This window comes from Allochromatium palmeri, assembly GCF_009720725.1.
Classification (GTDB): Bacteria; Pseudomonadota; Gammaproteobacteria; order Chromatiales; family Chromatiaceae; genus Thermochromatium; species Thermochromatium palmeri.
Window position 1 is genome coordinate 1 of the sequence record NZ_WNKT01000007.1, and the last position, 112605, is coordinate 112605.

General features: G+C 63.4%; 111 protein-coding genes (1 of these 111 only partly in view). 62 read left to right on the forward strand and 49 right to left on the reverse strand.

Features of this window, described 5'->3' with window-relative positions:
* Window positions 1-105: 105 nt before the first annotated feature.
* The 3 genes from GJ668_RS05005 to mnmG are packed head-to-tail and all read right to left on the reverse strand — an operon-like array spanning window position 106 to window position 2523.
* Window positions 106-354, reverse strand: a complete 249-nt coding sequence (locus GJ668_RS05005; RefSeq protein WP_155449028.1) for a PIN domain-containing protein — start codon at window positions 352-354, stop codon at window positions 106-108.
* Window positions 351-560, reverse strand: a complete 210-nt coding sequence (locus tag GJ668_RS05010) for a hypothetical protein (protein WP_155449029.1) — start codon at window positions 558-560, stop codon at window positions 351-353. Before GJ668_RS05010 ends, GJ668_RS05005 begins: the two co-directional genes overlap by 4 nt.
* Window positions 561-615: 55 nt before the next feature.
* Window positions 616-2523, reverse strand: coding sequence for a tRNA uridine-5-carboxymethylaminomethyl(34) synthesis enzyme MnmG (gene mnmG / locus GJ668_RS05015; RefSeq protein WP_155449030.1), 1908 nt, complete (start codon window positions 2521-2523; stop codon window positions 616-618).
* A gap of 195 nt (window positions 2524-2718) precedes the next feature.
* Between mnmG and GJ668_RS05020 the strand changes: the two genes are divergently transcribed.
* The 3 genes from GJ668_RS05020 to GJ668_RS05030 all read left to right on the forward strand — a co-directional run bounded on the left by GJ668_RS05020 (window position 2719) and on the right by GJ668_RS05030 (window position 6771).
* A complete protein-coding gene (locus GJ668_RS05020; protein WP_155449031.1) occupies window positions 2719-3663 on the forward strand; it encodes an AAA family ATPase in 945 nt (314 codons plus the stop codon).
* Window positions 3664-3740: 77 nt separating this feature from the next.
* Window positions 3741-4724 carry a DUF58 domain-containing protein gene (locus tag GJ668_RS05025; RefSeq protein ID WP_155449032.1) on the forward strand — a complete coding sequence of 328 codons (984 nt, stop codon included), beginning with the start codon at window positions 3741-3743 and terminating at the stop codon, window positions 4722-4724.
* Window positions 4711-6771, forward strand: a complete 2061-nt coding sequence (locus tag GJ668_RS05030; protein ID WP_155449034.1) for a transglutaminase TgpA family protein — start codon at window positions 4711-4713, stop codon at window positions 6769-6771. The genes GJ668_RS05025 and GJ668_RS05030 overlap by 14 nt, the downstream gene beginning before the upstream one ends.
* Here the strand turns inward: GJ668_RS05030 and GJ668_RS05035 are convergent.
* Genes GJ668_RS05035 through GJ668_RS05055 form a run of 5 tightly spaced genes read right to left on the reverse strand, consistent with a single transcriptional unit; the run spans window position 6717 to window position 11535 of the window.
* The gene (locus tag GJ668_RS05035; RefSeq protein ID WP_155449035.1) at window positions 6717-7280 is read right to left on the reverse strand and encodes a Uma2 family endonuclease; all 564 of its coding nucleotides are present in this window, start codon (window positions 7278-7280) and stop codon (window positions 6717-6719) included. The genes GJ668_RS05030 and GJ668_RS05035 overlap by 55 nt on opposite strands.
* A gap of 33 nt (window positions 7281-7313) precedes the next feature.
* Window positions 7314-9185 (reverse strand): ATP-binding response regulator, encoded by a 1872-nt coding sequence (locus GJ668_RS05040; RefSeq protein WP_155449036.1) that lies wholly within the window; start codon window positions 9183-9185, stop codon window positions 7314-7316.
* Window positions 9152-9946: a PP-loop family protein gene (locus GJ668_RS05045; RefSeq protein WP_155449038.1), complete on the reverse strand. Its 795-nt coding sequence runs from the start codon at window positions 9944-9946 to the stop codon at window positions 9152-9154. The genes GJ668_RS05040 and GJ668_RS05045 overlap by 34 nt, the downstream gene beginning before the upstream one ends.
* Entirely contained in the window at window positions 9873-10511 is a 639-nt protein-coding gene (locus GJ668_RS05050; RefSeq protein WP_155449040.1) for a metallophosphoesterase family protein, read from the reverse strand. Before GJ668_RS05050 ends, GJ668_RS05045 begins: the two co-directional genes overlap by 74 nt.
* Before the next feature lie 25 nt (window positions 10512-10536).
* Window positions 10537-11535: a zinc-dependent alcohol dehydrogenase family protein gene (locus GJ668_RS05055; RefSeq protein WP_155449041.1), complete on the reverse strand. Its 999-nt coding sequence runs from the start codon at window positions 11533-11535 to the stop codon at window positions 10537-10539.
* A gap of 211 nt (window positions 11536-11746) precedes the next feature.
* On the opposite strand from GJ668_RS05055, the gene GJ668_RS05060 reads away from it, so the two are divergent.
* Window positions 11747-13324 (forward strand): bifunctional GNAT family N-acetyltransferase/carbon-nitrogen hydrolase family protein, encoded by a 1578-nt coding sequence (locus tag GJ668_RS05060; RefSeq protein WP_155449042.1) that lies wholly within the window; start codon window positions 11747-11749, stop codon window positions 13322-13324.
* Between the two features lie 160 nt (window positions 13325-13484).
* Here the strand turns inward: GJ668_RS05060 and hemE are convergent, their stop codons facing one another.
* The gene (gene hemE / locus GJ668_RS05065) at window positions 13485-14549 is read right to left on the reverse strand and encodes a uroporphyrinogen decarboxylase (protein WP_155449043.1); all 1065 of its coding nucleotides are present in this window, start codon (window positions 14547-14549) and stop codon (window positions 13485-13487) included.
* Window positions 14550-14936: 387 nt separating this feature from the next.
* Here hemE and uvrD point away from each other — a divergent pair, with 387 nt between their 5' ends.
* On the forward strand, window positions 14937-17150 hold the full coding sequence (gene uvrD, locus GJ668_RS05070) for a DNA helicase II (protein ID WP_155449044.1): 2214 nt from the start codon (window positions 14937-14939) through the stop codon (window positions 17148-17150).
* On the opposite strand, the gene GJ668_RS05075 is transcribed toward uvrD, so the two are convergent.
* Complete coding sequence (locus GJ668_RS05075; protein ID WP_155449045.1) at window positions 17147-17614, reverse strand: tRNA (cytidine(34)-2'-O)-methyltransferase; 468 nt, start codon at window positions 17612-17614, stop codon at window positions 17147-17149. The two genes, uvrD and GJ668_RS05075, sit on opposite strands and share 4 nt — an antisense overlap.
* 107 nt (window positions 17615-17721) lie before the next feature.
* On the opposite strand from GJ668_RS05075, the gene GJ668_RS05080 reads away from it, so the two are divergent.
* Entirely contained in the window at window positions 17722-17946 is a 225-nt protein-coding gene (locus GJ668_RS05080) for a hypothetical protein (RefSeq protein WP_155449046.1), read from the forward strand.
* 66 nt (window positions 17947-18012) lie between these two features.
* Here the strand turns inward: GJ668_RS05080 and GJ668_RS05085 are convergent, their stop codons facing one another.
* Complete coding sequence (locus GJ668_RS05085; RefSeq protein ID WP_186342899.1) at window positions 18013-18927, reverse strand: DUF4124 domain-containing protein; 915 nt, start codon at window positions 18925-18927, stop codon at window positions 18013-18015.
* A gap of 60 nt (window positions 18928-18987) precedes the next feature.
* Window positions 18988-19629: an orotate phosphoribosyltransferase gene (gene pyrE / locus GJ668_RS05090; protein ID WP_155449049.1), complete on the reverse strand. Its 642-nt coding sequence runs from the start codon at window positions 19627-19629 to the stop codon at window positions 18988-18990.
* Window positions 19630-19714: 85 nt separating this feature from the next.
* Between pyrE and GJ668_RS05095 the strand changes: the two genes are divergently transcribed.
* On the forward strand, window positions 19715-20392 hold the full coding sequence (locus GJ668_RS05095; RefSeq protein WP_155449154.1) for a sulfite exporter TauE/SafE family protein: 678 nt from the start codon (window positions 19715-19717) through the stop codon (window positions 20390-20392).
* Between the two features lie 29 nt (window positions 20393-20421).
* Here the strand turns inward: GJ668_RS05095 and GJ668_RS05100 are convergent, their stop codons facing one another.
* Complete coding sequence (locus GJ668_RS05100; RefSeq protein WP_246194635.1) at window positions 20422-21036, reverse strand: D-sedoheptulose-7-phosphate isomerase; 615 nt, start codon at window positions 21034-21036, stop codon at window positions 20422-20424.
* 274 nt (window positions 21037-21310) lie between these two features.
* Here GJ668_RS05100 and GJ668_RS05105 point away from each other — a divergent pair, with 274 nt between their 5' ends.
* The 8 genes from GJ668_RS05105 to draG all read left to right on the forward strand — a co-directional run bounded on the left by GJ668_RS05105 (window position 21311) and on the right by draG (window position 27013).
* Window positions 21311-21967: a CpsD/CapB family tyrosine-protein kinase gene (locus GJ668_RS05105; protein WP_155449052.1), complete on the forward strand. Its 657-nt coding sequence runs from the start codon at window positions 21311-21313 to the stop codon at window positions 21965-21967.
* 12 nt (window positions 21968-21979) lie between these two features.
* On the forward strand, window positions 21980-22723 hold the full coding sequence (locus tag GJ668_RS05110) for a hypothetical protein (RefSeq protein WP_155449054.1): 744 nt from the start codon (window positions 21980-21982) through the stop codon (window positions 22721-22723).
* Window positions 22724-22937: 214 nt separating this feature from the next.
* Window positions 22938-24434, forward strand: a complete 1497-nt coding sequence (nifB, locus tag GJ668_RS05115; RefSeq protein WP_155449055.1) for a nitrogenase cofactor biosynthesis protein NifB — start codon at window positions 22938-22940, stop codon at window positions 24432-24434.
* 28 nt (window positions 24435-24462) lie between these two features.
* Complete coding sequence (locus tag GJ668_RS05120; protein WP_155449056.1) at window positions 24463-24741, forward strand: 4Fe-4S dicluster domain-containing protein; 279 nt, start codon at window positions 24463-24465, stop codon at window positions 24739-24741.
* Window positions 24742-24836: 95 nt separating this feature from the next.
* On the forward strand, window positions 24837-25121 hold the full coding sequence (locus GJ668_RS05125; protein ID WP_155449058.1) for a 2Fe-2S iron-sulfur cluster-binding protein: 285 nt from the start codon (window positions 24837-24839) through the stop codon (window positions 25119-25121).
* 29 nt (window positions 25122-25150) lie between these two features.
* On the forward strand, window positions 25151-25498 hold the full coding sequence (locus tag GJ668_RS05130; protein ID WP_186342900.1) for a 2Fe-2S iron-sulfur cluster-binding protein: 348 nt from the start codon (window positions 25151-25153) through the stop codon (window positions 25496-25498).
* Window positions 25499-25500: 2 nt separating this feature from the next.
* Entirely contained in the window at window positions 25501-26085 is a 585-nt protein-coding gene (locus GJ668_RS05135) for a nitrogen fixation protein NifQ (protein WP_155449061.1), read from the forward strand.
* Window positions 26057-27013, forward strand: a complete 957-nt coding sequence (draG, locus tag GJ668_RS05140) for an ADP-ribosyl-[dinitrogen reductase] hydrolase (RefSeq protein WP_155449063.1) — start codon at window positions 26057-26059, stop codon at window positions 27011-27013. Before GJ668_RS05135 ends, draG begins: the two co-directional genes overlap by 29 nt.
* On the opposite strand, the gene GJ668_RS05145 is transcribed toward draG, so the two are convergent.
* Both GJ668_RS05145 and GJ668_RS05150 read right to left on the reverse strand, forming a co-directional pair.
* Complete coding sequence (locus GJ668_RS05145) at window positions 26972-27805, reverse strand: SIR2 family protein (protein WP_155449065.1); 834 nt, start codon at window positions 27803-27805, stop codon at window positions 26972-26974. The two genes, draG and GJ668_RS05145, sit on opposite strands and share 42 nt — an antisense overlap.
* A gap of 74 nt (window positions 27806-27879) precedes the next feature.
* Window positions 27880-29826 carry a DEAD/DEAH box helicase gene (locus GJ668_RS05150; RefSeq protein WP_155449066.1) on the reverse strand — a complete coding sequence of 649 codons (1947 nt, stop codon included), beginning with the start codon at window positions 29824-29826 and terminating at the stop codon, window positions 27880-27882.
* A 248-nt stretch (window positions 29827-30074) separates the two neighbouring features.
* Between GJ668_RS05150 and GJ668_RS05155 the strand changes: the two genes are divergently transcribed.
* Genes GJ668_RS05155 through GJ668_RS05180 form a run of 6 tightly spaced genes read left to right on the forward strand, consistent with a single transcriptional unit; the run spans window position 30075 to window position 35959 of the window.
* Window positions 30075-32894 (forward strand): monovalent cation/H+ antiporter subunit A, encoded by a 2820-nt coding sequence (locus GJ668_RS05155; protein WP_155449067.1) that lies wholly within the window; start codon window positions 30075-30077, stop codon window positions 32892-32894.
* Between the two features lies 1 nt (window position 32895).
* Complete coding sequence (locus GJ668_RS05160) at window positions 32896-33249, forward strand: Na+/H+ antiporter subunit C (protein ID WP_155449068.1); 354 nt, start codon at window positions 32896-32898, stop codon at window positions 33247-33249.
* Window positions 33246-34799, forward strand: a complete 1554-nt coding sequence (locus GJ668_RS05165) for a monovalent cation/H+ antiporter subunit D (RefSeq protein WP_155449070.1) — start codon at window positions 33246-33248, stop codon at window positions 34797-34799. The genes GJ668_RS05160 and GJ668_RS05165 overlap by 4 nt, the downstream gene beginning before the upstream one ends.
* Window positions 34796-35287 carry a Na+/H+ antiporter subunit E gene (locus tag GJ668_RS05170; RefSeq protein ID WP_155449072.1) on the forward strand — a complete coding sequence of 164 codons (492 nt, stop codon included), beginning with the start codon at window positions 34796-34798 and terminating at the stop codon, window positions 35285-35287. Before GJ668_RS05165 ends, GJ668_RS05170 begins: the two co-directional genes overlap by 4 nt.
* On the forward strand, window positions 35281-35550 hold the full coding sequence (locus tag GJ668_RS05175; RefSeq protein WP_155449073.1) for a K+/H+ antiporter subunit F: 270 nt from the start codon (window positions 35281-35283) through the stop codon (window positions 35548-35550). Before GJ668_RS05170 ends, GJ668_RS05175 begins: the two co-directional genes overlap by 7 nt.
* A 7-nt stretch (window positions 35551-35557) precedes the next feature.
* Window positions 35558-35959, forward strand: a complete 402-nt coding sequence (locus GJ668_RS05180; RefSeq protein WP_155449075.1) for a Na+/H+ antiporter subunit G — start codon at window positions 35558-35560, stop codon at window positions 35957-35959.
* Here GJ668_RS05180 and GJ668_RS05185 read toward each other — a convergent pair.
* From GJ668_RS05185 to GJ668_RS21065, 7 genes are all read right to left on the reverse strand, one after another.
* On the reverse strand, window positions 35892-36341 hold the full coding sequence (locus GJ668_RS05185) for a molybdenum cofactor biosynthesis protein MoaE (protein WP_155449076.1): 450 nt from the start codon (window positions 36339-36341) through the stop codon (window positions 35892-35894). The two genes, GJ668_RS05180 and GJ668_RS05185, sit on opposite strands and share 68 nt — an antisense overlap.
* Before the next feature lie 111 nt (window positions 36342-36452).
* The gene (gene amt / locus GJ668_RS05190) at window positions 36453-39509 is read right to left on the reverse strand and encodes an ammonium transporter (protein ID WP_155449078.1); all 3057 of its coding nucleotides are present in this window, start codon (window positions 39507-39509) and stop codon (window positions 36453-36455) included.
* 174 nt (window positions 39510-39683) lie between these two features.
* Window positions 39684-40256 (reverse strand): NnrU family protein, encoded by a 573-nt coding sequence (locus tag GJ668_RS05195; protein WP_155449080.1) that lies wholly within the window; start codon window positions 40254-40256, stop codon window positions 39684-39686.
* 60 nt (window positions 40257-40316) lie between these two features.
* On the reverse strand, window positions 40317-40820 hold the full coding sequence (locus GJ668_RS05200) for a SixA phosphatase family protein (protein ID WP_155449155.1): 504 nt from the start codon (window positions 40818-40820) through the stop codon (window positions 40317-40319).
* A 136-nt stretch (window positions 40821-40956) separates the two neighbouring features.
* Window positions 40957-41832 carry a fructosamine kinase family protein gene (locus tag GJ668_RS05205; protein ID WP_155449082.1) on the reverse strand — a complete coding sequence of 292 codons (876 nt, stop codon included), beginning with the start codon at window positions 41830-41832 and terminating at the stop codon, window positions 40957-40959.
* Window positions 41829-42434, reverse strand: a complete 606-nt coding sequence (locus tag GJ668_RS05210) for an HNH endonuclease (RefSeq protein WP_155449083.1) — start codon at window positions 42432-42434, stop codon at window positions 41829-41831. The genes GJ668_RS05205 and GJ668_RS05210 overlap by 4 nt, the downstream gene beginning before the upstream one ends.
* A complete protein-coding gene (locus tag GJ668_RS21065) occupies window positions 42422-42655 on the reverse strand; it encodes a hypothetical protein (RefSeq protein ID WP_155449085.1) in 234 nt (77 codons plus the stop codon). Before GJ668_RS21065 ends, GJ668_RS05210 begins: the two co-directional genes overlap by 13 nt.
* 166 nt (window positions 42656-42821) lie before the next feature.
* Between GJ668_RS21065 and GJ668_RS05220 the strand changes: the two genes are divergently transcribed.
* A complete protein-coding gene (locus tag GJ668_RS05220; protein ID WP_155449087.1) occupies window positions 42822-43097 on the forward strand; it encodes an AbrB/MazE/SpoVT family DNA-binding domain-containing protein in 276 nt (91 codons plus the stop codon).
* Complete coding sequence (locus GJ668_RS20075) at window positions 43094-43297, forward strand: PIN domain-containing protein (RefSeq protein WP_186342901.1); 204 nt, start codon at window positions 43094-43096, stop codon at window positions 43295-43297. Before GJ668_RS05220 ends, GJ668_RS20075 begins: the two co-directional genes overlap by 4 nt.
* Here GJ668_RS20075 and GJ668_RS05230 read toward each other — a convergent pair.
* Complete coding sequence (locus GJ668_RS05230) at window positions 43285-44070, reverse strand: hypothetical protein (RefSeq protein ID WP_186342902.1); 786 nt, start codon at window positions 44068-44070, stop codon at window positions 43285-43287. The genes GJ668_RS20075 and GJ668_RS05230 overlap by 13 nt on opposite strands.
* 80 nt (window positions 44071-44150) lie before the next feature.
* Between GJ668_RS05230 and GJ668_RS05235 the strand changes: the two genes are divergently transcribed.
* From GJ668_RS05235 to GJ668_RS05245, 3 genes are all read left to right on the forward strand, one after another.
* The gene (locus GJ668_RS05235) at window positions 44151-46355 is read left to right on the forward strand and encodes a primosomal protein N' (RefSeq protein WP_186342908.1); all 2205 of its coding nucleotides are present in this window, start codon (window positions 44151-44153) and stop codon (window positions 46353-46355) included.
* Window positions 46356-46604: 249 nt separating this feature from the next.
* Window positions 46605-48386, forward strand: coding sequence for an arginine--tRNA ligase (gene argS, locus GJ668_RS05240; RefSeq protein ID WP_155449090.1), 1782 nt, complete (start codon window positions 46605-46607; stop codon window positions 48384-48386).
* A 1-nt stretch (window position 48387) separates the two neighbouring features.
* On the forward strand, window positions 48388-49041 hold the full coding sequence (locus GJ668_RS05245) for an SPOR domain-containing protein (protein WP_155449091.1): 654 nt from the start codon (window positions 48388-48390) through the stop codon (window positions 49039-49041).
* Here the strand turns inward: GJ668_RS05245 and GJ668_RS05250 are convergent.
* A complete protein-coding gene (locus tag GJ668_RS05250; RefSeq protein ID WP_155449093.1) occupies window positions 49034-50353 on the reverse strand; it encodes an APC family permease in 1320 nt (439 codons plus the stop codon). The two genes, GJ668_RS05245 and GJ668_RS05250, sit on opposite strands and share 8 nt — an antisense overlap.
* A gap of 181 nt (window positions 50354-50534) precedes the next feature.
* Here GJ668_RS05250 and GJ668_RS05255 point away from each other — a divergent pair, with 181 nt between their 5' ends.
* Together GJ668_RS05255 and feoB are read left to right on the forward strand one after the other, a co-directional pair.
* The gene (locus tag GJ668_RS05255; protein WP_246194636.1) at window positions 50535-50846 is read left to right on the forward strand and encodes a FeoA family protein; all 312 of its coding nucleotides are present in this window, start codon (window positions 50535-50537) and stop codon (window positions 50844-50846) included.
* Window positions 50843-53200, forward strand: a complete 2358-nt coding sequence (gene feoB, locus GJ668_RS05260; protein WP_155449094.1) for a Fe(2+) transporter permease subunit FeoB — start codon at window positions 50843-50845, stop codon at window positions 53198-53200. Before GJ668_RS05255 ends, feoB begins: the two co-directional genes overlap by 4 nt.
* 3 nt (window positions 53201-53203) lie before the next feature.
* On the opposite strand, the gene GJ668_RS05265 is transcribed toward feoB, so the two are convergent.
* Together GJ668_RS05265 and GJ668_RS05270 are read right to left on the reverse strand one after the other, a co-directional pair.
* Entirely contained in the window at window positions 53204-54094 is an 891-nt protein-coding gene (locus GJ668_RS05265) for an HDOD domain-containing protein (protein ID WP_186342903.1), read from the reverse strand.
* Window positions 54095-54156: 62 nt separating this feature from the next.
* On the reverse strand, window positions 54157-56148 hold the full coding sequence (locus GJ668_RS05270) for a GspE/PulE family protein (RefSeq protein ID WP_246194637.1): 1992 nt from the start codon (window positions 56146-56148) through the stop codon (window positions 54157-54159).
* On the opposite strand from GJ668_RS05270, the gene GJ668_RS05275 reads away from it, so the two are divergent.
* Window positions 56147-56368, forward strand: coding sequence for a hypothetical protein (locus tag GJ668_RS05275; RefSeq protein ID WP_155449097.1), 222 nt, complete (start codon window positions 56147-56149; stop codon window positions 56366-56368). The genes GJ668_RS05270 and GJ668_RS05275 overlap by 2 nt on opposite strands.
* On the opposite strand, the gene mnmE is transcribed toward GJ668_RS05275, so the two are convergent.
* The 5 genes from mnmE to rpmH are packed head-to-tail and all read right to left on the reverse strand — an operon-like array spanning window position 56327 to window position 60091.
* Window positions 56327-57664, reverse strand: coding sequence for a tRNA uridine-5-carboxymethylaminomethyl(34) synthesis GTPase MnmE (gene mnmE / locus GJ668_RS05280; protein WP_155449099.1), 1338 nt, complete (start codon window positions 57662-57664; stop codon window positions 56327-56329). The genes GJ668_RS05275 and mnmE overlap by 42 nt on opposite strands.
* Window positions 57665-57695: 31 nt before the next feature.
* The gene (gene yidC, locus GJ668_RS05285; protein ID WP_155449101.1) at window positions 57696-59360 is read right to left on the reverse strand and encodes a membrane protein insertase YidC; all 1665 of its coding nucleotides are present in this window, start codon (window positions 59358-59360) and stop codon (window positions 57696-57698) included.
* Complete coding sequence (gene yidD / locus GJ668_RS05290) at window positions 59353-59589, reverse strand: membrane protein insertion efficiency factor YidD (RefSeq protein ID WP_155449102.1); 237 nt, start codon at window positions 59587-59589, stop codon at window positions 59353-59355. Before yidD ends, yidC begins: the two co-directional genes overlap by 8 nt.
* Complete coding sequence (gene rnpA, locus GJ668_RS05295) at window positions 59574-59960, reverse strand: ribonuclease P protein component (RefSeq protein WP_155449104.1); 387 nt, start codon at window positions 59958-59960, stop codon at window positions 59574-59576. Before rnpA ends, yidD begins: the two co-directional genes overlap by 16 nt.
* Window positions 59957-60091, reverse strand: coding sequence for a 50S ribosomal protein L34 (gene rpmH, locus GJ668_RS05300; RefSeq protein ID WP_155449106.1), 135 nt, complete (start codon window positions 60089-60091; stop codon window positions 59957-59959). Before rpmH ends, rnpA begins: the two co-directional genes overlap by 4 nt.
* Before the next feature lie 249 nt (window positions 60092-60340).
* Between rpmH and dnaA the strand changes: the two genes are divergently transcribed.
* From dnaA to GJ668_RS05330, 6 genes are all read left to right on the forward strand, one after another.
* The gene (dnaA, locus tag GJ668_RS05305) at window positions 60341-61690 is read left to right on the forward strand and encodes a chromosomal replication initiator protein DnaA (RefSeq protein ID WP_186342904.1); all 1350 of its coding nucleotides are present in this window, start codon (window positions 60341-60343) and stop codon (window positions 61688-61690) included.
* 74 nt (window positions 61691-61764) lie between these two features.
* Entirely contained in the window at window positions 61765-62865 is a 1101-nt protein-coding gene (gene dnaN, locus GJ668_RS05310; protein ID WP_155449107.1) for a DNA polymerase III subunit beta, read from the forward strand.
* Window positions 62866-62995: 130 nt separating this feature from the next.
* Complete coding sequence (recF, locus tag GJ668_RS05315; protein ID WP_186342905.1) at window positions 62996-64087, forward strand: DNA replication/repair protein RecF; 1092 nt, start codon at window positions 62996-62998, stop codon at window positions 64085-64087.
* 212 nt (window positions 64088-64299) lie between these two features.
* Complete coding sequence (locus GJ668_RS05320; protein ID WP_155449109.1) at window positions 64300-64857, forward strand: hydrogenase expression/formation C-terminal domain-containing protein; 558 nt, start codon at window positions 64300-64302, stop codon at window positions 64855-64857.
* Between the two features lie 62 nt (window positions 64858-64919).
* Window positions 64920-66077, forward strand: coding sequence for a hydrogenase small subunit (locus tag GJ668_RS05325; protein WP_155449110.1), 1158 nt, complete (start codon window positions 64920-64922; stop codon window positions 66075-66077).
* A 77-nt stretch (window positions 66078-66154) separates the two neighbouring features.
* Window positions 66155-68089 (forward strand): nickel-dependent hydrogenase large subunit, encoded by a 1935-nt coding sequence (locus tag GJ668_RS05330; protein ID WP_155449111.1) that lies wholly within the window; start codon window positions 66155-66157, stop codon window positions 68087-68089.
* A 25-nt stretch (window positions 68090-68114) separates the two neighbouring features.
* On the opposite strand, the gene GJ668_RS05335 is transcribed toward GJ668_RS05330, so the two are convergent.
* Window positions 68115-68609 carry a HyaD/HybD family hydrogenase maturation endopeptidase gene (locus tag GJ668_RS05335; protein WP_155449112.1) on the reverse strand — a complete coding sequence of 165 codons (495 nt, stop codon included), beginning with the start codon at window positions 68607-68609 and terminating at the stop codon, window positions 68115-68117.
* Between the two features lie 114 nt (window positions 68610-68723).
* On the opposite strand from GJ668_RS05335, the gene GJ668_RS05340 reads away from it, so the two are divergent.
* A complete protein-coding gene (locus GJ668_RS05340) occupies window positions 68724-68897 on the forward strand; it encodes a hypothetical protein (RefSeq protein ID WP_155449113.1) in 174 nt (57 codons plus the stop codon).
* Between the two features lie 29 nt (window positions 68898-68926).
* The gene (locus GJ668_RS05345; RefSeq protein WP_155449114.1) at window positions 68927-70246 is read left to right on the forward strand and encodes a ferredoxin reductase family protein; all 1320 of its coding nucleotides are present in this window, start codon (window positions 68927-68929) and stop codon (window positions 70244-70246) included.
* Window positions 70247-70303: 57 nt separating this feature from the next.
* Here the strand turns inward: GJ668_RS05345 and GJ668_RS20510 are convergent, their stop codons facing one another.
* The gene (locus tag GJ668_RS20510) at window positions 70304-70441 is read right to left on the reverse strand and encodes a hypothetical protein (RefSeq protein WP_246194639.1); all 138 of its coding nucleotides are present in this window, start codon (window positions 70439-70441) and stop codon (window positions 70304-70306) included.
* A gap of 42 nt (window positions 70442-70483) precedes the next feature.
* Between GJ668_RS20510 and GJ668_RS20515 the strand changes: the two genes are divergently transcribed.
* The 11 genes from GJ668_RS20515 to GJ668_RS05400 all read left to right on the forward strand — a co-directional run bounded on the left by GJ668_RS20515 (window position 70484) and on the right by GJ668_RS05400 (window position 80871).
* Complete coding sequence (locus GJ668_RS20515; RefSeq protein ID WP_246194640.1) at window positions 70484-70666, forward strand: PepSY domain-containing protein; 183 nt, start codon at window positions 70484-70486, stop codon at window positions 70664-70666.
* 15 nt (window positions 70667-70681) lie between these two features.
* Window positions 70682-71341 (forward strand): response regulator transcription factor, encoded by a 660-nt coding sequence (locus GJ668_RS05355; protein WP_155449116.1) that lies wholly within the window; start codon window positions 70682-70684, stop codon window positions 71339-71341.
* Window positions 71338-72690 (forward strand): sensor histidine kinase, encoded by a 1353-nt coding sequence (locus GJ668_RS05360; protein WP_155449117.1) that lies wholly within the window; start codon window positions 71338-71340, stop codon window positions 72688-72690. Before GJ668_RS05355 ends, GJ668_RS05360 begins: the two co-directional genes overlap by 4 nt.
* A 68-nt stretch (window positions 72691-72758) precedes the next feature.
* Complete coding sequence (locus GJ668_RS05365; protein WP_155449118.1) at window positions 72759-74012, forward strand: TolC family protein; 1254 nt, start codon at window positions 72759-72761, stop codon at window positions 74010-74012.
* Window positions 74012-75121 carry an efflux RND transporter periplasmic adaptor subunit gene (locus GJ668_RS05370; RefSeq protein ID WP_155449119.1) on the forward strand — a complete coding sequence of 370 codons (1110 nt, stop codon included), beginning with the start codon at window positions 74012-74014 and terminating at the stop codon, window positions 75119-75121. The genes GJ668_RS05365 and GJ668_RS05370 overlap by 1 nt, the downstream gene beginning before the upstream one ends.
* The gene (locus GJ668_RS05375) at window positions 75121-78267 is read left to right on the forward strand and encodes an efflux RND transporter permease subunit (protein WP_155449120.1); all 3147 of its coding nucleotides are present in this window, start codon (window positions 75121-75123) and stop codon (window positions 78265-78267) included. The genes GJ668_RS05370 and GJ668_RS05375 overlap by 1 nt, the downstream gene beginning before the upstream one ends.
* A complete protein-coding gene (locus tag GJ668_RS05380; RefSeq protein WP_155449121.1) occupies window positions 78260-78565 on the forward strand; it encodes a DUF3240 family protein in 306 nt (101 codons plus the stop codon). Before GJ668_RS05375 ends, GJ668_RS05380 begins: the two co-directional genes overlap by 8 nt.
* 54 nt (window positions 78566-78619) lie before the next feature.
* The gene (locus tag GJ668_RS05385) at window positions 78620-79021 is read left to right on the forward strand and encodes a hypothetical protein (RefSeq protein WP_155449122.1); all 402 of its coding nucleotides are present in this window, start codon (window positions 78620-78622) and stop codon (window positions 79019-79021) included.
* Window positions 79022-79111: 90 nt separating this feature from the next.
* A complete protein-coding gene (locus GJ668_RS05390; RefSeq protein ID WP_246194641.1) occupies window positions 79112-80317 on the forward strand; it encodes a cytochrome-c peroxidase in 1206 nt (401 codons plus the stop codon).
* 24 nt (window positions 80318-80341) lie between these two features.
* Entirely contained in the window at window positions 80342-80641 is a 300-nt protein-coding gene (locus GJ668_RS05395) for a hypothetical protein (RefSeq protein WP_155449124.1), read from the forward strand.
* Window positions 80638-80871 carry a hypothetical protein gene (locus tag GJ668_RS05400; RefSeq protein WP_155449125.1) on the forward strand — a complete coding sequence of 78 codons (234 nt, stop codon included), beginning with the start codon at window positions 80638-80640 and terminating at the stop codon, window positions 80869-80871. The genes GJ668_RS05395 and GJ668_RS05400 overlap by 4 nt, the downstream gene beginning before the upstream one ends.
* Before the next feature lie 86 nt (window positions 80872-80957).
* Here GJ668_RS05400 and GJ668_RS05405 read toward each other — a convergent pair whose 3' ends face one another.
* The 3 genes from GJ668_RS05405 to GJ668_RS05415 are packed head-to-tail and all read right to left on the reverse strand — an operon-like array spanning window position 80958 to window position 83119.
* Entirely contained in the window at window positions 80958-81875 is a 918-nt protein-coding gene (locus tag GJ668_RS05405; RefSeq protein ID WP_155449126.1) for a cation diffusion facilitator family transporter, read from the reverse strand.
* A gap of 2 nt (window positions 81876-81877) precedes the next feature.
* Window positions 81878-82456 carry a cytochrome C gene (locus GJ668_RS05410; protein ID WP_155449127.1) on the reverse strand — a complete coding sequence of 193 codons (579 nt, stop codon included), beginning with the start codon at window positions 82454-82456 and terminating at the stop codon, window positions 81878-81880.
* Between the two features lie 39 nt (window positions 82457-82495).
* Complete coding sequence (locus GJ668_RS05415) at window positions 82496-83119, reverse strand: cytochrome b/b6 domain-containing protein (RefSeq protein WP_155449128.1); 624 nt, start codon at window positions 83117-83119, stop codon at window positions 82496-82498.
* A 216-nt stretch (window positions 83120-83335) separates the two neighbouring features.
* Between GJ668_RS05415 and GJ668_RS05420 the strand changes: the two genes are divergently transcribed.
* The 5 genes from GJ668_RS05420 to GJ668_RS05440 are packed head-to-tail and all read left to right on the forward strand — an operon-like array spanning window position 83336 to window position 86737.
* Window positions 83336-83692: a DUF1924 domain-containing protein gene (locus tag GJ668_RS05420; protein ID WP_155449129.1), complete on the forward strand. Its 357-nt coding sequence runs from the start codon at window positions 83336-83338 to the stop codon at window positions 83690-83692.
* A 16-nt stretch (window positions 83693-83708) separates the two neighbouring features.
* A complete protein-coding gene (locus GJ668_RS05425; RefSeq protein ID WP_155449130.1) occupies window positions 83709-84302 on the forward strand; it encodes a cytochrome C in 594 nt (197 codons plus the stop codon).
* 23 nt (window positions 84303-84325) lie between these two features.
* Entirely contained in the window at window positions 84326-84661 is a 336-nt protein-coding gene (locus tag GJ668_RS05430; protein WP_246194642.1) for a PepSY domain-containing protein, read from the forward strand.
* Complete coding sequence (locus GJ668_RS05435; RefSeq protein WP_155449131.1) at window positions 84661-85338, forward strand: response regulator transcription factor; 678 nt, start codon at window positions 84661-84663, stop codon at window positions 85336-85338. The genes GJ668_RS05430 and GJ668_RS05435 overlap by 1 nt, the downstream gene beginning before the upstream one ends.
* 25 nt (window positions 85339-85363) lie before the next feature.
* Window positions 85364-86737, forward strand: a complete 1374-nt coding sequence (locus tag GJ668_RS05440; protein ID WP_155449159.1) for a sensor histidine kinase — start codon at window positions 85364-85366, stop codon at window positions 86735-86737.
* A 45-nt stretch (window positions 86738-86782) separates the two neighbouring features.
* Here the strand turns inward: GJ668_RS05440 and GJ668_RS05445 are convergent, their stop codons facing one another.
* The 4 genes from GJ668_RS05445 to GJ668_RS05460 are packed head-to-tail and all read right to left on the reverse strand — an operon-like array spanning window position 86783 to window position 91043.
* The gene (locus GJ668_RS05445; RefSeq protein WP_155449132.1) at window positions 86783-88126 is read right to left on the reverse strand and encodes a sigma-54-dependent transcriptional regulator; all 1344 of its coding nucleotides are present in this window, start codon (window positions 88124-88126) and stop codon (window positions 86783-86785) included.
* Window positions 88127-88155: 29 nt separating this feature from the next.
* Window positions 88156-89760, reverse strand: a complete 1605-nt coding sequence (locus GJ668_RS05450; protein WP_343032179.1) for a sensor histidine kinase — start codon at window positions 89758-89760, stop codon at window positions 88156-88158.
* On the reverse strand, window positions 89714-90058 hold the full coding sequence (locus GJ668_RS05455; protein ID WP_186342906.1) for a hypothetical protein: 345 nt from the start codon (window positions 90056-90058) through the stop codon (window positions 89714-89716). Before GJ668_RS05455 ends, GJ668_RS05450 begins: the two co-directional genes overlap by 47 nt.
* A 34-nt stretch (window positions 90059-90092) precedes the next feature.
* Complete coding sequence (locus tag GJ668_RS05460) at window positions 90093-91043, reverse strand: hypothetical protein (RefSeq protein ID WP_155449134.1); 951 nt, start codon at window positions 91041-91043, stop codon at window positions 90093-90095.
* Window positions 91044-91250: 207 nt separating this feature from the next.
* Between GJ668_RS05460 and GJ668_RS05465 the strand changes: the two genes are divergently transcribed.
* Window positions 91251-91961 (forward strand): DUF2202 domain-containing protein, encoded by a 711-nt coding sequence (locus GJ668_RS05465; protein ID WP_155449135.1) that lies wholly within the window; start codon window positions 91251-91253, stop codon window positions 91959-91961.
* A 289-nt stretch (window positions 91962-92250) separates the two neighbouring features.
* The gene (locus tag GJ668_RS05470) at window positions 92251-96054 is read left to right on the forward strand and encodes a DNA gyrase subunit B (protein ID WP_155449136.1); all 3804 of its coding nucleotides are present in this window, start codon (window positions 92251-92253) and stop codon (window positions 96052-96054) included.
* A gap of 16 nt (window positions 96055-96070) precedes the next feature.
* Here the strand turns inward: GJ668_RS05470 and GJ668_RS05475 are convergent, their stop codons facing one another.
* Genes GJ668_RS05475 through glyQ form a run of 4 tightly spaced genes read right to left on the reverse strand, consistent with a single transcriptional unit; the run spans window position 96071 to window position 100381 of the window.
* On the reverse strand, window positions 96071-96778 hold the full coding sequence (locus tag GJ668_RS05475) for a lysophospholipid acyltransferase family protein (protein ID WP_155449137.1): 708 nt from the start codon (window positions 96776-96778) through the stop codon (window positions 96071-96073).
* Entirely contained in the window at window positions 96775-97347 is a 573-nt protein-coding gene (gene gmhB / locus GJ668_RS05480) for a D-glycero-beta-D-manno-heptose 1,7-bisphosphate 7-phosphatase (RefSeq protein WP_155449138.1), read from the reverse strand. Before gmhB ends, GJ668_RS05475 begins: the two co-directional genes overlap by 4 nt.
* A 31-nt stretch (window positions 97348-97378) precedes the next feature.
* The gene (gene glyS / locus GJ668_RS05485; RefSeq protein WP_155449139.1) at window positions 97379-99454 is read right to left on the reverse strand and encodes a glycine--tRNA ligase subunit beta; all 2076 of its coding nucleotides are present in this window, start codon (window positions 99452-99454) and stop codon (window positions 97379-97381) included.
* Window positions 99455-99475: 21 nt separating this feature from the next.
* Entirely contained in the window at window positions 99476-100381 is a 906-nt protein-coding gene (gene glyQ / locus GJ668_RS05490; protein WP_155449140.1) for a glycine--tRNA ligase subunit alpha, read from the reverse strand.
* Window positions 100382-100557: 176 nt separating this feature from the next.
* Between glyQ and GJ668_RS05495 the strand changes: the two genes are divergently transcribed.
* From GJ668_RS05495 to GJ668_RS05520, 6 genes are all read left to right on the forward strand, one after another.
* Window positions 100558-101730 carry a cation diffusion facilitator family transporter gene (locus GJ668_RS05495; RefSeq protein WP_155449141.1) on the forward strand — a complete coding sequence of 391 codons (1173 nt, stop codon included), beginning with the start codon at window positions 100558-100560 and terminating at the stop codon, window positions 101728-101730.
* Between the two features lie 462 nt (window positions 101731-102192).
* Complete coding sequence (gene glnA, locus GJ668_RS05500; RefSeq protein ID WP_155449142.1) at window positions 102193-103596, forward strand: glutamate--ammonia ligase; 1404 nt, start codon at window positions 102193-102195, stop codon at window positions 103594-103596.
* A gap of 67 nt (window positions 103597-103663) precedes the next feature.
* The gene (locus tag GJ668_RS05505) at window positions 103664-104155 is read left to right on the forward strand and encodes a DUF4124 domain-containing protein (protein ID WP_186342907.1); all 492 of its coding nucleotides are present in this window, start codon (window positions 103664-103666) and stop codon (window positions 104153-104155) included.
* 177 nt (window positions 104156-104332) lie between these two features.
* Window positions 104333-105409 carry a nitrogen regulation protein NR(II) gene (gene glnL / locus GJ668_RS05510; protein WP_155449144.1) on the forward strand — a complete coding sequence of 359 codons (1077 nt, stop codon included), beginning with the start codon at window positions 104333-104335 and terminating at the stop codon, window positions 105407-105409.
* Window positions 105406-106845 carry a nitrogen regulation protein NR(I) gene (gene ntrC / locus GJ668_RS05515; RefSeq protein ID WP_155449145.1) on the forward strand — a complete coding sequence of 480 codons (1440 nt, stop codon included), beginning with the start codon at window positions 105406-105408 and terminating at the stop codon, window positions 106843-106845. The genes glnL and ntrC overlap by 4 nt, the downstream gene beginning before the upstream one ends.
* A gap of 63 nt (window positions 106846-106908) precedes the next feature.
* Window positions 106909-107307: a hypothetical protein gene (locus GJ668_RS05520; RefSeq protein ID WP_155449146.1), complete on the forward strand. Its 399-nt coding sequence runs from the start codon at window positions 106909-106911 to the stop codon at window positions 107305-107307.
* Between the two features lie 24 nt (window positions 107308-107331).
* Here GJ668_RS05520 and argB read toward each other — a convergent pair whose 3' ends face one another.
* From argB to coaBC, 3 genes are all read right to left on the reverse strand, one after another.
* Complete coding sequence (gene argB, locus GJ668_RS05525; RefSeq protein ID WP_155449147.1) at window positions 107332-108228, reverse strand: acetylglutamate kinase; 897 nt, start codon at window positions 108226-108228, stop codon at window positions 107332-107334.
* 68 nt (window positions 108229-108296) lie between these two features.
* Entirely contained in the window at window positions 108297-108755 is a 459-nt protein-coding gene (gene dut / locus GJ668_RS05530) for a dUTP diphosphatase (RefSeq protein ID WP_155449148.1), read from the reverse strand.
* Window positions 108739-109950 carry a bifunctional phosphopantothenoylcysteine decarboxylase/phosphopantothenate--cysteine ligase CoaBC gene (gene coaBC, locus GJ668_RS05535; protein WP_155449149.1) on the reverse strand — a complete coding sequence of 404 codons (1212 nt, stop codon included), beginning with the start codon at window positions 109948-109950 and terminating at the stop codon, window positions 108739-108741. Before coaBC ends, dut begins: the two co-directional genes overlap by 17 nt.
* 106 nt (window positions 109951-110056) lie before the next feature.
* Between coaBC and radC the strand changes: the two genes are divergently transcribed.
* Window positions 110057-110731, forward strand: coding sequence for a RadC family protein (radC, locus tag GJ668_RS05540; protein ID WP_155449150.1), 675 nt, complete (start codon window positions 110057-110059; stop codon window positions 110729-110731).
* A gap of 1 nt (window position 110732) precedes the next feature.
* On the opposite strand, the gene GJ668_RS05545 is transcribed toward radC, so the two are convergent.
* A complete protein-coding gene (locus GJ668_RS05545; RefSeq protein ID WP_155449151.1) occupies window positions 110733-111308 on the reverse strand; it encodes a cytochrome b in 576 nt (191 codons plus the stop codon).
* Window positions 111309-111417: 109 nt separating this feature from the next.
* Window positions 111418-112605, reverse strand: partial view of an exodeoxyribonuclease V subunit alpha gene (gene recD / locus GJ668_RS05550; RefSeq protein ID WP_155449152.1) — the 3' portion only. Its footprint extends 939 nt past the window's final position; the window shows 1188 of its 2127 coding nt (coding positions 940-2127); its start codon lies off the right edge, out of view; it ends in the stop codon at window positions 111418-111420.

The following is a 112605-nucleotide window of genomic DNA, read 5'->3' on the forward strand; positions in this document are numbered from 1 at the left end:
CAGGAACCGTTCACGGCGGGTCTGGTACTTCGGCTTCGGGGCGCGTTTCTTGGGCATCGTCGTCAGGCTGAGGGCGGTGGAGAACACAGGGCACAAGGGTATCACTCAGACCCCTTCGCCAAAACGGAATTGTTCAGCGTTTCCCTTGGGTCGTGCGATGGCCAGATCCATCCAGACTTCGACATCCAGGCTCAGACCGACCCGCCCCTTGGACACCAGCATGGCCACCTCCCAACAACAGATCGCCGGGATACCAATCGCGTCGGCCTCATCGATGCGCTGTCGTGCCGATGGCGGTAAAGCCAAGGATTCATTCGCCCACCAGATCCAGGCGTGCGTATCCAGAACGATCATCGCTCGGCATCCCAAGACTCGTCGATCGGCGATAGCAGATCGGTCTCGAAGAGAACGCTACCTTTCAACGGGTTGACCGGGGAGACGGACGAGCGCGCTGATTCAGGTTGAGACGTTTTCAGCACGGCTAGAATCCGATGCAACACATCGAGACAACTGTCGTCGAGGGTATCGATGTCCGCTTTCAACTGCGCTTTCGAGATCATGGTTGCCTCTCACAAATCCAGGATTGAACCACCTCGACCGTTGCATGACGAGCCTTCAAATAATCGGGGCACCCGATACTCCAGCACTCGCTCCAGCCTGTCGCTTGAGATGGATGAGTAGCAGCGACACGGCCGCCGGCGTGACGCCCGGAATGCGCGCGGCCTGACCGATGGTGGCCGGGCGCACCCGCATCAGCTTCTCGCGCACCTCGACCGAGAGTCCGCGTACCTGCGCATAGTCGAAGCCGTCGGGCAGCGGCTTGAGTTCCTGTTCACGCTGGCGCTCGATCTCGGCGCGCTGGCGGTCGATATAGCCCGCGTAGCGAGTCTGGATCTCCAGCTGCTCGGCGACCTCGGGCGCGACCGGCGCGGGCGGCTCGCCGGTCAGCGCGCGGATACCGGCATAGCCGACATTGGGCCGCGCCAGCAGCTCGAGCGCGCGCGCCTCGCGGCGCAGCGGCTCGCCCAGCACCTGGGTCGCCAGCGCCGGATCGAGCGTCTCGGGCCGCACCCAGGTCTCACGCAGACGCTGGCGCTCGCGCTCAATCGACTCGCGCTTGTACTCGAACGCGCGCCATTGCGCATCGCCCACCAAACCAAGCCGACGCCCGATCTCGGTCAGACGCAGATCGGCGTTGTCCTCGCGCAGCAGCAGGCGGTACTCGGCGCGGCTGGTGAACATACGATACGGCTCATTGGTGCCGCGCGTGATGAGATCATCGACCATGACCCCAAGATAGGACTCATCGCGGCGCGGATGCCAGGGCTCGCGGCCCTGGACCTGAAGCGCGGCATTGGCCCCGGCCAACAGTCCCTGGGCGCCGGCCTCCTCGTAGCCGGTGGTGCCGTTGATCTGACCGGCGAGAAACAGCCCCGACAGGGGTCGCGTCTCCAGCGATGGTTTCAGATCACGCGGATCGAGGAAGTCGTACTCGATCGCATAGCCGGGCCGGGTCAGGTGCGCGCGTTCCAGCCCGACGATGGAGCGCACCAGCGCTTCCTGGATGTCGTAGGGCAGACTGGTCGAGATGCCGTTGGGATAGACCTCATGGGTCGTGAGTCCCTCCGGTTCCAGAAAGATCTGATGCGAGGGCTTGTCGGCAAAACGCACGATCTTATCCTCGATCGAGGGACAGTAGCGCGGCCCGACGCCTTCGATCACCCCGGTAAACAGCGGCGAGCGCGACAGTCCCGAGCGGATGATGTCGTGGGTGCGCTCGCTGGTGTGGGTGATGTGACAACTGACCTGAGGCGGATGGTCCTCGGGCCGGCCCAGGAAGGAGAACACCGGCACCGGATCGTCGCCCGACTGCTCGGCGAGCCGACTGTAATCAATCGTGCGCGCATCCAGGCGCGGCGGAGTGCCGGTCTTGAGCCGCTCGATGCGAAACGGCAGGGCGCGCAGACGCTGTGCCAATCCGTTGGAGGGTGGATCACCGGCGCGACCGCCCTCATAGTTAGACAAACCGATATGAATGCGACCACCGAGAAAGGTGCCGACCGTGAGGACTACGGCGCGCGCCCGAAACTCCAGACCCATCTGGGTGCGCACGCCGGTCACGCGCTCGCCGTCGACGAGGAGATCCTCGACCGATTGCTGGAAGATCGACAGCCCCGGCTGGTTCTCCAGCGCCGTGCGCACGGCAGCCCGGTAGAGCTGGCGGTCGGCCTGGGCGCGGGTCGCGCGCACCGCCGGCCCCTTGCTGGCGTTGAGGATACGGAACTGGATGCCGGCGCGATCGGTGGCGCGCGCCATCAGACCGCCGAGGGCGTCGATCTCGCGCACCAGATGCCCCTTGCCGATGCCGCCGATGGCCGGGTTGCAGCTCATCTGGCCCAGGGTCTCGATGTTCTGGGTCAGGAGCAGGGTGCGCACGCCACAGCGCGCGGCGGCCAGCGCGGCCTCGGTGCCGGCGTGACCGCCGCCGACCACGATCACGTCGTAAGTATCGCTTGCAAGCATCGCAGAGCAGGTCCGTGGGGGTATGACGAAAGAGGGGACCGGCAGTGTAGGCGATTTACTGCCGCCCTTGCACCTCAGCCAACACGCGCGCGGCCTGGAAAACAGCATGGAAATCCTGTGGAATTCAGCCCATCCCGATTCAAAACCCGCGTTTCGGCTCCGAACCGAACGCCAGCGATCTCACCGAGTCACTGCATGAGCCTACACCCGAAATCCAGCCCCATCCGCCCCCAGCTTGCCGAGCGTATCCTGCAAGAGGCGGGCGCCGTCATTCTCGGCAAGGATCACGAACTGCGCCTGGCGCTGGCCTGTCTGCTCGCACGCGGCCATCTGCTGGTCGAGGATCTGCCCGGCGTCGGCAAGACCACGCTGGCGCATCTGCTGGCACGGCTGCTGGGCCTGGACTATTCGCGTATCCAGTTCACCAGCGATCTGCTGCCGGCGGATGTTATCGGCGTCTCGGTCTATGATCGGGCGTCCGAGAGTTTCCGCTTCCATTCCGGCCCGATCTTCTCGCAACTGATCCTGGCCGACGAGATCAACCGCGCCACGCCCAAGGCGCAGAGCGCGCTGCTGGAAGCGATGGAGGAACGTCAGGTGACGGTCGAGGGCGAGACGCGGCCGCTGCCCGAACCCTTCTTCGTCATCGCCACCCAGAACCCGCTGTTCCAGGTCGGCACCTTTCCCCTACCCGAATCGCAGCTCGACCGTTTTCTGATGCGCATCCATCTCGGCTATCCGGCCGCCGAGCAGGAAAAGGCGCTGCTCGCCGGCGAGGACCGGCGCGAGATGGTCGCACGCCAGCAGCCGGCCCTGACCAACGCCGAGCTGATCGAATTGCAGAAATCCGTGGTCCGACTCCATGCCGCACCGCCGATCATTGACTATGTGCACGCGATTCTCCAGTTCACGCGCGGCTCGGAGCGCTTCGCTTATGGACTCTCGCCACGCGCCGGACTGGGTCTGCTGCACGCGGCCAAGTCCTGGGCTCTGCTCGCCGGACGCGACTATGTGATGCCCGAGGACGTGCAGGCCGTGCTGCCTTCGGTGGCCGTGCATCGCTTGACCGGCGGCGAGCCGGGGCAGCGGATCGGCGACGACGAGGTAGCACGTTTCATCCTGACCAATGTGCCGGTTTGAATCCGATGAGACGCGACATCACCTGTTACACCAACACCTGAACTCGATCTTGAGCGCGACGACACACCCTGACAATCATGCCCCAAGTCTCCAACAGCCTCCGCGATCGCGCGCACCGCTATTTCGACAGCCTGCTGCGCCGGGTCCAGCCCGGACCCGATGGCGTGGCGCGCGTCGGCGCACGTCAGATCTATATCGTGCCGACCCGCGCTGGTTTCATGTATGGCGCGGTGCTGCTGGTGATGCTGCTCGGATCACTGAACTATCAGAACAATCTGGGATTGCTCCTGACCTTTTTTCTCACGTCGGTCGGGCTGGTGGCCATGCATCACGCCTGGTTCAATCTGCTGGGGTTGGCGGTACAGGCGCGCGGCGGTTCGCCGGTGTTCGCCGGGGAGCGAGCACGCTTCGAGGTCGCCGTGCGTGCCGAGGGTGGACGCCCGCGTCATGATATCCGCCTCCGCAAGCAGGATGAAACGCCGGCGCCGGTCCATGTCGACACTGGGGATCAGACGCTGGTCGCGCTGGCGGTGCCGACCGAGCAGCGCGGCTGGCACCGGCTGACCGATGTGATGGTTGAGACGCGCCATCCAATGGGACTGTTTCGCGCCTGGACCTATGTCGCCACCGAGGCCAAGACGCTGGTCTTCCCCACGCCCGCGCCCCAGGCCCCCGAACCTGGCCACGACGCCGGAGACAGCGCCCGCCCCCATCGCACCCGCTATGAAGGAGCCGAAGATTATCTCGGTTCGCGCGGCTATCGTCCGGGCGATTCGATCCGGCATATCGACTGGAAGGCTTACGCGCGCGAACGCGGACTGGTGGTCAAGCAATACGGCGGCGAACAGGGCCAGGAGGTCTGGATCGACTGGGCACGGCTCAACGCGCCCGATCCCGAGATCCGGCTCGGTCTGCTGACCCGGCAGGTACTCGACGTCAGCGCCAGCCCGACGCGCTTCGGTCTGCGTCTGCCCGGCGCGGTCGAGGGACTGTCCCAGGGCACATCCCATACCGAACGCTGCCTGACCCGACTGGCACTCTTTGGCCATGCACAAGACTGATTCCATCCCCATGGCCGAACGGCCCGAGCGCACTCAGATCCTCTGGACCACGCTGCTGGTCGCGGCGGCGTGCGCGCCGTTCGTTCGCTATCTCGACGGTCAGGTCACGGCCTTTCTGGCCCTGATCCTGGCGATTCGGCTGCTCGCGCTGCGCTGGCCGGCGGCGCTGCCCAACCGCTGGATCCGCGCCCTGCTGGCCTTCGCCGGTCTGGGCAACTGTCTGGCGGCCTATCACACCGTCAGCGGCCAGGACGGCGGCTCGGCGCTGCTGGCGACCATGCTCGTGCTCAAGCTGCTGGAACTCGACACCAAGCGCGATCTGCGTCTGGTGCTGATTCTGCTCGGGTTTCTGAGCGTGGTGCAGTTCCTGTTCGACGAATCCTTCCAGCTCACGTTCTATCTGGGACTGATCGCGCTGGGTCTGGTCACCTTGCTGACCGAACTCAACGGCGGACTGGGGGCGGCGGGTCTGCGTCCAGCGTTGCGGGTGAGTGCGCGACTAGCGCTCCAGGCCATCCCGCTCACCCTGGTGCTGTTCGTGCTCTTCCCGCGTCTGACCGCCCCGCTCTGGAGCCTGGGATTCGACAGCTCCAAAGGCCTGACGGGCATGTCGGACAGCATGGAGCCGGGCAATATCAGCGAGCTGGTCGTCAATGGCGAGCTGGCCTTTCGCGTGCGTTTCGCGGGCCAGCGACCGAACTCGAATCAGCTCTACTGGCGCGGCCCGGTTCTGTGGACGATGAATGGGCGCCGCTGGACGCCGGGCGCGCCACCGTCGGGCTGGCAGGAGCCGGCACGACTGATCGAGTCGTCCGAGCCGATCGAGTACGAAATTGTCATGGAGCCGACCAAGCAGCGCTGGCTGTTTGCGCTCGATATGCCGATCAGCGAGCCGGAAGGCGCGGCCATCAGCCCGGACTATCAGTTGCTGTCGAATCAGCCGGTGACGGCGCTCAAGCGCTATACCGCGCGCTCGGTCCTGAGCTATCGCACCGCCGAGCCGGACGCACGGGTGCGTGCGCTGGCGCTCGAACTGCCCGACAACGTCACACCCCGGATGCGCGCCCTGGTCGAGGACTGGCGCACCCAGGTTACCGATGGCCGCTCCGACCGCGCCGACGACTGGACACTGGTACAGCGGGCGCTGGCTCACTTCAATCGCGAGAATTTTTATTACACCCTGCTGCCGCCCAAGCTCGGCGCCAATCCGGCCGATGAGTTCCTGTTCGAGACCCGTAGCGGCTTCTGCGAGCACTATGCCAGCAGTTTCGCGCTATTGATGCGGATTGCGGGCATTCCGTCGCGCATCGTGCTCGGCTATCTCGGCGGCGAGACGAACGCCTTCGGTGGCTATACCATCGTGCGTCAGTCCGATGCCCATGCCTGGGTCGAGGTACTGATCGAGGGGCGCGGCTGGGTGCGGGTCGATCCGACAGCAGCGGTCGATCCATCGCGTATCGACAATCGCGCGGCCACCGAGCTGCTCGGGGCGGGCGCCTCGGTGCGCTTCGATCTCGGCGAGGCCGCCGCACTGGCGCGCTGGATGCGCGATCTGCGTCTGCTGGGCGATACGCTGGAGGCGAACTGGCAGAACTGGGTGCTGGACTTTTCGGCTCAGGATCAGCGCCGGCTCATGGATCGGCTCGGGCTGGGAGCCTGGCAGGAATACGGACTGGCGGTGCTGATGGTGCTGGCCGTGTCACTGACGCTGGGCGGTATCCTGCTGGTCCTGATGCGCGAGCGCACCGAGCGCGACCCGCTCGAACAGCTCTATGCTCGTCTGTGTCAGCGGCTGGGCCGCGTCGGGCTGCCGCGTCTGCCGCACGAGGGGCCTGACGACTATGGCCAGCGTGTTGCGGCCGCGCGACCGGATCTAGCCTCAGAGGTCGGCGGATTTCTCGCACTCTATGTTCCAGCGCGTTATGGCGAGCGGCTCACCCCCGAGACGTTGCAACGGTTGTCCGATCTCCTGCGCGGCTTCACGCCCCGGACTCAATCCGTCCAGAGCGCGTTCAGGGGGAAGGTCACGGCCTCGAACGGCGGCTGACTGACGGGACTGTCGTCCTTGAGCGTATCGAGCAGCAGCCAGTGCCCGTCGGCCTGGAGCCGGTAGACTTCCAGCGTCCGCGCCTGCGGATCGATCAGCCATAGATGTTCGACGCCCTCGCGTGCATAGATCGGCATCTTGATTGCACGATCCTTGGAGGCCGTCGAGGGCGAGAGGATTTCGCAGACCCAATCAGGGGCCAGCTCAAACCAAGCCGTATCTGGGATAGTCGGCATCCGCTCGCGCCGCCAACCGGCCAGATCCGGCACCAGGACATCGGCGCCAAGGTGCAGTTCAGGTTCATCGAGAATCCACCAACCGCCCGGCCCACCGATACGGCCGTCGAACGGGCCGCCGATCAGATAGCCCAGAGCCGAATAAGCACGCGCATGCTTGGCGGCCGGACGCGGTTGCGTATACAGGGTGCCGTTCAGAATCTCGCCCACTAGATGTTCAGGCAGATCCAGGATGTCGTCATAACAGGCTAGCTTGAGTGCGGCTTGAGACATTAGGGTGTCCTCCTCCAGGCTGAATGTCGCAACTCAAGATAGCGCACGCGCCGCCGCCGTGCGCGTGCGTGCGACCCACTGCGCCACGGTCGCGTGCAATTCCTTGAGTCCGAGCGGCTTGGTCAGATAGTCGTCCATGCCGGCGTCCAGGCACTGCTCGCGATCACCGGGCATGGCGAGCGCCGTCAGGGCAATGATCGGAACGGCGCGCAGCGCCGGATTGGATCGCAACCGGCGCGTGGTTTCGAGACCGTCCATCCCCGGCATCTGCACGTCCATGAGGATCACATCCGGTCGCGGCGCACACGCCAGGGCGATGGCCTCCTGTCCACAGCCGGCCGCGCGAACCTCGCAACCACGGATACGCAAATAGGTCGCGAACATCTCCAGATTGCCCGGATTGTCGTCGACCAGCAGCACGCGCCAGGGTTCGCAAACGCCGATCTCACCGCCCTGCTCCACCGGCTCAACGACATCCGACCGCAGCCGATCAGCGCGTTGAGTGGCTGGATCCCAGGGCAGCCGGATCTCGAACCGGCTTCCGCGCCCGACTTCGCTCTCGACCTGAACACGTCCCTGGTGCAACTCGGCCATCCCGGAGACCAGCGCCAGCCCCAGTCCGGTGCCGTCGTACTGACGCGCCGGACGACTGTCGAGCTGCACGAAGGGCTGGAACAGACGCTCGAACTGCTCGCGCGGGATGCCCACACCCGTATCCCAGATCCCAAAACACAGCTCGCCGCGTTCAGGATCGGCCTGGACGTCGAGTCCGATCGAACCGCCGTCCGGTGTGAACTTAACGGCGTTGCCGAGCAGATTGACCAGCATCTGCTTGAGCCGCCGACTGTCACCGCGCACCAAGCATGCCTGAGGGTCGATCCTGACGGCGACCTTGAGCGCCTTGCGCTTGGCTGCCGGCCCGATCAGACGCAGACTGGCCTCGCAGAGCTGATCGACCGGCACCTGATCCCAGCGCAGGTGCATCTGGCCCGAGGCCACACGCGACATATCGAGAATGTCGTTGATGAGTTCCAGCAGATGAGTCCCGTTCTCGTGGACCATACGCACCGCCTTTTCCTGCTGGGCGCTCAGTGGACCGAGCAAGCCATCGCCCATGGTCTCGGAGAGTCCGAGGATGGAGGTCAGCGGCGTGCGCAGTTCATGGCTCATGGCGGCGAGGAACTCGTCCTTGGCCTGGGCGGCGCGTGCCAACTCGGCGTTCGCGTGATCCATCTGCCGCGCCACAGCCGTCGCGGTAGCGATCGGACGCCCGATGGCGCGATCGACCAGCCAGATGAGCAGCAGGGCGGTGCCACTCATTAAGGCCCCGGTGATGATCAGGGTCCAGAGCTGATGCTGCCGGGCGGCGAGCTGCACGCGCGCCAGGGTCGTTTCGCGATGCGCGAGTGCCGAGTCGACGATCCGGTCGAGCAGGTCGGTCGGCTCGCGGTCGATCCCGCGCACACGTCGATCGACCTCCAGTTGAGGCGCTGGATCCTCAGGCCGGTAGAACGTGAGCGCGTCGCGATATTCGCGTCCGAGCCGTTCATGGGCTTCCATGAAACGCTCGGCCTCGGCACGCGCCTCGGGATTGGACTGCAAGAGTTCGACGAGTCGCTCCAACTGGGCGCGTGTCGTCCGTTCCTCCTGCTCGAACTGTTTGACATAGCGCGCTCTAAGCTCGGCGTCCTGGCCACGCAACAGGATGTTCTTCCACTCCTGGACCTGCTTTTTGAAATGCACCTGGGCGGTCAGGGCCAGCGTCAGGATATGCGACGAGGTCTCCAGGATCTCGGCCTCGCGGCTCGCCGCCTGGGTGAGCCGATGGAAGCCGTGGAGACTGGCAAGCAGATTCAGCGCCAGGATCGCGATCAGTCCGAGGACGAGCTTGGTGCGGATTGGCATGTCCAACCTGGCTCCGGCCGTTCGCCTTCGATCATGATCGGCTTGAGGGCGTGGAGGATACTGGAGAAAATCGTGGCGTGTTCGGCTTCCTCACGCGCCAGCAAGGCTTTCATATGCTCGCGTCGGGTCGGCTTGGTGAAGCAGGCCGGGCAGGAATCCGGAATCACCGGCAACTCGGCGCGGCGGGCGAAATCGGCCGTCTGGCGCTCGCGACAGTAGACCAGTGGACGGATGATGCGCACGTCGCCCTCCTGGTTGCGATAGTGCGCCTTCATGGTGCGCAACTGACCGCCGTGGAACAGCGACATCAGCAGACTCTCGGCCAGATCGTCGAGATGCTGACCCAGCGCGAGCACGTTGTAGCCATGCTCACGGCAGAGTCGGTACATGATGCCGCGCTTCATGCGCGAGCAATAGGCGCAGAACGAATCGCCGTCCATGTGCGTCTTGGCCTGTTCCATCAGTGGCTGCTGTTCATAGTGCCAGGTCAGGCCGAGCCGGTCGTAATAGTCTTTCAAGGCTTGCGGATCATAGCCCGGCACTTCGGGATCGACCGTCAGCACCGCCAGCTCGAAGCGCACCGGGGCATAGGTGCGCAGATGAACCAGGATCTGGAGCAGTGAGAGCGAATCCTTGCCGCCGGAGACACCGAGGAGGATTCGATCCCCCTCGCCGATCATCCGAAAATCAGCGATGGCCCGCCCGACCTGGCGTAGCAGAGACTTGGGTGGTTTGACCGATGGGGCGCTTGGAGTGTTCATGACGCGGAGTGTAGCGCAGTCCGCGTCTCTGGACCGATAGCGGAAAACGGTAGGTCTCGACGCGCCAGTCATCGGCGTCGGCGATCAGCACCAGACAGGAGGGTCCACCATGGGTGCGCGAGCGCCCGGCCGCACCCGGATTGAGCACCCAGGGCTGCGCGTCGAGATCCGTTTCCAACTGATGGCTGTGGCCATAGACGATGGCGCGCGCTTCGGGGAAACGCGCGCGCAACAGGTTATGGCGGTTGCGCGCCGGCAGTTGATGACCGTGGATGAGCACCACCGAACCGCCCGGCAGCGGCTGCTCCAGCCACTCAGGCAGATGCACCAGCAGGCGCCGGTCTTCCTCGGGCCATTTGCGTGCCACGTCGTTGTTGCCGAAGACCGCCAACACCCGCCCCAGACGCGGCTGGAGTTGGGCCAGGATCGAGGCATGACCGATGTCGCCGCCGTGCAGCGCCAGATCGCAGTCGTCGACGATCTCGCGCACGCGCGGATCGAGCGCGCCATGCGTATCGGAGAGCAGCGCGACCCGCACCTGCTTCAAACTCGGAATGGTGTTCAAGCACACCTCGGTCGGATCATCAGCCTCACTCCAGATTCAAGACCAGCTTGCCCGTCACATGGCCCTGTTCGAGCAGACGATGCGCCTCGGCGGCCTCGTCGAGCGCGAAGGTCTGCGAAACATGCACGCGCAGATCACCGCGATCGATGAGATCGCCGCAACGACGCAGGATCTGGCCCTGATGCAGCCGCGCGCGTGGCAGATCGCGAAGCATCGGGGTCAGCATCAGCTCCAGGCTCAGACGCAGATTGCGCAGCCGTGCTTCCTTCAGATCCAGCTCAGGACCGGGATCGAGGATGGTCACCAGATCGCCATACTGGGCCATGGCCGGGATGGTGCGACGGAAGACCTCGGGACCCACCGTATCCAGGGCGATATCCACGCCCTGCCCCTCGGTCCAATCCATGACGGCTTCGATCAAATCTTCGTCGTGATAATTGATACAGAACTCGGCTCCGAGCTCATGCGCGAGCGCCGCCTTCTCGGGTCCGCTGACCGTGGTGCAGACGCGCGCACCAGCCAGCCGCGCGAGCTGGATGGCGACATGCCCGACGCCACCGGCACCGGCATGAATCAGCACCCGCTGACCTTCGGCAAGCCGCGCCCGATCGTGCAGCGCTTCCCAGGCCGTCAGCAGCACCAGGGGTGCGGCAGCGGCCTCGACCATGCCGACCGCGCGCGGCTTGGCCTGGACGAACTGCTGATTGATGACGCGATACTCGGCATAGTTGCCGGCCGGACCGCCCAGCCCGCCATGACAGAACCAGACCTCGTCGCCCGGCTTGAAGCGTGTCACGTCTTCACCGACGGCCTCGACCACACCGGCCCCATCGCAGCCGAGCACCGCCGGCAGACCCTCGGGGAGCATCGGGCCGTGCTGGCGGATCTTGGTGTCGATCGGGTTGACACCAGCGGCACAGAGTCGAACGCGAATGTCGTCCGGCCCGGTCAGTTCGGGCTGGGGACGGTCGACCAGTTGCAAGACCTCGGGGCCGCCGGTCTCCTGTATCTCGATGACATTCATCCGGAAAAATCCTCTCGTTTCAGGTCTCGCATCCCCGAAGCGCGCGGCGGGTCAGCTTGAGACATCAATGACGTGGATGTAGGGTGGATCGCGTATTCAGACAAGTCCACAGACTCAGTATGGCGCACGACGCGGCCGAGGACCGAAAATCATTCCACAGCTGACCAACGCACCGACCCAGTTTTCATCGCCTCAAAAACCGGAGAACCCCATGTCCGACACCTCCCGTGACAGTACCAACAAGCCGCGCCTGATCGTGCGCAACGCCCGTATCCGTGACATCCCAGCCATCCGCGCCCTGGTGACCAAGGTCTATGCCCCATCCGGGATGAGCACCTATGCACCCGCCATGCTACGGGGTCAGATCAACAACTTTCCCGAGGGCCAGTTCGTCGCCGAGTACGATGGGGCCATCGTCGGCTATTGTGCCACCTTCCTCATCGACGGCCAGAACGCCCTGAAACCCCACACCTGGCGCGAGATCAGCGGTGGTGGCTATGCCTCGCGTCATGATCCGGACGGCGATTATCTCTACGGGATGGAGGTCTGTGTCGACCCCGATCACCGTGGATCACGCATTGGCCAGCGCCTCTACGACGAGCGCAAGAAGCTGGCCCGCTCCTGGGGTGTCAAGGGAATCGTCTTCGGCGGACGTCTCCCGACGCTGGCCCGGCGCGCGCGCCGCTTCGACAGCCCAGAAACCTATATCGAAGAGGTCAAGCAGAACCGTCAGCGCGATCCCGTGCTGACCTTCCAGATGCGCAACGGATTCGAGATCCTGGGACTGCTACCGGATTATCTCCCGGAGGACAAGGACTCGCTCGGCTATGGCGTGCATCTGCTCTGGCGCAACCCCAACGCGCCCGACGAACGCGAGGAGAAGCGTGCCAAGAGCTATGGCGGACGCCTGCCCGACACGGTGCGCGTGGCCACGGTGCAGTACATGCAGCGGCGCGTGCGCTCATTCGAGGAGTTCCTCGATCTGGTGCGCTATTTCGTCGACGTGACCGCCGACTATCGCGCTGATTTCGTCGTCTTTCCCGAACTGTTCTCGCTCCAGCTCCTGTCGATGGAAGACGAGCAGCTCTCGCCGGCCGAGTCGATCGAGGCGCTGACCAAGTACAGCAACCCGCTCAAGGAGGCGCTGCGCGACATGGCGGTGCGCTACAACATCAACATCATCGGCGGTTCACATCCGACGCGCATGCCCAATGGGCGGGTCGAGAACATCTGCTATGTCTGTCTGCGCGGCGGCGAGATCCACGAACAGCCCAAGATTCATCCGACACCCAACGAGGTCTACTGGTGGAACATCGAGGGCGGACACTCGCTCAACGCCATCAACACCGACTGCGGCCCCATCGGCGTGCTCATCTGCTATGACTCGGAGTTTCCCGAACTCGGGCGTCATCTCGCCGACCAGGGGGCCAACATCGTCTTCGTCCCGTTCTGCACTGACGAGCGTCAGTCCTATCTGCGGGTGCGCTACTGCTGCCAGGCGCGCGCGGTCGAGAATCAGTGCTATATCGCGATGTCAGGCAATGTCGGTAACCTGCCCAACGTGCACAACATGGACATCCAGTACGCCCAGAGCTGCATCCTGACACCCTGTGACTTCCCCTTCGCCCGCGATGGCGTGGCGGCCGACACCACGCCCAATGTCGAAACCGTGGCCTTCGCCGATCTACGGCTGGAGGCGCTGCGGGCGGCGCGCAACGGGGGGACGGTGCAGAACCTCAAGGACCGCCGGCACGATCTCTACACGACCGTGTGGCGTGATAAGGGGTAGGCTTGGGGCTTCAGGGTTTTCGAGCTAACCGGGGCGTTGACGGCCCGAGTATCGACCAGCGGGGGACGCCGTGAATCCGTCCCTGGAGGCTTGATGGCCGCCTCCATGCGGCCAACACCCCCGCTGGTCGACACTCGGGCCTTGGGCGGCCTGATCGAACTCAGGCGTGATAGGCGCGGCTGAGCTCGTGCACGGCGGCGACCATGGCCGCCGGGCGCTCGGGATCGACGTCCGGGGTGATGCCGTGGCCCAGGTTGAAGACATGGCCCGAGCCATGGCCGTAGCTGGCCAGGACGCGCGCGACCTCTTCGCGGATACGCTCGGGCGAGGCGTAGAGGGTGCAGGGGTCCATATTGCCCTGGAGTGCGACCCGATCCTCGACCATCCGGCGCGCATCGGCCAGATCCGTGGTCCAGTCGACGCCGAGCGCGTCACAGCCAGTCTTGGCCATGTCGCCCAGCCACTGACCGCCGTTCTTGGTGAACAGGATCACCGGCACTTTCCGGCCCTCGGCCTCGCGGGTCAGCCCCTCGACCACGCGCTGCATGTAGGCCAGCGAGAATTCGCGATAGTTGGCCGGCGCCAGCGAACCGCCCCAGGTGTCGAAGATCATCGTCGCCTGGGCGCCGCGCGCGACCTGGGCGTTGAGATAGGTCGTCACCGAGTCGGCGACCTTCTCCAGCAAGCGGTGCAGCAGCGCCGGCTGGTCGAACATCATCGCCTTGATCTTGGAGAAGTTCTTGCTGCCGCTGCCCTCGACCATGTAGGTCGCCAGGGTCCAGGGGCTGCCGGAGAAGCCGATCAGCGGCACGCGGCCGTTGAGTGCGCCGCGAATGGTGGAGACGGCGTCCATCACGTACTTCAGCTCGCCTTCGGGGTCCGGGATCGGCAGTTGGTCGACGTCGGCGGCCGTGCGGATCGGGCGCTCGAAATGCGGGCCCTCGCCCTCGGCGAAGTACAGCCCCAGTCCCATGGCATCGGGCACGGTCAGGATGTCGGAGAACAGGATCGCGGCATCGAGCGGATAGCGGTCGAGCGGCTGAAGCGTGACCTCGCAGGCCAGCTCCGGATTCTTGCACAGATCCATGAAGCTGCCGGCCTTGGCGCGCGTGGCGCGGTACTCGGGCAGGTAGCGTCCGGCCTGGCGCATCATCCAAACCGGTGTGTAATCAACGGGTTCGCGCAGCAGCGCGCGCAGGAAGGTGTCATTTTGCAGCTGGGTCATGAATCAGGCTCGATCTTGAATGGGGTGGAAAACCAGGGGTCGAGCCGCGCATTCTACTACGGCGGGCGCGCTCGGGGGCGACCTTGCGCGAGGACCGTTGAAGGCGTAGAGTGCGGTTGAAATTTTAATCTTATAAATCAATCGCTTGAGATTTAATAACCTGTTGATAACCCTGTGGATAACGTGTGCATAACCTGTGTGAAAAAAATTCGGGCAATTTTCATGCACACTTTACCCACACGTTATCCACAGCCTAACGTCGCCACAAAATATTGATTTGTATAAAAAAATCAGACTTATCCACTTATCCACAGCCCTTATTACTACTAATCTTATATTTATATCTTAGTAATAGTTATTAGGCGTTCAGCCGTTTAAAATCGCCCGATGGACGTTTCTCATCTGCTCGACTCGCTCAACGCGGCGCAACGCGAAGCCGTTGCCGCCGATCCTGGCCATCTGCTGATCCTTGCTGGCGCTGGATCGGGCAAGACGCGCGTGCTCGTTCAGCGCATTGCCTGGCTGCTTCAGGCCCAGCAGGTTCAGCCCTGGTCGATTCTGGCGGTCACCTTCACCAACAAGGCCGCACGCGAGATGCGCGGTCGACTCGACGAGATGCTCGGCACACCGGTCGGCGGCATGTGGGTCGGTACCTTCCATGGTCTTGCCCATCGCTTTCTGCGCGCACACTGGCAGGACGCCGGTCTGCCCCAGCAATTCCAGATCCTGGACTCCGATGATCAGCTGCGGCTCATCAAGCGGCTGCTCAAGGAGCTGCAAATCGACGAGGCTCGCTGGCCGCCCCGTCAGATCCAGGGCTTCATCAATCGCCAGAAAGACGAGGGACTGCGTCCGCATCACCTGTCCGAGACCGGCGACTTCGTTCAGGACAAGATGATCGCGGTCTATCGCGAATACGAAACCGCGCGGATCCGTAGCGGGTCGCTCGACTTCGCCGATCTGCTGCTGTGCACGCTGGAACTGCTGCGCGACCGAGCCGACATCCTGCATCACTATCAGCGCCGCTTTGCGCATATCCTGGTCGACGAGTTCCAGGACACCAATGCCATCCAGTACGCCTGGCTGCGTCTGCTGGCGGGATCAGAGAATCATCTGTTCGCCGTCGGTGACGACGATCAGTCCATCTACGGCTGGCGCGGGGCCAAGGTCGAAAACATCCAGTCGTTCCAGAAGGACTACCCGACGACGCGCACCATCCGGCTGGAGCAGAATTATCGTTCAACGGGCACTATTTTGGCCGCGGCTAATGCCCTGATCGCCAACAACCCGACACGGCTCGGTAAGAACCTCTGGACCCAGGACAGCGCCGGCGAACCGATCCGCCGCTATACGGCCTTCAACGAGGTCGATGAGGCGCGTTTCGTCATTGAGCGTATCCGACGTTTCATCCAGGACGGCCATCGGCGTGATGCATGCGCCATCCTCTACCGCACCACGGCGCAATCGCGTCTGTTCGAAGAATCGCTCATCCAGGCCGGCATCCCCTATCGGGTCTATGGCGGACTGCGTTTCTTCGAGCGCGCCGAGATCCGCGATACGCTCGCCTATCTGCGTCTGATCGCCAATCCCGACGACGATGCCTCCTTCGAGCGTGTAGTGAATCTGCCTACGCGCGGCATCGGCGAGCGCACGGTCGATCTGGTCCGTGAGCAGGCGCGCGCGGCCGGCGTCTCGCTGTGGCGCGCGGCGCGTGAACTCAGCACGAGCGGAGCACTCAGCCCACGGGCGAGCAATGCACTACGGGGTTTTCTCGAATTGATCGAGAGCCAGCGCGAAACGCGCGATGGTCGCACGCTCAGCGAGATCACCGAGCGCGTGATCGAAGTGACCGGACTGATCGAGCACTTCAAGAAAAGCAAGGATGGCAAGGGTCAGGATCGAATCGAAAACCTGGAGCAGCTCGTCGAGACGGTCAGCCGTTTCGAACAGGATCTGCCCGATGAGGAAGGCGATCCGCTCGGCGCCTTCCTCGCCCATGCGGCGCTTGAGGCGGGCGAGGCCGCCGCCGATCCGTTCGAGGACAGCGTGCAGCTCATGACGCTGCACAGCGCCAAGGGGCTGGAGTTTCCGCTGGTGTTTCTGGCTGGACTGGAGGAAGGGCTGTTTCCACACAGTCTCTCGGCTGACGATCCGGCACGGCTGGAGGAAGAACGACGCCTGTGCTATGTCGGCATGACACGCGCCATGCGGCAGCTCTATCTCACCCGGGCCGAGAGCCGACGGCTCTACGGACGCGAGGAGTATCCGGCGCCCTCACGCTTTCTGCGCGAAATTCCGCCCGAGCTGATCGAGGATGTACGCGGCGGCGGTGTCGCCCGACCGGCGTTTGCGTCCAAAGCGCCGACATCCAAATCGTTCGCCACCAGCCGCACCAGCAGCAGTCACACGAAGAGCCTCGCTGGTGCTCAGGCGCCTGATGGCTACCGGCTCGGCCAGCGCGTGCGTCATCCCAAATTCGGCGAAGGCGTGGTGCTCAACAGCGAGGGACGCGGCGCCCAGGCACGCATCCAGATCGATTTCAAAGGCAGCGTCGGCGCCAAATGGTTGGTGCTGACCTATGCGCGGCTGGAAGTCGTTTAGCCACAGTCTCCGGCGAAGCCCTGTTGGCGCCAGGCCTCATAGAGCACCACGGCCACGGCATTGGAGAGATTGAGACTGCGGTTGCCCGGACGCATGGGGATGTGGAGACGCTGTTCCTCGGGCACGGACTCCAGCACGCGCTCGGGCAGTCCGCGCGTCTCCGGGCCAAAGAGAAAGGCATCCCCTGGCTGGAACTCCAGCGCGACATAGGGCTGGCGCCCGCGCGTACTGACAGCCAGCAGTCTGGGAGACGCCAGTGTGTCGAGACAGGCCCCGAGCGAGGCATGCACACGCACATCGGCCCATTCGCGATAATCCAGCCCCGCCCGCCGCAGCTGCCGATCATCGAGTGAGAAGCCCAGCGGCTCGATCAGATGCAGACGCGCCCCGAGGTTGGCGGTCAGGCGCATGACGTTGCCGGTATTGGGTGGAATCTCCGGCTCGTAGAGAATGATTTCGAACATATCGGGAGGCTTTACATCTTTTCCTAGTCGCGTGCTATATTAATGCATCCGCATTTACTGAAACCACAAGGCTTCACAGCCAATCCCAGACCGGGGGACAACCTTCCATGACCGACATCGCCGCGCTGAAGCAAGAAAAGCAAGAGCTGATCGACAAGATGCTGGAGATGCAGAAGCAGTTCATCGATTACGAGCACCAGAACGGTGTCTCGGGCAAGGACTACTGGGCCTCCTCGGATGGTATGTTGGCCAACTATCGCCACGAATACATGGACATGGCCAACCGGGTCATCGATCTGGCGCACGAGATCGTCGGTTCCTCGCGTCTCTGAGAACCGTCGGTACGCGTTCCAGGAAACCCGCTCTCAAGGCGGGTTTCGTCGTTTTGACGGCGACCGTCACTCGGCCATCACAGCCGCTTTGAAGCCGGCGCGCACTTTCGGCACCCTCGGGTCGATACAGATCAGACTGGCGGTCAAGCGGTTCTTGCATTGAATGTCCAGATAGATCCGAACCGGCTGATCGGCGGCTTTCTGAGTCCAGGCAATCGTCAGGGTGCGGCGCTCGCGCTCATCATCCTGAAAGGCCATCAGGAGTCCAGGTCCGAGCACCTCCCCGTCCCGATCTGAATACTGACGGACATAGTCGACAGCGCGCTCCCAGTAGACATGACACAGCGCCTGCTCCCGACAACTGACCAGGGGCGGATCCTTGGGTCTGTTTCTGTCCCTCTTGCGGGGCAGGACCGGGTCCGGGAGTCGCCTGAGACGTCTGAACTGCTCGATGGTGTGCTCGAACTCGTCCTTGACCTCTTGCTTACGGTCTTCGTTGTCGATGATCTCGGTATATCCAGTCCGAATATGCGTCAGCGAGGCATCGACCTTGCCCATTAAATCGATGGGAACGGGCTTGTCGGCTGTTTGGAGTGCTTGTATTTCGGCATAGAGCGCGATCAGCTTGCGGCTCTCGTCGCGCATGTCATCGCGCTTGGCCTGGATGGCGGCCTCGACGGCGGCAAGGCGCCCATCGCGGGCCAACTCCAGTTCATCGACCGTGCGGTAGCGTTGCAACAGGCGCTCGTCCTCGATCCGCTGGCGCTCCAGCTCCCGGGCGCGCTCCCGGGCTTCCCCGGTCGGCAGTGCCGGCTGTATTTCGACGGCGATGCCTTGCTCCGACAAGCGGGCACGCGCCTTGCCGGCGTACTTGGGCGGCACCTGGTCGGTATAGTGGACTTCGCCCTGATCGTCGACCCAACGATACAATTGCTGGGCCAGAACGGCCCAGGACGCCAGCCCAAGGGCTGAGAACAGCACCAGGATCGCCAGTCTTCGCGGCGATACGAATGGCCTGGGTGGCGTCGATTGGATCACATCTCAGATTCCGTAGTTTGCTCGATAGGTTCGCATGGACTCCAGCAGAGCCGCGTCCGTGCCTTGCTGTTCAAGATAGACGATGAGATCGGCCATCGTCAGCAAACTTTGGACCGGGAGTTCGAACCGCTCCTCGACCTCCTGCACGGCCGAGCGCTCGCCCTGACCGCGTTCCTGACGGTCGAGCGCAATGACGACCCCGGCCGGCGTGGCACCGGCGGCGCGGATGATCTCGATCGATTCGCGCGCCGAGGTGCCGGCCGTGATGACGTCATCGATGATGAGGATACGGCCGGCGAGCGGCGAGCCGACGATCAGTCCGCCCTCGCCGTGATCCTTGGCCTCCTTGCGGTTGAAGGCATAGGGCGTGTCGCGCCCATGCTCGGTGGCCAAAAGCACGGCCGTGGCGGCCGCCAGCGGAATGCCCTTGTAAGCCGGGCCATAGAGTACGTCGAAGGCGACCCCGGACTGCTGGATGCCGTGCGCATAGGCACGCGCCAGCCGCGCCAGCCGCAGGCCCGAACCGAAGAGTCCGGCATTGAAGAAATAGGGACTGCGGCGTCCGGACTTCAGGGTGAAGTCACCGAAGCGCAGAGCGCCGATCTCGGTGGCAAAGTCCAGGAGTTCACGTTGATAATCGAGCATCGAAGGGATCCTGTCCGCACGGGCGGATAATGGGTGGAGCCTCGCGGTCCCGTCCCGGTGAGTCTAGACCCAGGAGGTCTCCATGATGGACGTGTCACAGCCACAAGTGTACTTCACGGCTCTGGCTGTCGGGCTACTGGGTGGCGTGCATTGTTTGAGCATGTGCGGCGGACTGGTCACCACGCTGACATTGGGTCTGAGCCCAGAGATCCGTCACGACCCCTGGCGAATGCTGCCCTACCAGCTCACCTACAACCTGGCGCGTCTCGGTGGCTATGCGGTGGCCGGTGCGCTCTTCGGCGCCCTGGGCACGCTGTTGATTCAGGTCGAGATCCTGCCGACGATGCAAGGTCTGCTTCAGGCACTGGCCGGGATCATGATGATTCTGCTGGGACTCTATCTGGCCGGCTGGTCCTCAGCGCTGGCCGTCGTCGAGCGCCAGGGCGCCCGGCTCTGGCGCCGGCTGGAACCCATCGCGCGGCGCGTCCTGCCGGTGCGCACCCTGAAACAGGCCGCCATCATCGGGTTCATCTGGGCCTGGCTGCCCTGTGGCCTGGTCTACAGTGTGCTCATCATGGCCATGGCAAGTGCCAGCCCGTTCGCCGGCGCACTGATCATGCTCGCCTTCGGTCTTGGCACCTTGCCGAACCTGCTCGGCATCGCGCTCCTGGCGGGCGCGGTGGCGCGTCTGGCCGAGCGTGCTTGGGTCCGGCGTCTGGCCGGGGTGCTGGTGATCGGCTTCGGGCTGGCGGTGTTTCTGTGATCGCCGCACCGCCAACCTGGCCGGAAGACTCAATCCCGATTCAGGGACTCGACGACCTCGCACAAAAAGTGACCGAGCACCAGATGCATTTCCTGGATACGCGGTGTCTCTCGCGATGGAACCGCGAGAATGATCTCAGCCTGGGGTGGCAGATCAGCGTGTCGGGCGCCGGTCAGCAGGACGCTCAGGACGCCTTTTTCGGCCGCCGTCTCCAGTGCACGCCGTATATTGGGCGAGCGTCCGCTAGTCGACAGTGCCCAGAGCACATCGCCCGGGCGGGCCAGCGCAGCGAGCTGGCGCGCGAAGACTTCGTCGAAGGAGAAGTCATTGGCCACGGCCGAGGTGGCGCTGGTGTCGAAACCGAGCGCGATAGCTGGAAGCGGGCGACGGTGTTTGTCAAGAAAGGGGCCGATCAGCTCACCGCTCAGATGCGTGGCCTCGCCGGCGCTGCCGCCGTTGCCGCAGATAAAGAGCGTCCCGCCCTGTGCGATGGACTCGGCGGTTCGAGTCGCCGCCGCGAGCGTCGCCGCCAGTAACGCTTCATCGTTTCGTATTCGATCAAGTAGAGTTTGTGTGGCGTCGAGTCGGTCATGCAAATGCTCTGAGAGTCGCCGGGCCTGATCCGTGTGGAGGGTGGACGCCAAGTCAATCATCGCGCAGGGCCTCGGGAGTCAGCCGTCTGGTCAGTGTTTGTGCGTGCAAGGTTTTGATTTCAGTTGTTTGTTATAAAACGCTTTTTTGATTCTGCGAGCCTTTTCGAAGCTATTTTAACATCAGCGGCCATCCGGCCCCCAAATAGGTCGCAATATCCGACGCGGCATTTCCGCCATCCAGTCAGTCATCGAGCCGACTTTTTCGTGCTATATACACTCTTAGCCGCTTGCACACTGTATTCCACTATCCAATGGTCCAAAGATCATGAGCAATCTTGAGGGAAGGCAACGCCAGGCGCTCGGACAAATCGTCGAGATCAAGCGTATTTCGCATGCCATCGATCATGCGTTGCAAGGTCGCACACCGGCGGCTGTTCTGGTTACGAGTGCCATACACGGAGAAGGCAAGAGCCTTTTTGCGTCCGCGCTTGCAACAGCGACCGCGAATCTGGGCAAGCACCGCGTGGCTGTGCTGGATTTCAACTGGTATCGCCCCTCAGTGCATCGTTGTTTCGATCAGCCATTACATCAATCGATGGAAAGCATCATTCAGGCCGACATCGACGAACTCATGATCAAGCGCGACGATCAAGGGCTTGATCTACTGTTCGCGCCCCTTGATTATCAGCATCATTCGCCGATGAATGGCGATGTCTTTGGCCTCATCAATCGTCTGATCAAACAGGCCAAGCAATCCTATGATCTCGTCATCGTCGACAGTGCTTCCATCTTGCCGACCAATCGGATGATGATCGATCCCGTGATGCTCTCCGCGATGGTTGATGGCGTCATCCTGGTGATTCAGACGGGTGTCACGCCGAAACAGGACGTCAAGCACGCCTATACGATCATGCAGGCGGCTGGAGCCAATGTGATCGGTGTGACCATCAATCAACACCGGGTGCCGTTCATCAAACAATAGGGGCGGAACGATATGGGCTTTTATATCAAACGCTATCTTGCCGCTTTTCAGGAGCACAGGCATTGGACATTCATGGCCCTGGTGCCGGTCATACTCTATCTGATCGTCGCGGCGCTGCGTGTCGACAGCTTTGCGATCACCCAGGATTTTTCCTATTCTGGTGATGTACGCCTCGCGGCTGCCACTCGCCCGGTCGACACGCTGACCTTGGAGGCCGTGCTGGCCGATCCCGATCAGCTCTTTCTCGACACCTTGGCGCTGAGTCAGCTGCAACAACGGTTCGAACTCCAGCAAGATGCCCGGGCTATACCGACGAGTCAGGGGCTCAGACGCTTGGTGCATGACTCCATGAACCTGTCGAGCCCGTCAGACTCACGGCTGCGCCTGGCCTATGAAGGCCCTCATGCCCATCTTGGCGCGATCATGGTCCACTTCTACAGCGAACAGCTCCTCCAGCGCGTCGAGGATGGCGCCGCCCGGCATCAGACCCCGGAGTCCAGGGTAACCTATCGCTTCGCGCTCGATGGCACCCCGACCACCATCGGTATGGCGAGTCCCTGGAACGCGGAGCGACTGCCGCGCGCGATCCTGGTTTTCGCGTTGTCACTGCTGGCCGTGCTGCTTCTGATCGGTATCCTGGAGCTGTCCGATCCCTCGTTCAAATCCGAGCGCCAGATCGCACGCTATCTCGATCTGCCGGTTCTGGGCTCGATACCGGATGCCACGCAACTGGCGCGTCATCTCAAGGAGACCTGAGCCACGCGGGTCGGTACGGTACTGGCGCGTACCGATCCTCACAAGCCGAGGGGCCAACACTGTCGCGATCCTCACAAGACGATCCGGCTCCTCGGTTCGAATACTTTAATAATCAAGATATTAGATTGAATTTATAGCTTGGCGCGCTTATTGCTTTATCTGCTTCCAGAGATTGATTCATCGGGGCCAGCGCCCCTGATTTACTGGAGGCCGCATGCTGGAGTTGAAAGTACAGACCCAAGGGGGTTGCGCGTCGAGCGGCTGTGGCGGCAGCGCCGACCGGCTGGCCCATCTGCCCGAGGCGATCCGCGCCAAGGTCAACAATCATCCCTGCTTCTCCGAGGACGCGCATCATCACTATGCGCGCATGCATGTCGCGGTTGCTCCGGCCTGCAACATCCAGTGTCACTACTGCAATCGCAAGTACGACTGCGCCAATGAATCACGTCCGGGCGTTGTCTCCGAGCTGCTGACGTCGGATCAGGCAGTCAAGAAGGTGCTCGCGGTGGCCGCGACCATTCCGCAGATGACCGTGCTCGGCATCGCCGGTCCCGGCGATCCGCTCGCCAATCCCGAGCGTACCCTGGAGACGTTCCGCCAGCTCGCCGAGAAAGCGCCCGACATCCGGCTCTGCGTCTCGACCAACGGCCTGGCCCTGCCCGATCTGGTCGACGAACTCTGTCAGTACAACATCGAGCACGTCACCATCACCATCAACTGCGTCGACCCGGACGTCGGCGCCAATATCTATCCCTGGATCTTCTGGAACAACCGCCGTATCAAGGGCCGCAAGGCCGCTGAGATCCTGATTCAGCGCCAGCAGGAAGGTCTGGAGAAGCTGGTGGCGCGCGGGGTGCTGGTCAAGGTCAACTCGGTGCTGATTCCGGGCGTCAACGACACGCATCTCCAGGAGGTCAGCCGCGTCGTCAAGGCCAAGGGTGCCTTCCTGCACAACGTCATGCCGCTGATCGCCGAGCCCGAGCACGGCACCTTCTACGGACTCATGGGCCAGCGCGGCCCGACTTCAGCCGAACTCACCGCCCTCCAGGATGCCTGTGCCGGCGACATGGCCATGATGCGTCATTGTCGTCAGTGCCGCGCCGATGCGGTCGGCATGCTCGGCGAGGATCGTGGCCAGGAGTTCACGCTCGACAAGATCGAACATCTGGAGATCGACTATGACGCCGCCATGCAGCGTCGCGCCGAGGTCCAGGCTGAAATCGAGGCCAAACGCGCTGCGCAACGCCAGCCGACCGGTGCGACACTCGTATCGCTCGACACACTCAAGCGTCAGTTGCCCCAAAAGACTGAACCGCGCCCGGTCCTGATGGCGGTTGCGACCACGGGCGGCGGTGTCATCGACCAGCATTTCGGCCATGCGCGCGAGTTCCTGATCTACGAGGCTTCAGCCCAGGACGTGCGCTTCATCGGGGTACGCAAGGTCGATCTCTATTGCACCGGAACCGATACCTGCGGCGAAGCCGAGACCCGGCTGGAGCAGACCATCCGCGCACTCGACGGCTGCGAGGTGGTGCTGTGCGCACGCATCGGCTATGAACCCTGGGGCCGGCTGGAAGCCGCTGGTATCGCACCGAATGGCGAACATGCCCTGGAGCCGATCGAGGACGCCATCGCCGCCGTCTATCGCGAACTGCTCGATGCCGGTCGGCTGGCGCCCGTCGCTGCCGAACCCGAGCGCTTGTCGGCCTGAGTCAGTCATCCACCGGGAGCCAAAACCAATGGCCTTCAAAATCATCGAGGGTTGCGTCAACTGCTGGGCCTGCGCGCCGCTGTGCCCGAGTCAGGCGATCGTCGCTGCCAAGCCGCATTTTCTGATCGACGCGCGCCAGTGCACAGAGTGCGAGGGCGAATACGCGGATCCGCAGTGCGCCAGCATCTGTCCGATCGAGGGCGTCATCCTCGACGGCTTGGGCGTGCCAGTGAATCCCCCCGGCTCACTGACCGGCATTCCACCTGAGCGTCTGGCCGCCGCCAGAGCCGAGATCCGGGCGCGCTGAACCGAGCGATTGGTTCGTCCGCGCGCCCGCTGTTCACGACGACCGACGACTGAAGATCCACAACGCCATTGAGCGCAACTTAGGAGTCCGACACCATGGCGAAAGCCAAAATCACCTTTTCCGACATCGATCAGACGGTCAATATCCCGGCTGGTACCCGCGTCATCGAGGTATCCGAGAAAATCGGCGCCGGCATCATCTACGGCTGTCGTGAGGGCGACTGCGGTACCTGCATGATGCACGTTGAGGAAGGTTGGAACAATCTGACCGAACCCTCGGTGCTGGAAGAGAAGGTGCTGCGCGAAAACATGGCCAGCCGTCATGATCGCCTCGCCTGCCAGGCACAGATCCTCGGCGACTGCCGCGTCAAGCCGGCCTGATTCAACCTCGATTCGACGGAGAACCCCCCGTGGCCCTCGTGACCTTTTCCAACCCTGAGTACAAGGACAAGACTGTCTACGCCGTGGCCGGAAGCCACACCGAAACCATCCTCAAGATCGCCAAGGAGAACAAGATCCCGGTACATCACGACTGCCAGGACGGCGAGTGCGGGAGCTGTGTGGTGCGCGTGACCAGCGTCGACGACAAGCAGCGCATGGGTTATCACCTCACTGATAAGGAGATCACCGTGCTGCGCCAGCTCGGTAAGCTGTCCCAGGAGGACATCGAGCGGTTGTCGCTCGACGACATGCCGAGCGAATGGCGCCTGGCCTGTCAGATGATCGTGCGCGACGAAGATATCCTCGTGGAGTACTGATCATGTCGACCCTGGCCCGCGACCTGACCCGGGAAGTCGACCACGTCTTCGCCCGCCTGATGGTCCGCGCGGCCGGGGACGGCAATGATCGCGCCTTCGCCAGCATGATCGCCACGCGCGCGGCCGGCGGCGGCGCCCTGCCCGCCTGGCTCGGGCTGGATCAGGCCGACTTCAAACACCTCATGGCCCATCATTTTCCCGGCGTTTCGCCCGATGTGCTCGGCGCCAGCGATGGGAGCAGTCCGCTGCTGGGAAACCGTCTGGAGGAGCGCGAGGAACTGATCGAGCTGCTGATGGCCCATCGGGCCGAGTGTTCGCCGTCCGAGATCTGGATGGCGCGCGTGGTCGCCGGTGGCTGCATGGCCAGCGATCATCTCTGGCACGATCTCGGACTCTGGAACCGCGCCGAGCTGACGGGGCTGATGCAGCGTAACTTCCCTGAACTGGCCGCGCGCAACGTCCATGACATGAAGTGGAAGCGCTTCCTCTACAAGCAATTGTGCGAATCGGAGGGCATCTATGTCTGCCGCGCGCCATCCTGTGGGGTCTGTGTCGACTATGCGTACTGTTTTGGACCCGAGGATTGACCGGGGCGCGCGCACCGACGCTCAGTTACGCGATTACGCCGTCGCGGCCTATCTGGGGCTGGCGATCGGCGATGCACTCGGCGCCACAGTCGAGTTCATGACCCCGCGCGAGATCCGCGATCAGCATGGCACGCATGGCAACATCATCGGCGGCGGCTGGCTGCAACTGCCCAAGGGCCGGGTGACTGACGACACCGAGATGAGTCTCGCACTCGGGCGTGCCATCCTCGTCCGTGGCGGACTCGAGGCATCAAGCATCGCCGAGGCCTTCAGCGACTGGATGCGTAGCAAGCCGGTCGACATCGGGCATACGGTCCGGCGTGGTATCAGTCTCTACCGGCGCACTGGAACCACCGAGATGCCTGAGCACGAATATGATGCGGGCAATGGTGCCTGCATGCGCTGTCTGCCGATCGCGCTCTACACCCTGGGCGCGGAACCCGAAACGATCGATCGCGCCAATCGACTCCAGGCGCATATCACCCATCACAATGTCCTGTCCGATCTCGGAACCCTCAGCGTCATCCGTCTGACCCAGACCGCTCTGCTTGGTGGCTCGCTGGAAGATTTGCGTCAGCTCGCCGATGCGCTCGTTGCGGCTGAACCACGCTTTGCCTTCGACGGCGAGCGGCGTCAGGACAACCCCGGCGGCTATATCGTCGAAACCCTGCGTGCGGTCTTCCAGGCGCTGTTTGCCACCGACAGCTTCGAATCGGCCCTGATCGAGGTCGTCAATCGCGGCGGCGATGCCGATACCACGGGCGCCATCCTCGGCATGATCGCCGGCGCCCTGTATGGATTCGACGCCATTCCCCGGCGCTGGCTCAAGGCCCTGAACCAGGATACGGCGCGTCTCTGTCGTCAGCAGGCGCTCGATCTGCTGGCGCTACGCGCTCACAGCAAGCAGATCGGCGATATCGGCCTGTAGGATTTCGATCTTCTGTTTGTCGCAGAAACGACGCTCCTTGTCCGTCGGTTCGGGGATCAGCGCCCAGCCGGTTGGCGTGCCTGATCCGTAAACCATGTCCGAGAGCACCATGCGCTCGGTGTCGCGCATGAGTCGCAGTCCGAGAAAGACATACTGCTTGCCGGTGCGCAAGGTCTTGACGAAGCCCGGAATGGCGAATCCGCCCATCAGCTCGGTGAGATAATCGACATAGTCGGCATCCGAGGCGATATAGGTCGCGTCCGGGCGCGGACTGCCCATGGGCTTGAACAGGATCGGGAGCGCGGGATCGACCTCGGCCTGATCGACCTCGGTATAGCGCTCGCCGTCATAGGCATGGATCCGAAAGCGATAGTCGGTCCCGCCAGTGCGCGCGATGCCCCGGATGAGCGTATGCGGTTGTCCGGCATAGCTGTCCTGGAGCTGGAGATCGCGATTGATGTCGATTACATAGGGCGGCTGGATGTGCGCGAGCCAGTCGTGCAGCGGTGAGCGGGTCCAGGTGCGCTCGGCATAGGTGGTATTCAGAAAGCGGTGGATCGCACCGCGACCGCGCTTGAGTTCGACGTTCATGGCCGCGCGCGAGAATTCCCACATCAGCCGTTGCGACATCGGCTGGCCGTTGTTCATGGCCAGGATGAGACTGTCGCTATCGGCGGGGATCGGCTCGCCGGTGGCTGGATCGACCGAACCGGCCAGGGCGCCTGGTCCCAGATAGGGCACCAGATCGCCGCTGACGAGACCGGCGGCGAGTGTTTCGAGGCTGACTGACATCGACGTGACTCCTACAGCGAACAGGGTTGTTCATGAAGTCAAGCAAATAGCCTGCCAGCCAGAGATCACTCTACTCAGTCGCGAAATTTGCGCCCCGAGCCGGGACCACGCTTGCCGCCCTCCCCGCCCTTGTTGCCTGAACTCGGCCGACGCGGCGCGGCACCGTCGCGGCGTTGGAAATCGCCTCCGGCGCGCGGCGGTCTCGAATCACGCTCGCGCGGCGGACCGGAGCGATCACGGCCCGAGTCACTGCGTCCTTCCCAGGCGCCGCCCGTCGCCGGTGTTTCATCCGCCGAGGTGATGCGCAGCGCCTGACCGCGCACATAGACGCGCTTGAGATGCTGGAAGACCTCGCGCGGCATGCCCTTGGGCAGATCGACGAGCGAATGATCGTCGTGGATATCGATGCGGCCGATATAACGCCCTTCCAGGCCGGATTCGTTGGCAATGGCGCCGACGATCTCACGTGGACTCACGCCATGCTGATGGCCGACCTCGATGCGATAGCTGGTCAGATCGGCATCATCGCGTCGCGGCTGACCGCGTTCCGGACGTTCCGGGCGCTCATCGAAGCGCTCGCGCCTGGGTGGACGGCCATCCCAGTCTCCGCCGGGGCGCCGGTCCGAGTCCCGCCCACGCTGGCGCGGCGCACGCTCGCTGCGCTCGTCGAAGCGCTTGGGCGGACGCGGCGGATCTTCCTTGACGTCCAACGGCCGTTCGCGCTGATTGAGATAGGCCAGCGCGGCGGCGACGTCCATCATCTCGATCTCCTGCTCCTGACTGATCCGTGAGAGCAGCCGATAGAAGAAGTCCAGATCCTGTTCCGACAGCGTCTTGCGCACCTCATCGATGAAGCGGTCGATGCGCGACTCGCTGAGTGCGGCCGCCGAGGGCGGTTCCATCGACGGAATCGGACGCCGGATGGTGCGCTCGATCGACTTGAGCAGACCGCGCTCGCGCGGCTCGACCAGCAGGATCGCCCGTCCGGCACGTCCGGCGCGCCCGGTGCGTCCAATCCGGTGCACATAGGCCGAGGGATCAGTCGGGATGTCGTAGTTGACCACATGGCTGATGCGCTCGACGTCCAGACCGCGCGCCGCGACATCCGTGGCGACCAGCACATCGAGCTGGCCCTGCTTGAGCCGTTCGACGGTGCGCTCGCGCATCTCCTGATTCATGTCGCCATTGAGCGGTTCGGCGGCGAAACCATGCGCCTTGAGCTTGTCGGCCAGCTCGGTCGTGGCGTTCTTGGTGCGCACGAAGATCAAGAGCCCGTCGAACGGTTCCAGCTCCATGATGCGGGTGAGCACATCGAGCTTGTGAAAACGGGTGACGATGCAGTGATGCTGATCGATGGTGTCGACCGTCTCGGAGTCGGCAGCGATCTTGACCTCGACCGGATCGAGCAGTCGCTTCTGAGCCACGCGCCGGATCGCCGCCGGCATGGTGGCCGAGAACAGTGCGACCTGACGTTCAGCGGGAGCCTGGTCGAAGATCCAGTCGATGTCCTCGGCGAAGCCCATGTTGAGCATCTCATCGGCTTCATCGAGCACCAGGACGCGGATCGACTCCAGTGACAGGGTGCCGCGACGGATGTGGTCCATGACCCGCCCAGGGGTGCCGACGATCACCTGCGGATTGCGCTTGAGCTGTGAGAGTTGCAGCCCGTAGCCCTGACCGCCATAGATGGGCAGCACGTTGAAGCCCTTGAGATCGGTGGCATAGCGCTGGAACGCCTCGGCGACCTGGAGTGCCAGCTCGCGCGTGGGTGTGAGCACCAGCACTTGCGGCTTGCGCAGATCCGGATCGAGGCGACTGAGCAGCGGCAGGGCGAACGCCGCCGTCTTGCCGGTGCCGGTCTGGGCCTGACCGAGCAGATCGCGACCGGCGAGCAGATGTGGGATGCACTGGCTCTGGATCGCCGTCGGTGATTCGTAGCCGAGGTTTTTGACCGCTTGCGCGATCACGGGTGAAAGACCGAGCGCGTCGAAGCCGACGCTCGTTTCGTCTGGGGTATCCATGATGGGGGCCTCTCGGAGAGGTAAGGGCGCACCCTTGGAGAAGGCCGACCGGCCAGCCTAGAGGGGAGTCGCGGAATAACCGCGTATTATCGACGAACGCTTGCTTCAAAACAAGATATTTGATCGGCGCTTGGTCAGTTGGGTCAAGTGACAAGGAGGAATTTGGAGCCGGGTGAGCAATGCGACGACCTGACCCCGCCGCGATAGTCTTGCCATTGACCCGTTCGGCTGGCAGAGTCGCCATCACTATGAACCTGCCTCTTGTCATACTCATCCCCTTCGTCGGCGCGGTCCTGACCGGCTGGGTGTCACATTTTGGTCGCATGAAGTCCGCCTGGACGGCTGGGGTCGTGACCCTGCTGGCGCTGCTGTGCCTGGCGCCCTCCGCCCCGGCTCCCTTCGCCGGCAACACGGTACTGTGGCATCTGGACTGGATGCCGGCGGTCGGGCTGAATCTGGCCTTCCGGCTCGATGGTCTGGGGCTGCTGTTCGCCGCCATGATTCTCGGTATCGGACTGCTGGTCATTCTCTATGCCCGTTACTATCTGCCTGAGCGCGATGGGTTGGGGCGTTTCTATGCCTATCTGCTGTTCTTCATGGGCTCGATGCTGGGCATCGTGCTGTCGGAGAATGTGATCCTGATGCTGATTTTCTGGGAGCTGACGAGTCTGTCGTCCTTCCTGCTGATCAGCTATTCCTACCGCAAGCCGGAGAGCCGGCGCGGGGCGCGGATGGCGCTCACGGTCACCGGTATGGGCGGGCTGGCGCTGCTTGGCGGTCTGCTGCTGCTTGGCGAGATGGCTGGTAGCTATGACCTCTCGGTGATCCTGACCCAGGGCGCGGCGGTGCGCGCCGATCCGCTCTATACCCCGATGCTGGTGCTGATCCTGCTCGGGGCCTTCACCAAGTCGGCCCAGTTCCCCTTCCATTTCTGGCTGCCGCACGCGATGGCGGCGCCCACCCCGGTCTCGGCCTATCTGCACTCGGCGACCATGGTCAAGGCCGGGATCTTTCTGCTGGCCCGGCTGTTTCCGGTGCTCTCAGGCACGCCGGAATGGACCTGGCTGGTGATCGGCGCCGGGCTGACCACGCTCCTGATCGGCGCCGGGGTGGCGCTGTTCAAGCATGATCTCAAGGGACTGCTGGCCTACTCGACCGTCAGCCATCTGGGGCTGATCACGCTCCTGTTCGGACTCAGTACCCCGCTGGCAGCGGTCGCGGGCGTCTTCCATATCCTCAATCACGCGACCTTCAAGGCGTCGCTGTTCATGGCCGCCGGGATCATCGATCACGAATGCGGCACGCGCGATATGCGCCGCATCAATGGGCTGTGGAAGTTCATGCCCTATACCGCGACCCTGGCGATGGTGGCGGCCGCTTCGATGGCCGGCGTACCGCTGTTCAACGGCTTTCTGTCGAAAGAGATGTTCTTCGCCGAGACCGCCGATTTTTCGAGCGGCTTCCAATACGGCTGGTTGCTGCCCTCGCTGGTGGTGGCCTCGGGCGTGATGGCGGTGGCCTATTCACTGCGCTTCATCCACGACGTTTTCTTCAACGGCGAGCCGATCGACCTGCCGCGCACTCCGCACGAGCCGCCGTTCTGGATGAAGGTGCCGGTGGCGGTGCTGGTGGCCATCTGTCTGCTGGTCGGCATCCTGCCCGCGCTCACGGTCGAGCCCATTCTGCGCATGACGGTCGCCAGTGTGCTGCAAGACCCGCCGCCCGCGTTCGATCTGGCCATCTGGCATGGTTTCGGGCTGCCGGTGTTCATGAGTCTAGTGGCGCTGATCGGGGGACTCTCGGTCTATGCCGCGCGCCAGCCGCTGTTCCGGCTCGCCGCACGCATGGAAGGCTGGATCGATGCGCGCGCCATCTATGACTGGCTGCTGGCCGAACTCCAGCTATTTGCCGGCTGGCTCACGCGGCGGCTGGACAACGGCTCGCTGCAACGCCTGGTGCTGGTGTTGCTGCTGACGGTGCTGGTGTTCGGCGTGCTCGGGTCCGTCGGCTCCGGCTCGCCCCTGACCGGGACACGCACGATCCTGCCGATCGATGGTGTCAGTCTGACGATGACCGCCGGACTGATCCTGGTTACGCTGGTCACGGTCGCCCTGCATCGGCGCCGGTTCACGGCGCTGGTCGTGGTCGGGGCGCTCGGATTGCTGATGGCGCTGATCTTCGTCAAGTTCTCCGCCCCCGATCTGGCCCTGACCCAGCTCTCGGTGGAGATCGTGACCATCGTGCTGCTGCTGCTCGCGCTCTATTTTCTGCCCCAGCGCGGGCCGGACGAGTCGAGCCGCGCGCGGCGCTGGCGTGATGCCGTGGTCGCGGGTCTGGCCGGATTCGGCGCCGGCGCGCTGACCTGGGCCATTTTGACGCGTCCGCTGGAATCGATCTCGGAGTACTTCATCGCCAACAGTCTGCCGGGCGGCGGCGGCTCGAACGTGGTCAACGTCATCCTGGTCGATTTCCGCGGTTTCGATACCCTGGGCGAGATCACGGTGCTGGCACTCGCCGGACTCGGTATCCACGCCATGCTCTATGGTCTGCGGATGCCGGGTCTGAGGCAGGACGCCGATGGCCGCCCCTGGAACTGGGACACCCATCCGACGATCATGGCGGCCCTGGCGCGCTTGCTGCTGCCACTGGCGCTCCTGGTGTCGGTGTTCATCTTCCTGCGCGGACACAACGAGCCGGGCGGTGGCTTCATCGCCGGCCTCATCACGGCGGTAGCGCTCATCATGCAGTATCTGACCAATGGCGTGACCTGGACTCATCGACGCCTGTCGAGCAACATGCTGCCGCTGATCGGCGCGGGTTTGCTGATCGCGACCCTGACGGGGCTTGGGAGCCTGGTGTTCGGCCATCCCTTCCTGACCTCCAGCTTCACCCATGTCCACTGGCCGATCGTCGGCGACTTCGAGCTGGCTACCGCCATGCTGTTCGACCTGGGGGTCTATCTGGTGGTGGTCGGCGCAACATTGTTGATCCTGATTCATCTGGGTCTGATGCATCGCGCCACCCATCCTGGCGTGGACGGTTCGCGCTCGAACAAGGAGCCGGCCTGACATGGAAGCGTTGATGAGTCTGATCGTCGGTGTGCTGACGGCGGGTGGCGTCTATCTGCTGCTGCGCGCGCGCACCTTCTCGGTGGTGCTGGGTCTGACCCTGCTGACCTATGCGGTCAATCTGTTTCTGTTCGCCAGCGGGCGTCTGACCATCGGCGCGCCGCCGATCCTTGACCCCGAGCTGAGCCGCTATACCGATCCCCTGCCCCAGGCACTGGTGCTCACGGCTATCGTCATCAGCTTCGCCATGACCGCCTTCGTCATCATGCTGGCACTGCGGGCGCGCGCAGAGCTGGGCAACGATCATGTCGATGGTCGGGCAAGTGCCGGCGCCAGCAAGGAGTCGGAGGCATGAATCATCTCGTCATCGCTCCGCTGCTGCTGCCGCTGCTGGTCGGCACCCTGTTGCTGCTGTCGCGCCGAACCCTGTCGCTGGCGGCCCGCCGCAGTCTGAATCTGGCGGCGATCCTGGGCCAGATCCTGTTGGCGATCGAGCTGCTGATTCTGGTCGGGGATGGCACGATCCTCACCTACCATCTGGGCCACTGGCCCGCCCCCTGGGGCATCGTGCTGGTGGCCGATCGGCTGGCGGTGTGGATGCTGCTGGTCACGTCGCTGCTGGCCTTCTTCGCGCTGCTGCATGCCATGCAGGGTACTGATCGGTGCAGCCGCCATTTCCATCCACTGTTCCAGCTTCAGTTGTTCGGTCTCAACGGCGCGTTTCTGACCGGCGATCTGTTCAATCTGTTCGTCTTCTTCGAGATTCTGCTGCTGGCGTCCTATGGGCTGCTGGTGCATGGCGGCGGCGCGGCGCGGGTACGGGCCGGGCTGCATTTCGTCGTCATCAATCTGGTCGGCTCGACGCTGTTTCTGTTTGCGGCCGGCGCCTTGTATGGTCTGGTCGGCACGCTCAATCTGGCCGATCTGTCGCTGAAGATCGCGCGACTGCCGCCCGAGGATCTGGGACCGGCGCAGGTGGCGGCACTGCTGCTGCTGGCGGTGTTCGCGCTCAAGGCCGCGCTGGTGCCGCTGCATCTATGGCTGCCTTCGGCCTATGCCTCGACCTCGGCCCCGGTAGCGGCACTGTTCGCCATCATGACCAAGGTCGGCGCCTATGCCCTGCTGCGGGTCGAGACGCTGGTGTTCGGCGAGCAGGCCGGGATCCTGACCGGATTCTATGCCGCCTGGCTGCTGCCGCTGGGACTGCTGACGCTCGTGCTCGGTGCGCTGGGCGCGCTGGCCGCGAACGAACTGCGCCGGCAGGTTGCCTATCTGGTGGTGGTCTCGGTCGGTCTGCTGCTGGCGGCGTTCGGACTCGGGACAGCGGATGGCATCGCAGCCGGACTCTATTATCTGGTCCACACCACCTTGGCGACGGCGGCCTTCTTCCTGCTGGCCGATCTGATCACGCGCGAACGCGGCTGGGCCGCCGATCGGCTGGTGCCCGGACCGGCGCTGCCGAATGCGGGGCGGCTCGGCGGGCTGTTCTTCGTCACGGCGCTGCTGGTCGCGGGTCTGCCGCCACTCTCCGGCTTCATCGGCAAGTTTCTGGTGCTGCGCGCGGCGCTTGAGGAACCGGTCTGGCCCTGGATGTTGGGAGTGGTCCTGTTCAGTGGTCTGCTGGGCATCATCGCGCTGGCGCGCTCGGGGAGCCTGCTGTTTTTCCATGTCCGGAGTGCCGGCTCGGGCGCACCGACGCAGGCGCGGCCGACTCAGGGCCTGCTCGGCGCCGCACTGCCGACCCTGGGGCTGCTCGCGCTCTGTCTGGCGCTGCTGATCGGCTCGGGTCCGGTGCTGGATCTGGCGCAGGCGACGGCCGAGCAACTGCTCGATCCAGCCGACTATATCCAGGCCGTGCTCAAACCGATTGGAATCCAGGTCGCGCCCGGGGAGGTCTGGCCATGAGACGCTGGCTGCCGCATCCGATCCTCACACCGACCCTGGCCCTGATCTGGGTGCTCCTGGCGAACAGTCTCGCGCCTGGACACATCCTGCTCGGGCTGCTGCTCGGCTGGCTGATTCCCGTGTTTACGCTGCGCTTCTGGCCGGAGCCGGTGCTCGTGCGCCATCCGCTGACGCTGCTGCGCTTCCTGCTGGTGGTGGGCTATGACATCCTGGTCGCTAATCTGGCCGTGGCCTGGCTGATCCTGCGCGGCGCGAATCACATCCAGCCGGCTTTCGTGGTAGTACCGCTGGCGCTGCGTTCGGAACTGGGCATCAGTCTGCTGGCCAACACCATCTCGCTCACGCCCGGGACCGTGTCGTCCTGGCTGAGTCCGGATCGACGCTTCCTGGTGGTGCAGGGGCTGGACGTGGCCGATCCCGAGGCGCTGGTCGCCACCATCAAGCGCCGCTACGAGGCGCCCATTCTGAGGATCCTCGAGTCATGCTGAGCGTTGTCCTCTCCATTGCCTTCGCCCTGGTCACGGCGGCCATCGGGCTGACCTTCTGGCGTCTGCTGACCGGGCCGGACAAGCCCGACCGCATCCTGGCACTCGACACTCTGTATGTGAACGCCATCGCGCTCCTAGTGCTGCTGGGGATGCATCTGGATTCGGCGCTCTATTTCGAAGCGGCGATCCTGATCGCCATGATGGGCTTCATCGGAACCGTCGCGCTGTGCAAGTATCTGTTGCGCGGCGACATCATCGAATAGGTGCGCAATGCTGGAAATCACGATCTCGGTCCTGATCCTGATCGGGGCCATCTTCACCTTCATCGGCTCGCTGGGCCTGGCGCGGATGCCGGACTTCTACACCCGGCTGCATGGCCCGACCAAGGCCACAACCATCGGTGTCGGCAGTCTGCTGATCGCCTCCATGATCCATTTCAGCACCCAGGACGATGGGCTGAGTTTCCATGAGGTGCTGGTGACGCTGTTTCTCTTCATCACCGCGCCGGTGAGCGCGCATCTGCTGTCCAAGGCGGCGCTGCATCTGCGTATTCGGTCGCTGTCCGAGCCGCCGCCGCTGGTGGATGCCGTGGATCGCGATGTACTCACCAACGGCGAGCCGCTTCCTCGTCGGTCGCGCGCGCCTCGACCCAACGCTCACCAGTCTCGGTGAGTTCCTTCTTCCAGAAGGGCGCGCGTGTTTTGAGTGCGTCGATGAGGAATTCGCAGGCGCGGAAGGCCGCGCCCCGATGTTGGCTGACGACTCCGACGAAGACGATGGGGTCGAGCGGTTCCAGCGTCCCGACCCGATGCACGATGCGAAGCCCTTCCAAGTCCCAACGCTCGACGGCCTCAGCGGCGAGCGCGCCGAGCGCCTTCTCGGTCATGCCTGGATAGTGCTCCAGCGTCATCCGCGAGACGCTGACGCCTTCGTGGATATCGCGCATCAGCCCGACGAAGGTGACCAGCGCCCCGATACGCGGATTGTCCCGACACAGCGCCTCCTGCTCGGCGCGGATGTCGAATGGCTCGGTCTGGATCTGGATTGCGTGCATGTCTGGGTCCGTGATGGCTTGCAGTCGGCTTGAGATGAGATCCGGTCTTGCGCGGCTGGATTCATTGGTTTGACACTCTCACGGCCTGGTCGGTAAAGACTGTTTTTTGCTCTACCGTAGCACTCTTTCATCCTCGGCGAGGAACCGCTCCACCTCCTGGACCGGCATGGGCCGGCTGAAGATGAAGCCTTGGTAGAACTGACAACCCTCCTGGCGCAGGAAGGCGAGCTGGCCCGGCGTTTCCACACCTTCGGCGAGCGTCTTGAGTCCGAGTCCGCGCGCCAGTGAAAGAATCGCGATGCAGATAGCCGCGTCCTCGGCGTTGCTGTCGCACTCGGCGACGAAGGCCCGATCGATCTTCAGTGTGTCGATCGGGAAACGCTTGAGATAGCTCATTGAGGAATAGCCGGTGCCGAAATCATCGAGGGCGATCTCCAGTCCGAGCCGTTTGAGCCGACGCAGTGTCGCGATGCAGACGTCGGTGTCGTGCGCCAGGACGGTCTCGGTGATCTCGAGTTCCACGGCCGTCGCGGCGGCCAGTTCCTCGCTCAGGATACGCTCGACCGTCTCGGCGAAGCCTGGACGCAGAAACTGGCGCCCGGAGACGTTGACAGCGATCCGTGGCGGTCTGAGTCCATGGTTACGCCAGACGCGATGCTGCTGGCAGGCCGTTCGCAGCACCCATTCGCCGACGAGGTCGATCAGGCCCAGCTCCTCCAGGATGGGCACGAAGACCGCCGGTGAGATCATGCCCTTGTCCGGATGCTGCCATCGCAGCAGGGCTTCGAGTCCGACGAGCCGGTCTGAGTCCACCTCCATCTGCGGCTGATAGAACAGCTCCAGCTCGCCGCGCTCGAGCGCATCGCGCACATCGTTCTCGAATTCCAGTCGTTCGGAGATCTCCGAGGCCAACGCGGGATCGAAGAGCTGACAGTGTCCGCGACCGTTGCTCTTGGCACGGTAGAGCGCCAGATCGGCATTGCGGATTAGCAGATCAGCACTGGTCCCACCCTCCGGATAGAGTGCGGCCCCGATACTGGTCGGCGCGCGCACCGAGCGTCCCGCGAGCGGGTGCGGCTCGGCCAGTCGCGCGATGATGTCGGCGGCCTTGTGCATGACCGCATCGCGATCCTGGACACCCAGCAGCGCGACGACGAACTCATCACCACCCCAGCGCGCCACCAGATCCTCGCCGCGCAACACCGAGCGCAAACGCTCGGCCACGGTGCGCAGGAGCTGGTCGCCAGCCGCGTGTCCCAGGGTGTCGTTGATGCTCTTGAAACGATCCAGATCCAGGAACAGCACGGCGATCCGGCTGGGCTCCGAGCCCATCAGATGAATGTTCAGATTTTGACGGAAGAACTGCCGGTTCGCCAGACCAGTCAAGCCGTCATAGTGCGCCAGTTGGTGCAGACGCCGCTGGACTTCGCGCTGGCGGGTGACGTCGCGCGCATGGAAGTTGAATTCCGGATGCGCTCCGCTCTTGACCCGCGCGATCGTTAGCTCCGCCGGAAAGGTCTCACCGCTGACGCGCTTGAGGATGGTGTGTGAGCGTTGGTTGACCACGAAGCGGCCTTCAGTGACAAATCCCTGCGCGAGTGCCGCGTCGTAAGCCGGGCGCGCTTCCTCCGGAATGAGGATGTCGGCGAGGGGGCGTCCCAGCACGGCGCGGCGCGAGCAGCCCAGGGTGCGGGCCGCCGCTGGGTTGATTTCGAGCAAGCGGCCCTCGTGATCGATGGTGAGGATGCAATCGAGTACGGCGTCGAGGATGGCGCTCTTGCGGGTTTCGCTCGCCGTGAGATCGCGCAGGATGGCCTCGCGCTTGTGGATCTCCTCGCTGACCCGTTGCAGGACATGATTGTATTGATGGGCGATCTGCCCGACTTCCGTGTGTGGCTCGGCGAAGACGCGGCGCGAGAAGTCGCCATGCCGCCGCTGTGTATCCATCTCCGTCAACAGATCCAGGATTTCGGTGCTTGCACCATGCTCGGCGACGTTGAGACCGAGGCGCTCGGACTCAGGGTCGACCCGCAGTCGATAGACGCGGTCCAGGATCCAGAGCGCCATCAGGCTGATCCCGAAGGCATAGGCACCCACGGCCAGAATGCCCAGGGCCTGAACCTCAAGCTGAACCAGACGCCCGCCGGTCAGTTCGAAATCGGCCACGGGCGCGAAGAGCGCCACCGCCAGGGTGCCCCAGATACCCGCGAAGAGGTGCGCCGGGATAGCGCCCACGGCATCGTCGATGCGCAGGCGCTCCAGGGCCGCTGTGCCGAGCGAGACCACCAGTCCGGCGACGGCCCCGATCAGGGCCGCAAAGGCAGGCTCCTGCAGGTGGCAGGAGGCAGTGATGCCGACTAGGCCGCCGATGATGCCGTTGAGTGGCTCGGTCACGATCAATTGGCCGCGCACCGCGTAGCTGTACACCATGGCCGTGAGTCCACCGGCGCAACCGGCGAGGAAGGTATTGAGCAAGATCAGGGGCACCTGGTCATCGAAGGCTAGGGTGCTGCCGCCGTTGAAGCCGAACCAGCCGAGCCAGAGCAGCAGGACGCCGAGCGTCGTCAGGGGCAGGTTGCCGCCCCGCATGGCCTGGCCACCACCGCTGTCGAAGCGGCCACTGCGCGGACCGAGTCGTAGCACGGCGGCCAGCGACACCCAGCCGCCCACCGAATGGACCACGGTCGAGCCGGCGAAATCGATGAATCCCAGTTGCGCCAGCCAGCCATCCCGTGCCTCGCGCGGCAAGCCGCCCCAGGCCCAATGACCGGTCACGGGATAGATGAGGATCACCATGACCAAAGCTATGATCGCATAGGCCAGGAAACGCATCCGTTCGGCCACGGCCCCCGAGACGATGGTCGCCGAGGTGCTGCAGAACATCGCCTGAAAGACGAAGAAGCTCAGTATCCAGGGCGATTGCCCGGTCCCAAAGAAGAAGCCGTCCGTGCCGATCCAACCGTCCCAGGTCTCGCCGAACATGAGTGCATAGCCGAGCATCCAGAAGGCGAAGCCGGCGAGACAGAGATCCAAGATGTTCTTGATCGCGACGTTGATGCTGTTCTTGGCGCGGACCAGCCCGGTTTCCAGACACAGAAATCCGGCCTGCATCAGGAATACCAGGCAGGCGCAGACGAGGAGCCAGAGGATGTCGAGGGTTTCGGTCATGGCATGAGGGCGTCAGGCAGATACGAGGCCGGTAGCTGTCCGGGAGGATACAGGTTCCAGGCCGATCCCTTCATGCAAAATCGATACGCCACAGATACACGGCAGGCTCGGTCAGGTGTCTCTGGTGCGTATCCGGTCAGGCGGGGGCTTCCAGCGCCATCCGTGGCGCTGCCATCAACCGATCGGCGCCACTCCCATCATGGCGCGGTGCAGCCAGAAGATGAACAGCAGATAGAGTCCCAGCCCGCCGACGATGGCGATGGCGTCGTTGATGGGGCCTGGAGGTGCGCCCTGGACCGGCGGCGCGGTGCGGTGCTTGAGCGAGATCCGGTCCGCCACCGCCCAGGCCAGGAAGGAACCGAACAGCAGCATGTCGGCCAGCGTCCCGTTGGCGAGCAGATGGGCCAAGGCCCAGATCTTGACCGCTAGCAGCATCGGATGCTTGACGGTGCTCTGGATGCGTCCCGGCAGATAGGCGGCGAACAGTAGCGGAAACACCGGCAGCATCAGCAGCAGATTGATGTGTCTGAGCCAGGTCGGCGGCTCATAGAGCATGACCGGCGACAGCCGCGCTTGGCCATAGCCCTGAAGGATCAGCACGAAGCCGATCAGCGAGATCAGACCATAGACGGCCTGCCAGGGCACGAGCCCGAAGCGCTCGACGATCGTATCGCGCAGGTTGGGTTTGACGATCGAGATGGAATGCATCCCGAGAAAGAGCACAAGTCCGAAGATGAGTACAGCCATTGGATGAATTCCTGTGGAAACGAAGACCTGGATTGGATTGTAGGTGCCCGGACGGCTGTTTCAACGTGGGCGAGTGATCGAGAGCAGATGGGCACTCCCCGGAGCGAGCCGGCTCCAGTCGTCCGGCATCTCCAGACGCGCGACCGTGGCTGTGGGCAGGAGCTTGCCATCGGCAGGCGATTCGACCTCCTCGCCGACCAGATGCCGCACCAACTCCTCCAGCCCCGGATTGTGCCCGACCAGCAGTACAGTGGCCGCCTCGCCGGGACAGCGGGCAAGCACACCGAGCAGATCGGGGACGCTGGCCTCATAAATCTCAGTATCCCAGACGATGCGCTTCTTCTTGAAATCCAGACGCTTGCAGACCTTGGTCACGGTCTGGCGCGCACGCTCGGCCGGCGAGCTGACCACATGATCCGGCACCAGCCCTTCGCGATAGAGCCAGGAGCCGACCCTGGGTGCATCGTTCTTGCCGCGCTTGGCCAGTGGACGCTCGAAATCGCTTGCGGCGCCCGAGTCCCAGTCCGATTTGGCGTGACGCAGTAGCAGCAACTCGCGTGGCATGTGAAAAAAGGGGTCGACGTAACTCAAGGGATGTTGAAAACCGCCTGGTCTCGCACTGTCGATGGCAATGTGACGCGAGATGGGAAATCATTTGATTGGAACGCGGTTTTAACACATCCGTCATTTTGGCGTCACCTCAAGCGGTTTCGGCGAGCAGCCGTTCGATCATGGTGTGTGACTGATCGAGATAACCGCCGCCGAAAAGATTGAGATGATTGAGAACGTGATAGAGGTTGTAGAGAATCCGGCGCGTGGCATAGGCGGGATCGAGCGGCCAGGCTTCGCGATAGGCCGCCTGGAAGCGCGAGCCGAAGCCGCCAAAGAGTTCGGTCATGGCCAGATCGGCCTCGCGGTCGCCATGATAGACGGCGGGATCGAAGATGACCGGCTCGCCGGCGGGCGTGGCGCCGATATTGCCGCCCCAGAGGTCGCCGTGTAGGAGTGACGGGGGCGGCTGATGGCCGATGAGGACATCGAGCCGCGAGAGCAGACGCTCACCGGCGTGCTGGAGTTGCCCGCGATAGCCGTTGGCGGCGGCGAGCCTGAGCTGCGGGCCGAGTCGACAGTCACGCCAGAAGGTAACCCAGTCGTGATCGGGCCTGTTGAGCTGGGGCGTGGAGCCGATGGTATTGTCGCGATGCCAGCCGAAGTGCTCGGCGGTGGCGCGGTGCAGCTCGGCCAGTTGACGTCCGGCGCGCTCGCCATCGAGCCGTCCGCCCAGATCCAGTCGCTCCATCACCAGGAAGCTCTCGCGACCGGCGATGCCGACACAGATCGACTCGGGGACGCGGATCGCCTGCGCGGTGGCGAGTGCCGCCAGTCCCTCGGACTCGGCCTCGAACATCTCCAGCCGCTCGGGCGCGTTGAGCTTGACGAAGAAGGCGCGCCCGTCGTCCTCGACGACAGCGGCGCGGTTGATGCAGCCGCCCCCGACCAGACGCTGGCCTCGGACCTGGAAGGACGCGCCCGTGGCTGCGCTGATGTGTTCGGCGATCAGATCCCAGCGCGTCATAAAGCCTCCCCGCGCCCGAACCGTCGGTGCAATGGACTGGAGCGCGGGAAGTGCGCGCGCAGAAAATGCATTTGATCGGCGAGGACGTGGCGCCCCATCAGGTAGACGTACTCGGCATGGGTCGGGGTGAAGGGTACGGCGAGCAGTTCCATCCCGGCATCTTCGGGCGTGCGGCCGGCCTTGTGGTTGTTGCAGCGCACGCAGGCCGTGACCACGTTGCTCCAGATGTCTTGCCCGCCCCGGCTGGTGGGGCGCACATGGTCGCGTGAGAGCTGGCGCGCCGGAAAACGCTGACCGCAGTAGAGACACATGTGGTCGTCGCGCTGAAAGAGCGTGCGGTTGGAGAGCGGGGGTGAGTAACCATCGCGCGGCTGGTCGAGTGCATGATGCAGACCATGGGTGGCGATGATGGAGTGGATCTGAAGTTGACTCCGGCGGCCCGTGCCGGCGTTGATCCCGCCGTGCAGCAGGAAGAGCGGATCGCCGCAGGAATAGGCCACCAGGCCGAGGACATGGAGTCGCGCGGCATCACGATAGTCGACCCACTCCAGCGGCATGCCCGCCAGATCCGTTCGCAGTACCTGTTGAGTCAGTGAAGACATAGTGGCTGGATACGGCTCGGAATATTCGAGTCATCATTGCGTGGTTTTCTGTCAAGTCCCCGGAGATTATAGACACGCTTTTTGAAGAGTTCGGGGCGTTTTTCGTTCCAGTCCTTGAGCGCCAGCACGGGATGCGTGCGCCGTCCGGTCTCGGCCAGCCCCGTACCCGAACGCGGCACCAGCGCGTTCGATGAAGATTCGCGGTTGTCGTCAGTAGACATCGGCCAGTAGCTCCCTATGATCCGAATGGCGCAAGCCTACCACCATCCGTGCCGGATGCCAGCCTCCGCGCCAAGACTCACCCCGCCGTTGGCGATCCCCCAGCTTTGGTGTAGCATCCAAACGCCTCGAACACGACTAAGCTCCCTATTCATCCTGGAGAACACGATGTCCACGGCGACCGTTACACTCTCGAACCATGGCCGGATCGAGATCCCCAAACACATCTGCGACGAGCTGCATTGGGAAAGTGGTCATGCCTTGATTCTCGAAACCACCGAGACCGGCCTCTTGCTGCGACCGCAAGCCGCCAAGAAGCCACGGCGACTGGAAGACCTGCGGGGATTTCTCAAGCAGGACGGTCCGTCGTTGTCAACCGATGACCTCTGCGCGCCGGTCGATGCCCGCGCCGACTGGGCCGCTGCGGAACAACGCTGCCGATGATCGCCTTCGATACCAATATGCTGGTTCGGCTGGCTGTCGACGACCATCCGCAACAAGCCGAAGTCGCCGTGAACTTACTCAAGCAACATCGCGTTCTGATCTCGCGCGCCGTGCTCAATCCCGGCGCCTTGGCCCGCGCCGGCAGATCGCGGCTCATGCGCGTCGGCAGAAAGAAGGCGCCCAGCGTTCAAACACGATAAGGCGCAAACAGAAACACCCAAGTGAGCCCAAGCAATCCGACGAGCGTCGATCCCACAGCCAGCTTGTAGGCCAGACGCCAGCCGGCATTGGCCTTGCGTGTGATCCGGAAATCCTCGACATGGATGGTCTCGCAGGCGCCGTTCCCCATGTCGTCGCGCGTGACGCTAGTGCCGCGCTGGAACCCGCCGTCATGTGAATAGCCGGCCAGTTGCCCGCGCAGATAGATCTGATCGCCGATCTCAGCCGACTTGATCGCCTTCCGCACCAAACCGACATGACTGAGCAGATGGTTGTTGGAAAGCTGATTCCAGGCGAAGTCCCGCGCCGCCTGCGGATCATCGGTCGAGATCCAGCACGTCCAGGTACTGTTCTTGTAGCGCATGGCACGGAAGACATCGCCGGCGACATTCTCGCCCCAGACCACGCACAGGTCGCGTATATTGATGAAGTCCTGCCAGTCCTTGGTATGGTAGATGTCCCAGAAGACATCGCTGTCGTGCAGACTGACCACCACGCCATCGAGCTCGTAGTCGAACTTTGGATCGATACGATAGCGGATCCCCTCGGCTTCGATCTCAAAGGGATCCGTGAGGGTGCGCGTCTGACGCGGCTCGACCAGCCGCTCCAGATCGTAGAAGGCGGGCGGCGGGAACTGATCTTTCTTCCAATGGCTCCAGATCGCCAGACCCAGACTGGTCAGGAACAGCAGCAGAAAGAGCTGCCGGATCAGACGCCAGGGCCGTCGTGGTTCATCGAGCGAGACCAAGTGCATCAGTGATCTCCGATATTCCGTCGAATCGCGCAGAGTATAAAACGACTGCGTCCCCCGCCTGCGACCAGGATCAGCCGACCATCTGGCGCGTCGCGGTCGAGGCGCCATTGGCCGACACGTTCGACTATCTGCCGCCGGCCGATCCGCCACTCGCCCGGCTGCGTCCCGGTCTGCGTCTGCTGGTTCCGTTTGGACGCCGTTCTCGGGTTGGTATCCTGATCGCGATCGTCGATCAGAGCACGCATCCACTCAACAAACTCAAGCGCGTCGAGCGCGTACTGGATCCCGAGCCACTGCTCGATGAGCCGGATCTGAAACTGCTGGCCTGGGCGGCGGCCTATTATCAGCAGCCGATCGGCGAGGCGCTGTTCGCCGCGATTCCGGCGCGTCTGCGCGATCCCGAACCGCTGCCGGTCGAGACGGCGCCCGGACTCCAGGTGACCGAATCAGGCCGGACGCTGGCTCTGGAAACACTCGCACGCGCGCCCAAGCAACGCGCGCTTCTCGACGCCCTGCGCGCGGCACCCGAAGGGCTGACGCTCGGCGAGCTATCGGCGCGGCTCGGCGACAATCAGAGCGCCATCCGCGCGCTCCGCTCCAAGGAACTGATCGCCGACATCCGGCTCACGCGCTCGCCCGATCCCATTGATGAGACGCTGCCAGTCGCCGGCCCCGAACTCCATACCGAACAGCAGACCGCCGTCACCGCCGTTCAAGCCGCTTTCGGCACCTTTGGCGCCTTTCTGCTCGACGGCGTGACCGGCAGTGGCAAGACCGAGGTCTATATCCGTCTGATCGAGTCCGTCATCGCCCAGGGTCACCAAGCCTTGGTCGTCGTCCCCGAAATCGGCTTGACGCCCCAGTTGCGCGAACGCTTCCGCACCCGGCTGCCCGGACCCATTGCCGTGCTGCATTCGGCACTCAAGGCCAGCGAGCGCGAGCGCAACTGGCTGCGCGCCGCGCGCGGCGAAGCCCATCTCATCCTGGGCACGCGCTCGGCGGTGCTGGCGCCGATTCCGCGTCTGGGACTGATCGTGGTCGACGAGGAGCACGACGATTCGCTCAAACAACAGGACGGTCTGCGCTATTCGGGGCGCGATCTGGCGGTGCGTCGCGCCCAGCTTGCCGGCTGTCCAGTGGTACTCGGCTCGGCCACGCCCTCGCTGGAGACCCTGCGCAACGCCCAGCTCGGGCGCTACGGCTGGTTGCGCCTGACTGAGCGCGCCGGCGGGGCGCGACCGCCGATGATCTCGATCCTCGACATCCGCAATCAGCCGCTGCGCGCCGGACTCTCGCCCGTGCTGCGCGAGCACATCCAGGCCGAGCTGGTCGCCGGCAACCAGATCCTGCTTTTTCTCAACCGACGTGGCTATGCGCCCGTGCTCACCTGTCATGCCTGCGGCTGGATCGGCGAGTGCCCGCATTGTGACGCGCGTCTGACGTTGCATCTGAGCGAGCGGCGGCTGTGGTGTCATCACTGCGGTTGGTCCTGTTTCCAGCCGAGTCACTGTCCCAAGTGCCAGAGTCAGGAGCTGCGGATGCTCGGTCGCGGCACCGAGCGGCTGGAAGAGGAGCTGGTCGCGCTCTTTCCCGAGACGCGCATCGCCCGGCTCGATCGCGATAGCACGCGCCGTCGCGGCGAACTCGGGCGGGTGCTGGACGCGGTCCACAAGGGCGAGACCCAGATCCTGCTCGGCACCCAGATGCTGGCCAAGGGCCATGACTTTCCGGGTGTGACCCTGGTCGGCATCCTCGAACTCGATCAGTCGCTCTATGCCAGCGATTTTCGCGCCGCCGAGCGCACCGCCCAGCTCATCGTGCAGGTGGCGGGACGTGCCGGACGGGCCGAGCGTTCGGGGCGGGTGGTCCTTCAGACCCGCCATCCCGAGCACCCGCTATTGCAATCGCTGTTGCGCGAGGGCTATGCGGGGTTCGCGAGCGCGGCCCTGCGCGAGCGCGCCGAAGCCGAGCTGCCGCCCTATAGCCATCTGGCACTGGCGCGCGCCGAGGCGCCCGATCCGGAGGACGCGCTGGCCTTTCTGCGTCAGGCGCGCGAACTCGGCGAGCGGTTGGAGGCCGATTCGGGCGCGATCCTGCTGCTGGGACCGATCCCGGCACCGATGGAGCGCCGCGCCGGACGCCATCGCGCTCAGCTCCTGATCCAGTGTGCCGAGCGTCCGCGTCTGCAACGCTTTCTCACCCACTGGGTCCGCGAAGTGCGCGCTCTGCCCAGACGCAAGGGGCTGCGCTGGTCGCTCGATGTCGATCCGCGTGATCTGCTGTAAACCATTCGCGACGCTGATTCAGGTATGCTTAGCGCTTCGGATCGGACCCAACCGTAGGATGTGGTTCCTTCGTCACCGTCTCCTGCGAGAGAATCGTTTCTGGAAGTCGCCGCGAAGCCTTGGATCAGACCCGCTCGATTCTCCGGTCCAGCCGCCGATCATGTCATTCACTCCAGCAGACCGCGTCGCCCGACGAACCGGCTTCCAGCCTAAGTGTCCTGGCGCGAGGCGGCCGAGCCTTTACTCGCAATGAAGCAAGACATCAAAGCCATTCTGTCCGCCGCGCTCGATACCCTGATTGCCGAAGGCCGGCTGACACTCGATGAACGTCCCGAGATCCAGGTCGATCGTGCCAAGGATAGCGCGCACGGCGACTTCGCCACCAATCTGGCGCTGCTGCTGGCCAAGCCCGCACGCGCCAAGCCGCGCGATCTGGCTCAGCAACTGCTCGACGCCCTGCCCGCCTCGCCGCTGGTGGCGCGGGTGGAGATCGCCGGCCCAGGGTTCATCAATTTCTTCCTGGCCGAGGACGCCTATCGCACGCTCGTGCCGCGCATCCTGGACTCTGGTCCTGACTATGGCCTTAGCCGGATCGGTGCTGGTCAGCGTGTCCAGGTCGAGTTCGTCTCGGCCAATCCGACCGGACCGCTGCATGTCGGGCACGGTCGCGGCGCGGCCTATGGCGCGGTAGTCGCCGATCTGCTCGAAGCGGTCGGTTTCAACGTGCATCGCGAGTACTACGTCAACGACGCCGGGCGCCAGATGGACATCCTCGGCACCTCGGTCTGGCTGCGCTATCTAGAACTATGTGGCGAGGAACTGCGTTTCCCGAGCAACGGCTACAAGGGCGACTATGTCTGGGACATCGCCGCGACGCTGCATCGCGAGCATGGCGATGCGTATCGGGTCGAGTCCGAGCAGGTCTTCGCCGGGCTTCCCGCCGACGCTCCGGTCGAGGGCGAGCCGCAGGACCAATCCGGCGACAAGGAGGCCCATATCGATGGACTGATCGCCGCCGCCAAGCGCCTGCTGGGCGACAACCGCTATCGTTACGTCTTCGAGCTGGGTCTGAACACCATCCTCGACGACATCCGCGAGGATCTCGCCGAATTCGGCGTGACCTATCAGGAGTGGTATTCGGAACGCTCGCTGACCGAGAGCGGTGCCGTCAATCGTGCCATCGAGCGGTTGCGCGAGTCCGGGCACGTCTACGAGCAGAACGGTGCGCTCTGGTTCCGCTCGACCGCCTTCGGCGACGAGAAGGATCGGGTGGTGGTACGCGAGAACGGCCAGAGCACCTATTTCGCCTCCGACATCGCCTATCACATGGATAAGCTCGAACGCGGCTTCGACCGCGTCATCGACATCTGGGGCGCGGATCATCACGGCTACATCCCGCGCGTCAAGGCGGCACTCCAGGCGCTCGGCGACGATGCCGACAAGCTCGATGTACTCCTGGTGCAGTTCGCTATCCTCTATCGCGGCGGCGAAAAGGCGCAGATGTCGACCCGCTCGGGCGAGTTCGTCACACTGCGCGAGCTGCGCCAGGAGGTCGGACGCGATGCAGCGCGCTTTTTCTATGTGATGCGCCGCTGCGAACAGCACATGGACTTCGACCTGGATCTGGCCAAATCGGAGTCCTCCGACAACCCGGTCTACTATGTGCAGTACGCCCATGCGCGTATCTGCGCCGTGCTGCGCCAGGCCGCCGAACGCGGACTGGTGGTCGAGCCGAGTTCGGGCACGCATAACCTGGAGCGGCTCGCCGAGGCCCACGAGCAGGCGCTGCTGCGTACCCTCGGCCGCTATCCAGAGAGTGTCGAACTGGCCGCACTCAAGGCCGAACCGCATCAGATCACGCACTATCTGCGCGAGCTGGCCAATGATCTGCACACCTACTACAACGCCCATCAGTTCCTGGTCGATGACACCGAGTTACGTGACGCCCGGATCAAGCTGATCCTGGCCACGCGCCAGGTGTTGCGCAACGGACTGAGTCTGATCGGCGTCTCGGCGCCGGAGAGCATGTAAAATGCCCAAGGACTACTATCGCGACAAACCACCACCGCCGTCGCCGCCCTCGACGCCACCCATCCGGCGCAAACCGAACCGCTCCTGTATCGGCTGGATGATCGGCGGCGTGGCGCTGGGCGTGATCGGTTCTCAGATCCTTGCGCCCCGCAGCGGGCCATCGGAGGAGTCCGTCGGCGCGGCGCAAGCCAGTCAGCCGGTGCTCAAACCGACCTTCACCTACGAGAAGATCCTGAGCGAAACCGAAGTCGACGTCAGCAAGCTGCCGCCGCCGCCACCATCCGCGCCACGTCCACAACCACAGCTCCAGGCACTGGACCAGGCGCCGCAAAGCGCGCCTGAACCTGTGTCCGCCCAGACTCCGGAACCTGAGCCGTCCATCTCGGCCGCGCTCCCGCCATCCACCGACGAGCCGCGTAGTGGAACCTATGTGGTGCAGGTCGCCTCCTTCAGCCGTACGGCGGACGCCGAGCGGTTCAGGTCGCAACTGGCCCAACTCGGTCTTTCGACGAATGTCCAGACGGCCACGCTGCCCAACGGCCGGACCGCCTATCGGGTCCGCACCGGCGCCTACTCCAGCCGACAGGACGCCGAGCAGGTTCGCGCCCTGCTCAAGCGCCAGGGGCAGGATGGGATGGTGATCCCGATCAAGTGAGGTTCGAGCGCCGCGCCAGACGATAGGCCAGCCAGCCAAGCCCGACGGTCGCGGCACCGATGGCGACCACGAGCGGGCGCTCATGGATAGCGTGCAGCACCATCCAGCCCATGAGGGCAATGAAGGCCAGACTGGTGAAGGGATGCCCCCAGGTGCGATAGGGCCGGATCAGATCCGGCTCGCGCACCCGGAGTACGAAGACGCCCGCGACCGTAAGCGCCGCGAACACCGAGAGCGTGAAGCCGGCATAGCTGACCAGGGTCTCGAAGCTCGCCGTGATCAGCATCAGGAGTGCCAGACCCGATTGGAGCCAGATCGCGATCAATGGTCCGCCTCCATCGATACGGCGCGCGAGCCAGGCCATGGCCCGATAATCGCGTCCCATGGCTTCATAGATACGCGGCCCGGTCATGACCAGCGCGCCCACGGTCGAGACCAGTCCCAGCGCGATCAGCCCGCTCAGCAGCCGTCCACCCGATTCGCCGAAGACATGGATGGCCGCTACATATCCGACCCGCTCATTGGCGGCCGCCAGTTCCTCGGCTGGTGCAGCGCCGAGAAAAACCGCATTCACGCCCAGATAAAGCAGGGTGACTGTCAGCGTTCCCACCACCAGCGCGATCGGCAGTTGACGCCCAGGATCACGCACCTCGCCCGCCACATAGGCCGCTGCGTTCCAGCCGCTGTAGGCATAGGAGACATAGATCAGACCGACGGCGAAGGCCGGCGAGAGCAGGGCGTCGAGCACCGGCGGCTCACCGTCGCCCAGTAGACGCCCAGGCGTGATGGCGAAGACGCCGCCCAGGATGAAAAGCAGGATCAGCAGCGCCTTGAGCAGCGTGAACAGATCCTGGAGTCGGCGACCGGTCGCAAGTCGGATCGAATGCAGCACCGAGGCGCCGATCACCAGCGCGATTCCCGAGACGAGCGGCGGGATCGGCTCGGACTCGGCGCCGAGCGCCAGGTTCAGATACTCGCCGAAGGCGATCGCGCTCGCGGCGATCGGCGCGGCGAAGCCCACTACCAGTGACACGAAGCCGGCGATGAAGCCCAGTGCTGGATGATAGATCCGCCCGAGCAACCGATATTCCCCGCCATTGTGCGGCAGGGCCGCGACCAATTCGGCATAGGCCAGCGAGCCGCAGGCCGCTGCCAGACCGCCGAGCAGCCAGGCCAGGAGCACCGCCGGCTGAGATCCCAGATCACGCAGTAGAAAGCCGGTGGTCGTGAAGACCCCGGTACCGATCATGGTCGCGACCACGAGCAGGCTCGCGGTGCGCAGGCCGAGGTGTTGGTTGGGGTCAGTGGGCATGCGTGCTCTTGTCGGTGGACGGACCAGGAGCACTGATTGGAACCGCAAAGGCCGGCGGGTTGCAAAGATTTTCACCCATCCGCTCGGTCAGTGCTTCGCCAAGCCTGCGCAATCCCGGGCGTTCGGGTTATGCTTTGACCTTATCCAACGCCGTGCCGATCGTTCCGAGTCGTACCGTCCCATGTCCCAGACCTCAGATCCGCTCCGTCTCTCCGATCTTCCAGACGACACCCCGGCGCAACTCGCCGCAATCCGGGGTGGACGTCATCTCACGCGCCGTCTGCTGGCGCTGGGGCTGCGTCAGGGCAGTCCGCTATGCATCGTCCAGCGACGCGGCAAGGGGCTGGTGCTGGCCAGCGGCGAGCTGCGGATCGCCATCGGTACCGGGATTGCCGACAAGCTCTGGGTCACGCTGGTGGACGATCCAGTCGCTGTCGAAACGTCTGATGTCGCGTCCAATGTTCACGCACGACCGGGAGATGAAGCGGCATGAGCGAGAGCGATCGCGACACTACCGCTAAGGTCGTCAAGCCGCGTCCACCGCTGACGCTGGCGCTGGCCGGAAACCCCAACTGCGGCAAGTCGGCGCTCTTCAATGCGCTGACCGGCATCCGCCAGACCACGGGCAACTGGCCGGGGGTGACGGTCGAGCGCAAGGAAGGCTCGCTGGAACTGGATGGACGCAAGATCCGGGTGATCGACCTGCCCGGTATCTATTCGCTCGATGCCAGTTCGCTCGATGAGATGGTCACGCGCGACTATCTGCTCGGGCGCGAGGCTGATCTCATCGTCAATGTGCTCGATGCCAGTAACCTGGAGCGTCATCTCTATCTGACCGTGCAGTTGCTGGAGATGGGCGTGCCCGTCCTGATCGCGCTCAACATGATGGACATCGCGCGCAAGCGTGGCATCCAGATCGACACCGAGGCGCTGGCTGAGGCACTCGGCTGTCCGGTGGTGGCACTGGTGGCGGTCAGCAAGGAAGGCTTGACGGAGTTGCAGGCGCGACTGTTGGCCGTGGCCGAGGGGCGCGAGCCGGCCGGGATGGCGCTGACTCATGGTGAGTGTGTCGAGGCGGCGGTGTTGGAACTGCTGCCTCGACTCGATGCTGAGAGTGACAGCGACACCGACGGCCGCACAGGTGCCGAGCGTGCCAACGCGCGCTGGCTGGCGCTCAAGCTCCTGGAGTCCGACCCTATCGCCGAGCACAAGGCCAGTCCCGAAACCCTGGCCCTCGCCGAGTCGCTGCGCCAGCAGATCGCCGAGCGCAGCGGCGAGGATGCCGACCTGCACATCGCCGACACCCGCTTCAGCCATGCCCATGCGCTGGCGCGGCGCGTGGTACGCGATGAACGGCGCATCGAGCGCACGGCCTCGGATCGCATCGATCAGGTGGTGCTCAGCCGGTTGTTCGGCATTCCGCTGTTTCTGCTGATGATCTATCTGATGTTCATGTTCACCATGAATATCGGCGGGGCCTTCATCGACTTCTTCGATCAGGTCGGGCAGGCGCTGTTCGTCGATGGACTCGGCGAGCTGCTGGGCCGGGTCGGCGCGCCCGACTGGCTGACCCTGGTGCTGGCGACCGGCATCGGCGGTGGTCTCCAGGTGGTCGGCACCTTCATCCCTATCATCGCCAGTCTCTATATCGTGCTCTCGATCCTGGAGGACTCGGGCTACATGGCGCGTGCGGCCTTTGTCATGGACCGCTTCATGCGCTCGATCGGGCTGCCAGGCAAGGCGTTCGTGCCGCTGATCGTGGGCTTCGGCTGCAATGTGCCGGCGGTGATGGCCACGCGCACCCTGGAGAGCGAGCGCGAGCGCAAGCTGACCATCTTGATGAATCCCTTCATGTCGTGCGGGGCGCGGCTGCCGGTCTATGCACTCTTCGCCGCCGCCTTTTTTCCGCACTCGGGGCAGAATCTGGTGTTCGCGCTCTATTTGACCGGGATTGCGGTGGCCATCCTCTCGGGGCTGGCGATGAAGCATACGCTGCTGAAGGGCGACAGCTCGGGATTGCTGATGGAGCTGCCGCCCTATCATCTGCCGACCTTCAAGGGCGTGATGCTGCGCACCTGGGACCGGGTGAAGCTCTTTCTGCGCGAGGCAGGCAAGATCATCGTGCTCATGGTGCTGGCGCTCAATCTGCTGGCGACCATCGGCAGCGACGGCAGTCTGGGCAATCAGGACAGCGAGCATTCGATCCTGGCCGAGGTCAGCCGGACCGCGACCCCGCTCTTTGCGCCCATGGGCATCAGTGAGGACAACTGGCCGGCAGTGCTCGGCATCTTCTCGGGCGTGCTGGCCAAGGAGGTGATCGTCGGCACGCTTGATTCGCTCTATGGCCGGCTGGCGGCTGAGTCACACCCGATCGAGGAACCGGAACCCTTCGAACTCTGGCACGCGCTGGGCGCCGCAGCCGGCTCGATCGGCGAGAACCTGGGACAGCTCGGTGAGCGTCTACTGGATCCGCTCGGACTCGCCATCGGTGAGGCCGACGACCGTGAGGTGGCCGCCGCCGAGCAGGGCGTCCAGAGTGGCACCTTCGGCGCCATGGCCGAGCGCTTCGACGGTCAGGCTGGAGCCTTCGCCTATCTGCTGTTCGTGCTGCTCTATTTCCCCTGTGTGGCGACGATCGGTGCCATCGTGCGCGAAGCGGGCGCGACCTGGGCGACCTTCGTCGGATTCTGGACCACGGGCATCGCCTTCCTGACCGCGACCATCTTCTATCAGACCGCGATCTTCGAGCGCGACCCGTTCACGTCTGGACTCTGGATTGGTAGTGGTCTGGCGCTGTTCATCGCGGTGCTGATCGGTTTACGGCTGTGGTCGGCACGGGCACCTTGACGGCTAGGACGACAGCAGTTTGTTGCTCTCGGTGATCACGTCTTCCATCAAGACTTCCAGTTCGGCCAGCTTGATCTCCTTGAGACCCAGCACCTGCGCCTCGGGTGTGGCCGCGAGTTCGATCTCGGGATCCGCCGCCTGACCCACGCCGAGCTTGCGGCAGAGAATATCCATCAGGCGGATGATGATCAGCAGTGGATCGCTCTCGTCGAAGCGTTCAGCATGATGATCACGGGCGATCCGGGCATAGACCTCCGGTAGTTGCCACTTGACCATCAGCCGATAGCCGATATCGGTGTGCAGGGTGTTGAGGATTTCATTCAACAGGGATTCAGTAAGCGCCAGGGAGAGGCTTTGGTCCTTGCTCAGCTTCTCAAGCATCTTGAGCAGCGAGAGTTCCCCGATATCGTGCAACAGGCCGGCGATGAATGCCTCTTCGGCGCGATCGTCATACCCGGTCTCGCAGGCCAGCCAGCGTCCGCCGTTCGCGCAGACGAAGGAGCGACTCCAGAGGGCCGACATGTGGGGCGCGATCGAGTCGACCTTGCTCGTATGCGCCAGCAGTTGTGAGGTGACCATCGCCAGGTTGATGACGCGCTCCATCCCCAGGCGCACTAGCGCCGCGCTGATAGTATCGACCCGTTTCAGGCCGCCGTAGAACGAGGAGTTGGCTAGTCGCAGCAAGTGGCTCGCGAGCGATTGATCCTTCATGATCAGATCGGCGATATCCTTCATGGACATCTTGCTTTCAGTCTGCAACGCCTGGCGCAATTCGAGCGCGACCGGGTTGAACACGGGCAACTTGTGACCGCCGGAGACGAACTGTTCCTCGATCAGCTCTTTGATGGATTTGTGTTGACTGGATGTCGGGCTATCGATGGATTGGGCAGGCACGCCGGATGTCTCGTAAGTCGTAGGTGGTGGCCGACCGGGCGAACATCGCGCGGGGCCTGGGTTCAGGATTTCGGTGTCTCGCCGGCCAGGCGCCAGATGTCCCGCAGCGGACGTGGGCGGCTCAGGCGTGGCAGGTGACGCAGCACTTCGTGCAGACTGGTCATCCCCAGAGCGGCCTTGCTCAAGCCATCCTCCAGAAGTGTGATGAGTCCAGAACTCTCGATGCTCACCCGCCGAATCTCAGCGGATGTCCGTTTGTTCAAGATGGCATCCTTGACCATTTCGTTCAACACCAGTAGCTCGAAGACGCCGACACGTCCCGCGTAGCCGGTATAGTGACAGGCATTGCAACCGCGTCCCTGGCGAAACTGGGCACCGGCCAGGTCGGCTTGAGAACAGCCGAGCCGATGCAGATCATGGGCAGTGGGCCGATAGGGTTCGGCGCACTGCACGCAGACGTGTCGCAGCAAGCGCTGGGCCAGCACGGACACCACGGTCGAGGAGATCAGGAAGGTCTCGATCTGCATGTTCATCAGCCGTAGCAAGCCGCCGATGCTGTCTTCCGTATGAAAGGTCGTCAGCACCTTGTGACCGGTCAAGGCCGCCTGGATGGCCGACTCGGCCGAAAGCTGGTCGCGGATCTCACCGAGGACGATGATGTCCGGATCCTGGCGGACCATATGGCGCAGCGTTTCCTCGAACGTGAGGTTGATCTTGGGGTTGAGATTGCACTGAGCGATGCCGTCGATGACGTACTCGACCGGATCCTCGGCGGTGGTGATGCTGCACTCCATGTCGTTGAGATAGTTGATGCAGCCGTAGAGTGTCGTGGTCTTGCCGGAACCCGTGGGTCCGGTGATCATGATGACCCCGCTTGGAAGTTCCAGGGCATCCTCGATGAAGCGTTGGAGCACGCGCGGGGAGAGTCCGACCTCCTTGATATCGAGCAGTTCGGCCTTGCGGCTGAGCAGGCGCAGGACGATCTTTTCGCCGAAGATGGTGGAATAGAAGGAGGCACGCACATCGGTTTTCAGGCCTTTTTGCGTATCTTCGAAGCGAAAGCCACCGCCCTGGTGGCGGCGCTTCTCGGTGATGTCGGCCTGGCACAGCACCTTCAGTCGACTGCTGACGGCCGCCGCCATGCTCAGATCGAATTCCTTGCGGAGCATGAGGATGCCGTCCTGGCGCATGCGCACACGGATCTGCTGGCGCATCGGCTCGATATGGATGTCACTGGCGCCGAGTGTCAGGGCATCGACGATCAAGCCATCGATGACACTCGCCGCGTTGGCCTCATCGACCTCCACCGCCACCTGAGCAACGTTCTGACGGCCATCCTCGTAGTGTTTGATGGCCTCCTCGATCGCGCGACGGGTGCTGATCGCGGCGACCACCGAGCCAAAGGCGCCTTCCGCCGCCTGTCGGGCCGCGGCATCGAGTGGATTGCGAAAGGCGACGACGATACCTTCGTCGTCGCGGCGAATGGGAACCGCTTGAAAGCGTTTGCACCAGTGGTGGGTGACCTGGAACAGGAGATCGCGCTCGATCGAAGCGAAACTGGGTTCTTCGTGGAGAAACCCCAACTGATCGGCCAGTACCTCGATCAACTGATATTCCTGGATCAGGCGCTTTTCGAGCAGGATCTCGCCCAAGCGCTTGCCCTGAAATTCCGGTTCTTTCTGGGCCGAGAGAGCGGCCTGTAGTTCCTGAGGTTTGATATAACCCAGTTCCACCAGCAGGTGGCCCAGCGGTACGACCTGACGATGTTCGCGTAGCGCCTGACTGAGCTGCCGGGTATCCAGATAACCCAGTTCCAGCAGCACCTGAGTCAGCGAATGGTCATTGCGAAGCTTGCCATGCACGCGACGCGCATAGGTCGCCTGCTCAGCAGTGATGAGGCCGCTGTCGAGCAGAATATCGGCGATATGGTGACGGGCGTCCCGTGGTTGACGGGGTGGCTCGCCGGGTGACGTCTGCTCGACCGTCTGAGTATTCATGGGTTTGCGGGTTGGTCTCCCGGACTCGGCCTTAACAGAGGGCAGATGATACCGCATGGAACGCGACATCCTCATCATCCACCCGCTCCGGACTCATCACATGCTGCTCTCCTGGCTCACCTGGATTATCCATCTGTGCGAGCACAGCCTGTCGGTGCTGCGCGTGCTGTCGATCAGCAATCTGCTGGTGGCCTTGGGCGTTTATCGTCAGCTCGAAGCAGGTCGAAAGTACGCGTTATTTGCCGATACAGAAGCTGGAGAAGATCCGCCCAAGTAGATCGTCTGAGGTGAACTGGCCAGTGATTTCGCCCAGAGCGCGCTGGGCCAGATGTAATTCTTCGGCGACCAGTTCGGCGCCGAGTCTTTGATCCAGAGTGGCGGTGGCGGCTCGCAGTGCCTGGCGGGCGCGTTCCAGCGCGTCGAGATGGCGGCGTCGTGCGATGAAAGCGCCCTCGGGGTGCGTGCTCAGGCCGGCATGCGATTTGAGATGGGTTTTGAGTAGATCCAGCCCCTCGCCGGTCGCGACCGACAGCGCAATTTCGGTCTCGCGATCCCGTTCGATGAGACGGGCCGACTCGCCGAGCAGATCGATCTTATTGCGGACACGGGTGACGGGACAGCCGGCGGGAAAGGTGGCGCGGATCGATTCATCCGGTTGGTGATCGACGGCCTGGACCCAGAGCACCAGATCGGCTTCATTCAAGGCCGCTTGCGCACGACGCACGCCTTCCTGCTCGATCGGGTCATGGGTGTGGCGCAGTCCAGCGGTGTCGACGATCCGGATCGGCAGTCCATCGACCTGGATGTCGAACTTAAGCAGATCGCGCGTGGTGCCGGGAATGTCGGTGACGATGGCGGCCTCCGAGCCGCAGAGCGCGTTGAGCAGACTCGACTTGCCGACATTGGGCGCCCCGGCGATCACGACCGCCAACCCCTCGCGGATGATCTGGCCTTGGTGCGCGTCGGCCAGGAGGCGGTCGACGGCCTCCAGAATGGCGGACAGATCGGCAGCGACGCTCGGCTCGTCGGCCAGATCGATGTCCTCATCCGGAAAGTCGAGTGTGGCCTCGACGTGCAATCGCACCTGAATCAGACACTCGACGAGCGCATTGATGCGATGGGAGAAGACGCCTTGCAGACTGCGTCCAGCCAGCCGCACAGCGAGCGCGGTCGAGCTTTCGATCAGATCGGCGACTGCCTCAGCCTGGATTAAATCGAGCTTGCCGTTGAGGAACGCACGTTCGCTGAACTCGCCGGGACGCGCCAGCCGTGCGCCCAATTCCAGACAGCGGCGCAGCAGCAGGTCCATGACGATGGGGCCGCCGTGCCCCTGAAGCTCCAGCACGTCCTCGCCGGTGAAAGAGCGCGGTGCCTGAAAATAGAGTGCTAGCCCTTCGTCGATGAAACCGCCATCGGCCTCGCGAAAGCCGCCGAAAGCCGCCTGGCGCGGCTCAGGAACACGCCCGAGAATGCCAACAGCGATGGCGCGCGCGAGTGACCCGCTGACTCGCACGATGCCCACGCCGCCCATCCCGGGCGGTGTGGCGATGGCGGCGATGGTCTCGCCGGTCATGTCAGCGGCTCGCTCACCGGCGCGCCACGTCTTAGCGCCGACGCTTGGCGGTCTCCAGCTCCAGATCGCGCGTGATCTTCCACTGCTGGGCGATCGAGAGCAGGTTGTTGACCGTCCAGTAGAGCACCAGGCCCGACGGGAAGAAGGCGAAGAACACGGTGAACACGAACGGCAGACTCATCATGATCTTGGCCTGGATCGGGTCCGGCGGTGCGGGGTTGAGCTTCTGCTGCACGAACATGGACACGCCCATGATCAGCGGCAGAATGAAGTAAGGATCAGGCGCTGAGAGGTTGTTGAGCCAGAGCACGAAGGGCGCCTGACGCATCTCGACGCTTTCGAGTAACACCCAGTAGAGCGCGATGAACACCGGGATCTGCACCAGGATCGGCAGACAGCCGCCGAGCGGATTAATCTTCTCGGTCTTGTAGAGCTCCATCATCGCCTGATTCAGCCGCTGCTTGTCGTCGCCATAGCGATCCTTGAGCGCCTGGAGCCGTGGCGTGAGCTGGCGCATGTGCGCCATCGAGCGATAGCTGGTCTCCGAGAGCTTGTAGAAAGCGAGCTTGATGAGGATGGTGAGCACGATGATCGCCCAACCCCAGTTGCCAACTACCGCGTGGATCCAGCTGAGCAGCCAGAAAATCGGCTTGGCAATAACGGTGAGCCAGCCGTAGTCGACTGCCAGCTCAAAACCGGGTGCGATCTCTTCGAGTGTATCCTGAAGCTTAGGGCCGACGAAGAGTTGATTCTCGAAGACATGCTCGGTGCCGGGCGCGATGCTGAACGGCGGCGAATACTTGCCGATGATGTAGCGCGAATTGTTCAGGGCGTTGGTGTAGAAGGTCTCGGCCACGCCGCGCGGCGGAATCCAGGCCGCCATGAAATAATGCTGCATCATGGCAATCCAGCCATCGGTCACGGTGCGGTCGAGCTTGCCCTCGGCGATGTCGTCGAACGAGACCTTTTTGTACTTATCCTCAGGGCTGTAATAGACGCCCCCGGTGAAGGTGTGGACGAAGCTCGGCTCGTTCGGGTCGTACAGTTCGGTACGCTGGAGCTGGTCGTAGGCACGCGCGATCAAGGGCGCGCCGGTTCCATTCTCGACCACCTGACGCGACTCGATCAGATAGCTGCCGCGCGTGAAGGTGTAGATTTTCTTGACCCGGATGCCGGTGTCGTTAGTCCATTCGAGCGTGACTTCGAGCCGGTCGTTACCAGGTTGCAGTGCATAGCTTGTCTGGGCGCTGGTGAAAACGGCCTCGTGCGTTGGCAGCACATCGGGTTGCTCGCCCAACAGCCCCGACTGGACGATGAACATGTTCGGCGGTTCCGGCTTGAGCAACCGGAACTTGTCCTCGGGACGCTCAGGAACGACGGCATAGTCGAGCAGCCAGGCACTGGCGATGGTCGCGCCGCGCGGCGAGATCTCAAGCCGCAGTAAATCAGTCTCGACTTGGATGAGGGCCTCATCGAGTGCCGAAGACAGGGCAGCGCCGGCTGGAACAGCGCCGGGCGTGGTTGAAACGGTCGGAATTTCATTGACGGAGGGCACAGGAACGCCAGGGGCACCCTGAACCTGCTCCTGCGCCACCGGGAGCTGGGCGGGACGGCCATAGTCCTGCATCCAAGACTCGTAGATCAGAAACAGCACCGCAGCCAGTGCAAGGAAGAGAAACAAGCGCTGGTTATCCATGAATCGTGGTCTGCCTTTTTTCAGGGACTGGATCGATACCGCCTGGATGCCAGGGGTGACAACGCAACAAGCGGCGAAGGGCCAGATAGCTCCCGCGCGCGACACCGTGGACCTCGATGGCCTCCACGGCATAGTGGGAGCAGGTGGGGTAGAAGCGACAACGCGGACCGAGCAGCGGGCTGATCAGGTATTGATAAACCCGAATCAGCCCGATCAAGATTCGACGCATGATGATTTCCCGATGTGCGACCAAGCCCGCTCCAGGACGTCGAACAGCCGCTGGTTCGACTCACGGGTCGCGCCCTGGGCGCAGAGAACCACGATATCGACCCCCGGAAGTCGCTGGAAAGATCGTCGAAAACTCTCGCGCGCAAGGCGTTTGAGCCGATTGCGATCGACGGCGCGACGGGCGCATTTCTTGGCGATGGCCAGACCCAGACGCGGTCGGTCGAGACCGTTGGGCCGATAGAGCACGACAAGGCTTTGGCGGTTCGCTCGGCTCGCTTCGGCAAAAACGCGCTTGAATTGCCCCGAGTTGGTGAGTCGCCGGTCGCGTCCGAAACGCTGGTTAGCGTCGCCGCCCCGCTCGTTGGTACTCAGGGCGTCAGGCGGACACGGCCCTTGGCGCGACGCGCACTCAGAACCTTACGACCATTGCGTGTGGCATTGCGCGCGCGGAAACCATGGGTACGAGCCCGCTTCAGGCGGCTGGGCTGAAAAGTGCGCTTCATGAACGGTACTCCCGGGAACTCGATGATGGGGCAGGGCCTAATGACCCAGCTATAAAAGGGCCGGAAATGTAGGCAATTTTTCATCCAAAGTCAATCAGAATACGCGCGAGATCGGTTTGAGCTGTGGATAAGTCCATGCGAGGGCGCTAAACTTGTGTGTTGGCTCAGGGAACGAATCCGCGTCCGGCTCTTCTCGCCGGGTCCATCATCAGTCCTTCCGAACCAAGACGACGCCTGTCGGGAAACGCCGTGGCCCTGTGGGAGCATTGCATCAATCAATTGAAGGCCGAGCTGACGTCCGCCGAGTTCAACACCTGGATCCTGCCGCTGCAAGCGCGCGTGGATGGTCCACTGCTCAGGCTGCTGGCTCCGAACCGCTTCGTGCTCGACTGGACGCGCAAGCACTATGCCGATCGGCTGCTCGAACTCTGTGAGCGTCACAGTCAGGGCCAGGTCTCGCAGCTTCATTTCGAGGTCGGCGAATTCGCGCGTGAAACCAGCTCTACAAAAGGGAAGGGTGCCCGTGCCGGCTCGACGGCAACGACCGCGATCGACTCGGATCTCGCCACGCGGCGTGCGGCGGCTAACCTGAACGCTGATTTCAACTTCGACACCTTTGTCGAGGGCAAATCCAACCAGCTCGCGCGCGCGGCCTCGATCCAGATCGCCCGCAACCCAGGCGGCACCTACAATCCGCTCTTTATCTATGGTGGGGTGGGACTCGGCAAGACGCATCTGATGCACGCGGTCGGCAACGTCATTCTGGCCTCCAATCCGAACGCGCGGGTCGTTTATCTGCACTCCGAGCGCTTCGTCGCCGAGATGATCAAGGCCCTGCAAAACAATCGTATCGAGGACTTCAAGAAAACCTATCGCTCGGTCAACGCGCTCCTGATCGACGATGTCCAGTTTTTCGCCGGCAAGGAGCGTTCGCAGGAGGAGTTTTTCCATACCTTCAATGCGCTCCTGGAATCCAGGCAGCAGATCGTGTTGTCCAGCGACCGTTTTCCCAAGGAAGTAACGGGTCTGGAGGAACGTCTGCGCTCGCGCTTCGGCTGGGGTCTGACGGTCGCCATCGACCCGCCCGATCTTGAGACCAGTGTGGCCATCCTACACTGCAAGGCGACGCAGCTCGGCGTCACGCTACCGGAGGACGTGGCTTTTTTCGTTGGGCGCCGTATTCGCTCGAACATCCGCGAACTCGAGGGCGCGCTCAGACGTTTGGTCGCCAATGCGCACTTCACCGGCAAGCCCATCACCCTGGAGTTTGCCAAGCAAGCCTTGCGCGACGTGCTCGTGGCTCAGGACAAGCAAGTGAGCCTGGAGAACATCCAGCGCACGGTCGCTGAATACTACAAGTTGCGCACCTCGGATCTGCTCTCGGCCAAACGCAGCCGCTCGCTGGCGCGCCCGCGTCAGCTGGCGATGGCGCTCGCCAAGGAATTGACCAAGCACAGCCTGCCGGAGATCGGCCACGCCTTCGGTGGCCGGGATCACACCACGGTCCTGCACGCGACCCGCAAGATCAAAAGCCTGCGCGAGAGTGACGCGGCCATCGAGGAAGACTATAAGAATCTGCTGAGAATCCTGACGCTTTGAGCGACTCATAATTGATCCAATAACGAGCTAGCTAAGCTTGCTTTATCCATCTCTGCACGATCATGGAGCTACCGATGGAATTCGTTGCGAACCGAGAAATCGTCCTGCCCGCGCTCAATAAGGTGATCGGCGTCGTCGAGCGCCGACAAACCCTGCCGATCCTGGGTAATCTGCTCGTCGTCGCCCGCGAGGGGCGCGTCACCCTCACCGGCACCGACCTGGAAGTGGAGGTCAAGACCAGCTTCGAGGCCGATATCCAGCAAGAGGGCGAGACTACGGTTCCGGCCCGTAAGCTGGTCGACATCTGCCGCAACCTGAGCGAGGGTTCCGAGGTTCGGCTCCGCGTCAAGGACGAGCGCTGTGTCGTCACCTCCGGTCGCGGACGTTTTACGCTCGGACTGCTGCCGGCGGCTGATTTCCCAACCATGGACCTGGAGGAGGGCGGTTTCGATTTTCAGGTCCAGGAGAGCCAGCTCAAGCGGCTGCTCGACAAAACCGCCTTCGCCATGGCGCAACAGGATGTCCGCTACTATCTGAACGGTCTGCTGCTGGAGCTGCATTCAACCGTCCTGATCGCCGTGGCCACCGATGGACATCGGCTGGCCAAGTTCGTCACCCCGCTCGACCTGACGCTCGACAGCGACCGTCAGGTGATCGTGCCCAACAAGACGGTCATGGAACTGAAGCGTCAGTTGGGCAATGCGGACGATCTGGTCTCGATCCGGTTGGGAGAGCGCAGTCTGCGTGTGGTGATTGGTGCCATGACCATGACCTCCAAGCTTGTCGATGGCCGCTATCCCGAGTACGAGCGCGTGATTCCAAGCAACATCGGGCGCACGGCTACGGTCGAAAAGGACGCGCTGAAACGCGCGCTGTCGCGTACCTCGATCCTCTCGAATGAGAAGTATCGCGGCGTGCGTCTGAGCTTCGATCCGGGCACGCTCAAGCTGCTGGCGCACAACCCCGAGCAGGAGGAGGCCGAGGAGGAGATTGAGATGGATTATGACGGCGAACCGATTTCCATCGGCTTCAACGTGGCTTATTTGATGGATGTGCTCGGCGTGATCGACGAAAGCTCGGTGATCATTCATTTCCAGGATGCCAACGGCAGCTCGATCTGGCGTGGCGTGGGCGTCGAGAGTGAGACCTTCGTCGTCATGCCGATGCGGCTCTGATCCGCATCCGCACGCTGAATCAAACGTCCTGTGATCCACTCGATCTGGAGGCATGTTCCACGTGGAACACTCGGACGCCGTTTCAGAGTCTTCTGGCCCCGCGTTTCACATATCACGCCCAATGTTCCACGTGGAACGTTCGAGCGCGGTTCCAGGGCCAGGACTGCGTTCGCTCCGAATCGAGTCGCTGCGCAACATCCAGCGGCTTGATTTCGCCATCGATACCCGGACGCTTTTGCTGACAGGCGCCAATGGGGCAGGTAAGACCAGTATCCTGGAAGCCATCTATCTGCTTGCGCGCGGCCGGACTTTTCGTGGAACCAAGGCCGGGCCGCTCACGACCAACGGTGCGTCATTCACTCGCATTGAAGGTGTCTATCAGCCGTCTGATCGTGAAGCGGTGCGCATTCGCTATGTCAAGGAGGGCGCCGCAGCCACGCGCGCTGTCCATCCGCCACTGTGGCCGGAGACGGGCGGCGCGGATTGGCGCTCACCCTTGCAGGTCAAGCTGATTGGCGAAAACGCCCAAACACTCCTCGACAGCGAGCCGAGTCTGAGACGTCGTTTTCTGGACTGGAATGTGTTCCACGTGGAACATCGCTTTGCTCAACTCCACAAGGATTTTACTCGCGTCCTTATGCAGCGCAACGCGGCCATCCGCTCAGGTGGCAGTCAGCGTGGTCTGTGGGATCGAAGTTTTATCGAGCTGGCTGAATCCATGGACCGCCAGCGTGGGCTGTTCCACGCTGAATGGCGAGCCTGTTTTCTGGATCTGCGTGATGACTATCCCTTTTTGCGCGCCGCCGATCTGCACTATCGGCGCGGTTGGCCGGACGGTCGAGCGCTGGGTGAGACCCTGGACTCACTGGCCGATCAAGAGCTGACGCGCGGCTACACGCTGGCTGGTCCCTCGCGCGCTGATTTTCGCATCGAGCCGGGAGAGGGGAGGCGTGGCTTTTCGCGTGGACAGGCCAAGATCGTGGTCGCGCTGCTGCAACTGGCCGCTGAGCGCGTTCATCGTGCCCATGGCCGCGCGTCTGTGATCTGGCTGCTCGACGATCTTGAAGCCGAGCTGGATCGAGCCATGGCTGAGCGATTGTGGAACGCTTTTGAATCCACGGGCAATCAGATCATCGTCACGCGCGTGGCGACCGACAGTGATCCAGGACTCTTTGGCAAGAGCCAATCATTGGCGATGTTCCACGTGGAACATCAAGACTGAGTCCGAGGCCAGTGGGCCGATCCAGCATCCGTTCTGCCGGTGTTTCACGTGAAACATCGGCGCGCACGTCGAGCACCGATTCGCTCGACCTCAATTCCCACAATGTCCAAAACCTGAGATGTCAACCTCATACGATTTGAGGTCGAGGTTTTCAGCAGCAATTCAGCTTGCTCGATCAAACTAGCCCTGCCTTTCGAGACTTGAGCGGAACCATGCGTCAGCGGCCTCAGCTCGGCCGCGAGCGCGATCTGCTGTGCCTGGCGCAATGGAGTGAAATGACCGTGACCAGCTTAAGCGATATTCCTGTTCGTGTTGACTGCCACATGCGGCAGGCCGGCGATCCATTCATGATCGACAGCGTGCTGAGCGAGATTCAGACATCACTCAGGCGGCTCATTGAATCGGGACGACCGAGCGTGATTGATTTGAGATCGCTGCCACGCATGCGATCGGCGACCTATCAAGCGCTCAAGGATGCCTTATCGACGGGCGAGGTGACCGCCGTGATCGAGGCGGACGTCAAGATCACGGTCAGGGAAACCCAATACCCCGGCGTGTGGTGGCTGACTCACGCCAACGAACAGGGCGGCATCGTCACGGAATTCATCGAAATCACCATGATCCCGGACATCCTGAGGCCCCATGCGGCAGACCTGCGCGCGGGTTTGAATCGGCTCGACCAGGCGCTCACGGTCTCGCGTGTTGAACCGTCAACGATGACGCATGCCGGCACCACTCAGCCGAATCAGACGCGAGGAAAACGACCATGACCACAGCGCGACAGAAGCCATCGACCTGGATGCAGGAACAGGCACGGACGGACGGGGAGGTCATGCTCGACGACGCCACCGCGAGTCGATTGCTCGAACTGGGCATCAGCCGACGGCGTTTCCTGTCTTTCTGTGCCGGCATGGCGTCTCTGATGGCCTTGCCGCAAGCCATGGTGCCGCAACTGGCCGCCGCCGCAACCGCGCGCAACAGACCCTCGGTCGTTTACATGTCGTTTCAGGAATGCACGGGCTGCCTGGAATCGATGGTGAACTCCTTCGCCTTCCGTGGCGGCACCACCATCGACAACCTGATCCTCAACCTGATTTCGCTGGATTATCAGGAAACCCTGATGGCCGCCGCCGGTGAGCAGGCCGAGGAACAGCTCAGGACCGTCACGCGAACATCCGGCTATGTGCTGGTGGTGGACGGATCGATCCCCGCCCAATGGGATAACGGGTATTTCATCAGCGGCGAACGCAGCGGGGTCGCCCGCTTCCGGGATGCCGCGAGAAATGCCGGGCTGATTATCGCCGTGGGCTCTTGCGCCAGCTTCGGCGGACTGCCGAAGGCCGATCCCAACCCCACCGGCGCAGTGTCCATCCATGACTTGATGCGCCAGCTCGGGGTCAGCAAGCCCTTGATCAACCTGCCTGGATGCCCGCCGATTCCGGAGGTGATGACGGGCGTCATCCTCTACTACCTGGCGCGCGGGATGCCCGATCTGGATGACCTCCATCGCCCCTCGATGTTTTATGACGAAACCGTCCATGACGAATGCTATCGCGAGGAAACCTACGACGATGGCCCTCTGGCACGCTCCTTCGATGATGCCGCTGCTCGCCGTGGGGGCTGCCTGATCAAGCTCGGCTGTAAAGGGCCGGTCACGCATAACGCCTGCGCCACGATCAAATGGAATCAGGGCACCAGTTTTCCAATGATGTCCGGACATGGCTGCATCGGCTGCTCGGAGCCTGATTTCTGGGATCGTCTCAACCTGAACGGTCAGAAAGGATTCTATGTCCCGTTGGCCGACGGCGAGGGAGATGACGACGATGACGATGATGATGATGATGATGATGATGATGACGACGATCATGATCGTCGCCGTGGCCGTGGCCGTGGCCGTGGCCGTGGCCACGACGATGATGACGACCACGATGACGATGACGATGATGATGACGACGACGACGACGACGACGACGATGATGATGATGACTGAGCGCGTCCCATCCGACTTAATCCCCATCTGCCTTGACGTGTCAGGGCATGAACCCATCGCCGCCTAGGAGAACAACCATGGCCACCCGTCCGAATGTCATCATCGATCCCATGACCCGCATCGAGGGCCACTTGCGGATACAGGCCTATGCCGAGCCCGATGGCCAGGGCGGTGGCGTCATCAGCAAACCCGGTCTCAGCTCCAGCACCATGGTCCGGGGCGTCGAGGCGATCCTTCTCGGGCGCGATCCGCGCGACGCCTGGGCCTTTACCCAACGCATCTGCGGCGTCTGCACCGTGGTGCATGGGCTGACCTCGGTGCGGGCGGTGGAACACGCCATCGGCATCAAGGTGCCGAGGAACGCCGACTACATCCGCAACATGATGATTGGCGCTCAGTATGTGCATGACCATGTCATGCACTTCTACCATCTCCACGCGCTGGATTGGGTGGATGTCGTCAGCGCCTTGAAGGCCAGTCCAGCCGCGACCGCCAGCCTGGCCAGAACCAACAATCCCGGCCACAAACCCAACCAGGGCCGGCTTCCCGATGCGGCCTACTTTCAGACGCTCCTGGATAAGCTGAACGGCATGGTGAGTCGGGGCCAGCTCGGTCTGTTCGCTAATGGCTATTGGGGGCATCCTGCCTACAAACTGTCCCCGGAGGCGAACCTGTTAATGGTGTCGCACTATCTGGAGGCGCTGGGCTGGGCGCGCGAGGTGGTGAAACTGCACGCAGTCTTCGGCGGCAAGGATCCGCATCCCAATCTGGTGGTGGGCGGCATGCCCTGCACCCTGAGCAGCAATCCCGGACGCATCACCGAAGACGCGGGCGGGACGTCTCTCAACAGGGAGGGGCTGCGGATCATCAAGACCGCCATCGCCACCATGCAGTCCTTCGTCGATCAGGTCTATCTTCCCGACGTGCGTCTGTTGGCGAGTCAGTACCGAGAGTGGGCGAGCATCGGCGCCACGGAAGGAAACTTCCTCTGTTTCGGCGATTTTCCCGACCCAGCGCTGGTCAGGACCGAGTTCAAGGATGGCGCCATCGATTATCCCGCCGGTTATCTGATCCCGCCGGGCGTCATCTGGGCCAGCGATCCCACGCGGCTGCGTCCCTTCGACCCCGCCCTAGTCACCGAGAACGTCGCGCATGCCTGGTACCGGGGTTCCACTTCAGGCGAACACCCATCCGTTGGATCAACGACGCTCCACTACACCGGACCGAAGCCCGATGGCGCGTCGCACTACATGCTCAACGAGTCCGATCGCTATTCCTGGATCAAGTCACCGCGCTATGACGGCCAACCCATGGAGGTCGGCCCACTGGCCCATATCCTGGCGATGCACGCGCGGGGCACGCTCCCCACCGACAAACTGGTGCGCCGCGCGGTCCAGCAATACTGGACCAATCCAGTCGCTCAAGACGGTCTGGGGCTGACTATCGGGCAACTGAATTCGACGCTGGGGCGCATCTTCTGCCGGATGCTCGAAACCAAGATCATCGCCGACCAGATGTCCGACTGGTATCAGCACTATTTCAACAACCGCTCGGGGGCCTACTGGAATCCCGAGTCCTTCACCCGTTTGACCCAGCCACAGCGATGGCCCCAGTCGGTCGGTTTCGGTTTCACCGAGGCGCCGCGCGGTGCGCTGGGCCATTGGGTGCGGCTTGATCGCACATCCGGCCTGATCGCGAACTATCAATGTGTCGTCGCCAGTCAATGGAATGCCGGACCCCGCGATGGCCAGGATACCGCCGGCCCCTACGAGCGCGCCCTGGTCGGCCATCGCCTGGCCGATGTCAAGCAACCGCTGGAAGTCCTGCGGACGATCCATAGCTTCGATCCCTGCATCGGCTGCGCCGTCCATCTCATCGACCCGGATGGTCAACCCCTGATTGAGGTTAACGTCCATCATGTAGCCAAAGTATCAATGGCGTCAGATGTCAGGGACGCAACCTGCAATGATGGGCATCCGCCAAGCGTTTGTGGTGCGTCAGATGGAAGGTAGTGCCCTAATGGGCCGCAAACAGTCCTCACTGGATCGAACAGATGGTTTCCGTTTCATCCCATCGGCGAAGCATTTCCTTGATACGGGCCATTGCCATTGGCACTGCCGCCTCGACCGCTGGGGTCAAACTGTCGCCCCAGCCGAGTACCTCAGGCTCGATCCCCACCAAGGCGCGTCGCTCAGGCAACCGATCCGTCAGCCGTACCATGTCCAGCAGGTCCGCAAGACTTACCTCATGCACGCTTTTGGCGTGCTGGCGCAACTGCCGATCCATGGTCTCTCCTTCGAAGACGCGAACGGTTCCTGGGGGATCGCCCATCGCGGCGGCATCCACGACAATCAAACATCGGCAATCCTCAATCGGCCCCGCGAGGCTGAAACTGAGGGTTCCACCGTCAAGGAATTGCAGCGGCGCGGCGGGGTCTGCCTCCGCCTTCAGGTATCGAACGACCAGCGGACCGACGCCGTCATCCGACATGAGCGTGTTGCCAAGACCGAGGATGAGCGTGCTTTGCGTCATGTGGTTACTCCCGCCACCATGTCTGTGGATCTTGTTCAATGTGGATGCTCAGATACTCCAGAACCGCGCTATAAATGCACGATTTGCAGTTGAGGTTTTCAGCGGCAATTCAGCTTGCTCGATCAGACTGCACCTGTCTTTGGCGCCGTCGGACAGCGCTATCTGCTATCGACCCGGCTTAATCGGCGTCAACAGAGCCTGATCAAGATTCTCGCCGCCGACGGGACAATTCTCAAACACTATCTCGCCGCCGCAACCGGTGACCTAATCAAGCAGAAGGAAAAGTAAGCCATCTTATCAATGGATCGCATGCCATTATGAATATCTATCTGACCGGCTTCATTGCGCTGCTCGTCCTTGCCTGGGCGGGTGCACTCGGGGTGAATGGCCTGGGCACCACCTCTCTGCCCTGGGCCATTCAAAGCCAGGCGTTCTACCTCAGCGGCCTGCTTGCGATCGGCCTGATGTCGCTCGCGATGGTGCTGGCGACACGTCCGACCTGGCTGGAACGCCCGCTCGGTGGCATGGACCGCGTCTACCGAATGCACAAATGGACCGCCATTCTCGCGGTCAGCTTCGCCGCCATGCACTGGCTGCTTGAGGATTGCGACGACCTGATCAAATCCGTGTTCGGTCGTTTCGGAGAACCGCTGGAAGTGCAGTTCAGCGGCCTGATGCACGAGTTGCGTGATGTTGGTGAGGAACTTGGCGAGATTGGCATCTACCTGCTGCTGGCCATGCTCGTATTGAGCCTCCTGAAGCGTTTCCCATACCACCTCTGGCGCCATATCCATCGTGCGGTACCGCTTCTGTACCTGGCGCTCGCCTTTCATGCCACCGTGCTGGCTCCGACCGATTACTGGAGCCAGCCGCTCGGCCTACTGCTCGGGGTGCTGCTGGTGGCGGGATCGTTCGCGGCCGTCCTGTCACTCCTGGGTCTCATCGGCCGGGCACGCCGGGCACGGGGGACGATCCTGTCGATCTCGACACCCGCGCGTGATGTCACCGAGGTGGTCTGTCAGTTGGACTCCCGTTGGCGGGGACATCAGGCCGGACAGTTCGCCTTTGTGAGCTTTGATTGGTTCGAGGGCCATCACCCCTTCACCATCGCCAGCGCCGATCACGGGGATCGTCGTGTGACCTTTCTGATCAAGGCACTGGGCGATTTTACCCGCGCGCTGCCACGTCGCATTGCCGTGGGGCAGGCGGTGACGGTCGAGGGGCCTTACGGCTTTTTTGAACTCCCACGCCGCAATCCCGAGGCACGACAGATCTGGGTGGCCGGCGGAATCGGTATCACACCCTTCATCGCCTGGTTGGAAGCCCTGCGCGCCAACCCGGACGACTCTCTCGTCACGGATCTGCATTACAGCACCCGCGATTGGGCGAGCGATCCCTTCGCTGAGCGCCTCAAGGGCTTGTGCGCGGACCTGCCGGGCGTCTCGCTTCACATCCATGACAGTCAGGCCGGAAGCACCCTGACCGCCGAGCATCTCACCTCCATGCACGACGGATCGAGCAAGACCGAAGTCTGGTTCTGCGGCCCGAGCGGATTCGCCAGACGGTTGCGTACCGGACTGACTCGCGCCTGGCGCGGACGCTTGCAGTTCCATCAGGAAGCCTTCGAGATGCGCTGAACAGGCGCGAAGTCTGAGCACGATCTGGCTGTCCGATGTTGGTTCCGCGCTCGTACCTCAATCGCCGTTCGTCAATATCCAGATAGTGCGATTGCCCTGATGTTCAATATGAAACCTGTCGCTCATCTGTCGCACCTTCTTTTCATCGGCTCGATGATCTTCAATACCGGAGCCTTGGGCGATCATTTGGATCATGACAGTGTCAAACGCCTGTACGATGAAGGGCGTATCCTGTCAATGTCCGAGGTAATGCGACGGGCGGCGCTGATTCAGCCGGGTCAGTTGCTGGAGGCAGAGCTGGACCGGGAGGCTGGGCGCTATGTCTACGAGATTCGTATCCACGACACGGCTGGTCGAATCCATGAACTCGAACTTGATGCGACCAGCGGCGCCTTGATCGAATCGTCGAGCGACGACTGAGCGGGAGGCTCTAAAATGCGTTTGTTACTGGTCGAAGACGATCCGGCGCAGATTGTGGCCCTACTGCCGGCGCTGAACGCCGCTGGCTTCGCGGTCGATCAGGCGCAGGACGGCGTGATCGGCGGGCGCCTGGGTGAACTCGAACCCTATGACGTCATCGTCCTCGATCTCGGGTTGCCCAAACGTCCTGGCCTGGAGGTTCTGCGACACTGGCGTGCTCGTGGTCTGGCCGTGCCGGTCCTGATCCTGACCGCGCGCGATGCCTGGCCCGAGCGTGTCGATGGACTCAAGGCCGGTGCCGACGACTATCTGGGCAAACCCTTCCATGTCGAGGAACTGATCGCGCGTCTCAATGCCCTGACGCGCCGCGCGGCGGGCAACCTGCGCCCGGAACTCGCCGTCGGCGGTCTGTCGCTCGACGAGGATCTGCAGCGGGTCACCCGCTCCGACGGCGAGACACGCGAACTGACCGGAACCGAATTTCGGCTGTTGCGCTATCTGATGCTCAATCCAGGGCGCATCCTGTCGAAGACGCAGCTCCTGGAGCATGTCTACGACCTTGAGGCCGAGCGTGGCGATAATCTGATCGAGGTCTATGTGCGGCGCCTGCGCGAGAAGATCGGCCGCGATTGCATCCAAACTTTGCGCGGACAGGGATATCTGTTGAAGCCATGACATCACTGGAAGGTCGGCTCCATCTGGGACTGGCGCTCAGCCTGGCGCTACTGATCGGCGGCGCCTGGTGGCTCGGACACATGGCCCTGCATCACACCGCCAACGCCTTCGTGCTCTCGCGTCTGGAGCACGACGCGGAGGCCGTGGTCGGTGCGCTCAGGTTCGATGCGCGCGGTCACCTGCGCCTGGAGTCGCCGCGCCTGACGTCCGTCTACGAGCAACCCTACTCAGGGCATTACTTCGTCATCGCTTCGGCGGCTGGCGAGCATCTGCGTTCACGTTCACTGTGGGATACGGATCTCGAAATTCAGACGCTGTATCCTGGCGAGACACGACACTGGACGTTATCAGGTCCGGCCGGACAGCCGCTCGTGGCCTGGGCGGAAGGCTACCGCTTCGGCGAGTACGACCTGGTGGTGGTCTTCGCTGAGGACATCACACTGCTGACGGCCGAATTGCGCCACTTCGAGCATCTGTTCGCCGTCATAGCGGTGCTGGGCTTGATGCTGATCCTGCTGATACAGCGCCTCATCGTGCGCCGTGCCTTCGCCAGTCTGCGCCCTATCGATCAGGACATCGAGCAGCTCGAGCGTGGACGCATCGTCACCCTGAGCGAGGACGTGCCGCGCGAGATGCAACCATTGGTACGCAAGCTCAACCGTCTGCTGGTTTTGCTCGGTCAGCGTCTGGAGCGTTCGCGGACGGCCGCGGGCAATCTGTCGCATGCCATCAAGGGGCCACTGGTCCTGCTGCGTCAATATCTGAATGATCCCAAGCTGGATCTGACGCCTGAGACGCGCGCCGGGCTGCTCGACCAGGTCGAACGTTTGCGCCAGATCGCCGAGCGTCAGCTCAAGCGCGCGCGTCTGGCCGGGGCGGGCGGTGTGGGTGAATCCTTCGAACCGGCCGCTGAGTTACCCGTGCTCAAGCGCTTGCTTGAACGCATCCATGCCGAGCGGGCACTGCAGATCGAGCTTGACTACATGATCGACGCACCGCTTGCTCTCGATCGCGAGGACATGCTGGAGTTGCTCGGCAATCTGCTCGACAACGCGTGCAAGTGGGCGCGCGAGCGCGTGCGCGCCTGTTTGTTCATTGAGGCCGGGACACTGGTGTTGCGGGTCGAGGACGATGGTCCGGGCTGCTCGGAGGAGGCCATCGTCGACATCACCGAACGCGGAGTGCGTCTCGATGAGCAGGTCGGCGGGCATGGCCTGGGGCTGGCGATTGTCAAGGAGATTGTCGCCAGCTATCAGGGTATCCTGGGCTTCGAGCGTGCAGGCGAACTCGGCGGACTGGGGGTGGATGTTCGGTTGCCGCTACAGGACCGGAATCTCGACGGACGCTGATCGATTCGGTTTCAAAACCGGATGCGTGGATTCAGTTTGGTTTCAGTTTGACGCTCTAGGATGGCGCCATGTACTCAAATATTCCTCACACTCCAAAGACCGGTCATCGGCGCCGAGCGCGGCTGATCCTGTTCTGCCTGCTCCTGGGGCCGGCGGCAGCGAGCGCCGGCACGCTGGGCGAGGCGATCGACTCGGCGCTCGACCTGGAGGGCCAGCGCGCGCGGGTCGGCGCGCTTCGCGACGAGCGCGATGCCATGCATCGTCAGGCCGCCAGTCTGGTCGCCAGTGATCCGGGACTGCGTATGAAGCACCTGAGCGACCGGCTGACCACCGACGAAGGCGCCTACGACTGGGAGGCCGTGGTCGAGCTACCGCTGTGGATGCCGGGGCAGCGCACGGCACGCCAGGCCGTCGCCGCCGCGCTCGATGAGCGCGCCGCGACCCTCGATCTGTTCTTACGCTGGGAAATGGCCGGGCGGGTGCGCGAGACAGTCTGGAACGCGCGTCTGGCCCAGGGGCGGGTCGATCAGGCGGCTCAGGCACTCGCGAATGCGCGTGCCCTGGCGTCGACGGTCGACAAGCGCTTGGCGGCAGGCGATCTGGCGCGCGTCGATGCCCTGGTCGCTCATCAAGCCGTGCTCGATCGCGAAGCCGAGTACCAAGCGGCGCGGATGGAGGCCGAGGAGGCGCTCGCACGCTATCGTCATCTGACGGGGCAGGCGGCGCTGCCCGACGACAGCGAGGAAGCGGTGAGCGCGGCTGATCGACTCCCCCCTGACCAGCTTTCGCCCGAGCATCCGCTCATGGCCGAGGCTGACAGTGCCGTCGGGGTCGCGCGCCGTCAGCGTGATCAGGCGCGCAGTGAGCGTACCGGTCATCCCCTCCTGAGTCTGGGCACCACGGTCATACGGGACGCGCGCGGCGCCGACCAGACCACGGCGCTTCAGATCGAACTCTCCATCCCCTTCGGACTCGCCAGCCAGGCCGCGCCGACCATCGCCGCCGCCGAGCGTATCTATACTGAGCAGGCCAGCGAACGACAGCGTCTGCTCCGTCAGGCCGAGGCCGATCTCATCGCCGCACGTCTCAGCCGGCGCGGCGCCGGCGAAGCCCTTGCCATCGCCGAGCAGCGTCAGAGGGCCGCGCACGAGGCGTTCACCCTGGTGCGCCGTGCCTTCGAACTCGGTGAAGCCGATCTCACGACCCTGCTGCGCGCTGAGGACAGCGCCCGCGAGGCCAGCGTCGCGCTGGAATTGCGACGCCTCGAACAGGGGCGCGCCCGTGCCCGACTCAATCAAGCCCTGGGAGTCATTCCACAGTGATGCCGACGACTCGATCCAAGCGGGCGTGGCCCGGTCTTGCGCTCATCCTCATGCTCGTCCCGCTCTCCGGCCAGACGGGCGAGACCATCCCTATGAGCGCCGAGCAGCAACAGGCGTTCAAGATCGAATGGGCGACGCCCCAGGTCGCTACCGAACAGCGTTCGCGCCGTTATCCAGCGGCAGTGGTCGTCCCCAATCCACAACTGTGGGTCGTGGCCGCGCCCTGGAGCGGTGTGCTCGAACGTCTGCATGTCGCCGAGGGCGATGTGGTCAGCACAGGGCAAGTTCTGGCTGAGTTGCGCAGCCCGGCTCTGATCGAGGCCCAGAGCGCTTATCTGGAGTCGCTGATCCGGCTCGAACTCGCCGAACGCGAACGCGAACGCGATCGCACGCTCCAGCGCGAAGGTCTCATCGCCGAACGGCGTTCGGTCGAAAGCGAATCCAAATACCGCGAGCAGTCCACGCTGGTCGATTACAAACGTCAGTTGCTCGAACTCGCCGGACTCTCAGCCGAAGACATCGCAACCCTGACGCGCACCCGGCGTCTGACCAGCGTGCTGTCGGTGCGCGCCCCGATCGGCGGCGTGGTCCTGGAACAATTGGTGAATACCGGGCAGTCGGTCGATAGTGCCACCGCGCTCTATCGTCTCGGCGATCTCGATCCGCTGTGGCTGGAGATCCATGTCCCGGCCGATCAACTTGCCGACCTCCGGGTGGGCACGCCAGTGTGGCCGACGGTCTTGCCAGACACAGCGGGACATCTCATCACCATCGGGCAATGGGTCAATGAGCGCGATCAGGGCGTGGTGGTCCGTGCCGAGATCCATGATCCGAGCGGTCGACTGCGTCCGGGGCAGTTCGTGGAGGTGCAGTTGTCGACCGAGGCCGAGGCGGCGAGCTGGCGGCTGCCCGCCAGCGCCCTGGTGCGTCAGGAGGCCGGGGTGTATGTGTTCGTCGCGCGTCCTGGCGGTTTCGAGGCGCTGCCCGTAACCCTGATCGCCCGCGAGGAACAGGACGCCGTGGTGAGCGCGGTGACGTTGCAGGCCGAGGATCGCGTGGCCGTCAGCGGCGTGGTGGCACTCAAGGCCGCCTGGCTGGGGGGCGAGTGATGCTTGCGCGTCTGATTCAGTTCGCACTGACCCAGCGGCTGCTGATGCTGCTGGTCGTGGCGCTGCTCATCGGCGGCGGCTGGCGCGCTGTTCAGCTCACGCCCATCGATGCCTTTCCCGATGTCTCGACCACCCAGGTCAAGATCATCGTCAAGGCGCCCGGCATGACACCCGAGGAAGTCGCCGCGCGTATCACCAGTCTGATCGAAGTCGAAATGCTGGGTCTGCCGCGTCAGACCATGCTGCGCTCGATCGCTAAGTACGCACTCACCGATATCACCATCGATTTTGCCGAAGGCACCGACATCGTCTGGGCACGTCAGCAGGTCGCTGAGCGGCTCAACAGTGTCTGGGGCAATCTGCCTGAGGGCATCGAAGGCGGGATTGCGCCCATGACCACCCCGCTGGGTGAGATGTTCATGTTCAGCATCGAGGGCGGTTTACTCAGTCTCGCCGAGCGACGCGATCTGCTCGACTGGACCATTCGTCCCGCTTTGCGGTCAGTGCCCGGCGTGGCTGACGTCAACGCGCTCGGTGGTTTCGTAACCAGCTTCGAGGTGGTGCCGGACAATGCCCGCCTGGCGGTACGTGGTATCAGTCTGGAGCAGTTGCGCGCGGCCATCGCGGCCAACAATCGCAACGACGGTGCTGGTCGGCTCGACGAGGGCGAGGAAGTCTTGCTGGTGCGCAGTGCCGGCGCCATCCAGACGCTCGACGATCTGGGCGCGATCGTGGTCGGCGGCGACACACGTCAGCCGGTGCGCGTGGCCGATGTCGCTGAGGTCCGGCTCTCGGCCCTGACCCGTTATGGCGCCGTGACCCGCAATGGTCAGGGCGAAACGGTCCAGGCACTGGTGCTGGCGCTGCGCGGCGCCAATGCGCGCGCCCTGGTCGACGGCATCCAATCCAAGCTCGACGAACTGGCACCCAGCCTGCCCGAGGGCGTCACGATCGATGTCTTCTACAACCGTGGCGTACTGGTCGAGCGCGCGGTCCATACCGTCTCCAAGGCGCTGATCGAGGCCACGATCCTGGTTATCGTGCTGCTGGTGCTTTTTCTCGGCGATGCGCGCGCGGCCCTGACCGTGGCCTTGATTCTGCCGCTGGCCGCACTGGCGACCTTCATCCTGATGCACCAGTTCGGACTCTCGGCCAATCTGATGTCGCTCGGCGGGCTGGCGATCGCCATCGGTATGCTGGTCGATGCCGCCGTGGTGGTGGTCGAGAACGTGGTCACTCAGCTCAGTCAGGGCTCGGCGGGGCGGCGATTGCCGCGCCTGCATCTGATCTATCGCGCCACGCGCGAGGTGGCGGTGCCGGTATCCTCGGGCATCCTGATCATCATCATCGTCTTTCTGCCGCTGCTGACGCTCCAGGGTCTGGAGGGCAAGCTGTTCGTGCCGGTAGCGCTGACCATCGTCTTCGCGCTCGCTAGCGCACTGCTGCTCTCGCTGACCATCATCCCGGTGCTGGCCTCCTATCTGCTCAAGGCCGGACACGGTGAGCACGAACCCTGGCTGCCGCGGATGCTCGGGCGCCTCTATGTGCCGGTTCTGACCACAGCGCTGCGTCATTCGCGCTGGGTGATTGGCGCGGCCATCCTGCTGCTGGTGGTCGCCGGCTATGTCTATACCCTGATCGGCAAGGCTTTCATGCCGACCCTCGACGAGGGCAATATGATCGTGCAGCTCGAAAAGTTGCCCTCGATCACCCTGGCCGAGTCGATCGCCATCGACCAGCGTGTCCAGCGCGCGCTGCTCGACGCGGTGCCTGAGATCGAATCCATCATTGCCCGCACCGGCTCGGACGAGCTGGGCCTCGACCCCATGGGACTCAATCAGACCGACAGCTTCCTCGTCCTCAAGCCGATGGAGGAATGGCAGGTGCCGGACAAGGAGGCGCTGGTCGAGTCGATCCGCCGGGTGCTCGAACGCTTCCCCGGTGTCGAGTACGCCTTCACCCAGCCGATCGAGATGCGGGTCTCGGAGATGCTCACCGGCGTGCGGGGTGATCTGGCGGTCAAAATCTTCGGTCCGGATCCGGCACGGCTCGACCAACTTGCCGAGTCCGTAGTTGGCGTGCTCCAGGACATCGAGGGCGCTCGGGACGTCTATACGCCGCGTAACGCCGGCGCTCAATATCTGAATCTGGTCGTCGATCGTCTGGAGACCGGACGGCTCGGCATCGACGCCGATACGCTTGCGGGTGCGCTGCGCGCCCAGGTCGAGGGTATCACGGTCGGCACCGTTTATCTGGAGGGCAAGCGGCGACCGGTCGTGATTCGTGGTCCCGAAGATCTGCGCCAGTCACCGACGCGCTTCGCTGGTCTGCGCGTGACTCCGCCCGAGGGCGGTTCGGTCCCGCTGACCAATCTGGCTCGACTCGAGCGCGTCGAGGGTCCGGTCGCCCTGACCCGCGAACGGGGCAACAACCTGGCGGTGGCCATCGCCAATGTCGAGGGACGCGACCTGGTCGGCTTCGTTGAGCAGGCGCGGCGCACCGTGACCGAGCAGGTCGAGCTGCCGCCCGGCTACTGGCTCGAATGGGGCGGCGAGTTCGAGAACCAGCAACGCGCCGCCGCGCGTCTGGCGTTGGTGGTGCCGATCGCACTGGGGCTGATCTTTTTGGTGCTGTTTTCGACCTTCGGCTCAGTCAGTCAAGCGCTGCTGGTGCTCTCGAACGTGCCCTTCGCGCTCATCGGCGGGGTCTTCGCGCTCGCCCTCACCGGGGAATATCTCTCGGTGCCGGCCTCGGTCGGTTTCATCGCCCTGCTTGGTATAGCCGTGCTCAACGGCGTGGTGATGCTGACCTATTTCAATCAACTGCGTGCACTCGGGCGGCCGATGGAGGTGGTGGTGGTCGAGGGCGCGCGGCGGCGTCTGCGTCCGGTGCTGATGACGGCCAATATTGCCGCCTTCGGACTCGTACCCCTGTTGTTCGCCACCGGCCCCGGCTCCGAGATCCAGCGTCCGCTGGCCATCGTGGTCATCGGCGGTCTGCTCAGCGCGACCCTGCTGACCCTGATCCTGTTGCCCATCCTCTATCGGCGTTTCGGTGATCGGCGGCGCGTGAAGCGCGTCTCCGCGCGGCCCGTCTCAGAGCAAGGGGCTACGGCCACCCAGCCAGGAGCCATCGATCATGTCTGACTCGCTGCTCAACCTGATCGTCCCGCCGCACACCGAGGATCTGCTGGCCGAATGGCTGCTCGAACGCGAGGACGTGCCCGGATTTACGAGCCTGCCGGTGTCCGGTCATGGTTCCTCGGAGTCATCGATGAGTCTCGCCGAACAGGTCGCGGGGCGCAGTCGGCGCGTGCTGTTCATGATCCATCTGCCGCTGCCGGTCGCCGAGACGCTGCTGGCGGCGCTGGCCGAAGAATTCCGGGGTGGTGATCTGCATTACTGGTTGGTTCCAGCCTTGAAGGCAGGCCGAATCAACACCTGATGCGGCGCTCGATGCCGACTCCGGCCCATCGACGACGAATGGAGGGCAAGACCCATGCGTTTGAATATTCAATCGATCACGGCAGGCCCGCTGGCCTTGGCCTGGCTGCTCATGGCCACGCCCCTGGAGGCGGCGAATCCGAACGCGCCACTGAGCGTCGAACGCCAGTCTTCGAGCCGCTTCGATGTTGGTTTCGTTCAGGCCAAACCCAATGCCGCTGAATCCAGCTTGACCGTGCGCGGGACGGTCAGACCACGGATTCCGGCGCGCGGCGCCATTCCAGGACAGGTGCATATCACGGTGCTGGATGCCGATGGGTACGCGCTGGCCGAAACCGATGCCAGCCTGATGCGTCGCAACCGCCAGGCCCAATCAGCGCACTTTCATGCACAACTTGCCGTCGATCCTCCAGCCGGAAGCCGGGTGCGCGTCGAGCATCGACTCACACGGCCTTGAGTCACCCTGGTCAGGAGCCATCTTGAAGCCTGATATCCATGCATGATGATTGATGAGGACGACATGCGAGATCGAGACCGGAAAACGCTGATGTACGCTGTGACGTTAACCGCCGCGCTCCTGGCCGCTGTGCCGATGGCGCAGGCCGACGCGGAGCTGGTGGCGCTCGGCAAGGCACTGTTCTTCGACGCCACACTCTCTGAGCCGCCCGGACAATCCTGTGCGAGCTGTCATGCCCCAATCGCCGGCTGGACCAGCCCGGACAGTGCGGTCAATGCCTCCGGCGGCGTGCATGAAGGCGCGGTCGCCGGACGCTTCGGCAACCGCCGTCCACTGATGGCGGCTTACGCGAGCTTCAGTCCGCCGCTGTATCTGGATAACGAGGAAGACCACTTCGTCGGCGGCAACTTCTGGGACGGTCGCGCCACTGGTTGGCTGCTCGGTCATCCGGCAGCCGAGCAGGCACAGGGGCCGTTCCTCAATCCGGTCGAGCAGAATCTGACAGATGATGCCGAACTCGTGCGGCGTGTCTGTGCCGGTTCCGCCAGCGGCGCGTTGCGTGCTTGGTTCGGCGAGTCAGTGTGCGCCAATCCAACCGATGGCTTCAATGCCATTGCCCAGGCGCTCCTGGCTTTCGAGACCTCGTCCGAGATGAACGCCTTCAGTTCCAAGTACGACTACTATCTCAAGGATCCGCAACGCTATCCGCTCACCGAGCAGGAACAGCTCGGTCTGGTGCTCTTCGAGCGCGAGGACAAGGGCAACTGTGCCGCCTGTCATCCACACACCCCCGGCCCCAATGGCGAGCCGCCGCTCTTCACCGATTTCACCTATGACAATCTCGGCGTTGGGCGCAACCCGGCCAACCCCTGGTATCAGCAGCGCGAGCGCAATCCAGAAGGCACGGCCTGGCGTGATCCAGGACTTGGCGGTTTCCTCAAGACGGTGCCGCGCTTCGCCGATCGCGCCGAGGAAAACCTGGGCAAGTTCAAGGTGCCCAGTCTGCGCAATGCCGATCTTCGACCCTCTGAAGGCTTCGCCAAGAGTTACATGCACAACGGCGCTCACAAGAGTCTGGAAGAGGTGGTCCACTTCTACAACACCCGCGACACCAAGCCGGTCTGCGAGCGGATCGACGCACCCGAGCCGGGTCGCAACTGCTGGCCCGAGACTGAGATCGCCGCTAACGTCAACACCGATGAGCTCGGCAATCTGGGACTGAGCGCCGAGGAGGAGGCCGCCATCGTCGCCTTCATGCGCACGCTCAACGACGGCTGGACTCCGCCGAAGGATTGAGCCGCTGGCCGCCGGATGGAGGCGATGCTGAAGGACATGAGGCCATCAGCCTACGATCTGGCGAAATCCGGTGGTGATTACGCGAAATTTTACGAGCGCTACAAGGGCGAATATTTACCGCGTTTGCAGCGGGCCGAGCGCTCGTATCGCCGGGTGATCGCAGAGCACGAAGGCTATATTCGAGATCCGATGTCGAAACTCAAGCCGGGCCTTTCGGCTGAAGAGATTCGACGCTATGTCGAAAAGAAATGGCCGGAGGACATCGCCCGAAACACAGCCTATCTTGAGATCATCACCGGGATCATCGCGGAGCGAACGACATGAGCCAACAGATCGATTACCAAATCTTGCTTCAAGAGGTCATCAAGACCGCACGCGAGGCCGCGCAGCAATCCAGCGAGACGGACTCACCGTTCGAGCGCGGATTGAAGGCAGCGTATTACGACATTCTGGATGTCGCCAAGACCCAAGCCGAGATCATGGAAGTTCCGCTGACGGAGATCGGCCTCGATGGCGTCGAGATCGCCGATTACATCACATCCAAAGCGGCTTGATGCACCGCAACATCGATGATTGCGCCCGAGGCCGGCAGCGCGCCGTTTTGGCCGATAAAGGCATCTGAGCCAAACAGCGCGGAATCTCAGGTGTCCATCGCCTCGCGGCCGAGACTCACCGGATCTTGATGGATGAGGATATCTGAGTCCGGATAGCGCTCGCGGATCCGAGTTTCGACCGCGAGCGCGATCTGATGGGCCTGACGTAATGGCAGCGCATCGTCGAGTTCGAGATGCAACTGGATAATGAGCGACTGGCCGGATTGGCGCGTGCGTAGTCCATGTGCGCCGTGCACCTCAGGTATGGCACGCGCCAATTCCAGAATGTGCCAGCGCGCTTCATCGGGAAGCTCGCGATCCATCAGCATCTCGATGGCATCACGTCCAATCCGCACGGCACTCCAGAGGATATAGAGACCGATGGCCAGACCGAGGATCGGATCGACTCCCGACCAACCGAGACTGGCCAGCCCGAGCGCGACCAGCGTCGCGGAGTTCGTGGCCAGGTCCGTGGCATAGTGCAGGGCATCGGCGCGGATCGCGGGTGATCCGGTACGCCGGATGACATGGCGCTGAAGCGCAAGCAGCGCCAGGGTGGCGAGGATGGCGAACGCGATCACACCCAGACCGATACCGATCTCAGTCAGCGGGCGTGGATGCAGAAAGCGATCGATCGCCTGCAAGCCGAGGAACAGCGCCGAACCGGCGATGAAGGCCGATTGTCCGAGCGCGGCCAGGGCCTGCGCCTTGCCATGCCCGAAACGATGCTCAGCATCGGCTGGCTTCAACGACCAGCGCACGGCGAACAGCGTCAGCAGGGAGGCCATGGCATCCATGGCCGAATCCATCAGGGACGCCAGGACCGTGATGGACCCGGTCATCCCCCAGGCAACGACCTTGACCAGGATCAGCAGGCCGGCGGTGGCCACCGAGGCCCAGGTCGCCAGCCGTAGCAGTCGGGCGGTTTCCTGCGATGTCGTCGGTTCGCGTGGTTCGATGGACATGTTTAATCCTTCCAAGGCCCAAAACCAGGAATGTCGACCTGACGCTCGTCGAAGACACCCGTGTCGGCGCCGATGTGGCAGCGATTGCATTGACTGAAACTGCCGACCTCTGGATTATCCGTGACCAGACGCGTCGGGATCCGATCGTGCTTGCGGACGAAATACGGCGTCTCGGTGATGCGCGGCAGACTGGAGTCGGATGGCGCCGCACCGGGCACGGCAAAAGCCCGCTCACGAATTCGCGCTGATTTGTCGGCCGCGTTGGCCATCAGATAGGTCCGCAACTCGACAACCAGGTCATCCGGCAGTGAGGCGTCATCGCCATAGTGATCGGCGAGCGACTCGGGCGCCAGGATCTGCTTCCAGGAGTCCGCCGTCAAGACGCCGGGCGGATAGGCCAGGTGGCAGGAACCGCATTCCTCGATATAAACCGGATGGCTGGCCGGCGCGATGTTCGGGAACAGCCGCAGCCAACTCCGCCAATCCCGAGTCTCACCGTCTGCGGCCAACACAGCGGTTCCGGCCGCGACGAGCAACAGACCCGTCAGCGCAAGCAAGGGGATGGAAGGGCGGGTAGGCATGGTGTCAGCACTCCAGGTCAAGTGTGTCGCACGAGGCATTCATTCAATCTCCTGGCGCTTGTCGCCGCTGATCATGGCACCGATCAGATTTTCGCGATGCAGCAGACTGGAGACGAGCACCCCGGCTACATGAATCAGAATCAGGCCCAGCGTGAGATTGGCGAACACCTCATGGGTCTCTTCCAGAACATCACCCAAGAAGGGCGGCAGACCACGCATCACATCGGCCAGCGGACCGGCGAATTCCTCGGCACCATAGAGCGCCAGACCGCTGATTCCGGTAGCGGCGACACTGATCAAGAGCAGCACAATCATGGCCCCGCCCGCCGGGTTGTGACCGAGATAACGCGGTGCGCGCAGACGCATGACATCACGCAGATACGCCAGCACGGCGCCCGGAGCGCGCACGAAATTGCTGAAGCGCGCATGGCGCGTGCCGATCAGCCCCCACACCAGACGTACACTGATGAGGGCGAGCACCAGATAGCCGGCCCAGACATGGACGCCGAGCAGATCGTCCTCGACGATGAAGGCCGTGGCGAATCCAGCCACCAATGACCAGTGGAACACGCGGACCAGCGGATCCCAGACGCGAATCCGCGTGGGTGTCTCCGGTTCAGGGCGATTGGAGCGGGCGGTGTCATTCGGATCGTCTTTCGACATGGTTCGGTTCTCCATACAGGTTTGATGGTCAGCTCGTTGGTTCTGGCGCGTTGACGCCTTGGCACACACACTAACCAACAGCGCCTGACCAACGGCTGGCAACGGCTGTCAGCCTTTTGTCAGGGGGTCCCAGGTACGCTGTCGGCACAGTCTGAAACGGCCATCGGAATCCCGGTTGGCGCCAGGCTGACCGATCACGAACGGAGATAACGACCGATGAAACGACAGCTCGCCATAGTCCTGCTCAGTGCAAGCACCCTGATCCTGCCGGCCACGCTCTGGGCAGCCGATCCAGCCGCCGGTGCCGCCGGCTGGACCAAGGAATATCCGCAGGCGGACGGATCCGCCGCACGCAGTTGCGTGACCTGTCATGGCCGCGATTTGACGCAGCCGGGACGTCAGGCCAACACCGGCAAGGTCATCGAACCCATGGCCCCCTCGGTCAATTCGCAGCGCCTCACGGATCCAGCCAAGATCGAGAAATGGTTGACTCGTAACTGTCGCTGGACCCTGGGACGCGAGTGCACTGCCGGCGAAAAGGCCGATTTCATCGCCTACATCAAGACCCAATGAGCCGGAGAATCGACACATGAACCCGTTTCCATTCAAATCCGTCCTGACACTCCTGCTTAGCGGCACGCTGGCCATGGGCAGTGCCCACCTGGCGTTTGCTGACGACGATGATGACGACGACGAGCGCGGCCGAGAGAAAAGCGGTTGGTTCGACTCGCGCGAGACGCTGGCGCCGGTCGTCAACGCCACCTACAGTGAGGAATGCGGAGCCTGCCACATGGCCTATCAGCCGGGGCTGCTCCCGCCACAGGCCTGGGCGCAAATCATGACACCGGACGCGCTGGCCAATCACTATGGTGACGACGCCAGTCTGTCCGAGGCACTGCGCACCGAGATCAGCGCCTTCCTGGGAGCCAATGCCACCGATGTGGCGCAGCAGATGGCTCCAAGCGGCGCCAGTAACGCCGGCGCAGCCTCTGGTAGTCTGCCCCGCATCACCGAAAGCACCGATTTCAAGCGTGAGCACGACGAGATCCCGGCCCGTCTGGTGACGGGTAACCCGGAGGTCGGCAGTTTCAGCCAGTGCAACGCCTGCCATCGTAAAGCCGCCGAAGGCAATTACGACGAACGCTGGATCGACATTCCGGGTCATGGTCCCTGGAAGGATTGAGTCCAGACACCAACCACCGAACCATGACGCCAGCCTCCGCGATGCGCGATGCCATCCTCATCGGACTCCTGAGCCTGTTTAGCCTTCAGGCCAGTGCCGGTGCCGATACTCAGGCGGATCACGAGCGCGCGCGCGAGGCGCGTCTGCGCGGTGAAATTCAGCCGATCACCGAGATCCTGCATCAAGTCGGCAAGCAAGTGCCGGGCGAGGTGATCGGGATCGAAATCGAGCGCGGGAAACTCGCCGGCCAGCGGGTCTGGATCTACGAACTCAAGATCCTGACCCCGGACGGGCGTCGGCTGGAAGTCGAGATCGATGCCCGTAATGGACGCATCCTGGAACTGGAGGACGACGACTGATGCGCCTGCTCTTAGTGGAAGACGACGACCAGGTTGCCGAGATGGTGACGGCCGGTCTGACCGCCGCCGGCTTCCTGGTCGAGCGCGCGCGCGATGGGCGCGAGGCCTGGTTCATGGGTGACACCGAACCCTATGCCGCGGCCATCCTTGATCTCGGGTTGCCCGGACTCGATGGACTGTCGGTGCTGCGCCAGTGGCGGGCCGCCGGTCAGCGGTTGCCGGTGCTGATCCTGAGCGCGCGCGGTGACTGGACCGAGCGTGTCGAGGGCATCGAGGCCGGCGCCGACGACTATCTGCCCAAGCCCTTTCGGCTCGAAGAACTGCTCGCGCGCGTGCGGGCCTTGATCCGCCGCGCCGCCGGCCAGCCCGCGCCCGTTCTCGTCCATGGCCCCTTCCGGCTCGATACGCGCCGCCAGACCCTGAGCCGCGACGGACTGCCCATCCATCTCTCGCCCCAGGAGTACCGTCTGGTCAGCTATCTGATGCAGCAGGCCGGGCGCGTCGTCTCGCAACAGGAGCTGACCGAACAGCTCTATGCGCAGGACTTCGAGCGCGACTCCAACTCGGTGGAGGTGCTGGTCGGACGGGTACGGCGCAAGCTGGGTGCCGAGCTGATCCAGACCCGCCGTGGCTTTGGCTATCTGATCGAGACCGATGGCGACGCACACGTCCCATGATTCCGAACCCTGGGTCTACGGTTGCATGAAACACCACTCGCTACGCGCCAGACTCTGGATCGGCGCGCTGATTTCGATCGCGGTGGCGCTGCTGATCGCTTGGCTCGGGTTGGCGAATCTCTTCGAGCGCCATGTCGAACGTCATCTCGGCACTGAATTGGAGACGCTGCTCAATCAGCTCGCCGCGGCTGTCGAGATCGCACCCGATGGCGCGATCCGGCTGACCCGGGAACCGCGCGCTCCCGCCTTCGCTCAACCCTTGAGCGGGCACTATTGGCAGATCGACCGCCCCAATCAGGCCGGTGTCCTGCGTTCGCGTTCGCTCTGGGACGAGGTGCTGATTCTGCCGGATGACGCCCTGGCTTCAGGCGTGATCCATGCCCACCATCTGCCGGGACCGGACGGACAGTCGCTCCTGGTGCGCGAGCGGCGCATCCAGGTCTCGGCGAACCCCGAACCGGTCGAACTGCGCCTGATCCTGGCCGAGGATCGCGCCGAACTGATTGCGGCGCGTGCCAACTTCGCCGCCGACATGCGCCCCTATCTGGGACTGATCGCGTTTCTGCTCATGCTGGCGGCTCTGGTCCAGATTCAAACGGGACTCGCGCCTCTGGAAACGCTGCGCCGCGAGATCGGCGCCATCCGTGCCGGGCGTGCTTCACGAGTTGCCGCGAACGCTCCCGATGAAGTCGGGCCGCTGATCGCCGAGCTCAACGCCCTGCTTGAAGCCCGCGAACGCTCCGTCGAGCGGGCGCGTGCCTGGACCGCCGATCTCGCTCACGGACTCAAGACGCCGCTCAGCGTCCTGGCCGCCGATGCCGAGCGGCTGCGTCAGGCCGGTCATCCAGACCTGGCTGAGGACTTGGACCAACTGGCCGTGACCATGCGCCGGCGCGTCGAGCGTGAGCTGATCCGCGCGCGCGTGCGTTCCGGTCATCCGCCACATGCCGCGCGCGCCGAGGTCGTCGAGCATCTGGCACGTCTGCTCCGCACACTGAGGCGCACACCGGATGGCGAACGGCTCGACTGGCAGATCACGGCACCGGAGCGGGTCATCGTGGCACTGATGGCGGAGGATCTGCTCGAATTGCTCGGCAATCTGCTGGAGAACGCCGCCAAATGGGCTGAGGACCGGGTCGAGGTCCAGGTATCGACGTCACCAGGTGGACAGGTCGAGATTCAGATCGCTGACGACGGCCACGGCGTTGCGCCCGCGCACTGGTCACGACTCGGCGAGCGCGGTTTGCGGCTCGACGAGCGTCAGGCGGGCACGGGGCTTGGATTGGCGATCGTGCGTGACGTGGTCGAAGCCTATGGCGGTACGCTTGGCTTCGGTCGCGCCGAGTCAGGTGGTCTGCTGGTGTGGGTCAGGCTGCCGGAGGCACGTGGCCTGGATTGAGCCGCTCGCGACACTCAGCGCACCAGTCGCGGCGTCCGGTGAGGTTCAGGACGACTGGCCATCGGAGCGCTGAAGGCCATACTTGCCCATCTTGTAGCGCAGCACCCGCTCGCTGATGCCGAGTCGTTCGGCGGCCTGGGTCTGGACCCCGTCGCTGTGTTCGAGCGCCTCGACGAGCAGGGCACGCTCCATGGCATCGAGCCGCTCGCGCAATTGTCCTGAATCGGCGCCTTGGTTGCGCGTCACCTCCTCGGGCAGATCGCGCGGATGTAAGACAGGGCTGCGAGCAAGCGTCAGGCTGCGCTGGATGATGTGTTCAAGCTCGCGCACATTGCCCGGATAGTCGTAACGCATCAGAAAATCGAGTGTCTCGGGCGCGAGCTGGATGGGACGGGGTGCATCACGCGCAACGAAGTGCTCGACGAGCGCCGGGATGTCCTCGCGGCGCTGGCGCAGCGGCGGCAGCCGGATGTCGAGCACCTTGAGCCGAAAATAGAGATCCTCGCGAAACTCACCGCCGGTGCTGAGTGCACGCAGATCGCGATTGGTGGCGGCGAGCACCCGCGTATCCACCGCGATGTCGCGCTCACCGCCGACACGGTTGATGCGCTTCTCCTGGAGTGCGCGCAACAGCTTCGATTGCAGGGCCGGACTCAACTCGCCGACCTCGTCGAGAAAGAGCGTGCCGCCGCTGGCGCGTTCGAAACAGCCGCGATGCGCGCGTTCAGCACCCGTGAAGGCGCCCTTCTCGTGGCCGAACAGCTCACTCTCGAACAGCGTGTCAGGGATGGCCGCGCAGTTGAGTGCGACGAAGGGGGCCGCGCAGCGCGGACTGAGCTGATGGATCAGGCGGGCGAAGAGTTCCTTGCCGGTGCCGGTCTCGCCCTGGATCAGCACGCTCCAGGGACTGTCAGCGAGGCGGCGCGCCATCGACAGCGTCTCGCGCATCGCCGGACTGGAGCCGATGATCGCTATCGGCCAGGGTGTCTCGGTCAGCGCCTCGGTCACCTCAACTACATCGTCGGCAACCGCCAGATCCTGTTCGAGCCGCTCGATCTTGTCGATCAGCTGACCGAGATCAACCGGCTTTTCCAGAAAATCGTCGGCTCCGAGCTTCATCACCCGCACCGCCATTTCCACCGCACCATAGGCGGTGATGAGGATGGCGCGTACCAGTGGATTGATCGCCTTCAGTCGCGCCAGCACCTCATCGCCCGTCAGTCCGGGCATACGATGATCGAGCAAGGCTAACTGGATCGGCTCGCGCTCGAAGCGCTGCACGGCGCTGGTCCCGTCGGCGGCCTCGAACACCTCATGCCCGCGCTTGCGCAGGAAACCGGCCAGCAGTTCACGCTGCATGGGATCATCATCGGCGATCAGGATTTTCATGGTGTTCTTGCTCGGTCTCTCGGTTCGGTTCAAGCGGGTGGAGCGACAGGCAGCCGGAGGCTGACGCGCAGATGCTCGGGACGCGGTACCACGAGACTGAGCGTGCCGCCATGCGCCGCGATGATGCGCCGCGAGATCGCCAATCCCAGTCCGGTGCCGTTGACCTTGGTCGTAAACCAGGGTTCAAGCAGGCGTTCGAGTTCATCCGGCGTGATCGAAAGCCCGCCATTAGTCAGACTCAGCTCGATGCTATCGGTCTGGCGTTGCACCTGAATCTCCAGCACGCCTTCGTTAGCTTCGGTCTCGATGACATTGCGTAACAGATTATCGAGTACCTGGCGCAACAGATCGGGATCGGCGGCGACCCAGGACGCGGGCTGGAGATGCGACTCGACACGCCAACCGCGATCGGCGAGCGTGCGTGCATACAGGCTGAACTGCTCGCTGAATACCTGATCGAGCGCCAGCCGTATCAGTCGTGGCTGGATCGGGCGCGCATAGTCAAGCAGACCGCTGACCGTGCCGTTGGTGCGTGCCAGGGCGTCGCGCACCACTTCGAGCAGACGCCGATGCTCGTCGTCGAGTTCATCGGCTTCCCATTGCAGACGTTGCAGTCCCATGGCCATGGCGTTGAGCGGATTGCGGATCTCGTGGGCGATAGCCGCCGCCGCCCGTCCCAGACCGGCGTCCTCGCGCTGACGCGACAACTGGCGCTCATAGTCCAGACGCTGGCGCTCATGGGCACGCTGATGCCGGTGCAGGAACCAGGCACCGGCGCCGCCCGCCCCGGCCAGCACTACTACAAAGCCGAGGAACTCCCACCACAGCCGTTCGCGCATGCGTTGGAGCGGACCGGCGTCCAGCTCCAGACGCAGGACGGCTCCCGCCACGTTGGCGCTCGCCTCAGCCACGAGCAGGCCGTCGGCCGCGCGTCGAATCTGGATGCGTGGCAGTTCGGTCTCCGGCGGCGCGGCGGCAGCGAGCTGGGCCGTGCCGTCGAGTCGAACCGCGCGCACACCGGGCAGGTCGGCGATGGATTCGAGCGCTCGGGTCAAGCTGATGGCATCCTCCAACGCCTGGGTCTGACCGCTGTCGAGACCCACGAGCACGCACCCGTCGCCCTGGCTGCGCAAGACACCGAACAGGATGACTTGAGGCGTCGGCAGACGTACCAGACGCTCCAGCGCCTCGCAGCCGAGTTCGCGCCCGGCCTCCCAAGCGCGCGGTCCCTGGACCAGGGTGTCGGCGCGCTGGATGCGGATGACCGACAATCCAGCCTCGGTGGCAAAGGCCGCGAGTTCGTCATCCTCGAACGGCGCCACACTATCGAGATAGTCGACGAAACGCGCCGAATTGCCGAGAAAGCGCGTCAAAATCGTCTCGATCAGACCTTCGGCCAGCAGCGCGCCGCGTGCATGCAGGGTCACGGCATCGGCCAGGAGTCGCGAATGCTCGCTCGCATCCGTCTCGAACAGGCGCTGGGCTTGGCGGGTCTGCCAGAAGAACCAGCCGAGCACCAGCGCGAACAGTAGCCCGAAGACCAGCAGATGCCCCAGCCAGGGCGGCGGAAGCCGATCGCGTTTCGGCTCAACGTCCACCGCGTCCTCCAGCTCGGTCAGCGCCGCGCTGAGCACCCTGCATCAGACGCGCGCGCACTCCGGTGCGATCCTGGAGACGACCCTGAGCGTTCAGTGAATCGATGCGTGCCCCCATCAGCGTATCCGGCGTCAGACCTGTCGGACCCGGCCACAGGCGCACCAGCGAACCGACCCGCAGACCCGCTGGCCGTTCGCGTTCATCCAATGGAACGACGCGCGTCTCGGACGCACCGCCACCCGGCGGATCGATCGTCAGAGTAATCGCCGTCGGCTCGATCGCGAGCACGCGCGCCAACAGCGGTTCCTGAGCGCGCGCTGGCCACGGACTCAGCATCAAGGCCAGCACGGCCAAGCCGATCAGCCGCCACTTAACGGAACGACCAGAACCAGCCACACTGAGTCACCCATTGTCGAAACCCATAAGCCTCGAGTGTCGATTCGCTGTCGAGCCAATCGAGCGCGCACTGTACTTCGACCTCTCGCCATCCCAGATATCCAAGCGAATGATTCACGGCCAGTCTCAGGCTGATTTGACGATCCTCGCGTTCCTGCTGTTGGGGCGCGGCGTCATAACGGGTGAGCGACCAGCCCATTCCGGCTTCCCAGCGCCAGGCGTCGTTTTGCTCCAAGCGCCAGCGTATGTCCACGCCTGGACGCTGATAGCCCTCGATACGCACCGGAGAGGCGTTGTCGGCATAGAACAACGCGAGGCGCGTCGAGACACCGGGCGACCAGTAGCGCGTGAAGTCCAGGCTGAGCCTCAGACGTTGATCGTCACGCCGAACCGCCAGTGCGTTGCGTCCGCGATCAGTTTCCTGTGAACTCCCCCCGCGCCCGGTGCTGGACAGGGCGCCCGCGCCTGGACGTCCTGCCCAGGGCAGCGAGGCCTGACGATAGGCGAGCCACAGGGTATCGATGCGCAGTCCGAGCGTATGACGCGCTGAGAGTAGATGATCGTAGCGCACACCAAAGACCGCCTCGTTGCGCTCATCGGCAGGCACCAGTGCATCGCGATACGCGACGCCCGTGAGACTGAACCGCCACAGACCCAGCCCGGATTCCGTCTCGCGCGACCATTCAGTCAGCAGATTCAGCCGATAGGCATCGTTCGGCCCCTCGTAATCGCGATACCAACCACCGCCGCTCAGACTGACGCTGTCGGCATCGCTCGACCAGGAACGTAACGCCTCGACCGCGAAGCGCGCAAAGGCCAGCTCGGATCCCGAATGACTCTGCGCCGGGTTCGAGTCCAGGCCCAGTCCCAGTGTTCCGTCCAGCTCGACGGCTCCATCGGCGAGTGCGACGCCGCCCAGTGACAAACAAAAGGTACCTGCAAAGGCGCACGCCAGGTCGAGCGAGTGCCGGATGGCTCGACATTTCTGTCGAGCCTCAGCGGTCTTTGTCGAGCCTGGAAGCGGGGTTGAATGCATTGCGTCCTTTGAAATCAACACTTTGCGGTATGGCATGCGCTATGCTAAATCCGGCATGACACTCTTGTCGAAAACCAAGCGAAAAAGGAGCCAATCATGCATCCGACATACAGCCTGATCCCTCTTGCCCTCAGCGCGCTGCTGGTCGCCACGCCCACATTGAGCGCCGGACCCAACGGGCGTCAACCCGTTCAATCGATCCAACCCATCGTCTATGAATTGAACCAGGCGGACATCGATGACCTGACCTATATGCGCGAGGAAGAGCGTCTGGCGCGCGATGTCTATATGGAGTTGAGCGCTTACTGGGGCGATCAGGGGTGGCCGGTCCTGTTGTTCGACAACATCGCCCGGGCCGAGCAAACGCACATGGAGACGCTCAAGAGCGCGATAGATCGCTATGGGTTGACCGACCCATCTGATCCGGATGCAGTCGGTGTCTATGCCAATCCCACCCTCAATGACCTCTATGAGATGCTCATGGGGAGCGGCATGATCTCCTATATGGATGCGCTGCGTGTCGGCGCGCTGATCGAGGAGGTCGACATCGCCGACCTTGATGAGGCGATCGCTCGGACCGACAACCCGGACCTGCAAACAATCTATGCCAACTTGCAGCGCGGCTCGCGCAATCATCTGCGCGCCTTCGTCGCCGAGATCGAGCGTCAGGGTGAAGCCTATGAGTCGCAGGCACTCGATCAGGAGACGGTCAATGCCATCGTCGACGTACCTATGGAGCGCGGCGGCCAGAGCCAGCGCGGCGAGAACGGTCAAGGCAGTCAGGGTCAAGGCCAGGGTCGCGGTTAGGCCAGCGCTTACGCTTTGCCAGTCTGACCATGTCGGTCATACAACGACCACCGCTGGCTCGGTGGTCGTTCGGCGTCTGGGGAGAAGAAACCGGCATCCATCCACGCCAAACGCGTCCAACGGGATGCGAACCGCGCACGTTTGGTTCGGTGTCGAGTCGCGCCGTCCCGTATAATAGAGCGCTTGGCACGCTCCTGGCCTGCCGACCTCGTTCCACGCGCTCGGGCTCGCCTGCCGCTCGATACAGAGCGTTCTTCTTCTCCTCAAATCACGAACGACTCAGAATCCCATGACCTACGACTCCACGAATATCAAAGTGCTCCGGGGACTGGATGCGGTTCGCAAGCGTCCGGGCATGTACATCGGCGATACGGACGACGGCACCGGTCTGCACCACATGGTCTTCGAGGTTGTGGACAATTCGATCGATGAGGCGCTGGCCGGTTACTGCAACACAGTGTCGGTCACGCTCCATACCGATGGCTCGGTCTCGGTTCTGGACGATGGACGTGGCATTCCGGTCGACATCCATGCCGAGGAAAATCGTTCCGCCGCCGAGGTCATCCTCACCGTGCTCCACGCCGGCGGCAAGTTCGACGACAACTCCTACAAGGTCTCGGGCGGTCTGCATGGTGTGGGCGTGTCGGTGGTCAACGCGCTTTCGGATCGGCTGCTGCTCAGGATCTATCGCAACGGCCAGATCCATGAGCAGGAATACAGTCTGGGCGTTCCCCAATATCCGCTGAAGGTCATCGGCGAGACCACAGCCACCGGCACTGAGATCCGCTTCCATCCCTCGCCCGAGATCTTCACCAATCTGGAGTTCCATTACGACATTCTGGCCAAGCGGCTGCGCGAGCTGTCGTTCCTGAACTCGGGCGTGCGTATCGCCCTGACCGACGAGGCCAGCGGGCGGCACGATGTCTTCGAATACGAGGGCGGCATCCGCGCCTTCGTCGAGAACCTGAACCAGAACAAGGAGGCGATCCACCCGACGGTCGTCTATTTCAGCACCGAGCGTCAGGACATCGGCGTCGAGCTGGCGATCCAGTGGAACAACAGCTATCAGGAAACCATCTTCTGCTACACCAACACCATCCCGCAGCGCGATGGCGGCACCCATCTGGCCGGTCTGCGCGCCGCGCTCACGCGCACGCTCAACGGCTATATCGAGCGCGAGGGGCTGGACAAGAACCAGAAGGTCCGCCCGATCGGCGATGATGCACGCGAGGGCCTGACGGCGGTGCTGTCGGTCAAGGTGCCGGATCCCAAATTCTCGTCGCAGACCAAGGACAAGCTGGTGTCCTCCGAGGTCAAGGCGGTGGTCGAGTCGCTGGTGGTCGAGCAGTTGAGCACCTTCCTGGAGGAGCAGCCTAACGAGGCCAAGGTCATCGCCAACAAGATGCTCGAAGCCGCGCGTGCGCGTGAAGCCGCCCGCAAGGCGCGCGAGATGACGCGGCGCAAGGGCGTGCTCGACATCGCCGGACTACCGGGCAAGCTCGCCGACTGTCAGGAGAAGGATCCGGCCAAGTCCGAACTCTATCTGGTCGAGGGCGACTCGGCCGGCGGCTCGGCCAAGCAGGGGCGTGATCGTGCCTTCCAGGCCATCCTGCCGCTCAAGGGTAAGATCCTCAACGTCGAAAAGGCGCGCTTCGACAAGATGCTGGCTTCGGCGGAGGTCGGCACCCTGATCACCGCGCTTGGCTGTGGCATCGGACGTGAGGAGTACAACCCGGACAATCTGCGTTATCACCGCGTCATCATCATGAGCGTCGATGCCGAGGAGCACGTCTTCGTGCGCGAGCCGGGCGGACAGGTGCGCATGACCCGGATCGGCGACTTCATCGACGCCGCATTGCCTGAGGCATCAGGCGAGGACTATTGCAAACGCGCCGACGCCGACCTGGGCGAAGTGCTGTGTTTCGGTATGGAAGATCGGCTGACCCGCTTCCAACCCATCAAGGCCGTGATCCGTCATCCGCTCCACGAGCCGCTGTATGAGGTTAAATCGGCTTATGGGCGCTCGGTGCGGGTGACGGCCAGTCACAGTGTCTTCGTTTATGAGGATCAGCAGATCCAGCTCAAGCGCGGCGATGAGCTGTGCGCGGGCGATCGGATCGTTGCGCCCCGCACACTCGCGTTTCCAGTCACGGCGCCGGAGCGTCTCGATGTCTTGAATGCGCTGCACGCTATTCCAGAGGCGGCGGCTCAGATTTGGGTGCGCGGCGCGGCCGTCGAGGATTGTCACAAGGCGCGCGTGCTGGCCCAGTACGCAGATGACGCCGAATTCGTCTCGCCGCGCGTCGAGCTACCAGTCGCCGTTGGCGCCGAGGTCGCGCAACCAACCCCTAAACACTACGCTGACCGGGGTATGGCACGTTTCATCACGGTGAACGCCGATCTGCTTTGGCTGCTCGGATTCTATCTGGCCGAGGGTTCCTGCTCCGAGCGCGGCGGCATCCGTTTCGCCATCGGCGCACGCAATCAGGCGATCCTGCCTGAACTGCGCCGCGTCCTGGAGCAGACCTTCGGTCTGCCGGCCCAGGTCTACACCCGTCAGGATCGCGTCACTGAACTGCGCCTGACCAATCGCGTTGCGGTGCTGGCCTGGCGCCATCTGTTCGGCTTCACGAATGTCAACGCCATCGACAAGGCGATCCCGGATCTGGCCTTCAACGTCGCCGAACCGCTGCGCGAGGCTTTTTTACGCGGCTACCTTCAGGGCGATGGCACGCTCGCTAGCGGGCGGTTGGGCTTTGCGACCTCCTCGCGCGATCTGGCGAGCGGTCTGTCCTATCTGCTGTCGTCCTTCGGGGTCGTAGCCTCGATGTCGCATTACGAACCGGATGGCGTGGTCCGCGAGATTCGCGGCCGGCCCTGCGTCACCCGTCACCCGCACTGGATCCTGACCGTCAGTGCGCGCGAGGATTTGGCGCGTCTGCGCGCCATCTGGGCTGACCTGCCGGGCGCTGAGGCACTGGAAGCGCGTTTGCGGAGTACCGCTCCCTCGGTCAACCGCCGTTTCGAGGCGCTCGACGGTGATCTGATCGCGCTGCCGATCGAGTCCATCACCCCCGTGGAGGCCAGCAACGGCCAGGTCTACGACTTCTCGGTCGAGAATGATGAGAACTTCATCGCCGGCCTGGGCGGACTCTGCTGCCACAATACAGACGCCGACGTAGACGGAGCGCATATCCGCACTCTGCTGCTGACCTTCTTCTACCGCCAGATGCCGGAGCTGGTCGAGCGCGGGCATATCTATATCGCCCAGCCGCCGCTCTACAAGCTCAAAAAGGGCAAACAGGAGGACTATCTGCTCGACGAGGCGGCGCTCAATGGGGCCATGCTGCAATCCGCGCTCGACGGGGCCGAGCTGCATGTCAATACCGAGGCGCCGCCGCTGGCGAACACCGCGCTGGAGGCCCTGGCCAAGGAGTATCAGGTCACGGTGAGTATCGTGCGGCGGCTGGCCTCGCGCTATGACGCAACCTTCCTGGATGAGCTGGTGCGCACGTCGCCGGTCGATGCGTCGATCCTGTCCGACAGCCAACGTCTGACCGAGTGGTGCCAGGGTATGGAAGCACGGCTCAATGCCGCCGAATCGGTCTCGTTGCGCTATGTCCTGCGTGTCGGCGAGCCGACCGAGGGCCAGTCATCCGGACTCGAACTGATCCGGCTCATCCACGGTATCCCCGAGACACGGATCATCCCGTTCGACTTCTTCCACACCGCTGATTACGCCCGACTGCGCGAGTTCGGACTCAAACTCGATGGTCTGATCCAGCCGGGCGCCTTCGTGCGGCGAGGCGAGCGGATCAAGGAAATCAGCGAACTCGGCGAGGGGATCCGCTGGCTGCTGGCCGAAGCGCAACGCGGTTACAGCATCCAGCGTTATAAGGGACTGGGCGAGATGAATCCGGAGCAGCTCTGGGAGACCACCATGAATCCAGAAATGCGCCGGCTGCTGAAGGTGACCATCGAGGACGCAGTCGCCGCTGATCAGATCTTCACCACGCTCATGGGCGATCAGGTCGAGCCGCGCCGCGAGTTCATCGAGCGCAACGCGCTGAACGTGGGCAATCTCGATATCTGAGTCCGGGGGGCTGAGGTCAGAGCGCGTCGACGGTCTGCTCGATCCAGCGCTCGACCTCGGCGTTGATGTCGGTGGCCTTGCGTCCCTGGGTCTGGATGGTCGGGCCGATCACCAGCTCGATGGTTCCGGGGCGCTTGACTAAGCTCCGGCGTCCCCAGAACACCCCAGCGTTGTGGGCGATGGGCATCACAGGGCGTCCACTGCGCTCGGCGAGCAGTGCGCCGCCGATGTTGTAGCTGCCCTGGGTTCCGGGCGCTACGCGCGTCCCCTCGGGGAAGATGACCACCCAGTGCCCGTGCTCCAGCAGTGCGCCTCCCTCGCGGATGAGGCGTGTGATTTCACGCCGTCCGGCGGCGCGATCGATAGCGATGTGACTCAGCCGCTTGAGTGCCTGACCGAAGATCGGGATGCGGATCAGTTCCTGCTTGAGCACCCAGGATTGCTCCGTCGGCAGCAGCGCCCTGAGCGCCAGAATCTCCCAGGCCGATTGGTGCTTGCAGAGCACGATCACGTTGTCCGTGGGCAGATGCTCCAGACCGCGCACGCGATAGTCCAGTCCACAGAGTATCTTCAACGCCTTGAGATTGAATCTGGCCCAGGAGCGGGCCAGGCGCGGCCCGCGTGTGCCCGAGTCTCCGTGCCCAAATGCCAGGATGGCCAGCGAATAGAGCAGACTCGATGCGGTCAGGGTCAGTTGAAACAGCAGTGAACGCAGAAAGATCATAGTGAAACTGGGGTATCGATGAGTGCGGTGGTGGCGGCGTTGAGGTCGGAATAGATGGGAAGCGCGCGCAGGGTGTCGTCCATGCCCTGTTCGCGCAAGTGCGCCAGCGTGCGTTCGCCCTTGCCGGAGCGCACCAGCCAGGGCTGGGCGCCGGCGGCCCGCGCGGCCTGGATATCGCCGAGCGAATCGCCGATGAAGGGCACGCCGGCCAGATCGATTCCGAACCGATCGGCAATCTCCAGCAGCAAACCCGGACGCGGTTTGCGACAGTCGCAACCGTCGTCGGGTCCGTGCTGACAGAAGGCGATCATCTCGATGCGTCCGCCCTGGGCCTCTACCCGCTCACGCAATTGCTGATGGATGGCATTGAGCGTGGCGGGCGTGAACAGCCCGCGCGCCAGCCCCGACTGATTGCTGGCGACCACGACCCGAAAGCCGGCGTGCGAGAGGCGCGCGATGGCCTCGATGCTGCCGGGGATCGGCACCCATTCGTCCAGCGACTTGATGTAGTCGTCGGAGTCCTGGTTGATGACACCGTCACGGTCGAGGATGACGAGCTGGTTGGTCATGCTGGCGTGGGCTTGGGCCGTGACGGAGCTGTTACTGGAGTCGTGAGATGTCGGCGACGCGCAGGAACAACGCCGACAGCGATCGGAGCAACTGGAGCCGGTTACGCCGCGTGGCCGGGTCGTCCGCCATCACCATGACCTCGTCGAAGAAGGCGTCCACGTCCTCGCGCAGCTCGGCCAGGGTTTCCAGGATGGCGACATAATCGCGTGCCTCGGCCAGTGGCTCGACCCGCGCCCCGAGTTCCGCGATCCGCTCGGCCAGCCGCTGTTCGGCCACGTCCGCGAGCAGATCCGGGTTCGGTCCGCCCTCTGCCAGATCGGACGGATCGGCTTTGAGCAGGATGTTGCGGATGCGCTTGTTAGCGGCCGCCAGCGCGTCAGCAGCGGGCAGGCGACGGAACTGAGTCACGGCGGCGATGCGCCGGTCGAGATCCCAGGGATTGGTCACACCCGTGTGGATGACCGACTCGACCGTATCGATGGCCACCACCTGATCGCTGTAATAGCCGCGCAGACGCTCCAGCATGTAATTCAGAACCGCGTCGACCGTGTCTTCGGCCAGCAATCCAGGCGCAAAGCCAGCCGCCGCGCGTTCGAGCAGGTCGCGCAGATCCAGGTCGAGTGGGGTCTCGATCAAGAGCCGCAACACGGCGATCGAGGCACGACGCAGCGCATAGGGATCCTTGGTGCCGGTCGGGCGCAGTCCGATGCCGAAGATGCCGACCAGGGTGTCGAGCCGGTCGGCGAGCGCCAGCGCGCGGCCACAGGGACTGGCCGGAAGCTCGTCGCCGGCGAAGCGCGGGCGGTACTGATCGGCCATTGCCGCGCTGACACAGGCATCCTCGCCCGAACGCTCGGCGTAATAGCGCCCCATGGTGCCCTGGAGTCCGGGGAATTCGAACACCATCGCGGTCATGAGATCGCACTTGGATAATGCCGCCGCACGCTCGACCAGGGCCGGATCGACGCTGATCGTCGGGGCTAGATCGCGACCAAGCTGGGCGACACGCGCACACTTGGCGGCCTGAGTGCCGAGCTTGTCCTGGAAGACCACGGTTTCCAGCCGTGGCGCGAAGGACTCCAGCGGCTGCTTGAGATCCTGCGACCAGAAGAAGGCGGCATCAGCAAAGCGCGGCCGGATGACGCGCTCGTTGCCGGCACGCACCTGATCCGGGTCGTGGCTCTCGATGTTGGCTACGACGATGAAGCGTGCCTGAAGTGTCCCGGTCGTGTCCTCGACCGGAAAATACTTCTGGTTGCTCTGCATGGTCTCGATCAGCACCTCGGGCGGAATCTCCAGGAAGCGCTCATCGAATTTGCACAGCAGCGCCTGCGGCCACTCGACCAGAGCCGTGACCTCGTCGAGCAGTTCGGGGTCGAGGCGCGCGCGTAGCCCGTTGGAGGCCGCCAGGCTCATGACCTGCTCGCGGATGCGCTCGCGCCGCCGTTCGAAGGACGGCTCGACCCGACCCTGCTCGCGCAGTGTCCCGGCATAGTCGGACGCCTGGCCGATGGCGATGGGGGCGGGGTGATGGAACCGATGGCCACGGGTGCGGGTCTCGGCGGACAGGCCCATGACCGTGCCGGCGACGGGTTCGGTGCCGAGCAGCAGACAGACCCAGTGCACCGGGCGCACGAATTCTTCACTGCGATCACCCCAGCGCATGCGCTTGGGGATTGGCAGACCAGCCAGCGCGGCCTCGGTCATGGCCGGCACCAACCGGGCCGTCTCCTGACCAGGCGTGACGCTGCGGTAGACCAGCCAGCGTCCCTTGTCGGTCTCCTCGCGCCCGAGCGCGTCGATCTCGACGCCGCAGGAACGGGCGAAACCGAGCAGCGCCTTGGTCGGCTGGCCCTCGGCGTCGAACGCGGCCTGTACCGCCGGGCCACGGCGCACACTCTCCTGATCGGGCTGACGGGTCTGGATGCTCCGGATCAACAGGGCTAGACGCCGTGGCGCCGCGAAGGACTCGATCGTCTCGAAGCCGATCCCATTGATCTTAAGCTGATCGCGAAAGCCCTCGGTGAAGGCACGCGACAGGACGGGCAGGGCGATCGGCGGGAGTTCCTCGGTCCCGATCTCGATGAGCAGATCAGTCGTCGACATATCCAAAAGAACCTCTCCCGCTCAAGATTGCAGCATCGGGAAGCCGAGCGCCTCCCGTTTGTCGTAATAGGCCTGGGCGACGGCACGCGATAATGTGCGCACCCGCAGGATGAAGCGCTGACGCTCGGTGACCGAGATCGCCCCGCGCGCGTCGAGCAGATTGAAGGTGTGCGAGGCTTTGAGCACCTGCTCATAGGCTGGCAGCGGCAGACCGCGCTCGATCAGCTCCGCGCTCACCCGCTCATGGGTGTCGAACTGCGCGAACAGGGCGGCGGTATCGGCCAGCTCGAAGTTGTAGGTCGACTGCTCGACTTCGTTTTGATGGTAGACGTCGCCATAGGTGACGACACCCGCCGGCGAGCGGCTCCAGACCAAGTCGTAGACGCTCTCGACCTCCTGGAGATACATGGCGATGCGCTCCAGACCATAGGTGATCTCGCCGGTCACCGGACGGCAGTCGAGTCCACCGACCTGCTGGAAATAGGTGAACTGGGTGACTTCCATGCCGTTGAGCCACACCTCCCAGCCCAGCCCCCAGGCGCCGAGCGTCGGTGACTCCCAGTTGTCCTCGACGAAGCGGATGTCATGCACCAGCGGATCGAGCCCCAGACGCCGCAGCGAGTTCAGGTAGAGTTCCTGGATGTCGAGCGGCGAGGGCTTGAGCACCACCTGGAACTGATAGTAATGCTGGAGCCGGTTGGGATTCTCGCCATAGCGTCCGTCGGTCGGACGGCGCGAGGGCTGGACATAGGCACTGCGCCATGGTTCGGGACCGATCGAGCGCAGAAAGGTGGACGGATGAAAGGTGCCCGCGCCCACTTCCATATCGAACGGCTGGACGACGACGCACCCGAGATCGGCCCAGTAGCGCTCAAGCGCAAAGATGAGACCCTGGAAGGTCGAGAGATCCTCGGATTCGCGGCTCAAGATGAACTCCTGTGAGGGCGTTGTTCGGCAAAGTCGCACAGTATATTCGGTCGCTCGCCGACGTGCCCGACCCGATCGTCGATTTGAGTCGAACCAGGTGACCGGGGACGCCTGCATGGGCCAATGGCCACCCAGCAGCGTATACTGCGCGCCCGAGCCAATCGTCATCGATCAGGATGTCCAGCCTCGTGAACGCGCCCATAGCCGCCACACTCGAACGCCGTCAAGCCATCTCACGCACCTCCATCGTCGGCGCCATCCTCAATCTGGCGCTGTCGGTGATCAAGATTCTCGCCGGACTCCTGGGTCACTCGCAGGCGCTGGTGGCCGATGGCATCCATTCGCTCTCAGACCTGCTTTCAGACGTGCTGGTCTATGTTGCCGGGCATCAAGCCAGTCAGCAACCCGATCAGAAGCACCCTTATGGTCACGCGCGTTATGAGACCGTCGCCACGCTGGCGCTAGGCGTGCTGCTGTTGTTCGTTGCCATCGGTCTCGGCTGGGATGCGGTGCATCGGCTGTTTGAACCGGATGCCTTGTTGAAGCCCGATATACTGGCGCTGGCCGCAACCCTGGTCTCGATCGGGGTCAAGGAATGGCTCTATTGGTGGACCCTGGCCCATGCCAAACGGGTGCGCTCGGATCTGTTGCGTGCCAATGCCTGGCACCATCGCAGCGATGCGATTTCCTCGATCGTGGTGCTGATCGGGATTGCGGGCACCATGGCCGGACTCAGCTATCTGGACGCCATCGCCGCCTTCATCGTCGCCCTGATGATCGCGCGCATCGCCTGGGAACTGGGCTGGGGCGCGGTCAGCGAGCTGGTGGACACCGGACTCGAATCCGAGCGCATCGCCGAGGTCGCGCAGACCATCCGTTCGGTCGGCGGCGTGCGCGATATTCACATGCTGCGTACACGCCGTCTTGGCGGGCAGGTCTCAGCCGACGTCCATGTGCTGGTCGACCCAGATATCAGCGTCTCCGAGGGCCACATGATCAGCGTCCTGGTCGAGCAGCGGCTCAAGCGCGAAATCTCGGATATGACCGATGTCACGGTCCACATCGACCCCGAGGACGACACCGACAAACCGGACGTTCAGCCGCTGCCACTGCGTGCTGAGGCCCTGGCGCGACTGGCTTCGCTCTGGTCGGCGATTCCGGCGGCAAACGAGCGCCAGCGTCTCCTGCTGCACTATCTCGGCGGGCGAATCGATGTCGAGGTCTTTTTTCCGATCACGGCTTGCCAGCGTAACGGCTCCGATCCCAAGCGGCTAAGGGCCGAGCTGGTCGCGGCACTGAGCGAGGATCCGGCCTTTGGTGAGGTACGCATCTACTTTGGATCGGACTGACGTATTTGCACTTTTTTAGTGCATAAAAGGTCGCCTCCATCCATTTAGGTGCAGACAAAGACTGAACCAGTCGTGCGATCATCCGATTTGGCCGATTGAGACATCAGGATATCGAGCCAGATGAAGGGTCACAAAATCGTTCTCGATGCCTAAGCCAATGATTCATTGAAAATTGATGCATCGATCCAGGGCCAGTGGTTCAACATCGGGCACCCGACGCACTGGCTGAAGTTTTTCTGGCGCACTCATTGCTTAATGTGCGCGAGGCGATGGCGAGCCGACTCGGTCAGGACATCGATTCCAACGACCGAGGCGACCCCATCCATTCGGGACCACCGATTTCGTGCGGCGCGATGCTCGACCTGCTAGGTTCCCGCATCGAGCGCGAGGCGGATCGAGTTCGAGCGCATCGCGTTGGCTGGCCAGACTGTTCGTAGATACCACGTAGCGGAGACAATTCGAATGACTGACGTCATTAAGCTGATCAAAGAGAATGAAGTGAAATTCGTCGATTTTCGCTTCACCGACACCCGTGGCAAGGAGCAGCACGTCTCCGTGCCGGCCAGCACTGTCGATGAGGATGTGTTCAAGGACGGCAAGATGTTCGACGGCTCCTCGATCGCCGGCTGGAAGGGCATCGAGGCCTCCGACATGGTGCTGATGCCCGAGGCCGACACGGCGGTCATGGACCCTTTCTCCGATGAAGCCACGCTCATCATCCGCTGCGACATCCTCGAACCCGATACCATGCAGGGCTACGAGCGCGATCCGCGTTCGGTGGCCAAGCGCGCCGAGGCCTACCTGAAGTCGACCGGCATCGCCGATACCGCCTTCTTCGGTCCCGAGCCTGAATTCTTCATCCTCGACGACATCCGTTGGGGCGCCGACATGAGCGGCTGCTTCTACAAGGTCGATTCCGAGGAAGCCGGCTGGAACTCCGAGCGCGTCTTCCCCGACGGCAACATGGGCCATCGTCCGAGTGTCAAGGGCGGTTATTTCCCGGTGCCGCCGGTCGACTCGCTCAACGACCTGCGCGCGGCCATGTGTTTGACGCTCGAAGAGATGGGCGTTCCGGTCGAGGTGCACCACCACGAGGTTGCCACCGCCGGACAGTGCGAGATCGGCACCCAGTTCAGCACCCTGGTCAAGCGTGCCGACTGGAATCAGATCCTCAAGTACGTGGTCCAGAACGTCGCCCACGCCTATGGCAAGACCGCGACCTTCATGCCCAAGCCGCTGGTCGGCGATAACGGTAGCGGCATGCACGTGCATCAGTCGCTCGCCAAGGACGGTCAGAACATCTTCGCCGGCGACAAGTACGGCGGTCTGTCTGACACTGCGCTCTATTACATCGGCGGCATCATCAAGCACGCGCGTGCGCTCAACGCCCTCACCAACGCCTCGACCAACTCTTACAAGCGTCTGGTGCCCGGCTTCGAAGCGCCGGTCATGCTCGCCTACTCGGCGCGCAACCGCTCGGCCTCGATCCGCATCCCGCACGTCTCCAGCCCCAAGGCGCGCCGCATCGAGGTGCGTTTCCCGGATGCCAGCTCCAACCCCTATCTGGCCTTCACCGCCATGATGATGGCCGGTCTCGACGGTATCCAGAACAAGATCCACCCCGGCGATGCCATGGACAAGGATCTCTACGATCTGCCCGCCGAAGAGGCCAAGTCGATCCCAACCGTCTGTCATTCGCTCGACATGGCGCTGGAACATCTCGACCAGGATCGCGAGTTCCTGACCGCCGGCGGCGTCTTCACCGATGACCTGATCGACGCCTACATCACGCTCAAGATGAACGAGGTCACGCGCATTCGGATGACGACCCACCCGGTCGAATTCGATATGTACTACAGCCTCTAAGGCCTGTTCGGATCGGCGCGGTTGGGCTAGTCTTAGGACCATGCTCAGACCCGCGCCGATTCTTCTTTTGCTGCTTGTCTGCTCGCCGTCCAACGCGGAGATCTATCGCTGGGTCGATGCAGACGGACGCGTCCATTTCTCTGATCGCCCGGCGCGTGACGCCGAACGGGTCGATGTGCGCTTCAGCACGTCAGCCGGCTCAAATCCAACCACGACACTCGGACCCGGCTCGCCTGACGAAGCCTATCGCGGTCCCTATGCCGAACTCGACATCCTCGCCCCTGAAATCGATGCGACGCTGACCGAGACCGACTCAGGTGTTCCGGTGAGTCTGCGCCTCGATCCGGCGCTCATCAGCGGCCACCGTCTGCTCCTGCTGCTCGATGGGAGCGAACTGACCGTCGAGGGCGCGCATACGCAGTTCAAGCTGACAGGTCTCGGTGCTGGTCGCCATCGGCTCCAGCTCCAGATCCGTGGCGCTGACGACCGGATCGTCGCGCAATCCGCCCCCCGAACCTTCGAGCTTCGCCAACCCAGGGTGCCCGGCCAACTGCCCTGAGCTGTTCAGATCCTCACCTACTCAGAACGTCGCTGGCTGGAAGCTGGTATTTTTCTTGCTTTTCGATGATGACGCGCCCTGGTATCCCGGATGCCAGTGATCGCTGGTGCCCCCAGGTGTCGACCCGTGCCTGGCGTCGCGGTCGCGCCAGACAAGAACTCTCTAAGGATCAAACGGATGACGAGTCACGCGACCAAACCGAATCTCGAACGAAGGATACTCGATCATCTCAACACAGCCGTGATGCTGTTCGACGCTGAACTCCGGTTGAAGTACATCAATCCAGCCGCTGAGGTGCTGTTCGAGGTCAGTGCGCGTCACCTGCTGGGACAGGCGGCCGCGAACCTGCTGCCCTGTCCGGACGCGAGCGTTGAGGAACGCTTGAACGCGGCGCTCGCCTCCTGTCATCCCTTCACCGAGCGCGAGATCAACGTCCTGATCAGCGATGGACGCACCAAAACAGTGAATTGCACCGTGCTGCCTTTGCATCATTTTGATGCAGAGAGAGAAGTGCTGGTCGAACTCTATCAGGTCGACCGCCAACTGCGGATCACGCGCGAGGAACAGCTCCTGTCGCAACATCAGGCGACCCAGGCACTGCTGCGCGGACTGGCCCACGAGATCAAGAATCCGCTCGGCGGCTTACGCGGGGCGGCCCAGCTCCTGGAGCGCGAACTGCCCGAGGCCGCGCTGCGCGAATACACCCGTATCATCATCGATGAAGCCGACCGTCTCCAGGCGCTCATGAACCGCATGATCGGCCCGCATCGCCTGCCGCGCCGCACGCCGGTGAACATCCATGACGTGCTGGAGTATGTCCGCACACTCATCCTGGCCGAATCGCCGCGCGGTCCGAAAGTCCAGCGCGACTATGATCCGAGCCTCCCGGACTTCATCGCCGATCAGGACCGGCTGATCCAGGCCCTGCTCAATCTGGCGCGCAATGCCGCCACGGCGGCCGGACCGCACGGCTGTCTGCAATTCAAGACTCGGGTGCTGCGTCAGTTCACCATCGGCAACCGCCGTCACAAATTGGTGCTCCAAGTTCAGGTTCGGGACAATGGTGCGGGCATCCCCGAGGAGATCCGCGACCGGATCTTCTATCCGATGGTCTCGGGCCGCCCGGACGGAACCGGACTCGGACTCTCGATCGCCCAGGAACTCATCAACCAGCATGGCGGCTTGATCGAGTGTGAGAGTCAGCCGGGCGACACCGTTTTTTATGTCTATCTGCCCCTGGAGCCGAGCCGATGAGCAGAGAGCCAAACGTTTGGGTCATCGACGACGACCGCTCGATTCGTTGGGTGCTCGACCGCGCGCTACGCAAGGCCGAGATGCAGGTGACCTGTTTTTCCAATGGGGTTGGCATCATGGAGGCGCTGCATCGCGAGCAGCCCGATGTGATCCTCACTGACATCCGCATGCCGGGCATCGACGGCTTGGAGCTGCTGCGTCAGGTCAACAGCCGCTATCCGGGGCTGCCGGTGATCATCATGACCGCGCACTCGGATCTCGACAGCGCGGTCTCGGCCTTCCAGGACGGGGCCTTCGAGTATCTGCCCAAGCCGTTCGATCTCGACGAAGCCGTCTCGCAGGTCAGCCGGGCCTGCCGGCGTGGACGCGAGGAGCGCGCCGAGGAGGTCAGTGTCGCGCGCGGACCCGACATCATCGGTGAGGCGCCGGCGATGCAGGACGTCTTTCGCGCGATCGGTCGCCTGGCGCGCTCCAACATCACGGTGCTCATCAATGGCGAGTCCGGCACCGGCAAGGAGCTGGTCGCCCATGCCCTGCACCGGCATAGTCCGCGCAGTGGGCATCCCTTCATCGCGCTCAACATGGCGGCCATCCCGCGCGATCTGCTGGAGTCCGAGCTGTTCGGGCATGAGCGCGGTTCGTTCACCGGTGCTCAGGCGCGGCGCGAAGGGCGTTTTGAGCAGGCCGACGGCGGCACGCTGTTTCTCGACGAAATCGGCGACATGCCCGCCGAACTCCAGACGCGGTTGTTGCGGGTGCTGGCCGATGGCGAGTTCTATCGTGTCGGCGGCATGGCACCGATCAAGGTCGATGTGCGCATCATCGCCGCCACCCATCAGAATCTCGAACAGCTCGTGCGCGATGGGCGCTTTCGCGAGGATCTGTTCCACCGGCTCAACGTCATCCGCATCCATCTGCCGGCCCTGCGCGACCGACGCGAGGATATCCCGCTCCTGATGCGTCATTTTCTGGCGCAGGCGGCGCGTGAGTTGAGCTGTGAACCCAAGGTCTTGTTGCAAGACGCCATCGACCAGCTCCAGCGGCTCGACTGGCCGGGCAATGTGCGACAATTGGAAAACACCGCCCGCTGGCTGACGGTCATGGCCTCCGGCAAGCATGTTCATGCCGAGGATCTGCCGCCCGAACTCAGTGCCGCCCTGACCGAGAGCGGGCGCGACGAGTCCTGGGAGCATGGATTGCGTCGCTGGGCGCGGCAGCGGCTCAAGGAGGGGCGCGAGAGCTTGCTTGATACGGCCTTGCCGGCATTCGAGCGCGCGCTCATCCAGACCGCGCTCGAACACACCGGCGGGCGACGTCAGGACGCCGCACGGCTCTTGGGATGGGGACGCAACACCCTCACTCGTAAGCTCAAGGAATTGCGTCTGGAGGTGGAACTCTCGGGTGAGGAGGATGGCGCTTCGGAAGCGACCCAGTGAGCCTGAACCTTCAGGCCAGACCGAAACTTTGATTGGTTTTCAGCGACACGGGAGCGAACCGCGTTGGACAGTAGCAGTATCGAACTCAAGGGTTCGGAGATCGAGTCGATCGACTTGAACGGCGATCAGCTCGAGATCCGTTTTGCACGCGCCTCTCTGATCAAAAGCATGACCGGTTCGGCCGAGCGCACGCGCTGGTGGCAGGCCGGACGTCTTCTGATCGAGGGTGTCGAACTCGCGGAGCGCCCACCCGAAGGGCCGCTGGTCTGTGCCGGCGGCGATCTCGACGAGAACATCTACACCTATCGCGACATGATCCCTCTGCCTTTCGAGAGTCGCGGGCACATCCGCTGTGAGCTGCATTTCGAGGGGACTGAGTCCCGCTTGCGCGTTATCGGAACCGCCGCGCGCCTGACGATGCTCGACACGCCCAAGTACATCGAGCATCTGCGTCCAGGCTGAGAGGTCGCGCGGCGGTCTGTCGCTTCACCGCCCCCGAATCAGCGTACCCACACCTGTATCGGTAAAGAGATCGAGCATGACGGCATGTTCCACCCGTCCGTCGATGATATGCGCCGACTTTACGCCTGACTGCACGGCCTCGATGGCACAACGGATCTTGGGCAGCATGCCGCCGTGGATCACGCCCTCCTCGATCAGCGTCTGCACGCGCCCGACGTCGAGATCGGAGATGAGCCGGCCTTCGGCGTCGAGCAGACCGGCGGTGTTGGTCAGGAGTAGGAGTTTTTCGGCCCGCAGTACCTCGGCCATCTTGCCGGCGACCAGATCGGCGTTGATGTTGTAGGAATGCCCGTCGGTGCCGACGCCGATCGGTGCAACCACTGGGATGAAGTTGCTCTTGGTCAGCATGTGGATGATGGCCGGATCGATGCTCTCGACCTCGCCGACATGACCGATGTCGATGATCTCGGGGGCATGCAGCTCGGGCGCGTCGCGCTTGATGAGCAGCTTGCGCGCGTGGATCAGATCGCCGTCCTTGCCGGTCAGGCCCACAGCCGCGCCGCCGTGGCGGTTGATGAAGTTGACGATCTCTTTGTTGACCAGCCCCCCGAGGACCATTTCGACCACGTCCATGGTCTCGGAATCGGTGACGCGCATCCCCTGCACGAACTCACTGGCTTTGCCGAGCCGGGTCAGGAGCGAGCCGATCTGCGGGCCGCCGCCGTGCACGATCACTGGATTGATGCCGACGAGCTTCATCAGCACCACGTCGCGGGCGAAGCTTTCTTTCAGCGCCGCGTCGACCATGGCGTTGCCGCCGTATTTGATCACCATGGTCTTGCCCTGGAAGCGCTTGATGTAGGGCAGGGCTTCGATCAGGACATGGGCGATGGTCTGGGCGCGTTCGGTTGGCAGTGACATGACGGCGGGACTCATTTTTGAAAAATGGACGGGGTTAGCCGGATTTTTTGGCGTGTTCAGGATTGGCCTCAATGCGTGCCAGTATGCCCGAAGCCGCCCGCACCGCGCGCCGAGGTCTCGAAGGATTCGACGAGTTCCAGCTCAGCGCGCAGGATTGGCACGAGGACGAGCTGGGCGATGCGTTCCCCGGTCTCGATACGGAAGGACTGATGCCCCCGGTTCCAGCACGAGACCATGAGCGGCCCCTGATAGTCCGAATCGATCAGGCCCACTAGGTTGCCGAGCACGATGCCATGGCGGTGCCCGAGTCCTGAGCGGGGTAGGATCATCCCGGCGACGTCCGGTTCGGCGATGTGCACCGCCAGTCCAGTTGGGATCAGCTCGCAGCCGCCGGGCGCGAGATCTAGCGGCGCATCCAGCATGGCGCGCAGATCCAGTCCGGCCGAGCCGTCGGTCGCATAGTGCGGAAGCGGAAAATCGCTTCCAAGTCGCGGGTCGAGTAATTTGACTTCAAGACGATGCAGCATGGTGTTCTTGATAGCGTTCGACAATCAGTTGGGCGAGTTCGCGCGCAAGCTGGGTCTTGTCCATCATCGGTAGCTCGCGCTGGCCGTCACGCCAAATCACGGTCAGGGCATTCTCGGCACGCTCGAATCCGCCGTGCGTGCCGCCGACCTGATTGGCGGCGATCATGTCGAGTTTTTTACGCTTGAGCTTGTCGCGCGCGTATTCCTCGACGTGATCGGTCTCAGCCGCGAAGCCGACGGTGAAGGGCGGCGAATCGAGCGCCGCGACCTCGGCAAGAATGTCCGGGTTGCGAACCAGGCGCAGCGTCAGTTCATCCGCGTTCTTCTTGATCTTGTTTTCTGCGGGGTCCATGGGCCGATAATCAGCGACTGCGGCCGTCGCGACGAACAGATCGCAGTCGGCGGCGCGTTCCATAACCGCGCCATGCATGTCCAGCGCCGTTTCGACATCGACACGCTCAGCCACGCGCGGCGCGGGCAGGGTCACGGGGCCAGCGACCAACACGACATGCGCGCCCAATTCAGTCAGCGCCTCGGCCAGCGCGAACCCCATCCGCCCCGAACTTCGATTGCCCAGAAAACGCACCGGATCGAGCGGCTCACGTGTCGGTCCGGCGGTCAGCAGCAAGCGCACGCCAGCCAGCGGACGCGCCGGCGGCGGAAACAACGCTTCCGCGATCTCCAACGGCTCCAGCATCCGTCCCGGCCCCAGGTCGCCACAGGCCTGCTCACCCACGCCCGGCCCCAGGATATGCACGCCACGCGCGCGCAGCGTCTCCAGATTCTGTTGCGTCGCCAGATGACGCCACATGGCCTGATTCATCGCCGGCGCGATGAACAGTGGCGCCTCACAGGCCAGGGCTACGGTCGTCAGCAGGTCATTCGCCAGACCCGCCGCCAGTCGTGCCATGACATCAGCCGTGGCCGGCGCGATCAGCAATCGATCCGCCCAGCGCGCCAGCTCAATGTGATCCATGCCCGCCTCGGCGCCAGGGTCGAGCAAGGTGGTGCGCACCGGATGGCCGGACACGGCCTGAAAGGTCAGCGGCGCGACAAACGCCGTCGCCGACTCCGTCATGATCACGCGCACATCGGCGCCACGCTCCTTGAGACGGCGGACTAAATCGACGGATTTGTAAGCGGCGATGCCAGCGCCGACGCCCAGCAGTACCCGTGAACCTGGATTCAAATTCATGAGCTTATTGTGTATTCTGCTCTAAAATGCAGCCTCAAGTTTAACCGATCCGTCGATCCATCGCCGACGGATGAACCCACGATCAACGTGAACAGAGGGAGGGCGCATGGCGATCAAGGACTGGCCCGAAGGTGATCGGCCACGCGAAAAGCTGCTGGAGCGTGGCGCAGGCGCGCTGTCGGATGCCGAGCTGCTCGCCATCTTTCTGCGCACCGGCATTCCAGGCAAGAGCGCGGTCGATCTGGCGCGCGATCTGCTGCATGATTTCAGCGGACTCACCGGATTGCTGGCGGCCGACAAGCGTCGCTTCTGCGACGGCAAGGGACTGGGCACCGCCAAGTATGCCCAACTCCAGGCCGTGCTCGAACTCAGCCGCCGCTATCTGCTCACGCGCATCAGCGGCCAGGACGTGCTGACCAGTCCCGAGGCCACGCGCGACTATCTCAAGCTGCGGCTCTACGGCTCACCGCACGAGATCTTCGCCTGTCTCTTTCTCGACAACCGTCACCGGGTCATCGTCTACGAAGAATTGTTTCGCGGCACGATCGACGGGGCAAGCGTGCACCCGCGTGAAGTGGTGCGGCGCGTGATCGAGACCAACGCGGCCGCTGTTATCTTCGCCCACAACCATCCATCAGGGGTTGCCGAGCCGAGTCAAGCGGATCTGCGCATCACACAGCGGCTCAAGGAGGCGCTGTCGTTGATCGATGTGCGCGTGCTCGATCACATCATCGTCGGCGACGGAGATGGAACCTCATTCGCCGAGCGCGGGTTGCTGTGATCTATGCCGCTGACTGCGGATCGCTGTCTGCACGGCGCGACCAGGGCCGCATGCGCTCCAGGGCGTGATCACGCAGGATGTACTGATGCCACAGGGCGGCGGCTACATGCAGGCCGACGAGCACGTAAAGCAGGATCTCCATTGGCTTGCCGTGCAGCAGGTGCATGAGGTCGTTCAGGACCGGAGCATTGCCGATCGGCGAGGGGATCTGGAACAGCCCGAAGAACTCAGCGGATCTGTCCTTGGAAGCAACACGCAGAAAGCCCGAAATGGGGATCAGCAGGGTTGCCAGATTAAGCAGAACGTGGAAGCCCTTTCCGGCAAAATTGATCACGCGCCACCTGGAGAGCGGCTCGGGTGTGCCAACCATCCGCGACCAACCGATACGAGCGACCACGACGACGAAGGTCAGCAGACCGAGCGAGACATGCAGCTTGATGGATGAGAGATGCAGATCGGATGACTCGGGTGTGAGGTCGTGAGCGTAGAAGGTACCGATGAGTCCGATCAGCAGCGCTACCACGAGCCAGTGGAAGAGCTGGGAGATCAGGTCATAGCGTTGTGGTTGATTTGACATGGGTTGTCGATCCTGTTGTTGGATGGATGAGAACGGCAATGGAATCTGCGCAATGCCAATGATCGCATAGGAATTAGCAGAAACCATGAATTGCTCAGGGTTTCAACAGTCAGTTTTGGTCCAGCGCCATCGCCAATCCGCTGACACGCTCCACCCGCCGCCCGAGCGCCTCGCGCACCACCGAGTCACGGCTGTGGAGCAACGTGAAGGACGACTTGGCGCGCGTGATGCCGGTATAGATCAGCTCGCGCGTCAGCACCGGGTTGGAGACATCGGGCAGCACCAGTGCGGTATGGGTGAACTCCGAACCCTGCGACTTGTGCACCGTCATGGCAAAAACTGTCTCGACCGCCTGTAAACGGCTCGGCAGAATCCAGCGGATAGCGCCTGTGCCGTCGCCGGCTGGAAAAGCCACGCGCAGCACGGTGGACGCATGGTGCTCATCGCGCCGCGCCGGCACGCGCAAGCTGAGACCGATGTCGCCATTCATCAGACCCAGACCATAGTCGTTACGAGTGATCAGTACGGGTCGCCCCTCGAACCACTGGCGCTCGTTCGCGCCGGCGATGGGGGCATTCGCGCCTAGGCTCAACAGACGCTGAATACGCCGGTTCAGACCCTCAACACCCCAGGGCCCCTGACGCAGGGGCGTGAGTAACTGAAAGCTGGCCTGTGCCTTGAGTACGGCGCGCGCCCAGTCGTCGAAGGCTTCGGGGGCCGCGGCGTCCGGGGGACGCTGTTCGTGCAGCACCGCGAGATAGCCCTGGTGTTTCGGGCCGCGCCAATAGCCCTCGCGCACCAACTGGTCGAGCTGTGCATCCTGCTCGTTTGTCAGACGAATCCGCCGGATGCTCCCGAGACGCGGATCAGGCTGATCGGCCTGGCGGGCGAAGAGCGTTTCGAGCGCCGCCAGCGGATCGCGCACCGGCTGACCGTCCAGCACGCCGGCATTGACCAGCTCGGCCAATGCGCCGATGCCACCCTCGGCGCGGAAGCGGTAGCTGTGACGCAGCATGGTGATGGCCTGATCCAGCGGGCGTCCGTTGGGATCGATCAGATCCTCGGCCATCTGCGCGCCTGTCACCCGCTCCAGCCAAGCGCGCGTCTCTCGGCTGTAATGCGCCGCGCGCGCCCGTCGGCACAAATCTCCCAGCACGGCGCCGGCCTCGACCGAGGCCAGTTGGTCCTTGTCGCCGAGGACGATCAGCCTTGCGTTAGGGCGCAGTGCCGACAGCAGCGCTGACATCATCTCCACATCGATCATCGAGGCTTCATCGACCACGACGATATCCGCCGG

Bases quoted from the DNA above. Each gene is read 5' to 3' on its own strand.
- GJ668_RS05005 (WP_155449028.1), bottom strand. From the start codon at position 354: ATGATCGTTCTGGATACGCACGCCTGGATCTGGTGGGCGAATGAATCC.
- GJ668_RS05010 (WP_155449029.1), bottom strand. From the start codon at position 560: ATGATCTCGAAAGCGCAGTTGAAAGCGGACATCGATACCCTCGACGAC.
- mnmG (WP_155449030.1), bottom strand. From the start codon at position 2,523: ATGCTTGCAAGCGATACTTACGACGTGATCGTGGTCGGCGGCGGTCAC.
- GJ668_RS05020 (WP_155449031.1), top strand. From the start codon at position 2,719: ATGAGCCTACACCCGAAATCCAGCCCCATCCGCCCCCAGCTTGCCGAG.
- GJ668_RS05025 (WP_155449032.1), top strand. From the start codon at position 3,741: ATGCCCCAAGTCTCCAACAGCCTCCGCGATCGCGCGCACCGCTATTTC.
- GJ668_RS05030 (WP_155449034.1), top strand. From the start codon at position 4,711: ATGCACAAGACTGATTCCATCCCCATGGCCGAACGGCCCGAGCGCACT.
- GJ668_RS05035 (WP_155449035.1), bottom strand. From the start codon at position 7,280: ATGTCTCAAGCCGCACTCAAGCTAGCCTGTTATGACGACATCCTGGAT.
- GJ668_RS05040 (WP_155449036.1), bottom strand. From the start codon at position 9,185: ATGCCAATCCGCACCAAGCTCGTCCTCGGACTGATCGCGATCCTGGCG.
- GJ668_RS05045 (WP_155449038.1), bottom strand. From the start codon at position 9,946: ATGAACACTCCAAGCGCCCCATCGGTCAAACCACCCAAGTCTCTGCTA.
- GJ668_RS05055 (WP_155449041.1), bottom strand. From the start codon at position 11,535: ATGAATGTCATCGAGATACAGGAGACCGGCGGCCCCGAGGTCTTGCAA.
- GJ668_RS05060 (WP_155449042.1), top strand. From the start codon at position 11,747: ATGTCCGACACCTCCCGTGACAGTACCAACAAGCCGCGCCTGATCGTG.
- hemE (WP_155449043.1), bottom strand. From the start codon at position 14,549: ATGACCCAGCTGCAAAATGACACCTTCCTGCGCGCGCTGCTGCGCGAA.
- uvrD (WP_155449044.1), top strand. From the start codon at position 14,937: ATGGACGTTTCTCATCTGCTCGACTCGCTCAACGCGGCGCAACGCGAA.
- GJ668_RS05075 (WP_155449045.1), bottom strand. From the start codon at position 17,614: ATGTTCGAAATCATTCTCTACGAGCCGGAGATTCCACCCAATACCGGC.
- GJ668_RS05080 (WP_155449046.1), top strand. From the start codon at position 17,722: ATGACCGACATCGCCGCGCTGAAGCAAGAAAAGCAAGAGCTGATCGAC.
- pyrE (WP_155449049.1), bottom strand. From the start codon at position 19,629: ATGCTCGATTATCAACGTGAACTCCTGGACTTTGCCACCGAGATCGGC.
- GJ668_RS05095 (WP_155449154.1), top strand. From the start codon at position 19,715: ATGGACGTGTCACAGCCACAAGTGTACTTCACGGCTCTGGCTGTCGGG.
- GJ668_RS05105 (WP_155449052.1), top strand. From the start codon at position 21,311: ATGAGCAATCTTGAGGGAAGGCAACGCCAGGCGCTCGGACAAATCGTC.
- GJ668_RS05110 (WP_155449054.1), top strand. From the start codon at position 21,980: ATGGGCTTTTATATCAAACGCTATCTTGCCGCTTTTCAGGAGCACAGG.
- nifB (WP_155449055.1), top strand. From the start codon at position 22,938: ATGCTGGAGTTGAAAGTACAGACCCAAGGGGGTTGCGCGTCGAGCGGC.
- GJ668_RS05120 (WP_155449056.1), top strand. From the start codon at position 24,463: ATGGCCTTCAAAATCATCGAGGGTTGCGTCAACTGCTGGGCCTGCGCG.
- GJ668_RS05125 (WP_155449058.1), top strand. From the start codon at position 24,837: ATGGCGAAAGCCAAAATCACCTTTTCCGACATCGATCAGACGGTCAAT.
- GJ668_RS05135 (WP_155449061.1), top strand. From the start codon at position 25,501: ATGTCGACCCTGGCCCGCGACCTGACCCGGGAAGTCGACCACGTCTTC.
- draG (WP_155449063.1), top strand. From the start codon at position 26,057: ATGCGTACTGTTTTGGACCCGAGGATTGACCGGGGCGCGCGCACCGAC.
- GJ668_RS05145 (WP_155449065.1), bottom strand. From the start codon at position 27,805: ATGTCAGTCAGCCTCGAAACACTCGCCGCCGGTCTCGTCAGCGGCGAT.
- GJ668_RS05150 (WP_155449066.1), bottom strand. From the start codon at position 29,826: ATGGATACCCCAGACGAAACGAGCGTCGGCTTCGACGCGCTCGGTCTT.
- GJ668_RS05155 (WP_155449067.1), top strand. From the start codon at position 30,075: ATGAACCTGCCTCTTGTCATACTCATCCCCTTCGTCGGCGCGGTCCTG.
- GJ668_RS05160 (WP_155449068.1), top strand. From the start codon at position 32,896: ATGGAAGCGTTGATGAGTCTGATCGTCGGTGTGCTGACGGCGGGTGGC.
- GJ668_RS05165 (WP_155449070.1), top strand. From the start codon at position 33,246: ATGAATCATCTCGTCATCGCTCCGCTGCTGCTGCCGCTGCTGGTCGGC.
- GJ668_RS05170 (WP_155449072.1), top strand. From the start codon at position 34,796: ATGAGACGCTGGCTGCCGCATCCGATCCTCACACCGACCCTGGCCCTG.
- GJ668_RS05175 (WP_155449073.1), top strand. From the start codon at position 35,281: ATGCTGAGCGTTGTCCTCTCCATTGCCTTCGCCCTGGTCACGGCGGCC.
- GJ668_RS05180 (WP_155449075.1), top strand. From the start codon at position 35,558: ATGCTGGAAATCACGATCTCGGTCCTGATCCTGATCGGGGCCATCTTC.
- GJ668_RS05185 (WP_155449076.1), bottom strand. From the start codon at position 36,341: ATGCACGCAATCCAGATCCAGACCGAGCCATTCGACATCCGCGCCGAG.
- amt (WP_155449078.1), bottom strand. From the start codon at position 39,509: ATGACCGAAACCCTCGACATCCTCTGGCTCCTCGTCTGCGCCTGCCTG.
- GJ668_RS05195 (WP_155449080.1), bottom strand. From the start codon at position 40,256: ATGGCTGTACTCATCTTCGGACTTGTGCTCTTTCTCGGGATGCATTCC.
- GJ668_RS05200 (WP_155449155.1), bottom strand. From the start codon at position 40,820: ATGCCACGCGAGTTGCTGCTACTGCGTCACGCCAAATCGGACTGGGAC.
- GJ668_RS05205 (WP_155449082.1), bottom strand. From the start codon at position 41,832: ATGACGCGCTGGGATCTGATCGCCGAACACATCAGCGCAGCCACGGGC.
- GJ668_RS05210 (WP_155449083.1), bottom strand. From the start codon at position 42,434: ATGTCTTCACTGACTCAACAGGTACTGCGAACGGATCTGGCGGGCATG.
- GJ668_RS21065 (WP_155449085.1), bottom strand. From the start codon at position 42,655: ATGTCTACTGACGACAACCGCGAATCTTCATCGAACGCGCTGGTGCCG.
- GJ668_RS05220 (WP_155449087.1), top strand. From the start codon at position 42,822: ATGTCCACGGCGACCGTTACACTCTCGAACCATGGCCGGATCGAGATC.
- GJ668_RS20075 (WP_186342901.1), top strand. From the start codon at position 43,094: ATGATCGCCTTCGATACCAATATGCTGGTTCGGCTGGCTGTCGACGAC.
- GJ668_RS05230 (WP_186342902.1), bottom strand. From the start codon at position 44,070: ATGCACTTGGTCTCGCTCGATGAACCACGACGGCCCTGGCGTCTGATC.
- argS (WP_155449090.1), top strand. From the start codon at position 46,605: ATGAAGCAAGACATCAAAGCCATTCTGTCCGCCGCGCTCGATACCCTG.
- GJ668_RS05245 (WP_155449091.1), top strand. From the start codon at position 48,388: ATGCCCAAGGACTACTATCGCGACAAACCACCACCGCCGTCGCCGCCC.
- GJ668_RS05250 (WP_155449093.1), bottom strand. From the start codon at position 50,353: ATGCCCACTGACCCCAACCAACACCTCGGCCTGCGCACCGCGAGCCTG.
- GJ668_RS05255 (WP_246194636.1), top strand. From the start codon at position 50,535: ATGTCCCAGACCTCAGATCCGCTCCGTCTCTCCGATCTTCCAGACGAC.
- feoB (WP_155449094.1), top strand. From the start codon at position 50,843: ATGAGCGAGAGCGATCGCGACACTACCGCTAAGGTCGTCAAGCCGCGT.
- GJ668_RS05275 (WP_155449097.1), top strand. From the start codon at position 56,147: ATGGAACGCGACATCCTCATCATCCACCCGCTCCGGACTCATCACATG.
- GJ668_RS05270 (WP_246194637.1), bottom strand. From the start codon at position 56,148: ATGCGGTATCATCTGCCCTCTGTTAAGGCCGAGTCCGGGAGACCAACC.
- mnmE (WP_155449099.1), bottom strand. From the start codon at position 57,664: ATGACCGGCGAGACCATCGCCGCCATCGCCACACCGCCCGGGATGGGC.
- yidC (WP_155449101.1), bottom strand. From the start codon at position 59,360: ATGGATAACCAGCGCTTGTTTCTCTTCCTTGCACTGGCTGCGGTGCTG.
- yidD (WP_155449102.1), bottom strand. From the start codon at position 59,589: ATGCGTCGAATCTTGATCGGGCTGATTCGGGTTTATCAATACCTGATC.
- rpmH (WP_155449106.1), bottom strand. From the start codon at position 60,091: ATGAAGCGCACTTTTCAGCCCAGCCGCCTGAAGCGGGCTCGTACCCAT.
- dnaN (WP_155449107.1), top strand. From the start codon at position 61,765: ATGGAATTCGTTGCGAACCGAGAAATCGTCCTGCCCGCGCTCAATAAG.
- GJ668_RS05320 (WP_155449109.1), top strand. From the start codon at position 64,300: ATGCGTCAGCGGCCTCAGCTCGGCCGCGAGCGCGATCTGCTGTGCCTG.
- GJ668_RS05325 (WP_155449110.1), top strand. From the start codon at position 64,920: ATGCTCGACGACGCCACCGCGAGTCGATTGCTCGAACTGGGCATCAGC.
- GJ668_RS05330 (WP_155449111.1), top strand. From the start codon at position 66,155: ATGGCCACCCGTCCGAATGTCATCATCGATCCCATGACCCGCATCGAG.
- GJ668_RS05335 (WP_155449112.1), bottom strand. From the start codon at position 68,609: ATGACGCAAAGCACGCTCATCCTCGGTCTTGGCAACACGCTCATGTCG.
- GJ668_RS05345 (WP_155449114.1), top strand. From the start codon at position 68,927: ATGAATATCTATCTGACCGGCTTCATTGCGCTGCTCGTCCTTGCCTGG.
- GJ668_RS20510 (WP_246194639.1), bottom strand. From the start codon at position 70,441: ATGATCCAAATGATCGCCCAAGGCTCCGGTATTGAAGATCATCGAGCC.
- GJ668_RS20515 (WP_246194640.1), top strand. From the start codon at position 70,484: ATGTCCGAGGTAATGCGACGGGCGGCGCTGATTCAGCCGGGTCAGTTG.
- GJ668_RS05355 (WP_155449116.1), top strand. From the start codon at position 70,682: ATGCGTTTGTTACTGGTCGAAGACGATCCGGCGCAGATTGTGGCCCTA.
- GJ668_RS05360 (WP_155449117.1), top strand. From the start codon at position 71,338: ATGACATCACTGGAAGGTCGGCTCCATCTGGGACTGGCGCTCAGCCTG.
- GJ668_RS05365 (WP_155449118.1), top strand. From the start codon at position 72,759: ATGTACTCAAATATTCCTCACACTCCAAAGACCGGTCATCGGCGCCGA.
- GJ668_RS05370 (WP_155449119.1), top strand. From the start codon at position 74,012: ATGCCGACGACTCGATCCAAGCGGGCGTGGCCCGGTCTTGCGCTCATC.
- GJ668_RS05375 (WP_155449120.1), top strand. From the start codon at position 75,121: ATGCTTGCGCGTCTGATTCAGTTCGCACTGACCCAGCGGCTGCTGATG.
- GJ668_RS05380 (WP_155449121.1), top strand. From the start codon at position 78,260: ATGTCTGACTCGCTGCTCAACCTGATCGTCCCGCCGCACACCGAGGAT.
- GJ668_RS05385 (WP_155449122.1), top strand. From the start codon at position 78,620: ATGCGTTTGAATATTCAATCGATCACGGCAGGCCCGCTGGCCTTGGCC.
- GJ668_RS05390 (WP_246194641.1), top strand. From the start codon at position 79,112: ATGTACGCTGTGACGTTAACCGCCGCGCTCCTGGCCGCTGTGCCGATG.
- GJ668_RS05395 (WP_155449124.1), top strand. From the start codon at position 80,342: ATGCTGAAGGACATGAGGCCATCAGCCTACGATCTGGCGAAATCCGGT.
- GJ668_RS05400 (WP_155449125.1), top strand. From the start codon at position 80,638: ATGAGCCAACAGATCGATTACCAAATCTTGCTTCAAGAGGTCATCAAG.
- GJ668_RS05405 (WP_155449126.1), bottom strand. From the start codon at position 81,875: ATGTCCATCGAACCACGCGAACCGACGACATCGCAGGAAACCGCCCGA.
- GJ668_RS05410 (WP_155449127.1), bottom strand. From the start codon at position 82,456: ATGCCTACCCGCCCTTCCATCCCCTTGCTTGCGCTGACGGGTCTGTTG.
- GJ668_RS05415 (WP_155449128.1), bottom strand. From the start codon at position 83,119: ATGTCGAAAGACGATCCGAATGACACCGCCCGCTCCAATCGCCCTGAA.
- GJ668_RS05420 (WP_155449129.1), top strand. From the start codon at position 83,336: ATGAAACGACAGCTCGCCATAGTCCTGCTCAGTGCAAGCACCCTGATC.
- GJ668_RS05425 (WP_155449130.1), top strand. From the start codon at position 83,709: ATGAACCCGTTTCCATTCAAATCCGTCCTGACACTCCTGCTTAGCGGC.
- GJ668_RS05430 (WP_246194642.1), top strand. From the start codon at position 84,326: ATGACGCCAGCCTCCGCGATGCGCGATGCCATCCTCATCGGACTCCTG.
- GJ668_RS05435 (WP_155449131.1), top strand. From the start codon at position 84,661: ATGCGCCTGCTCTTAGTGGAAGACGACGACCAGGTTGCCGAGATGGTG.
- GJ668_RS05440 (WP_155449159.1), top strand. From the start codon at position 85,364: ATGAAACACCACTCGCTACGCGCCAGACTCTGGATCGGCGCGCTGATT.
- GJ668_RS05445 (WP_155449132.1), bottom strand. From the start codon at position 88,126: ATGAAAATCCTGATCGCCGATGATGATCCCATGCAGCGTGAACTGCTG.
- GJ668_RS05455 (WP_186342906.1), bottom strand. From the start codon at position 90,058: ATGCTGAGTCCGTGGCCAGCGCGCGCTCAGGAACCGCTGTTGGCGCGC.
- GJ668_RS05465 (WP_155449135.1), top strand. From the start codon at position 91,251: ATGCATCCGACATACAGCCTGATCCCTCTTGCCCTCAGCGCGCTGCTG.
- GJ668_RS05470 (WP_155449136.1), top strand. From the start codon at position 92,251: ATGACCTACGACTCCACGAATATCAAAGTGCTCCGGGGACTGGATGCG.
- GJ668_RS05475 (WP_155449137.1), bottom strand. From the start codon at position 96,778: ATGATCTTTCTGCGTTCACTGCTGTTTCAACTGACCCTGACCGCATCG.
- gmhB (WP_155449138.1), bottom strand. From the start codon at position 97,347: ATGACCAACCAGCTCGTCATCCTCGACCGTGACGGTGTCATCAACCAG.
- glyS (WP_155449139.1), bottom strand. From the start codon at position 99,454: ATGTCGACGACTGATCTGCTCATCGAGATCGGGACCGAGGAACTCCCG.
- GJ668_RS05495 (WP_155449141.1), top strand. From the start codon at position 100,558: ATGTCCAGCCTCGTGAACGCGCCCATAGCCGCCACACTCGAACGCCGT.
- glnA (WP_155449142.1), top strand. From the start codon at position 102,193: ATGACTGACGTCATTAAGCTGATCAAAGAGAATGAAGTGAAATTCGTC.
- glnL (WP_155449144.1), top strand. From the start codon at position 104,333: ATGACGAGTCACGCGACCAAACCGAATCTCGAACGAAGGATACTCGAT.
- ntrC (WP_155449145.1), top strand. From the start codon at position 105,406: ATGAGCAGAGAGCCAAACGTTTGGGTCATCGACGACGACCGCTCGATT.
- argB (WP_155449147.1), bottom strand. From the start codon at position 108,228: ATGTCACTGCCAACCGAACGCGCCCAGACCATCGCCCATGTCCTGATC.
- dut (WP_155449148.1), bottom strand. From the start codon at position 108,755: ATGCTGCATCGTCTTGAAGTCAAATTACTCGACCCGCGACTTGGAAGC.
- coaBC (WP_155449149.1), bottom strand. From the start codon at position 109,950: ATGAATTTGAATCCAGGTTCACGGGTACTGCTGGGCGTCGGCGCTGGC.
- radC (WP_155449150.1), top strand. From the start codon at position 110,057: ATGGCGATCAAGGACTGGCCCGAAGGTGATCGGCCACGCGAAAAGCTG.
- GJ668_RS05545 (WP_155449151.1), bottom strand. From the start codon at position 111,308: ATGTCAAATCAACCACAACGCTATGACCTGATCTCCCAGCTCTTCCAC.